General features: G+C 71.6%; 89 protein-coding genes and 4 pseudogenes. 43 read left to right on the top strand and 50 right to left on the bottom strand.

Annotation, left to right across the window (positions count from 1 at the left end; genetic code table 11):
- The first annotated feature begins 708 nt into the window (after positions 1-708).
- Both AB0O21_RS27015 and AB0O21_RS27010 read left to right on the top strand, forming a co-directional pair.
- Entirely contained in the window at positions 709-2436 is a 1728-nt protein-coding gene (locus tag AB0O21_RS27015; RefSeq protein ID WP_365175049.1) for an MFS transporter, read from the top strand.
- Positions 2437-2538: 102 nt separating this feature from the next.
- Positions 2539-3483 (top strand): AIR synthase-related protein, encoded by a 945-nt coding sequence (locus AB0O21_RS27010; protein WP_365175046.1) that lies wholly within the window; start codon positions 2539-2541, stop codon positions 3481-3483.
- Between the two features lie 10 nt (positions 3484-3493).
- Here AB0O21_RS27010 and AB0O21_RS27005 read toward each other — a convergent pair whose 3' ends face one another.
- The 4 genes from AB0O21_RS27005 to AB0O21_RS26990 are packed head-to-tail and all read right to left on the bottom strand — an operon-like array spanning position 3494 to position 7188.
- On the bottom strand, positions 3494-4108 hold the full coding sequence (locus AB0O21_RS27005) for a hypothetical protein (protein WP_365175044.1): 615 nt from the start codon (positions 4106-4108) through the stop codon (positions 3494-3496).
- Positions 4109-4140: 32 nt separating this feature from the next.
- Complete coding sequence (locus tag AB0O21_RS27000) at positions 4141-4980, bottom strand: ABC transporter ATP-binding protein (RefSeq protein ID WP_365175041.1); 840 nt, start codon at positions 4978-4980, stop codon at positions 4141-4143.
- A gap of 1 nt (position 4981) precedes the next feature.
- Positions 4982-6127, bottom strand: coding sequence for an iron chelate uptake ABC transporter family permease subunit (locus AB0O21_RS26995; protein WP_365175039.1), 1146 nt, complete (start codon positions 6125-6127; stop codon positions 4982-4984).
- Positions 6124-7188, bottom strand: a complete 1065-nt coding sequence (locus AB0O21_RS26990) for an iron ABC transporter permease (protein WP_365175036.1) — start codon at positions 7186-7188, stop codon at positions 6124-6126. The genes AB0O21_RS26995 and AB0O21_RS26990 overlap by 4 nt, the downstream gene beginning before the upstream one ends.
- 145 nt (positions 7189-7333) lie before the next feature.
- On the opposite strand from AB0O21_RS26990, the gene AB0O21_RS26985 reads away from it, so the two are divergent.
- Positions 7334-8350 carry an iron-siderophore ABC transporter substrate-binding protein gene (locus tag AB0O21_RS26985; protein ID WP_365175033.1) on the top strand — a complete coding sequence of 339 codons (1017 nt, stop codon included), beginning with the start codon at positions 7334-7336 and terminating at the stop codon, positions 8348-8350.
- 101 nt (positions 8351-8451) lie between these two features.
- On the opposite strand, the gene AB0O21_RS26980 is transcribed toward AB0O21_RS26985, so the two are convergent.
- Positions 8452-9360 carry a (2Fe-2S)-binding protein gene (locus AB0O21_RS26980; RefSeq protein WP_365175031.1) on the bottom strand — a complete coding sequence of 303 codons (909 nt, stop codon included), beginning with the start codon at positions 9358-9360 and terminating at the stop codon, positions 8452-8454.
- A 247-nt stretch (positions 9361-9607) separates the two neighbouring features.
- Between AB0O21_RS26980 and AB0O21_RS26975 the strand changes: the two genes are divergently transcribed.
- The 6 genes from AB0O21_RS26975 (at position 9608) to AB0O21_RS26950 (ending at position 18722) form a co-directional block, all read left to right on the top strand.
- Positions 9608-10804, top strand: coding sequence for an ATP-grasp domain-containing protein (locus AB0O21_RS26975; protein WP_365175028.1), 1197 nt, complete (start codon positions 9608-9610; stop codon positions 10802-10804).
- The gene (locus AB0O21_RS26970; protein ID WP_365175026.1) at positions 10801-12567 is read left to right on the top strand and encodes an IucA/IucC family protein; all 1767 of its coding nucleotides are present in this window, start codon (positions 10801-10803) and stop codon (positions 12565-12567) included. Before AB0O21_RS26975 ends, AB0O21_RS26970 begins: the two co-directional genes overlap by 4 nt.
- Complete coding sequence (locus AB0O21_RS26965) at positions 12564-14225, top strand: MFS transporter (RefSeq protein WP_365175023.1); 1662 nt, start codon at positions 12564-12566, stop codon at positions 14223-14225. The genes AB0O21_RS26970 and AB0O21_RS26965 overlap by 4 nt, the downstream gene beginning before the upstream one ends.
- Positions 14226-14263: 38 nt before the next feature.
- The gene (locus AB0O21_RS26960) at positions 14264-16057 is read left to right on the top strand and encodes an IucA/IucC family protein (RefSeq protein WP_365175058.1); all 1794 of its coding nucleotides are present in this window, start codon (positions 14264-14266) and stop codon (positions 16055-16057) included.
- Positions 16054-17286, top strand: coding sequence for a type III PLP-dependent enzyme (locus tag AB0O21_RS26955; RefSeq protein ID WP_365175021.1), 1233 nt, complete (start codon positions 16054-16056; stop codon positions 17284-17286). Before AB0O21_RS26960 ends, AB0O21_RS26955 begins: the two co-directional genes overlap by 4 nt.
- 95 nt (positions 17287-17381) lie before the next feature.
- Positions 17382-18722 (top strand): DUF2252 domain-containing protein, encoded by a 1341-nt coding sequence (locus AB0O21_RS26950; protein ID WP_365175018.1) that lies wholly within the window; start codon positions 17382-17384, stop codon positions 18720-18722.
- Between the two features lie 57 nt (positions 18723-18779).
- On the opposite strand, the gene AB0O21_RS26945 is transcribed toward AB0O21_RS26950, so the two are convergent.
- Together AB0O21_RS26945 and AB0O21_RS26940 are read right to left on the bottom strand one after the other, a co-directional pair.
- The gene (locus tag AB0O21_RS26945) at positions 18780-18953 is read right to left on the bottom strand and encodes a hypothetical protein (RefSeq protein WP_365175015.1); all 174 of its coding nucleotides are present in this window, start codon (positions 18951-18953) and stop codon (positions 18780-18782) included.
- 114 nt (positions 18954-19067) lie between these two features.
- The gene (locus AB0O21_RS26940; RefSeq protein WP_365175012.1) at positions 19068-19472 is read right to left on the bottom strand and encodes an arsenate reductase ArsC; all 405 of its coding nucleotides are present in this window, start codon (positions 19470-19472) and stop codon (positions 19068-19070) included.
- A 78-nt stretch (positions 19473-19550) separates the two neighbouring features.
- Here AB0O21_RS26940 and AB0O21_RS26935 point away from each other — a divergent pair, with 78 nt between their 5' ends.
- The gene (locus AB0O21_RS26935) at positions 19551-19865 is read left to right on the top strand and encodes a metalloregulator ArsR/SmtB family transcription factor (protein WP_365175009.1); all 315 of its coding nucleotides are present in this window, start codon (positions 19551-19553) and stop codon (positions 19863-19865) included.
- A 53-nt stretch (positions 19866-19918) separates the two neighbouring features.
- Positions 19919-20701 carry an MIP/aquaporin family protein gene (locus AB0O21_RS26930; RefSeq protein WP_365175007.1) on the top strand — a complete coding sequence of 261 codons (783 nt, stop codon included), beginning with the start codon at positions 19919-19921 and terminating at the stop codon, positions 20699-20701.
- A gap of 7 nt (positions 20702-20708) precedes the next feature.
- Here AB0O21_RS26930 and AB0O21_RS26925 read toward each other — a convergent pair whose 3' ends face one another.
- Positions 20709-21077 (bottom strand): metalloregulator ArsR/SmtB family transcription factor, encoded by a 369-nt coding sequence (locus AB0O21_RS26925; protein WP_365175004.1) that lies wholly within the window; start codon positions 21075-21077, stop codon positions 20709-20711.
- A gap of 173 nt (positions 21078-21250) precedes the next feature.
- Between AB0O21_RS26925 and AB0O21_RS26920 the strand changes: the two genes are divergently transcribed.
- Positions 21251-22618, top strand: coding sequence for an NAD(P)-binding domain-containing protein (locus AB0O21_RS26920; protein ID WP_365175002.1), 1368 nt, complete (start codon positions 21251-21253; stop codon positions 22616-22618).
- A 35-nt stretch (positions 22619-22653) separates the two neighbouring features.
- Here the strand turns inward: AB0O21_RS26920 and AB0O21_RS26915 are convergent, their stop codons facing one another.
- From AB0O21_RS26915 to AB0O21_RS26900, 4 genes are all read right to left on the bottom strand, one after another.
- Entirely contained in the window at positions 22654-23250 is a 597-nt protein-coding gene (locus tag AB0O21_RS26915) for a hypothetical protein (protein WP_365175000.1), read from the bottom strand.
- Positions 23247-24416 (bottom strand): MAB_1171c family putative transporter, encoded by a 1170-nt coding sequence (locus AB0O21_RS26910; RefSeq protein ID WP_365174998.1) that lies wholly within the window; start codon positions 24414-24416, stop codon positions 23247-23249. Before AB0O21_RS26910 ends, AB0O21_RS26915 begins: the two co-directional genes overlap by 4 nt.
- Before the next feature lies 1 nt (position 24417).
- Positions 24418-25110, bottom strand: coding sequence for a hypothetical protein (locus tag AB0O21_RS26905; RefSeq protein WP_365174995.1), 693 nt, complete (start codon positions 25108-25110; stop codon positions 24418-24420).
- Between the two features lie 191 nt (positions 25111-25301).
- Positions 25302-25817: an XRE family transcriptional regulator gene (locus AB0O21_RS26900; RefSeq protein WP_365174993.1), complete on the bottom strand. Its 516-nt coding sequence runs from the start codon at positions 25815-25817 to the stop codon at positions 25302-25304.
- 645 nt (positions 25818-26462) lie between these two features.
- On the opposite strand from AB0O21_RS26900, the gene AB0O21_RS26895 reads away from it, so the two are divergent.
- The 6 genes from AB0O21_RS26895 to AB0O21_RS26870 all read left to right on the top strand — a co-directional run bounded on the left by AB0O21_RS26895 (position 26463) and on the right by AB0O21_RS26870 (position 31867).
- On the top strand, positions 26463-27521 hold the full coding sequence (locus AB0O21_RS26895; RefSeq protein WP_365174990.1) for a vWA domain-containing protein: 1059 nt from the start codon (positions 26463-26465) through the stop codon (positions 27519-27521).
- A 7-nt stretch (positions 27522-27528) separates the two neighbouring features.
- Complete coding sequence (locus tag AB0O21_RS26890; protein WP_365174987.1) at positions 27529-28071, top strand: SMI1/KNR4 family protein; 543 nt, start codon at positions 27529-27531, stop codon at positions 28069-28071.
- A 99-nt stretch (positions 28072-28170) separates the two neighbouring features.
- Positions 28171-29436, top strand: coding sequence for an NAD(P)/FAD-dependent oxidoreductase (locus tag AB0O21_RS26885; RefSeq protein WP_365174984.1), 1266 nt, complete (start codon positions 28171-28173; stop codon positions 29434-29436).
- Positions 29437-29532: 96 nt separating this feature from the next.
- Positions 29533-30111, top strand: a complete 579-nt coding sequence (locus AB0O21_RS26880; RefSeq protein WP_365174981.1) for a dienelactone hydrolase family protein — start codon at positions 29533-29535, stop codon at positions 30109-30111.
- Positions 30112-30483: 372 nt separating this feature from the next.
- A complete protein-coding gene (locus AB0O21_RS26875; RefSeq protein ID WP_365174979.1) occupies positions 30484-31191 on the top strand; it encodes a beta-ketoacyl reductase in 708 nt (235 codons plus the stop codon).
- 262 nt (positions 31192-31453) lie between these two features.
- A complete protein-coding gene (locus tag AB0O21_RS26870) occupies positions 31454-31867 on the top strand; it encodes a hypothetical protein (RefSeq protein WP_365174976.1) in 414 nt (137 codons plus the stop codon).
- Between the two features lie 121 nt (positions 31868-31988).
- On the opposite strand, the gene AB0O21_RS26865 is transcribed toward AB0O21_RS26870, so the two are convergent.
- From AB0O21_RS26865 to AB0O21_RS26845, 5 genes and pseudogenes are all read right to left on the bottom strand, one after another.
- Entirely contained in the window at positions 31989-32204 is a 216-nt protein-coding gene (locus AB0O21_RS26865; protein WP_365174973.1) for a DUF6243 family protein, read from the bottom strand.
- Positions 32205-32828: 624 nt separating this feature from the next.
- Complete coding sequence (locus AB0O21_RS26860) at positions 32829-33167, bottom strand: hypothetical protein (RefSeq protein ID WP_365174970.1); 339 nt, start codon at positions 33165-33167, stop codon at positions 32829-32831.
- Positions 33168-33222: 55 nt separating this feature from the next.
- Positions 33223-33528, bottom strand: a pseudogene (locus AB0O21_RS26855) (DUF2397 family protein); the annotation flags it as partial.
- 273 nt (positions 33529-33801) lie between these two features.
- On the bottom strand, positions 33802-35571 hold the full coding sequence (locus AB0O21_RS26850) for a hypothetical protein (protein WP_365174967.1): 1770 nt from the start codon (positions 35569-35571) through the stop codon (positions 33802-33804).
- A 220-nt stretch (positions 35572-35791) separates the two neighbouring features.
- A complete protein-coding gene (locus AB0O21_RS26845) occupies positions 35792-36490 on the bottom strand; it encodes a substrate-binding domain-containing protein (protein ID WP_365174965.1) in 699 nt (232 codons plus the stop codon).
- 75 nt (positions 36491-36565) lie between these two features.
- On the opposite strand from AB0O21_RS26845, the gene AB0O21_RS26840 reads away from it, so the two are divergent.
- The 7 genes from AB0O21_RS26840 to AB0O21_RS26810 all read left to right on the top strand — a co-directional run bounded on the left by AB0O21_RS26840 (position 36566) and on the right by AB0O21_RS26810 (position 43642).
- Positions 36566-37333, top strand: a complete 768-nt coding sequence (locus AB0O21_RS26840; RefSeq protein WP_365174962.1) for an IclR family transcriptional regulator — start codon at positions 36566-36568, stop codon at positions 37331-37333.
- Positions 37334-37436: 103 nt separating this feature from the next.
- On the top strand, positions 37437-38651 hold the full coding sequence (locus AB0O21_RS26835; RefSeq protein WP_365174960.1) for a 4-hydroxybenzoate 3-monooxygenase: 1215 nt from the start codon (positions 37437-37439) through the stop codon (positions 38649-38651).
- Positions 38652-38684: 33 nt separating this feature from the next.
- A complete protein-coding gene (locus tag AB0O21_RS26830) occupies positions 38685-39710 on the top strand; it encodes an amidohydrolase family protein (protein ID WP_365174958.1) in 1026 nt (341 codons plus the stop codon).
- Between the two features lie 16 nt (positions 39711-39726).
- Complete coding sequence (ligK, locus tag AB0O21_RS26825) at positions 39727-40416, top strand: 4-carboxy-4-hydroxy-2-oxoadipate aldolase/oxaloacetate decarboxylase (RefSeq protein WP_365174955.1); 690 nt, start codon at positions 39727-39729, stop codon at positions 40414-40416.
- Positions 40417-40418: 2 nt separating this feature from the next.
- The gene (locus AB0O21_RS26820) at positions 40419-41336 is read left to right on the top strand and encodes an amidohydrolase family protein (protein ID WP_365174953.1); all 918 of its coding nucleotides are present in this window, start codon (positions 40419-40421) and stop codon (positions 41334-41336) included.
- Positions 41337-41361: 25 nt separating this feature from the next.
- Positions 41362-42666 (top strand): protocatechuate 4,5-dioxygenase subunit alpha, encoded by a 1305-nt coding sequence (ligA, locus tag AB0O21_RS26815; RefSeq protein ID WP_365174950.1) that lies wholly within the window; start codon positions 41362-41364, stop codon positions 42664-42666.
- A 1-nt stretch (position 42667) separates the two neighbouring features.
- The gene (locus AB0O21_RS26810; RefSeq protein ID WP_365174948.1) at positions 42668-43642 is read left to right on the top strand and encodes a Gfo/Idh/MocA family oxidoreductase; all 975 of its coding nucleotides are present in this window, start codon (positions 42668-42670) and stop codon (positions 43640-43642) included.
- Positions 43643-43713: 71 nt separating this feature from the next.
- Here the strand turns inward: AB0O21_RS26810 and AB0O21_RS26805 are convergent, their stop codons facing one another.
- The 4 genes from AB0O21_RS26805 to AB0O21_RS26790 all read right to left on the bottom strand — a co-directional run bounded on the left by AB0O21_RS26805 (position 43714) and on the right by AB0O21_RS26790 (position 47597).
- The gene (locus AB0O21_RS26805; RefSeq protein WP_365174945.1) at positions 43714-44172 is read right to left on the bottom strand and encodes a MaoC family dehydratase; all 459 of its coding nucleotides are present in this window, start codon (positions 44170-44172) and stop codon (positions 43714-43716) included.
- Between the two features lie 65 nt (positions 44173-44237).
- Entirely contained in the window at positions 44238-45785 is a 1548-nt protein-coding gene (locus AB0O21_RS26800; RefSeq protein WP_365174942.1) for a long-chain fatty acid--CoA ligase, read from the bottom strand.
- Positions 45786-45796: 11 nt separating this feature from the next.
- Complete coding sequence (locus AB0O21_RS26795) at positions 45797-46684, bottom strand: amidohydrolase family protein (RefSeq protein WP_365174940.1); 888 nt, start codon at positions 46682-46684, stop codon at positions 45797-45799.
- Between the two features lies 1 nt (position 46685).
- Positions 46686-47597 carry an SDR family NAD(P)-dependent oxidoreductase gene (locus tag AB0O21_RS26790; protein WP_365174938.1) on the bottom strand — a complete coding sequence of 304 codons (912 nt, stop codon included), beginning with the start codon at positions 47595-47597 and terminating at the stop codon, positions 46686-46688.
- Positions 47598-47767: 170 nt separating this feature from the next.
- Here AB0O21_RS26790 and AB0O21_RS26785 point away from each other — a divergent pair, with 170 nt between their 5' ends.
- Positions 47768-48181, top strand: a complete 414-nt coding sequence (locus AB0O21_RS26785) for a MarR family transcriptional regulator (protein WP_365174936.1) — start codon at positions 47768-47770, stop codon at positions 48179-48181.
- Between the two features lie 41 nt (positions 48182-48222).
- On the opposite strand, the gene AB0O21_RS26780 is transcribed toward AB0O21_RS26785, so the two are convergent.
- Genes AB0O21_RS26780 through AB0O21_RS26760 form a run of 5 tightly spaced genes read right to left on the bottom strand, consistent with a single transcriptional unit; the run spans position 48223 to position 53456 of the window.
- Complete coding sequence (locus AB0O21_RS26780) at positions 48223-49005, bottom strand: ATP-binding cassette domain-containing protein (protein ID WP_365175055.1); 783 nt, start codon at positions 49003-49005, stop codon at positions 48223-48225.
- Between the two features lie 8 nt (positions 49006-49013).
- Positions 49014-49997, bottom strand: a complete 984-nt coding sequence (locus AB0O21_RS26775; protein WP_365174934.1) for an ABC transporter ATP-binding protein — start codon at positions 49995-49997, stop codon at positions 49014-49016.
- 5 nt (positions 49998-50002) lie between these two features.
- Positions 50003-50872, bottom strand: coding sequence for an ABC transporter permease (locus AB0O21_RS26770; RefSeq protein WP_365174932.1), 870 nt, complete (start codon positions 50870-50872; stop codon positions 50003-50005).
- A complete protein-coding gene (locus tag AB0O21_RS26765; protein WP_365174930.1) occupies positions 50869-51822 on the bottom strand; it encodes an ABC transporter permease in 954 nt (317 codons plus the stop codon). Before AB0O21_RS26765 ends, AB0O21_RS26770 begins: the two co-directional genes overlap by 4 nt.
- Positions 51819-53456, bottom strand: a complete 1638-nt coding sequence (locus AB0O21_RS26760) for an ABC transporter substrate-binding protein (RefSeq protein ID WP_365174928.1) — start codon at positions 53454-53456, stop codon at positions 51819-51821. The genes AB0O21_RS26765 and AB0O21_RS26760 overlap by 4 nt, the downstream gene beginning before the upstream one ends.
- Positions 53457-53597: 141 nt before the next feature.
- Here AB0O21_RS26760 and AB0O21_RS26755 point away from each other — a divergent pair, with 141 nt between their 5' ends.
- Positions 53598-54707 carry a LacI family DNA-binding transcriptional regulator gene (locus tag AB0O21_RS26755; RefSeq protein ID WP_365174926.1) on the top strand — a complete coding sequence of 370 codons (1110 nt, stop codon included), beginning with the start codon at positions 53598-53600 and terminating at the stop codon, positions 54705-54707.
- Here AB0O21_RS26755 and AB0O21_RS26750 read toward each other — a convergent pair.
- A complete protein-coding gene (locus AB0O21_RS26750) occupies positions 54674-56308 on the bottom strand; it encodes an amidohydrolase (protein ID WP_365174924.1) in 1635 nt (544 codons plus the stop codon). The genes AB0O21_RS26755 and AB0O21_RS26750 overlap by 34 nt on opposite strands.
- Positions 56309-56482: 174 nt before the next feature.
- On the opposite strand from AB0O21_RS26750, the gene AB0O21_RS26745 reads away from it, so the two are divergent.
- Both AB0O21_RS26745 and AB0O21_RS26740 read left to right on the top strand, forming a co-directional pair.
- Positions 56483-57190 carry a helix-turn-helix domain-containing protein gene (locus AB0O21_RS26745; protein ID WP_365174922.1) on the top strand — a complete coding sequence of 236 codons (708 nt, stop codon included), beginning with the start codon at positions 56483-56485 and terminating at the stop codon, positions 57188-57190.
- A gap of 140 nt (positions 57191-57330) precedes the next feature.
- Positions 57331-58719 (top strand): FAD-dependent oxidoreductase, encoded by a 1389-nt coding sequence (locus AB0O21_RS26740; protein ID WP_365174920.1) that lies wholly within the window; start codon positions 57331-57333, stop codon positions 58717-58719.
- An 87-nt stretch (positions 58720-58806) separates the two neighbouring features.
- Here AB0O21_RS26740 and AB0O21_RS26735 read toward each other — a convergent pair.
- Positions 58807-58998, bottom strand: a pseudogene (locus AB0O21_RS26735) (CorA family divalent cation transporter); the annotation flags it as partial.
- 365 nt (positions 58999-59363) lie between these two features.
- Between AB0O21_RS26735 and AB0O21_RS26730 the strand changes: the two are divergent.
- Complete coding sequence (locus AB0O21_RS26730) at positions 59364-59897, top strand: hypothetical protein (protein ID WP_365174917.1); 534 nt, start codon at positions 59364-59366, stop codon at positions 59895-59897.
- A gap of 7 nt (positions 59898-59904) precedes the next feature.
- Here the strand turns inward: AB0O21_RS26730 and AB0O21_RS26725 are convergent, their stop codons facing one another.
- The 8 genes and pseudogenes from AB0O21_RS26725 to AB0O21_RS26690 all read right to left on the bottom strand — a co-directional run bounded on the left by AB0O21_RS26725 (position 59905) and on the right by AB0O21_RS26690 (position 68840).
- Entirely contained in the window at positions 59905-61146 is a 1242-nt protein-coding gene (locus AB0O21_RS26725; protein ID WP_365174915.1) for an erythromycin esterase family protein, read from the bottom strand.
- Positions 61147-61220: 74 nt separating this feature from the next.
- Positions 61221-62186, bottom strand: a complete 966-nt coding sequence (locus tag AB0O21_RS26720) for an LLM class flavin-dependent oxidoreductase (RefSeq protein WP_365174913.1) — start codon at positions 62184-62186, stop codon at positions 61221-61223.
- A 10-nt stretch (positions 62187-62196) separates the two neighbouring features.
- The gene (locus tag AB0O21_RS26715; RefSeq protein WP_365174911.1) at positions 62197-63981 is read right to left on the bottom strand and encodes an ABC transporter ATP-binding protein; all 1785 of its coding nucleotides are present in this window, start codon (positions 63979-63981) and stop codon (positions 62197-62199) included.
- Positions 63978-64955 carry a thiopeptide-type bacteriocin biosynthesis protein gene (locus AB0O21_RS26710; protein WP_365175052.1) on the bottom strand — a complete coding sequence of 326 codons (978 nt, stop codon included), beginning with the start codon at positions 64953-64955 and terminating at the stop codon, positions 63978-63980. Before AB0O21_RS26710 ends, AB0O21_RS26715 begins: the two co-directional genes overlap by 4 nt.
- Before the next feature lie 123 nt (positions 64956-65078).
- A pseudogene (locus tag AB0O21_RS26705) lies at positions 65079-66215 on the bottom strand (lantibiotic dehydratase family protein); the annotation flags it as partial.
- Between the two features lie 49 nt (positions 66216-66264).
- Positions 66265-66672 (bottom strand): annotated as a pseudogene (locus AB0O21_RS26700) (nucleotidyl transferase AbiEii/AbiGii toxin family protein); the annotation flags it as partial.
- Positions 66673-66677: 5 nt separating this feature from the next.
- Complete coding sequence (locus tag AB0O21_RS26695; RefSeq protein WP_365174908.1) at positions 66678-67070, bottom strand: hypothetical protein; 393 nt, start codon at positions 67068-67070, stop codon at positions 66678-66680.
- Positions 67071-67673: 603 nt separating this feature from the next.
- Positions 67674-68840: a magnesium and cobalt transport protein CorA gene (locus tag AB0O21_RS26690; RefSeq protein ID WP_365174906.1), complete on the bottom strand. Its 1167-nt coding sequence runs from the start codon at positions 68838-68840 to the stop codon at positions 67674-67676.
- A 146-nt stretch (positions 68841-68986) separates the two neighbouring features.
- Here AB0O21_RS26690 and AB0O21_RS26685 point away from each other — a divergent pair, with 146 nt between their 5' ends.
- Positions 68987-70093: a winged helix DNA-binding domain-containing protein gene (locus AB0O21_RS26685; RefSeq protein ID WP_365174903.1), complete on the top strand. Its 1107-nt coding sequence runs from the start codon at positions 68987-68989 to the stop codon at positions 70091-70093.
- Between the two features lie 166 nt (positions 70094-70259).
- The gene (locus AB0O21_RS26680) at positions 70260-71801 is read left to right on the top strand and encodes an AMP-binding protein (protein WP_365174902.1); all 1542 of its coding nucleotides are present in this window, start codon (positions 70260-70262) and stop codon (positions 71799-71801) included.
- 152 nt (positions 71802-71953) lie between these two features.
- Here AB0O21_RS26680 and AB0O21_RS26675 read toward each other — a convergent pair whose 3' ends face one another.
- From AB0O21_RS26675 to AB0O21_RS26660, 4 genes are all read right to left on the bottom strand, one after another.
- Complete coding sequence (locus tag AB0O21_RS26675; RefSeq protein WP_365174901.1) at positions 71954-72547, bottom strand: hypothetical protein; 594 nt, start codon at positions 72545-72547, stop codon at positions 71954-71956.
- Positions 72548-72666: 119 nt separating this feature from the next.
- On the bottom strand, positions 72667-73050 hold the full coding sequence (locus AB0O21_RS26670; protein WP_365174900.1) for a hypothetical protein: 384 nt from the start codon (positions 73048-73050) through the stop codon (positions 72667-72669).
- A 97-nt stretch (positions 73051-73147) separates the two neighbouring features.
- Positions 73148-73636 carry a glutathione peroxidase gene (locus AB0O21_RS26665; protein ID WP_365174898.1) on the bottom strand — a complete coding sequence of 163 codons (489 nt, stop codon included), beginning with the start codon at positions 73634-73636 and terminating at the stop codon, positions 73148-73150.
- Between the two features lie 143 nt (positions 73637-73779).
- On the bottom strand, positions 73780-74673 hold the full coding sequence (locus AB0O21_RS26660; RefSeq protein ID WP_365174897.1) for a hypothetical protein: 894 nt from the start codon (positions 74671-74673) through the stop codon (positions 73780-73782).
- 256 nt (positions 74674-74929) lie between these two features.
- Here AB0O21_RS26660 and gcl point away from each other — a divergent pair, with 256 nt between their 5' ends.
- Positions 74930-76717 carry a glyoxylate carboligase gene (gene gcl, locus AB0O21_RS26655; protein ID WP_365174895.1) on the top strand — a complete coding sequence of 596 codons (1788 nt, stop codon included), beginning with the start codon at positions 74930-74932 and terminating at the stop codon, positions 76715-76717.
- Positions 76718-77026: 309 nt separating this feature from the next.
- Here gcl and AB0O21_RS26650 read toward each other — a convergent pair whose 3' ends face one another.
- From AB0O21_RS26650 to AB0O21_RS26635, 4 genes are all read right to left on the bottom strand, one after another.
- Positions 77027-77521 (bottom strand): SMI1/KNR4 family protein, encoded by a 495-nt coding sequence (locus tag AB0O21_RS26650; RefSeq protein WP_365174893.1) that lies wholly within the window; start codon positions 77519-77521, stop codon positions 77027-77029.
- Positions 77522-77963: 442 nt separating this feature from the next.
- Entirely contained in the window at positions 77964-79421 is a 1458-nt protein-coding gene (locus AB0O21_RS26645; protein WP_365174890.1) for a catalase, read from the bottom strand.
- A 212-nt stretch (positions 79422-79633) separates the two neighbouring features.
- The gene (locus AB0O21_RS26640) at positions 79634-80524 is read right to left on the bottom strand and encodes a 2-hydroxy-3-oxopropionate reductase (RefSeq protein WP_365174887.1); all 891 of its coding nucleotides are present in this window, start codon (positions 80522-80524) and stop codon (positions 79634-79636) included.
- Between the two features lie 75 nt (positions 80525-80599).
- Positions 80600-81433 carry a TIM barrel protein gene (locus AB0O21_RS26635; protein WP_365174884.1) on the bottom strand — a complete coding sequence of 278 codons (834 nt, stop codon included), beginning with the start codon at positions 81431-81433 and terminating at the stop codon, positions 80600-80602.
- Positions 81434-81558: 125 nt separating this feature from the next.
- Here AB0O21_RS26635 and AB0O21_RS26630 point away from each other — a divergent pair, with 125 nt between their 5' ends.
- The 7 genes from AB0O21_RS26630 (at position 81559) to AB0O21_RS26600 (ending at position 87580) form a co-directional block, all read left to right on the top strand.
- Positions 81559-81810: a hypothetical protein gene (locus tag AB0O21_RS26630; protein ID WP_365174881.1), complete on the top strand. Its 252-nt coding sequence runs from the start codon at positions 81559-81561 to the stop codon at positions 81808-81810.
- Positions 81807-82205, top strand: a complete 399-nt coding sequence (locus AB0O21_RS26625) for a helix-turn-helix domain-containing protein (protein WP_365174878.1) — start codon at positions 81807-81809, stop codon at positions 82203-82205. The genes AB0O21_RS26630 and AB0O21_RS26625 overlap by 4 nt, the downstream gene beginning before the upstream one ends.
- A 154-nt stretch (positions 82206-82359) precedes the next feature.
- Positions 82360-82878, top strand: a complete 519-nt coding sequence (gene uraD / locus AB0O21_RS26620) for a 2-oxo-4-hydroxy-4-carboxy-5-ureidoimidazoline decarboxylase (protein ID WP_365174875.1) — start codon at positions 82360-82362, stop codon at positions 82876-82878.
- 2 nt (positions 82879-82880) lie between these two features.
- Positions 82881-83270 (top strand): hydroxyisourate hydrolase, encoded by a 390-nt coding sequence (gene uraH / locus AB0O21_RS26615; protein ID WP_365174872.1) that lies wholly within the window; start codon positions 82881-82883, stop codon positions 83268-83270.
- Position 83271: 1 nt separating this feature from the next.
- Positions 83272-84195, top strand: coding sequence for a factor-independent urate hydroxylase (gene pucL, locus AB0O21_RS26610; RefSeq protein WP_365174869.1), 924 nt, complete (start codon positions 83272-83274; stop codon positions 84193-84195).
- Between the two features lie 202 nt (positions 84196-84397).
- The gene (locus AB0O21_RS26605) at positions 84398-85801 is read left to right on the top strand and encodes an 8-oxoguanine deaminase (protein ID WP_365174867.1); all 1404 of its coding nucleotides are present in this window, start codon (positions 84398-84400) and stop codon (positions 85799-85801) included.
- A 369-nt stretch (positions 85802-86170) separates the two neighbouring features.
- A complete protein-coding gene (locus AB0O21_RS26600; RefSeq protein ID WP_365174865.1) occupies positions 86171-87580 on the top strand; it encodes a nucleobase:cation symporter-2 family protein in 1410 nt (469 codons plus the stop codon).
- Between the two features lie 94 nt (positions 87581-87674).
- Here AB0O21_RS26600 and AB0O21_RS26595 read toward each other — a convergent pair whose 3' ends face one another.
- A complete protein-coding gene (locus AB0O21_RS26595) occupies positions 87675-88745 on the bottom strand; it encodes an Lrp/AsnC family transcriptional regulator (RefSeq protein WP_365174862.1) in 1071 nt (356 codons plus the stop codon).
- A gap of 127 nt (positions 88746-88872) precedes the next feature.
- Between AB0O21_RS26595 and AB0O21_RS26590 the strand changes: the two genes are divergently transcribed.
- Positions 88873-90864, top strand: coding sequence for a hypothetical protein (locus tag AB0O21_RS26590; protein WP_365174859.1), 1992 nt, complete (start codon positions 88873-88875; stop codon positions 90862-90864).
- Positions 90865-90888: 24 nt separating this feature from the next.
- Here the strand turns inward: AB0O21_RS26590 and AB0O21_RS26585 are convergent, their stop codons facing one another.
- The gene (locus AB0O21_RS26585) at positions 90889-91482 is read right to left on the bottom strand and encodes a 3'-5' exoribonuclease (RefSeq protein WP_365174856.1); all 594 of its coding nucleotides are present in this window, start codon (positions 91480-91482) and stop codon (positions 90889-90891) included.
- A 115-nt stretch (positions 91483-91597) separates the two neighbouring features.
- On the opposite strand from AB0O21_RS26585, the gene AB0O21_RS26580 reads away from it, so the two are divergent.
- Complete coding sequence (locus AB0O21_RS26580; protein WP_365174853.1) at positions 91598-91987, top strand: VOC family protein; 390 nt, start codon at positions 91598-91600, stop codon at positions 91985-91987.
- Positions 91988-91999: 12 nt separating this feature from the next.
- Here AB0O21_RS26580 and AB0O21_RS26575 read toward each other — a convergent pair whose 3' ends face one another.
- The 4 genes from AB0O21_RS26575 to AB0O21_RS26560 all read right to left on the bottom strand — a co-directional run bounded on the left by AB0O21_RS26575 (position 92000) and on the right by AB0O21_RS26560 (position 96123).
- Complete coding sequence (locus AB0O21_RS26575) at positions 92000-93277, bottom strand: GDSL-type esterase/lipase family protein (protein ID WP_365174851.1); 1278 nt, start codon at positions 93275-93277, stop codon at positions 92000-92002.
- 190 nt (positions 93278-93467) lie between these two features.
- The gene (gene aceB / locus AB0O21_RS26570) at positions 93468-95087 is read right to left on the bottom strand and encodes a malate synthase A (RefSeq protein WP_365174845.1); all 1620 of its coding nucleotides are present in this window, start codon (positions 95085-95087) and stop codon (positions 93468-93470) included.
- Between the two features lie 251 nt (positions 95088-95338).
- On the bottom strand, positions 95339-95974 hold the full coding sequence (locus AB0O21_RS26565; protein WP_365174842.1) for a nucleotidyltransferase family protein: 636 nt from the start codon (positions 95972-95974) through the stop codon (positions 95339-95341).
- Entirely contained in the window at positions 95917-96123 is a 207-nt protein-coding gene (locus tag AB0O21_RS26560) for a hypothetical protein (protein WP_365174839.1), read from the bottom strand. The genes AB0O21_RS26565 and AB0O21_RS26560 overlap by 58 nt, the downstream gene beginning before the upstream one ends.
- A gap of 88 nt (positions 96124-96211) precedes the next feature.
- Here AB0O21_RS26560 and AB0O21_RS26555 point away from each other — a divergent pair, with 88 nt between their 5' ends.
- On the top strand, positions 96212-97699 hold the full coding sequence (locus AB0O21_RS26555; protein WP_365174838.1) for a PLP-dependent aminotransferase family protein: 1488 nt from the start codon (positions 96212-96214) through the stop codon (positions 97697-97699).
- Positions 97700-97787: the final 88 nt, after the last annotated feature.

Below are 97787 nucleotides of genomic sequence, written 5' to 3'. Positions count from 1 at the left end.
GGACGCCCGGAGCGGGATGCCCGACGGCCAACGCCAGCCGCCCGCCGCGCGACGCATGACGCCCCACGCGGCTCGCCCGTGTCCGTAGCACGCCGTCCGAAGGGCAACGCCCACTGCCCGCCGCCCGCCGCCCATGCCCGACGGCAGCCGCCCGCCGGCCGTGGCCCGTCGCGGGACGCCCGGAGCGGGATGCCCGACGGCCAACGCCAGCCGCCCGCCGCGCGACGCATGACGCCCCACGCGGCTCGCCCGTGTCCGTAGCACGCCGCCCGAAGGGCAACGCCCACTGCCCGCCGCCCGCCGCCCATGCCCGACGGCAGCCGCCCGCCGCCCGTGGCCCGTCGCGGGACGCCCGGAGCGGGATGCCCGACGCCCGACGCCCGCCGCCCGAGGCCCGGCGCGGGACGTCCGGCGCTGGCCGGGGGACGCCCGAAGGGCAACGCCTGCCCCCGCTGCCCGCCGCCCATGCCCGACGGCAGCCGCCCGTCGCCCGTGGCCCGGCGCGGGTCGCGGGACGCCCGAAGGGCAATGCCCGCCGCCCGACGGCCGGCCGGGCGGTGCGGCGCCGGCTCCCGGTCAGCCGCTCCTGAAGGGTTTTAGCCGCGTCCATGCGCCCACGGGCACGCTCGATCCCGAGAGCCCCGCCCCCGGGACATCCCCCAGCCCCGGGGCGGGGCCTTCCGTACCGCGAAGGAAGGACGACCCCCGATGGCCATCACAGGGACCGCCCGCACCCGGGTAGCCCCGCCGCGCGCCGACCGGCTGACGCGCCGGCTGCGGTTCGGCTACGCCTCGGGGTCGCTCGTCACGGGCACCTTCACCACCCTGCCCGGGCTGCTCCTGCTCCCGTACCTCACGGACACCCTGGGGGTCGGCGCCGCGCTGGCGGGGGTGATCGTGTTCGTGCCCAAGGCGTGGGACGCCGTGCTCAACCCGTTCGTCGGCCGCGCGAGCGACCGTACGCGGACCCGCTGGGGCGCCCGCCGCCCGTACGTCCTCGGCGGCGGGCTCGCCATGGCCCTGGCCTTCGCGCTGACCTTCGCGGGCCCGCTGCCTGGCACCGCCGGCGCCTGGTTCACCGCGGCCGGATACCTCCTCACCGCGACGGCCTTCGCCTTCTTCCAGGTGCCGTACGTGGCCATGCCCGCCGAGCTCGCCGAACGCGACGAGGACCGCATGCGGCTGGTCGGCGGCCGCGTCGCGGTCATCGGAATCGCGGCCCTGGTCACCGGCGGCGTCGCCCCGGCCCTGGTCGACGCGGGCGGCGGCGGACTCGCCGGGCACCGCTGGGCCGGGGTGTTCGGGGCGGCGGTCATCGCCCTCGGAGCCCTCTGGGTCTTCGTGGGCACGACCACGAGCGCGCCGACCACCCCACCCCCCAACGCGGCCCCGGCCCCTCGCCCCGGCACGGGCCCGCTCCCCGGCCCCGGCGCAGCCCCGGCCCCCGGCCCCGGCGCGGCCACAGCCCCCCGCCCCCGCACAGCCACGGCCCCCTGGCCCGGCGCGGGCGCCGACTCCGGCGCGGGCACAGCCGCGATCCCGGGCCCCGGACCCGGCCCGGCCGCGCCCCCCGGCCCCGGCGCAGCCACGGCCCCCGGCCCCGGCACGCCCCCCAGCCCCAGCGCCCGCAAAGGCATCGACCCCGGCCCCGGCCCCCGCACGGGCACCGGCACGGGCACCGGCACGGGCACCGGCACGGGCCCCGGCCCCCGCACGGACACCGGCGCGGCGGCCGCGAGCGGCGGCGGGGACGCCCTCCCCGGCCGCCTCCCCGCCGGCGAGCCCACGCTCCGGGAGCAGTTCGCCGCCGCCCGCGGCAATCCGCCCTTCATGGCCCTGCTGCGCTGCGTGGTCGTCCAGTCCGTCGCGACCGGCGTCCTCCTCGCCGGCGCCCCCTACTTCGCCGAGCACGTGCTCCACGACTCCTCCGGCATCGGCCCCCTCGTCGCCGCGTTCGTCGCCCCGAACCTCCTCACCATGCCCCTCTGGCAACGCCTGCGCGGCCCCCGCGGCTACACCACCGCCTCCGCCCTCTTCGCCGTCGGCTGCCTGCTCTTCCTCGCCGCCCCTGCGCTGCCCCAAGGCGCGGTACTGCTCAGCATGGCCCTGGCCGGCACCGGCCACGCCGGCCAGCTCCTCTTCCTGTACGCCCTGCTCCCGGACTGCATCGCCCGCGACACCGCCCGCACCGCGCGCCGCCAAGCGGGCGTGCTGTCCGGGGTGTTCACCACCGGCGAGGGACTCGGCGTGGCCCTCGGACCCTTCCTCTACGGTCTGGTCCTCCAGCTCTCCGGCTACGTCTCCTCCGGCACCGGTCACGCCGCCGAGCAGTCCGCGACCGCCGGGCTCGGCATGCTGGCGGGCTTCGCGGCCCTCCCCGCCCTGGCCACCGTCGCCGCGGTCCTCCTGCTGCGCGCGTACGACCGCCCCTACTGACCCCTCATCAGCGAAGGTGCCCGGACACGGGTATGCGGGACGCCACCCCCGCAGGATGATGGATTCACGATCATGATCCGTGGGCATCGGGGGGTGGCTGTCGTGACGTACACGCAGGGATGGGACGCGGCCCAGGTCGGTTTCGGCCCGGAGGCACGCACGCTCGTCGCGCGGGCCCTCGCCCCGGACCCCGCCGTCGTGGTCCGCGCCGGGACGTACGTCGTCGACCCGCCCTTCTTCGGCAACGGCGACATCGGCCGGGTCGCGGTCTGCGGCGCCGTCAACGAACTGGCCGCCACGGGCGCCGAACCCCGGCACATCGCCCTCGGCATCGTGCTCGAGGCCGGCCTGCCGCTGGACCTGGTCCGCAGGCTGACGGAGTCGGTGAGCGCCGCCGCGGCCGAGGCCGGTGTCGCCATCGCGGCCGTCGACACCCAGGTCGTCCGGGCGGGCGAGGCCGACCGGGTCTTCGTCACCGCGACCGCCTTCGGGGTGCTCGACGCGACCCCGCTCGGCCTGGACGCGGTCCGCCCCGGCGACCGGATCCTGGTCACCGGCCCCCTGGGCAGCCACGCCGCCCACCTGGTCTCGCTGCGCGACGGCCTCGGCTACGAACACCACGTGCCCAGCGACTGCGCCCCCCTCGGCGGCCTCCTGAGCACGGTCCGCGCCGACGTCCACCACGCCCGCACGGTGGTCGCCGGAGGGCTCGCGGAGGTCCTGCGCCAGTGCGCGGCCGGCCGCGGGCTGACCCTGCGCGTCGAGGAGGCCGCCCTGCCCGTCCGGTACGAGGCCCGCGTGGCCCTCGCCGCCCGCGGTCTGGCCCCCCTGGACGCGGCCTGCGCCGGCTGCCTGTGCCTGTTCGTCCCGCCGGACCGCACCGACCCGGTCCTCACGGCCCTGCGCGCCCACCCGTACGGCCGCCGCGCCGCCGTGGTCGGCGAGGTCACGGCCGACCCGATGGGCGGGGTCGAACTCGTCACCCCGGACGGAGACGTCCACATCGGCACGACCCCCGCCGGCTCCGTCCCCGAGCGGCTGTTCTGACCCGCCGGCCTCAGACGTGCTGCGGCGGGCCGATGACCTCCTGCCCGATCAGCCCGGCGAGCCACGCCGCGAAGCGGTCCTCGTAGCCGTCGCCGTTGCGGCGCCGGACATGGACGAGGACCAGGTGCGTGTCGGCGGGGGAGTCGAGGTCGCGGTGGTCGCAGTTGAACAGGACCGTGACCTCGGCGTGTTTGTACTCGCCGTGCAGATCGCGCTCCGGAGCCGGCGGCCACGCCAACAAGGACCAGCGGATCTGCCCCAGGTGGGGGCCGACCACCGCCGCGAAGCGGTCCTCGATGCTGCCGACGGGCTGGTCCGGCACCGACACGGTGAACGGCAGGTACTCCTCCACCCCGGCCAGTTCGTACGGAAGGTCACGCGCGCGCACCGAACGGGCCGGTTCCGGACGGCCGGCGCCCAGATCGCAGGGCGCCGTACCGCTCCGGAACCATGCCTCGGGCAGGGCGTCGCGCATCCGCCCCACCCCGGCCGACGTGGACACCAGAGCCTCCACCGACACCTCGGAGTACGGCTCGGTGCCGAACTCCACCAGCAGCCGGGCCATGCTCAGGGCCAGTTCGGGGTCGGGCGTACGGAAGACGGGGTAAGCGACGTCGGTGGACATGGGGGGACTCTGGCACGGGCCGGAGCGATCGGTCACACGATTTCGGTGCGGCGGCCCCCCATCGGGATGACCAGGGGCGTGCCCGCGACCGGGCATTCGATGACGGTGGCCCGCAGGCCGAAGACCTCGTGGACCAGGTCCGGGGTGACGATCTCGTTCGGCGGGCCGGACGCGATCACCCGGCCGTCGCGCATCGCGATGAGGTGCCCGGCGTAGCGGCAGGCGAGGTTGAGCTCGTGGAGGACCATCACCACGGTGCGGCCCTCCGTGCGGTTGAGGTCCGCGACCAGTTCGAGGACGTCGACCTGGTGGGCGAGGTCCAGGTAGGTCGTCGGCTCGTCCAGCAGCAGCACCGGCGTGTGCTGCGCCAGGGCCATCGCGATCCACACGCGCTGGCGCTGGCCGCCCGACAGCTCGTCGATGGAGCGGGTCGCCAGCTCCGCCGAACCCGTCGCCGCCAGCGCGGCGTCCACCGCGGCCTCGTCGGAGGAGGACCACTGGCGCCACCACCGCTGGTGCGGGGTACGCCCGCGGGCGACCAGGTCGCGTACGGAGATGCCGTCGGGCGCGCTGGGGGTCTGCGGCAGCAGCGCGAGCCGCAGCGCGAACTCCCGGGCGGACAGGCCCGCGATGTCCTCGCCGTCCAGGTGGACGGCGCCGCCGGCCGGCTTCAGCAGCCGGGCGAGCGCGCGCAGTGCGGTGGACTTCCCGCAGGCGTTCGGGCCGACCAGCGCCGTCACCTGCCCGGCGGGGATGTCGAGGTCGAGCTCCTCGGCGACGATGCGGTCGCCGTAGCCCAGGCGCAGCCCGGCGGCGTGCAGCGCGGTGGGGGAGGTGCCGGTGGGCTGGGCCTCGGTCAGCGGGGCGGTCATGTCAGCCTCCCTTTCCGGCCCGGTTGGTACGGGCGAGGAGTAGCAGCAGGTACGGGGCGCCCACGGCGCCGGTGAGCACGCCGACGGGCAGTTCGGTCGGGGCGAGGACGAGTCGCGCGGCCAGGTCGGCGAGGATGAGCAGCACCGCTCCGGTCAGCGCGCTGGTCACCAGGGGGATGCCCGCGCTGCCGGTGATCCGGCGCGCGATCTGCGGGGCGCCGAGGGCGATGAACGCGATCGGGCCGGCCGCGGACGTCGCCAGCGCGGTCAGGCACGTGGCGAGGACCAGCAGGGCGATCCGGGAGTACCGCAGCGGGATGCCGAGGCTGCGCGCGGTGTCGTCGTCGTACTGGAGCAGTTGGTACGGGCGCGCGAGCGCCAGGGTCAGCGGCAGGAGCACCGCCAGTGCCAGCCCGGCCCACTGGACGTGCTCGTAGCCGCGCCCGTTGAGGCTGCCGGTGAGCCACACCATGGCGCGGGAGGCCTGGTCGATGTCGGCGCGGGCCAGTGCCCAGCGGGTCACCGCGATCAGGGCTCCGTTCGCGGCGAGGCCGACGAGGACGAAGCGGTAGCCGGTGATGGTGCCGTCCCGGTAGGCCAGCAGATAGATGGCGACCGAGGTCAGCAACGCGCCGGCGAGGGCCCCGAACGGAACGGCCCCGAAGGTGCCGGCGCCGGCCGCGGTGACCCCGCCGATGAGGATCGTGCACACCGCGCCGGCCCCGGCGCCGGCCGCGATGCCGATCAGGTCGGGGCTGGCGAGCGGGTTGCGGGTGACGGCCTGGAACACGGCGCCGGCCAGCCCGAAGGCGGCCCCCACCAGCAGCGCGGTCAGGGCGCGGGGCAGCCGCAGCTGGTGGACGATCAGGTCGGCGGAGCCGGAGCCGGTGCCCAGCACCGCGCCGATCACCTCGCCCACCGGGATCGCGAAGGTGCCCAGCGAGACGGAGGCGATCAGTCCCGCGAAGCCGGTCAGGACGAGACCGAGCACCGTGAGGGCGACGCGGGGGCGCACGGCGAAGCCGACCGGGCCGACCTCGAACCTCATGCGCGGGACGCTCTTCTGACGGCCCGGGGCGCCCCCGGGGCCCGTCGCGCCCGCCGCGGCCGTCGTGCCCGTCGTGCTCGTTGTGCTTGTCGTGCTCATCGGGTGTGCTCCTTGAGCTTGCCGCGCTTGACCAGCAGCGCGAGGAACGGCGCGCCGATCAGCGCGGTCACCACTCCCGCCTCCAGTTCGCCGGGCCGGGCCACCATCCGGCCCACCACGTCGGCGGCGAGCATCAGCGAGGCCCCGCCGAGCGCCGAACAGGGCACCAGCCAGCGGGCGTCGGGCCCCGTGAAGGCCCGTACGACGTGTGGGACGACCAGGCCGATGAAGGTCACGGGACCGGCCGCGGCGACGGCCGCGCCGGTCAGCAGGATCACCGCCACCGCGCCCAGGGCGCGGGTGGACTTGACCGGGGTGCCGAGCGAGCTGGCCAGGTCGTCGCCGAGTGCGAGGGCGTTGAGCCGGCCGCTCAGTGCGAGGGCGATGGCGAGGCCGACGATGACGAACGGGAGCAGCTGCATGCCCAGTTCCGCGTCCCGGCCGGCGAGCGAGCCCACGGCCCAGAAGCGGTACTGGTCCAAGGTGCGGACGTCGAGCAGCACCAGGGTGTTGGTGCCCGCGTCGAGCAGTACGGTCACGGCCGCGCCGGCCAGGGCGAGTTTGGCGGGGGTGGCGCCGCCGTAGCCGGTGCCGCCGACGGCGTAGGCGATGAGACCGGCCAGCGCCCCGCCCAGGAAGGCGAACCAGATGTACTGGTACGAACTCGTCAGCCCCAGCATGCCGATGCTCGCGGCGACGGCGAACGAGCCGCCCGCGCTGATGCCGATGAGGCCGGGGTCGCCGAGCGGATTGCGGGTGATGTCCTGGGCCACCGCGCCCGCGGCGCCCAGCGAGAGCCCGACCAGCAGCCCCAGGAAGGTGCGGGGCATCCGGAGTTCGCGGACGACGACGGCGTCTCCGGCGTCGCTCCCGGCTATCGCGGCCAGTACGTCGGAGAGCGGTACGGCCTTGGTGCCGATCGCCAGGGAGGCGCAGACCATGACGGCCACGGTGGCGAGCAGGGCCGTGAGCACCAGGGTCCGGGAGAGAACTCGGCGGGGCGGCGGGACGGTTGGGGCGGGCGCCGCGGTGGCGGACGCGGTGGCGGGCTTCAGAGACACTCACACAAGGTAAGGGATGCCTAACCGAATTTGCTCCACACCCCCCGTCTGGATTTGACCACGAAGAGGCGCTACTCTTCACAACGCGTTAACTCAGGCAAGGCTTACCTAAGAATAAATGTTCCCTCTGGAGAACTGAGAACCGATGAACACCTTCACTCAGCGTCGCCGGCCGGGCCGGATCGCGGCGGCCGTCCTCACGGCAGCCATGGCCCTTTCGCTGGCCGCCTGTGGCGGCGGCAGCGACGACAAGAAGCCGGGCGCCGAGTCGTCGAAGCCCGCCGCCGCCGAGTCGGCCGGCTTCCCGCGCACGATCACCCACGACAAGGGCCAGACCGAGATCAAGGCCAAGCCCAAGCGTGTTGTGGCGCTGGACAACAGCCTGGTCGAGGCCGTCGTCGCGCTCGACACGCCGCTGGTCGGCGGTATCGGATCGTACCGTGACCAGAAGGGCTTCCCGGCCTACCTCGGTGACGCGGTGAAGGAGACCAAGGACGTCGGCCCGCTCGACAGCCCCAACCTCGAGGCGATCGCGGCCCTCAAGCCCGACCTCATCGTCTCGGCCACGGTCCGTCACGCCGACTTCTACGACCGGCTGAGCCAGATCGCGCCGACGGTGTTCGTCAAGACCACCGGCCCGATCTGGAAGGAGAACATCACCTTCCTCGGCCAGGCGCTGGGTCAGGAGGAGAAGGCCGCCGCCAAGCTGACGGCGTACCAGACCCGTGCCAAGAAGATCGGTGACGCGATCAACGCGAAGGGCGGCGGCGCCAACGGCAAGCCCACCTTCTCGATCGTCCGCTTCGTCGACGGTCCGACGCGCATCATGCTGCCCAAGACCTTCAGCGGCATCATCCTGAACGACATGGGCCTGACGCGTCCGGAGAACCAGCGTGACGAGGTGAAGTTCAACATCGAGATCAGCGAGGAGCAGATCCAGCAGGCCGATGCGGACCACATCTTCATGACCAGCTTCTCGGGCGGTGAGGAGCGCAAGAAGAAGTTCCTCGCCAACCCGCTGTGGCAGCGCCTGAACGCGGTCCAGAAGAACCAGGTCCACGAGGTCGAGGACGCCATGTGGATGACCTCCGTCTCGCTCCAGGGCGCGGACGTGGTCCTCGACGACATGGCGAAGATCTTCCAGGTGGACCCCGCCAAGTAGGCTGCGCCACCCGCCTCATGGGGCCGGCCCCGGCCGCGTACTGATGAAGTACGCGGCCGGGGCCGGCCTTTTGGTGTGTACGGGGGAACGCGCGGCCGCGCTCAGCCCTCGCCCTCGATCCGGCGCAGCCGCTCCGCGTCGCAGGTGCGGGGGCACGTGGCGCAGGCCCGGGCCGAGTCCAGCGTGTAGTACATGCAGCAGCCGAGCCGGGTACGGGTCGGGTGCAGCTGCCCCTCGCGGTCCGCGAGCCGCCGGAAGTCGGCGCCGCCCGGGAAGGGCGCTATGGCGGTCGGGAGCAGCTCGGTCGCCTCGCGCACCGCCCGCTCCTCCTGGCCCAGGGCGCGCCCGAGGTACCAGATCCCGGAGACGAGGTCGTCGGTGACCATGCCCCACAGGGCCCGGTCCCGGCGCCGGACGCGCGACCCGATGGCGGCCAGTAGCGGCCGTACGTGGTCGGCCACGGCCGCACGCAACTCGGCGCGCAGCGCCTCCTCGTCGGCCACCACGCGGGCGCCGGGCAGGTGCGCCGCCGGATCGCCGGGCAGGCATGCGAAACCGGCCGCCGGAACGATCTCGAACGCGCCCGTCGACAGGTCCACCCGCACCTCGCGCGGACGGATGCGCGGCACGCGCCGCTCCAGGTACCAGGCCCCGCTCATCAGCAGGCTGACGGACCAGAGGTAGTCGTGCAGTGCGCGCGACGCGGCGACGTCGGGCCGCGGATCGTGCCCGTGCCCAGCCCGGATCCGGGCGGCCTCGGCGGCGACGAAGGCGTCCAGGGCGGCCGGATCCGCCAGCTCCGCCCCGCTGACCCACCGGTGGCCCGGCGCCGCCCCGTTCTGCATGGAGGGCTGCGCGGACGGCTGCGCGAAGGGCCGCGCGGCGGTGGTCGCCACCCGGACGTCCAGTGCCTCGCACGTGGCCGCGAGGCGGCCGTAGGTCCGCGCGAGCGTGCCGGCGGCGTCCAGCGCGGGGCGCCGGGGAGAAGCGGTGCGCGGGACCGTGGTCATCGGTTCTCGATCATGTGCGGCACGGGGGCTCCGGTACGGGCGAGTAGGTAAGCCTTACCTTAACCCAATGATTTACGATCAGGCTCGCCATGTCACCCCTCATGTCTCGAACCGGAGTTGAGACTAAGGGTTGGCTAACCTAAGCTGCATTTGCCGGCGGATGACGAAATCCGTCGGCACCGAGGCGTGCCGGAAAGCAGTCACCCGCTCACCCCCCACAGTTCAGAATTCGGAAGGGGCTCAACCCATGCGGTTGTACCTGCTCGCACTCAACCCCACCGACTCGGTCACCGAGGGATTCCTCCCCGCCGCGGACCGACTCGGCCTCCAGGTGACCGTCCTCACCGACCAACCCGACGCGCACCGCCGCTCCGCGCCGGGCATCGAGGTCCTGGAGTGCGACGTACGCGACTTCCGCGCGGTCATCACCCGGATAGCGACCCACCACGCCCCCGACGCCGTGTTCACCAACAGCGACCACCTCCAGACCCAGGCGGCCCTGGCCGCCGACTACTTCGGCCTCCCCGCCAAGGACTGGAAGGCCGCGCTGCGCGTCAAGGACAAGGCCCAGATGCGCCGCCACCTGGCCGCGAGCGGACTCGACGCCGTCTGGTCGGCCGAACTGGCCGCCGGCCAGGACCCCGCCGTCCTCACCGCCCTCGACGTGCCCTACCCCTGCGTGGTCAAGCCCCGCGAGGGCGTGGCCAGCGAGGACGTGGTCCTGGTCGACGGGCCCGAGGAACTCGCCCTGCGCTGCAAGGAGATCCAGGACCGCCGCCCGTCGGCCGCCCTCGTCGTCGAGGAGTACCTGGCCGGCGACCTGTGCAGCCTCGAGACGCTCGGCGACGGGAAGCTCCGCCACGTGCTGGGCGGCTTCCGCACCCGGCTGTCCCCGCCCCCGTACTTCATCGAGGAGCGCTGCACCTTCGTCAGCGCCCACCCCGAACCCGTCGTCGCGCAGATCCTCGCCCAGCTCGACGCCCTCGGAGTCGGATTCGGCATCTGCCACACCGAGTTCGTCGTGAAGGACGGCCGCGCCCGCATCATCGAGGTCAACTACCGGGCCATCGGCGACCAGGCCGACCTGATGCTCGCCCAACTGCTGGACATCCCGCTGTTCGAGCACGTCCTCCGCACCCACCTGGGCGAACCCCTGCCCGCGGACCTGGGCGCCCGCACGGACGGCGTCGCCCTGGTCGACAACCCCTGCGCCCGGAGCGCCGGCACGCTCACGGCCGCACCCGAGGCCGTCGACCTCGTCGTGGACGGGATCGAACTGACCTACCGGCCGCTGCGCGCGGTGGGGGAGCGGCACGAGCTCTACCACACCAACCGCGACTTCATCGGCGCCCTGCGCGCGCTCGGCCGGAACACGGACCAGGCGACCCTCGACCGCGTCGCCGCGGACTTCCTCGCGGCCCAGCGCTGGGAGATCACCCCGTGAGCACGACCACCGCTGCCACCACCGAGGCGGAGCTGCTGCTCCGCGTCCTCGGCGCGCTCCTGCGCGAGGACATCGTCGGCCTGCGCACCCGCACCACCACCGTCGACCACGCCGACGGCCGCTGGCTGCGCCTGCCCGCGGACGAGGGCGACGCCCTACTCCTCCCGGTCGTCGAGGACGGCTACCAGAGCGTGTACGCCGCCCGGCTGCCGCTGCTCGTCAGGGAGTCCGACGGCCGCGAACTGACCACGTACGAGGAGGTCCTCGACGCCCTCGGGGCCCTCGCCGACCCCGTCGACCGCGGAGGCTTCGACGCGTTCGCCGAGGAGTGCCGCCAGACCCTCGCCACCATGCGGCTGCACGCCGAGACCGCGCACGAGGTTGCCGCCGGGCTCGCCAAGGCGTATGGCGCCGACCCCGCCGACTGGACCGGCCTCGCGGGCGGGCTCGCCTACGACACCCTCGCCGCGCGCCTCGACCACCCGGTGTACCCCACCGCGCGCGGCCGCTCGGGCCTCGACGAGGACCAACTACGCGCCTACGCACCCGAGTTCCACCCGAGCTTCGCGCTGCGCTGGATCGCCGTGCCGCGGCGCGACCTCGTGGTGGCCGGCGGCCCGGAGGCGCTGCCCGCCCTCTGGCCCACGCCGGCCGCGCTCGGCCTGCCCGAGCTCGACGGCAGCCACCTCGCCCTCCCCGTCCACCCGCTCACCGTCGGCGCCCCGCTGCGCGAGGCCCTGACCGCCGCCGGCCTGGACGGCCGGGCCGTCCTCGCCGAGCGCCCGTACCTCGACGTGATCCCGACGCTGTCCATGCGTACGGTGGCCGTCACCGCCGACCCCACCCTCCACATCAAGGTCCCGATGGCCACCGCCACGCTGGGGCTGCGCAACCGCCGGATCATCCGGCCCGGCTTCCTCGCCGACGGGGTCGCGGGCCAGCGCCTGCTGGAAGCCGTCATCGCACGCGAACCCCGCTTCCAGGGCGTGATCCTGCACGCCGACGAGACCGTCTACGCCCACGCGGGACACGAGCTCCTCGCCGCGCTCTGCCGCCGCTACCCGGCCGGTCTCGACGACGCCGTCGTCACCCCGCTCGCCGCGCTGCTCGCCGAAGCCCCCGGCGGCCGGCTGCTGATCGACCACCTCGCCGACCGCTTCTACGGCGGCGACCCGATCGCCCTGCTCGACGCCTACCTGCGGCTGCTCCTCGACTGGCAGACCACCCTGTTCGGCTACGGCATCGCACTGGAGTCGCACCAGCAGAACGTCTCCCTCGCGCTCGACCACGACCCGGCCGGCGCCACCCGGATGCGGCTCGTGTTCAAGGACGACGACGGCCCGCGGGTCCACCCGGTGCGCGTCCGCGCGACCCTCGGCGCCGACGCCCCGCTCGGCTTCGACGACCCCCGCGCCTTCTGCGACGACGACCGCCCGCTCACCGACCTGTTCACCACCATCACCCTGCACCTGTGCGCCGGCTCCTACGCCTTCGGGCTGGCCCGGCACGGCCGCGCGGAGGCCGGGGCCCTGCTGGACCTCGTACGCGACCGGCTCACCGAGGCGGCCGACCGCCTCGGCACCGGCCCGGGCGAGCCCGGTGCCACCCTCCGCGCCCACGTCCTGGACGCCCCGCGGCTGCCCATCAAGGCGATGGTCAGCGCCGGAACGCTGCTCAGCAAGGAACGCTCGGGCGCCGCCGACATCAACAAGCACTACACCACGGGCCCCAACTACCTCCTTCGGACGGGGCCCTCCCGATGAACCCCATCACCCCCACCCCACCCACCCCGGCGGGTCCGCCCGCCCCGGCGGCACCGCTCGCCCCGAGTGGTCAGGCCACTCCGGCCGGCCCGGGTACCCCGACCGCCCCGGCGGGTGCTGGTGCCGCCGCGGCCGCGGCCGGCCCGACTGCTCTGGCCGTAGCGGCTGCCCCTGCCGTACCGGCGTCCCCGGGAGGCCCCGCCACCCCGAACGGCCCGGCCGCCCCGGCTGCCCCGGCCGCCCCGGCCGCCTCGGCCGCCTCGGCTGCCTCGGCTGCCTCGGCTGCCTCGGCTGCCTCGGCTGCCCCGGCTGCCCCGGCCGCCTCGGCTGGCCCGGCCGGCCCGGCCGCGCTGAATGCCCCTGCGGGCCCGGGCGGCCCCGCCGCCTCGCCCGCGCCGGACGGCCCGGTGCCGCGCCCGGCTCTCGGGCGCAGGCAGGTGCACGCCGTCGCCGGGTGCTACTTCGTGGCCTCCTTCGCCGCGCTCGGCCTGCCGCCGTTCCTCACCGAGATCCTCCCCGAGCTCGGCGACCGCGACGCGAGCCTGGCCGGCGTGCTCTACATCGTTCCCACCATCTTCGCCGCCGTCGGCGCCCCCCTGTGGGGGCGGCTCGCCGACCGGTTCGGGCGCAAACGGCTGCTGCTGCGCGCCCAGTTGGGGCTCGCGGCCTCCTTCCTGCTGGCCGGCTGGGCCGACTCGATCGCCGCCTTCACCGTCGCGCTCGTACTCCAGGGCATCCTCGGCGGCACCTTCGCCGCCTCCAACGGCTACCTCGGCGCCGCACTGGAGGGCCCGGAGCTCTCCAAGGCCCTCACCCTGATGCAGGGCGCCGCCCGCGCCGCCCTGGTCTTCGCCCCGATCGTGGTGGGCGCCCTCTCGCCCTGGATGTCCCCGCACCGCCAGTACGCCCTGCTCGCCGTGCTGCCCCTGACGGCCGCGCTGCTGATCACGGCGCTGCCGGAATCCCGCGGCCCGCGGGCGCAGCCGCAGCCGGACGATCCGGCACCCGCCGAAGCCCAGCCCGCCGCAGGCCAAGCGCCCCCGGCGCCCCAGGCGCCCCCCGCGAAGGGGTCCCGCGCCACCTCCCTGCACGGCCTGTACGCCCTGGAGTTCGCCTTCGTCTTCTCCACGGTGATCTCCTTCCCGTACCTGATCTCCCTCGTGGAGGAGCGGATCCCCGGTACCTCACCGGCGGTGTCCGGCGTCCTCTTCGCCCTGCCCCACCTGTGCTACCTCGTCGCCGCGATGTGGGTGCACTCGGCCTTCCACCGCAGACCCCGCCTCGGCGTGGCGCTCGGCTTCGGCTCCATAGCCCTCGGGCTGGCCGGCCACGGACTGGCCCACTCGCTCGCGACCCTGGTCGCCGTCCGGCTGCTGCTCGGCGCCGGCCTCACGCTCGGCCTCGTCTGCCTCTCCGTGATGGCCTCCGAGTGCGCCAAGGGCCGTGCGCCCGGCGGGCTGTTCGGCTCGATCGAGTTCTTCTCCAAGGCCGGCGCGGTCGTCGCCGGACTCGCCGCCGCCGCGGGCAACAGCCTGTACGGCCCGTCCGCCCCCGTGCTGACCGGTACCGCCGTGGCGCTGGCCACGGTCTGCGCGACCGCCCTCCCGGCCTTGAACCTCCGCTTCCCCCGCTCACTCCGCACCCGCTGGAGCCGCTGATGTCCCTCGCCGACGCAATCGGTACCGCCGCCACGGCAATGGCCCCGGCCGCCGCCACGCCCGCGCTGCCCACGGCCGACGAGGCCGTCGCCCACACCCTGCTGAACTGCCTGCTGCGCGAGCTGTCCGGGCCGGAACACCAGACCGCCGTGGCGGACGGCCACCTGCTGCTGTGGCTGCCCCGCCGCGGGGTCCTGCTGCGCGCCGCCCTGCGCCGTACGTCACTGCTGGGCGCGCACCGGTTCACCGGGCCCGTGCGCGAGCGGCAGGAAGACGGCTGGGCCGAGGTCGGCTGGCGCCGCCTCGCCGAGTACGCACGGGACGAACTGACCCTGCGCACCGACGTGCACAACGACGAGTTCCTGGAGCAGATCGCCTCCAGCCACCAGGCGGTGTCCGCCGCGCTTGCCGTCCGCGCCGAACGCCCGGCCACCCACACCGAGGTCGGCGACGGCGACGGACTCGCCGCCTACCTGGAGTCCGAGCAGTCCCTCGTCTTCGGGCACCGCTTCCACCCCACCCCCAAGGCCCGTACCGGCGACACCGCGTCCTGGCTCGCGTACGCCCCCGAGACCGGCGCCTCCTTCCCGCTGCGCCACCTCGCCGTCCGCGAGCACCTGATCGCCCAGGAGACCGCCGCCGAGGGAGCGGCACAGCCCCTCGACCGGCTCCGCGCCGACGTCCCCGAGGGCTACCGGCTGCTCCCCGCGCACCCGTGGCAGTACGAGATGCTGCGCGAACACCCCGGCCTGCGCGCGGCGTTCGACCGCGGCGACATCCTGGACCTGGGCGAGGCCGGCCGGCCCTTCGCCGCCACCGCCTCGGTGCGCACCCTCTACGACGGGGCCACCTTCCTCAAGTTCAGCCTCAACATCCGCATCACCAACTGCCTGCGCAAGAACGCGAGTTACGAGCTCTCCGGCGCGGTCGCCCTGACCCGCCTGCTGGCCCCGGTCCTCGCCGACCTGGAGACCCGCTTCCCGGGCACCGCCATGCTCCGCGAGCCCGCCTACCGCAGCATCGCCCTGCCCGGCCCCGACGGCACCCCCGACCGCGCCCTCCTCGAAGGCTTCGGCGTCATCGTCCGCGAGGGGCTCCTCGCCCGGCTCATGCCCGGCACCACCCCGCTGCTCGCCGCGGCCGTCGCCGACGAGTACCCGACGGGCCCCGCGCACATCTCCCGCCTGCTCGGCGACGCCTCGGCGCAGACCGCCCTCGACTGGTGGGCGGCGTACCTCAAGCTGCTGGTCCCGCCCGTCCTGGCCGCGTACTTCGACCACGGGCTCGTACTCGAACCGCACCTGCAGAACGTCGTGGTCTGCGTCGACGAGGAAGGAATGCCGGCCCAGGTCCTCTTCCGCGACCTGGAGGGCACCAAGCTGGTCCCCGAACAGCACGCGGCGCTGCTCGCCTCCCTGCCGGCCGAGGTCGCGGGCCCGATGACCTACGACGCCCAGCGCGGCTGGGACCGGGTCGTGTACTGCCTGCTGGTCAACCACATTGCCGAGGTGCTCGCCGCCCTCGCGGACCTGCACCCGCAGTCCGAGGCCGCCCTGTGGGCCCAGGTCCGCGCCACCCTCCAGACATACGCCGACCGACACGGCTGCCCGCCGCGGCTGGCCGCCCTGCTCGCCGGGGTGCCGCTGCCCGCCAAGGCCAACCTGCTCACCCGCTGGGAGCGCAAGGCCGACCGCGACGCCGGCTACGTCCGGCTCGCCTCCCCGCTCGCCGAGGACGTGCTGTCCCAGGGGATGCAACTCCACTCAGAGGTCGGAGCCGACGCCCACGACCGCGACCTCGCACACGAACGTGACCCCCGGAGCGCCCGATGACCACCCCGACCCGCGCGGTGCGCGACCGCCTGCTCGCCCTCGATCCCGCCGAACTTCCCGCCTACTTCTACGACTTGACGGCGCTGCGCGAGCACGCGGCCGCCATCCGGGCAGCCCTCCCGGAGCGGGTCGAGGTCTACTACGCGGCCAAGGCCAACCCGGAAGCGGAGATCCTGGCCGCCCTCGGCCCGTACGTCGACGGCTACGACGTCTCCTCCGGCGGCGAACTCGCCCACGTGGCCAAGGCCGTGCCGGGCCGCCCGCTGGCCTTCAGCGGCCCCGGCAAGACCCCCGCCGAGCTGGCGGCCGCCCTCGAACTGGGCGTGGAGCGCTTCCACGTCGAGAGCCTGCACGAACTGCGGGTACTGGCCGACCTGGCCGCGCGCACCCCCTCCGACGCGTCCGGCCGCACGCCCCGCCCCGGAGTCCTGCTCCGCTTCAACCTGCCGCTCGCCGCCTCCTCCCTCGAAGGCAGCTCGCTGGCCATGGGCGGCCGCCCGACCCCCTTCGGCCTCGACCCGGCCGACGCGGACACGGCAGTGCGGCTGCTCACCGACGGCACCTACCCGCAGCTGCGGCTGCTGGGCGTGCACGCGCACCTGGCCAGCGGCCTGGAGGCCCCGGAGCAGCTCGCGGTCGCCGCATCGATCGTCACCTGGTCCGCGGAGCTCGCCGCCCGCCACCGCGTCCGCCTCACCGAGGTCAACGTGGGCGGCGGCATGAGCGTCGACTACGCGCACCCCGAGCGCCGCTTCGACTGGACCTCGTACGGCGCCGGCCTGGCCCGCCTCGCCGACGCCCACCCCGACCTCACCCTGCGGATCGAACCGGGCCGCGCGGTCAGCGCGTACTGCGGCTGGTACGCCACGGAGGTGCTGGACGTGAAGCACAGCCACGGCGAGGAGTTCGCCGTGGTCCGCGGCGGCACCCACCACATGCGCACGCCGGCGACCAAGGGCCACGACCAGCCCTGCACGGTCCTCCCGGTGGCCGAGTGGCCGCACCCCTGGCCCCGGCCGGCCGCCGCCGCGGACCGGGTCACCCTCACCGGCCAGCTCTGCACCCCGAAGGACCTGCTGTCCCGCGACGTCCCCGCCCCCGGGCTGCGCGCCGGCGACCGCGTGGCCTTCGGCCTGGCGGGCGCGTACGCCTGGAACATCTCGCACCACGACTTCCTGATGCACCCGAGGCCCGGCTTCCACTTCCTCACCCCGGAGCCGACCGGGTAGGGGGCCCGCCGTTCGCCGCCACCGCGAGGACATGCGCGACCGGTGCGGTGCCCGCAGGATGAGGGGGAGCGGGGACGGGCGAGGAGGAGTGGATCATGACTGGTCCGGACGAGCGGCTCCGGCGTGGCCGGGCCGTCCGCAAGAGCGTCAGCCGTGCCTCGCACGGACGGTGGACGGCTGCGGCCGGCCGGCCCGATCCCGTCGGGGTGCTGCGGCAGCAGGCTGCCGACCGGCTGCCCGAGCTGCTGCCGATCCGCTACGGCCGGATGGCGGCCTCGCCGTTCGCGTTCCTGCGCGGCGCGGCCGCCGTCATGGCCGCTGACCTGGCCGCCGATCCGCACACGGGCCTGACCGTCCAGCTGTGCGGGGACGCGCACCTGCTCAACTTCGGCGTGTTCGCCTCACCCGAACGCTCCCTGCTCTTCGACCTCAACGACTTCGACGAGACCCAGCCCGGCCCCTTCGAATGGGATGTCAAGCGGCTCGCCGCGAGCGTCGCGGTGGCCGCCCGGCAGAACGCCCACGGCGACGACTGGGCCCGCGGATCGGCCCTGGCAGCGGCCCGCTCGTACCGGGAGACGATCAGGGAGCTCGCCGGTCAGGGCGAGCTGGACGTCTGGTACCACCGGATCGACACCGCCGACCTGCTCCCCCTCATCCGCAAGCCCGAGCTGCGTGAGCGCGTCGAGTCCAACCTGGCGCGCGCCCGCCGCCGCACCAGCCTCCGGGCGCTCGGCAAGCTCACCGAGCTCCGCGACGGCGGCCGGCGCATCGTCCACGACCCGCCGCTGCTGGAGCCGCTGGCCCGGTCCGACGCACGGACCGTCGCCGAGGTCTTCGCCGGATACCGCAGCACGCTCCCCGAGGAGCGCCGCGTCCTCCTGGACCGCTACGAGTACGTCGACGCGGCTCGCAAGGTCGTCGGCGTCGGGAGCGTGGGCACCCGCTGCTTCATCCTGCTGCTCACCGGCCGGGACGCCGACGACCCGCTCTTCCTGCAGGTCAAGGAGGCCGGTCCGTCCGTCCTGCGCGACCACCTCCCGGCCGACCGCCACGGTCACCAGGGCCACCGGGTGGTCGCCGGCCAGCGGCTCATGCAGGCCGTCGGCGACATCTTCCTCGGCTGGACGACCGGCCCCGAAGGACGCCACTTCTACGCCCGGCAGCTGCGCGACATGAAGGGGTCGGCCGAAGTCGAGACCATGACCCGGTCCCTCCTCGAACGGTACGCCGGGCTGTGCGGCAGGGCACTGGCGCGGGCCCACGCCCGCTCCGGCGACCGCATCGCCATCGCGGGCTACCTCGGCAGCGCCGACACCTTCGACCGGGCCGTCGCCGACTTCGCCATGTCCTACGCCGACCGGACCGCCGCCGACCACGCCCTGCTGACCGCGGCCGTCGCCGACGGCGCCGTCACCGCCGTCACCGGCATCTGAGCGGCCGAGCCGGGTGCACCTCCCCCCGAGGGAGCACACCCCGCTCGCGGCCCGCGCTCAGTGCACGGGCGCGGCCGGTACGGGTGCCGGGTCCGGGGCGCCGTGCCCCGTGGCCGCGGTATCCGCGGTGTCGGCCCGGTTGCCGCGCCCGATGTGGTTGAAGGCGAGGTTGAGCAGTACGGCGACCGCTTCACGCGGGCCCAGGTCAACGCCTTCGACGGCCGGGCGCACCGCGCACCGCGATCGGTCGGGCGGCAACCGTGACGGAGGGGTGAGGCCCGCCCCGGCCGGCTTCATCCCGCCAGGCCCCGCCCCGCCAGGCCCCGCCTCGCCAGGCTCCGCCCGTCAGGCCTGCCGCTTGGCGTCGATCTCGGCGATCAGCCCCTCGATGAGGCCCTTGATCTCGTCCCGGATCGGGCGGACCGCCTCGACTCCCTGGCCGGCCGGGTCCTCCAACTGCCAGTCGAGGTAGGTCTTCCCGGGGAAGTACGGGCAGGCGTCGCCGCAGCCCATGGTGATGATGTAGTCGGAGGCCTGGGCGGCCTCCGGGGTGAGGACCTTCGGCTTCTGGTCGGAAATGTCGATGCCCAGCTCGGCCATGGCGGCGACGGCCGAGGGGTTGATCCGGTCTCCGGGGACCGAGCCGGCGGAGCGGACCTCGACGCGGTCGCCTGCGAGGTGGCGCAGGAACCCGGCCGCCATCTGGGAGCGGCCCGCGTTGTGGATGCAGACGAACAGGACGGAGGCCATCTGTCGTTCCTTGGGGGCGAGAAGTGACGAGGTGGTCCGGGCTGGTGGCAGCCCCGGGCGATGTGAAAATATCAGCCCATGCTGACATCAGTCGACACTGATCTGATCCGGGTCCTGGCCGACCCGCTCAGGCTCCGGATCGTGACCCTCCTCGCCGAGGAGACGCTCTGCACCACGCACCTGGTCGAGGAGACCGGCGCCAAGCAGACCAATCTCTCCAACCACCTGAAGGTGCTGCGCGAGGCAGGGGTCGTGGACACGGAGCCGTGCGGGAGGTTCACGTACTACCGGCTGCGCCCGGAAGCCATCGAAGCCCTCGCCGGCCGGTTCGCCGACCTCGCCCGGACCGCGCGCGCCACCGCCGGAGCGAACCGCAAGCGGTCCTGCCCGTAGCCTGCGCGACCCGTCCGCCCCGCCCCGCCCCACCTGCCCGAGGAGATCCCGCCTTGACCGCCCCCGAGCCCGCCGCGAGCGTCGCCACGGCCGCCGCCGCGTCGCCGCAGCCCGCCCCCGGCGCCACCCCGCCCCGTACGCCGCTGATCGCCCGCGCCGCCGCGGAGCTGGTCGGCTCGGCCGCCCTGGTGGCGATCGTGGTCGGATCCGGCATCCAGGCCACCCGGCTCACCGACGACGTCGCGCTCCAGCTGCTGGCCAACTCGACCGCCACGGTCTTCGGACTCGGCGTCCTGATCGCCCTCCTCGGGCCGGTCTCCGGGGCGCACTTCAACCCGGCCGTGACCCTGGCCGAGTGGTGGACCGCCCGCCGCGGGGGCGCGGGCGTGACCGCGCGCGAGCTCGCCGTGTACGTGCCCTCCCAGGTCGCCGGCGCGATCGCGGGCGCGGTCCTCGCGGACGCCATGTTCGGGGAGCCCCTGGTGAAGTGGTCCACCCACGACCGCTCGGCCGGCCACCTGCTCCTCGGCGAAGTCGTGGCCACGGCGGGCCTGATCCTGCTGATCTTCGGGTTGGCGAGGACGGACCGGCTGAGGTTCGCGCCCGTCGCGGTCGCCTCGTACATTGGCGCCGCCTACTGGTTCACCTCCTCGACGTCCTTCGCCAACCCCGCGGTGACCATCGGCCGCGCCTTCACCGACACCTTCGCCGGCATCGCCCCGGCCTCGGTGCCCGGCTTCGTCGCCGTGCAGCTGGTGGGCGCGGCGGTGGGCCTGGCCCTGGTGGCGGTCATCTTCATGCGGGGCGGGACGGACGCCGGGGCACCGGCGGCGTGAGGCCCGGTCAGCGGCGCGTCGTGCCGGACAGGAGGGCGCCCATGGCCGCGAGCACGGCGGGTTCCACCCGGTAGTACACCCACGTCCCCCGCCGCTCGGAGGACAGCAGCCCGGCCTCCTTCAGCTTCTTCAGGTGGTGGGAGACCGTCGGCTGTGAGACGCCGACGTCGGAGATGTCGCACACGCACGCCTCGCCGCCCTCGTGGGAGGCGACCGCGGAGAACAGGCGCAGGCGCACCGGATCGCCGAGGGCCTTGAACATCTTCGCCGCGGCCTCGGCCTCGTCCGCCGACATGGGGCGCTCGGTCAGCGGCGGGCAGCACGGCGCGACGGCCTGATCGGCTTCCAGGAGCGGCAGGACCTTCGCATTCGACATGTGTCTATGTTGACACATGTCGAAGCAGGGCGCCAGGGCGCCAGGGTGCCGCCGCGACCACGAGTCTCCCGCGCCCATTAATTCGATAAACGCCTATGTTGACGCCTGTCGAATCAGATGTCAGGCTGGCAGCACAAGCCATCGACAGATGTCGATACAGCGAGGAGTCGACCGTGAACGCGCCCGCCATCACCGACCTGCCCGTCGTCGTCATCGGGGCCGGCCCCGTCGGACTCGCGGCCGCCGCCCACCTCACCGACCGCGGCATCGAACCCCTCGTCCTGGAAGCCGGCCCGACCGCCGGAGCCGCCGTACGCGAGTGGTCGCACGTACGTCTCTTCTCCACCTGGGGCGAGGTCGTCGACCCGGCCGCCGAGAAGCTCCTCGCCCCCACCGGCTGGATCAAGCCCGACCCGGCCGCGTACCCCTCCGGCGGAGACTGGGCCGAGCGCTACCTCCAGCCCCTCGCGGACCTCCTCGGCGAGCAGGTCCGCTACGGCGCGAGGGTCACCGGCGTCTCCCGCACCGGCCGCGACCGCATCGTCGACGCGGACCGCGAGGCCCAGCCCTTCGTCGTCCACTACGAGACCGCCGGCGGGCGGGAACAGCGGGTCCTGGCGCGCGCCGTCATCGACGCCTCCGGCACCTGGTCCACCCCGGGCCCGGCCGGCGGCAGCGGTCTGCCCGCCCTCGGCGAGAAGGCGGCCCGGGACCGGATCTCGTACCGCGTCCCGGACCTGAAGGACCCGGTCGTCCGCGCCCGCTACGCCGGCAAGCGCACCGCCGTCATCGGCTCCGGTGCCTCCGCCTTCACGGCCCTGGCCTACCTCGCCGACCTCGCCCGCGGTGACGGGGACGGCGCGGGCACGCACGCGGTGTGGATCCTGCGCCGCGGGATCTCCGGCTCCACCTTCGGCGGCGGCGAAGCCGACCAGCTCCCCGCCCGAGGCGCCCTCGGCCTCGCCGCGAAGGCCGCCGTCGACGGCGGATACGCCGACGCCGTCACCGGCTTCCGCACCGACACCGTCGAACGCGACGGCGACGGCCGCGTCGTCCTCATCGGCGAGGACGGCCGCCGCCTGGACCCGGTCGACGAGGTCATCGTCCTCACCGGCTTCCGCCCCGACCTCGCCTTCCTCGACGAACTCCGGCTCGGCCTCGACGAGCGCCTGCAGGCCCCCGTCGCACTCGCCCCGCTGATCGACCCCAACCAGCACTCCTGCGGCACCGTCTACCCCCACGGCGCGGGCGAGCTCTCCCACCCCGAGAAGGACGTCTACCTCGCCGGCATGAAGTCCTACGGCCGCGCCCCCACCTTCCTCGCCATGACCGGCTACGAGCAGGTCCGCTCCATCGCCGCGGCCCTCGCCGGCGACCACGAGGCCGCCGCACGCGTCGAACTCACCCTCCCCGAGACCGGAGTCTGCGGCGGCGCGGGCCTCTTCGACCAGCCCGAGGCCGCCGAGGAACCCGGCGGCGGCTGCTGCGCCGCCCCGGCCACCCTCACCATCGGAGCCCCGCCCCGCTCCGGAGGCTGCTGACCACGGCGCGGCGGACGGCCGCCGCAAGGGGCGGCCTACCGGACCAGGCCGAAGGTACCGGCCGCGACCGCCCCGCCCACGGCGGCACCCGCGAGGACCTGGCCGAGCGTGTGGTCCCTCAGCGCCACCCGGGACCAGCCGACGACGGCGACCAGGAGATAGGCGGGCAGCACCCAGGACCCGTAGGTCATGGCGAGCATCGCGACGCTCCCGGAGGACACCGCCGTGTGCACGCTGATCTTCCAGGCGGGGGTCACGGCGAGCAGGGCGGCGAGGGTGGCCAGCATGGCGGCGATCAGCGCGATCATGGCCTGAGGGGCGCCGAAGGCCCACATCGACACGATGCCCGTGGCGACCGAGCAGATGATGAAGACCATCACGACGATGCGCTGCCGGCGCTGGCCGACGTGACGGTCGGCCCAGCGCCCGCGGCGGATGCCGTACTTGATGAAGGCCAGGGGGATGACCGCGGCGAACAGGCAGCCGAGCAGGCCCCAGCCGATCCCGGCGAGGCGGCCGGTGTGCCAGCCTATGAGGACGGTGTCGGCGATGATCCAGGTCTTGGGGTCGAGCCCATCGGTGACCAGGCGTGCGGACCGGGACTCGTCGGGTCGGGTGATCACGGTCGTCACGCCGTCGCCTCCTTGCTGGTGGTGGTGAGGAACTCGTCGGCCACGGGGGAGTGGTAGATCCGGGCGAGCTGGACGAGCCTCTCGACTTCGGCGGTGAAGTCGAGCTCGTCGATGCCGTCGGCGGCCGGCTCCTGCGTGCCGCCGGCCGGCGCGGCGCCCCGGGCCTTGGCCCCGCGCGCCGCTCGCAACCAGAGGGCTTCGGCCGCCGGGCTCGCCGCCGGGTCGAATCCCGCCTGCCGCGCGGCGCTGCGGGCCCGCTCGCGGAGCTCGTCGTCCGCGTGGGCGTCGAGGGCCAGGGAGGCGTCGCGGATCTCGATCACCCGCCGGTACAGCCGCAGCCGCGGGCTGCGCAGAAGTCCGGTCTTGAGGACGATGTCGGGGGTGACCGCGGTCAGGTCCTGCCAGAGCGGCTGGAGCTGCCGGTACTGGCGGCCGTCCTGGACGGTGCGCCAGGCCACGCCGAAGGCGGGGATGCTGCTCCCGACGAGGATGAAGCCGATCGCCACGTACTTCAGGGCGTCGGTCGCGTTGTCGACCGCGACGTCGCCGGTGCCGTCGGTGAGGCCCGCGAGGCGGGTCGTCATGTACCCGAACCGCACCAGCGTGTAGAGGACGCCGACGGCGGTTCCGATGCCCATGAGGCGTACGCCGGTCCGCAGCCACATGGCACTGGCATGCCGCGCGCTGCTCCAGAAGAGCCAGGTGGCGGTGGCCATGGCGATGCCGAGGTAGACGACGAAGACGAGGTAGTAGGCCGTGGCCCAGCCGTTTCCGGCGTTCTCCGCGAAGAAGTCGGTCACCTCGCGGGGCCGCGGCACGAAGACGAAGAAGAGCACGGCCATGACCGTCATCGCCGTGAGGGCGACGTAGTGGCGGACCCGCAGCCGGCGGCCGGTCTCCGGCCTGGCGATGGCGACGACGAAGTCGACGACCGCGCCGGCTGCGATCATGCCCAGCCAGTGCTTGACCAGGGTGGACAGGTTGTTGACTCCGGCCCGGTCGTCCAGGGCGTGCATCACCCCGGGGAGGCGGAGCGTCATGGAGAGGGTCAGGGCGGCGAACGCCGTCCACAGCGCCCGCTGCTTCACGGACCGGACGGCCGAGGGGACCCGCCAGACCGTCACCGTCCAGAGCATGATCAAGACGGCGATTTCAAGGAGTTTCACTTCACGACCAGGTGTTTCGAACGGGGTGCCCGAGGGCGTCATGGAGGCGTACGAGCCGGTCCTCGGCCTCGCTGGAGGTCGACTGCGTCGTGTAGCGGCCGGCCCGCTCGTGGATCAGCGTGGCCAGGGTCTCCGCCTGCCGCTCCTGCGGGCTCGCGAACTTGCTCCGCCCCATGAGGTGCGCCAGGCGGTCGATGTCGAGGCCGAGCTCCGCGTCGATCGCCTCGGTCCTGCGGGCCACGCTCCTCATCCGGGCCGCCTCGGCGCGGATGATCGAGGCCACGGGAAGTTCGGGGCGGTCGAGACCGGAGACGGCCGTGTGCGTACGCGTCAGCAGGCGCTGGAAGTGCTCGGAGGCCCGGGCGATCTCCTGCTCCGAGGGCTGCTCCGGTATGTCGAGCTCGGGGGCGACGTGTCCGAGCAGCATGTGGGAGATCTCGTGGAGGACGATCTGCACCTTGAGGATCTCGGCGGCGACGGCGTCGTAGAAGACGAGGTCGGCGACTTCGAGACCGAGCCAGATCCCGCACGGCAGGGCCGGGTCGGGCGGACCGTCGAGGGGCAGCAGGATCAGGGGGCGGCCGCGCTGCTCGGCTATGCCCTCGCAGAAGGCCTCGAGGTCGAACGGCTGGGGGATGACGAGCCGGTCCGCGACGGCGGCGCACTCCGCGTCGGCGCGCTTCCACCACCGCATGGCCGCCCTCCCCGCCCGTCAGCTCTCCCCGGCGCGGAACCCAACCGCTCCATGCCGTTCGCCCATTTCGCACGCCTGATCGCCTCGAGGGTAACCGGAAGCATCACGGGCGGCCGAAAGAGGTACGTGGACAGTCCGAAACACCGTCGTCCACGCGGGTAGCGTGACCGGTTCCCCGCCCCTTCCCCGCCTCACGGCTCCGTACGACGGCGACGCCGGGGCTTCACATCCGGAAGCCCTTCGGCCTTGCGGAGCTGCTTGATCAGGCCGGTGACGGATCTCATGGAGCCGGCGGACAGTCCGCTGAGGCGGAAGGCCGCGGCTTTGACCTGCTCGTCCTCCAATACCTGGGCGAACTCGTCGGCGGCCGCCGCCTTGCCCATCTCCTCGCGGAGCCGCGCGATCCGATCCTCGATGCGCTGCTCGATCAATTCGGCGTTCTCGCCGTCGGCGAGGTACCCGACGGTGACCCCGAAGAAGTTGGCGATCGCGCGGATCGAGTCGATGCCGGGGTTCGGATTGTTGTTCATGCGGATGGTCTGGACCGTGCCGTGCGAGACGGAGGGGCCCGGCAGCTGCTTCGTGCCCTCGGCGATCTCCTGGTACGTGTACGGACCGCGACTCGCCGGGTGGATCGTCTCGATCAAGAAGCCGAGGCGGTCGCCCATGGTGTCTCGCCGGCGGCCGGTGGGGGTCTCCTCACCCATCACCGTCACTGCTCCTGTCTACTGCTGGATCTCGTAGTCGACTACTGAACCACCATCTGCATTATCTACCGGCCTAGACGGCTCTCATCACACAGTGCAACGAACTGCGTCTACCCGGCTAGCGGACATGAACGAAAGTGACCCACGCCACGTCACCGAACGGTCACCCCGCGGTCGCTTGACAGGGCACGTGTGGGACGGCGTATGTTCGTCCAGTCATCTAGCCCACTAGATGCGTCGGTGCGCAAGGTCCGGACGGCTCACGTCTAGCTTGCTGGCCGCCGAAGCCGCTGGGCGAGAAGGACAGGGGGACGGGGCGGCGATGCTGTGACAGCATCACGCCCCCGCGGTGGGGCCGTTGTTCGGGGGACAGGTTCTCCCGGGCAGCGGAACGCGCCCCCGCACCCGGGGCACGGTCGACCGGGAGCCGGGCGGCCTCGGCCGTGGGCTGGGGCACGGGGGTGCCCAGCCCACGGGACCGGGGCCCCGGCCGGACCCTTTCGGAGAACCCCTTCGGAGAACCCCTTCGGAGAACCCCGAGTGCTTTCGTGAACAGGCCGGGTGATTGTCCGTCAAGCCCCGTTGTCAGTGGCTCCCCATAGTGTGGACACATCACTCGGAGAGCCTCGGGGAAGGGGCAGAATCGTGTCCGCCAAAAAGATCCAGCACAAGGTCAACCACGTCGCGCTGGTAGTGGACTGCTCGGGTTCCATGCGTCAGCACCAGAGCCAACTCGTCCGTGTCGTGGACGAATTCGTGGCCGGTTTGAAGGCCGAGTCGGACAGCCTCGGACATGAGACCCGGATCAGCCTCTACTCCTTCGACCACAAAGTGGAGAACCTGGTCTGGGACATGGACGTGAAGCACCTGCCGTCCATGCGGGGTCTCTACAAGGTGAACAACGGCGCGACGGCCCTCATCGAAGCCTCTTTGAAGTCCCTGGACGACCTGGGCCACATCTGGGAGGAATACGGCGAGCACAGCTTCCTCCAGATCGTGGTGACGGACGGCGAGGAGAACGCCTCCGGCGGCGACAGGCGGCACGACGGCGACATGGCCATCCTCGGCCCGTGGCTCGACAAGATCGCGGCGAAGATGGGCGCGCTCCCGGGCCACTGGACGTCCGCGATCCTCGTGCCGAACTCCCTGGCGAAGCGCACCGCCCAGAACTACGGCTTCCCGGCCGGCAACATCGCCATCTGGGACGCGGATTCGCAGGAGGGCGTCGAGGAGGCGATCGGGACGGTGCGCGCCGCCGCCACGAGCTTCCTGCGCGGCCGCGAGCAGGGCGTGCGAGGCACGAAGAACCTGTTCGCCGTCGGCCAGGACCTGTCCGTCGACGACGTGCGGGCGAACCTCGAACCGGTCCCGGCCGACAAGTACCGCCTCCTGAAGGTCGACACGGAGACCGAGATCCGGTCCTTCGTCGATTCGCATCCGGGCGTCACGTACCAACGCGGATCGTGCTACTACCAGTTGGGTGCACGAGTGCAGGTCCAGCCCGACAAGGAGGTCATCGTGGTCGAGAAGGACACCGACCGCGCGTACACGGGCGACGCGGCACGCAATCTGCTGTTCGGCACGGGTGTCCAGGGGACCGTCTCGGTGAAGGCGGGGCGCAATCCCAAGCTGGAGGTGTACGTGCAGAGCCGTTCGGTGAACAGGAAGCTCAAGCCGAAGACGCGCCTGCTCATCATGCTCTGAAACTCTCATGGGGGACCTGGTGGTGGCGGCGCTTTCAGAGATCACAGCCCTGTTGGGCGAACCTCGGTTCAACTGGTCGGATCCGGCCCCGTGGATCGAACTGGAGCGGGAACTCGGCATCGAATTCCCCGCGGACTTCCGCGAGATCGTGGATGCTTACGGTTCGGTCGAGATCAGCGGGCAGCTGTATCTCACGCACCCGGCCGGCCATCTCCTGCACAATCTGGGGGAATGCGTCAGGGGAGATCTCGAACTCTGGCGCGAGGAGGACATGGCGGAATTCCTGCCGAGTCCGGTGAGTGCGAACCCCGGGGACCTGATACCGGTGGCATCCGCCACGACGGGGGAGGCCGTGTTCCTCCGCATCCCCGAAGGCCCCTCGTCGCCCTGGCGTGTTGTGGTCCAGGAGTTCGACAGTCCGGCCTGGACGCTCTACGGGATGACGTTCGGCGAGTGGTTCCTGGCCTACCTCAAGGGCGGGGACGTGACCTTGTGCGCCCGCAACTTCGCGCCTGACGGCCCGTTCTACGCATTCCTGCCGAGCCACTGATCGCACATCACCCGATCGACGACTCCGCGACTCCCTACACTTAGTCATGTGCCTGACAAGAGCGGCACTGCGCCACACCCCGAAGGGAGCGATCGGCACATGACCAGGCCTGAGAGCGCGGGATACGAGTACGACGTCGTCATCAGCGGAGCCAGCCTCGCCGGCAGCGCCGCCGCGATCCTGCTCGCGCGACGCGGTGTCCGCGTCGCGCTGCTGGAACGCCGCTCGGACCCCGAAGCGTACAAAGTGCTGTGCACCCACTCCCTCACGGCCAATGCCTACCCGGTACTGGACGAGCTCGGCCTCGTCCCCGCCATCGAGGAGGCGGGGGCCGTCCGCAACGAGGCCCGCTGGTACACCCGCTGGGGCTGGATCGAGCCGAGGGCCGCGCCGAAGGGCCCCGAGCTCCCGTACGCGTACAACATCCGGCGCAGCACCCTCGACCCGTTGATCAGGTCCCGCGCGGCGCAGACGCCCGGCGTCGATCTGCTCCTCGGCCACCAGGTGACCGGGCTGGTCCGGGAAGCCGGGCGAACCACGGGGGTGCGCGCGTCGACGCCGCAGGGCGAGCGGGAGATCCGGGCCCGCCTGGTGGTCGGCGCCGACGGCAAGGACTCGGCCGTGGCGAAGTTCGCCGGGGTGCCCGCCCGGCAGTACGAGAACGGGCGGTTCGGCTACCTCGCCCACTTCCGCAACCTCCCGCTGTCCGGCGGGATCGGCCAGGCCTGGTTCCTGGAGCCCGACATGGCGTACGCGTTCCCCAACGACGACGGGGTGACGGTCATGGCGGTGCTCCCGGGCAAGGACCGCCTGCCGGCCTTCCGGAACGACCTGGAGGGCAGCTTCCTCGCGTTCATCCGCGCGCTGCCCGAGGCGCCGCCCATCGACGCCGCCGAGCGCGTCACGAAGATCATCGGAACGATCGACTACCCACTGCACAGCCGCAAGCCGACCGCCCCCGGCATGGCCCTCATCGGCGACGCCGCCCTGACCAGCGACCCCCTGTGGGGAGTGGGATGCGGGTGGGCCCTGGAGTCCGCGCAATGGCTGTCCGAGGCGGTCGCCCGGGCCGCCACCGGCCGGGACGACCTCGACAGGTCCCTCGCGGCATACGAACGCAGACACCGCCGCCAACTCCAGGGCCACCAACACCTGGCCACCGACTTCGCCAAGGCCCGCCCGTTCAACCCCGTGGAGCGGCTGGTGTTCTCGGCGGCAGCCCGCGACGCATCGCTGGCACGCCACATGCACCTGTTCGCATCCCGCCTGATCGGCCCGCCCCGCTTCTTGAACCCCGCGGCCCTGGCCAAGGCCGCGGCCGTCAACATCAAACACCGCGCATCGGCGACACCACCCACACGGTGAACCCCCAGCGCACGGCTGGGGACCCGCGGGTGTCAGTGCTACGGGTCATACTCGTGCCGCGGTGCCGCCCGGGCGCCGCGGCACGAGGGGAGCGGCATGGCTGAGGTACTGGTTTTCCACCACGCTCACGGACTGACCGCCGGCGTCCGCGAGTTCGCCGAGCAGCTGCGACGGGCCGGACACACCGTCCATGCCCCGGACCTCTTCGAGGGACAGGTGTTCGACAGCCTCGAGGACGGCATCGCCTACGTCGAGAGGGTCGGGTTCGGCACGTTCATCGCGCGCGGAGCCGCCGTCGCCGAGGGGCTGCCTGCAGACCTCGTCTACCTCGGGTTCTCCCTTGGCGTCCTGCCGGCGCAGAAGCTGGCCCAGACCCGCCCGGGCGCGAAGGGCGCGTTGTTGCTCGAGGCGTGCGTCCCGGTCTCGGAGTTCGGCGGTGCCTGGCCCCAGGGCGTTCCGGTCCAGGTCCACGGCATGGACGCAGACCCGTTCTTCTCCGGTGAGGGCGATGTGGACGCGGCCCGCGCGCTCGTCGAGACGGCGGCGGACGCCGAGCTGTTCCTCTACCCCGGCGACAGGCACCTGTTCACCGACAGCAGCCTGCCGTCGCACGACGAGCACGCTGCAACGCAGGCCACCCACCGGGTGCTCGCCTTCCTCGACCGCATCAAGTAGCCACCCGCTGCGGGATCGACGAACCGAGCCCGTCCCCCTGCCCGCCGCTCGGGCCCGGCACGCCTGGTCGATCCCGGATTCGGCATACGCCCGTCAGTCGTCGCCGCTTCCCCGTGGCAGCCGGCCGACCGTGATCACCAGCCGGGTGCCGGTACCAGGGCGCCGTTCACGATCAGTCCCGGTGTCCTCCGGCGACAGAGCCCGGAGGGGCGGCCGGGTCGGGACGGGTCCCGTGCGATCCCGCCACGACGGCGGACCGTACGCACCGGCTTCCGGAACTGCCTGACGAGACAACCGCGTCCGAGGCTGCCCTTCGCCACGCTCCCACTGTCATGTCCTCGTCACACGAGATGCTCAATGACGGCTGTCCGCATGCGACTTGATCGCGCGACACTGGACTTCTTCGTCCTTAACTCCTCCGCCGCATCCCTCATCGGCTCACCGGGCCAGGGCAACTACGCCACGGCCAATGCCTATCTCGACGGTCTCGCCCACCACCGGCGGGCACTGGGGCTCCCCGCCCTCAGCGTGAACTGGGGACAGTGGGCGCAGACCGGTCAGGTGGCCAAGGCCGAGCACGACCTGCGGCTCGCCGACCGCGGATTCAAGGAGTTCGCCCCCTCCGACGGGCTCGCCGTCCTCGGCAGGCTCCTGCAGTCCCCGTCCGCCCAGGCGGCCGTGATGTCCTTCGACCCCGCCGTGTGGGCCCGGGACTTCCCCGCTCTGCGCACCGGCTCCCTCCTGCACGACTTCGACACGACCGCACCGGCCCCCGCCCGCGTCATCAGTCCCGAGGCCCTGATCGGGCAGGGCGACGAGAGCGCGCACTCCGACATCACCGCCTACCTGTGCGCACGCATCGCCACCATCGTCAAACTCCCGCCCCAGCGGGTCCAGGGCAACCAGCGCCTGAACCGCCTCGGCATCGACTCCCTGATGGCGGTCCAGCTGCGCAACCGGATCACCGAGGACCTGAGCGCCACCCTCCCCATCGCCGTGTTCATGCAGCAGCGGACCATCAGCCAGGTGGCCGAGCTCGCCCTGGCCACGCTGCGCGACCCCTCGGGAGGAACCGTCTGACCGGACCGCCCAACGGGCCGGGGGCGGTCGGCGCCGGGGTCCCACCACCGACGTGATGGAGGGCATAGACGGCCTCACGGCGACAGGTCACACTGCGTGAAGACCGGTACCGCCGCCGTCGGTGCGGCGGCCGGATATGTTGCCGGTCTGGTCTGCGGTCCGGGAGCGCCGATATGTAGCGTCGCTTTCGGTATGGGTGACCGGGACGTCCGGAATAGGACGGGCGATCCGGTCGAATGCAAGGAAAGTCATGGATGCTCTCATGCCGTACATCGCGGCAGTATTCTGCGTGATCATGGTCGCCGCGGCGCCGTTCGCCATTCGCAAGAACTGGAGCGGAACGGACGAGGAGCAGTTCGATTACATGACTTTGCTCGTACCGGCCACGGAAGGGGTGAAGCGTGGAGTGAACAGGTCCATGTCGGTGATCCTCGTGGCGGCGGCTGTCATGTGTGCGTGCGCGCTCGTTGCCCTCATCCCCGGAAAGCTCGGAGCGGAGATCCCCGATTCCGTCCTGAAGCCGGTGGTCTTCGGCTCCCTCGGCATCATGCTCCCGACGGCATTCGTGATCGTTCCGAGTATCGTCCTGTTCAACAGGCCGAAATTCCTGGTCCCGCCGGCCTACCGTAAGCAGCTCGGCCTGTGCCAGGTCTGGGTGCGGCGGATGTTCAGGTAGACGGTAAATGGCCGTCCGATTCGAGGTTTTGCTCGAGTCGGACGGCCTTTGCGCGTCCGGAGTGGGCTTCCCCGTGGCCGTGTCCACGGCAAGGGGCTGCCCCGTGCGGTGCCGCCCTGCGTCAGCTCTCTGCGGTGTCGTCGCCCGCCTGCCCGGCGCCCTTGGCTGCGGCTGCCTTCTCGCGCATCTTGCGCACCAGCTCCGCCTTCCGGTCGGCGGCACCCTGGCGGTCGAGGTTGCGGTGCGGACCGTTGTTCTGCCGCTCGGCGCGGGACAGCTTCTTGCGCTGGCCGCCGCCCTGGCCCACGGGGTTGTTGATGTTCTTGCTGTCGGTCACGGGTTCTCCCGGTGGTGATGTGGAGTGATCTACGGATTCATCGGTGGGGGACGGGCGCGGTGACGTCCAAGGACGTCAGCGGGGGCCCGTCACGCTCTCCCTCGTAAATCGGTGTCTGGAAGAACATGACAAGGACGTTACCCGGTCCCGGCGCCCCCGCACGCCAAGCCTCCCGCCCGCCCCGGCGCCGACCAGTCCCCAGGCGAGCGCCCGGGGCCGGCTCGCTACGACCAGGGGCTGCGCGGTGGATGAACGGGCTCGCCAGTTTCCGGAGGCGGTCGTAGCGACGGCGCAGGCGACGTCCTGGCCGATGCCGAGGAACCGCATTGCGTCCGCCGGCTGCCGCCAGGGGACCGACTCGATTGCCTGCCGGGTCCAGCGGCCGTACGCCACGAACCCCGACTGCTGGGTGTCCGGCATGCGCGTGATCACCGCGAGGTCGATCGCGGTGATCCCCGGCGCGACGGCGAAGCCCTCCCCGAGGGTGGCGACGACATTGGACCCCACGGCCGTGAGCCACCACAGGACCCGGTCCCGCTTGGTCAGCGTCTTCAGCGTGGGGCGCCCGCTGGAGGTGACCCCGGGAGTCTGGTCGGGCAGTGCGTCGATGTTCGCAACGAGGGCCTACCACCACTGCTGCGCCTCGGCGCTCAGCTCCCCGTGGACGCCGTACGACCGCGCCTGCTCGGCAGCCAGGTACCTCGGAGCGTCGTGCTCGGCGCGCAGCTTCGCCGCCGCGCGCTCGGTACGGGCGAACGCGCCGAGCCCCGCCAGGTGGAACGCTTTGTCCTCGGCCAGAGCCCAGTGCAGCCCGAGCTGCGGGGGCCCAGGTAACACCGGCGGGTGCACGGGGGAGAAGGACTGTAGGTGCACGCTGGTCATCTGCTGCCGCAGCTCCCGCAAGTGCGCGATGGCCGCATCCCGTTCCGCCTCCTGCTGGGCCCGCTCGGCCTGTCGGCGCACCCGTTCCAGCTGCGACCTGACCGAGGTGGGCGTAGAAGTCCCGCACGGAGTCCGCGAACTCGGTGAACTGGACGAACAGTGTGCTGACTCGTTCCAGTGCGTTCTGCGGCTCTACCCCTCCGGGCCTTTGGACCAGCTCGTTCAGCTCGCGCAGTCCGCGCTCGACCAGCGCCAGCATCTCGCTGCTCACTTCGCGGGCCGCGTCCGCCCCGGCCAGGACCTCGTCGGCGTCCCGCTGGATCCGCTCGCCAAGCTTCGACAACTGGTAGCGGGACCGGGAGCGCTGGTACTCGGTGATACTCGATGCCTTCACCGAGTGACTGCTCCGTAGCAAGGCGCCCCGGTGCACCAGCCGTTCCAGCCGGGTGGTGAGCGTCTCGGCGTCCAGCGTCGCGTATGCGTTCAGCCGCTGCCACGTATCGTCGAGGCCGGTCTCCGGGAGTGATTTCTGTGCAGGTGCCCCATGGCATCGAGGCTACGCAGTGATAACGGCCCCTTGCTGGGCGTTTGACGATGTTCTCGAGGGAGACACGCTGCACAGAAAGGGGGCTGTCGCTCCAGCACGCTGGTTGAGATCGGCGACTACCCGCGCACTGCGGGGTCCGGGCTGGGTCATCTGCTGCAGAGTTGCGCTTCAGGCATCCGAATCAGCAGTCTCTGGTACGAGCACGGTGACGATCTTGGCTGCGATCCATCTGCCTGAGGCGATCTGTTCCTCCCCGACGCTGACAGGGTGGAGCAGCATCTCCGTGGCCGCCAGTACGGACAGCACAGCGCTGCGGATGCCGACGGCCGGCGTCAGGCGCTGGTAGAGATCCAGGAGTTTGCCCGCCTCCCTGGCCAGAATTCTTCCGTCGAACCAGTCCTCGTCGCTGCGTGCCTGCTTGAGGTCGTCGAGGACGCCGAGGACATCCTCGGCGTTCCAGCTGTCAGCCGTCGACAGCCACACAAGCAGCTGCGCGAGCGGGTCATCGGCCGCCGCCTTCGAGGGCGGCGGGTTGATGCTCTGGGCATACACCTCACGACGTGGTTCCGGCAGGCTTTCTTCCAGCGCTACCAAGTCGGTCTCGACCGGATGCACGTTCAGGACGTTGTAGAACAGCGTTCGGGTCATCGCTGCGAGGCCGAGGCCGTGGATCTCGCGGAAGGGCTTGATCTCCCAGCCCGGCTCGTCCACCGCCCGCTGGACGTGCCCTTCGAACTGGTTGAGGGCGTGGGCGCTCAGGTTGGCCCGCGGTGCCTGCGGGTTCTTCTGCGCAGCTTCTGCCGCGGCTCGAGTCACCCGCCACACGAGGTTGTAGATCTCCCCCAGGGGACGGCACTCGGCTACCTTTCCCATCGCTGTCCTGAGCCGGGCCGCGTGATTGTCCGGTACTGCCGGCAGTCGTACTTCCTCAAGCCGGTGGTCGAAGTAGCGCAGCCCTTCGGCAACCAGCAGCTCGTGGGCAACCATCAGAAGCTCGCCCTGCTCGTCCGCCGTCATGTCCATGGGAGCCAGCGCAGCGGTGAGATGCCCGTCAAGCCCCTCCACGGCCTTGCCCATACTCGTTCCGATGGGCGCGAAGTAGTGAGCCAGTGTGGGATAGAACTGGTGCGTCAGCTTGGGCTGTGGGATTTCGCCGAGGTCACCCCCGGCTTCGCGCACAGCATCCTCGAAGGAAGCCGGCTCCCACACCACCGCACTCGCAGGGGTGGACGGATGGATGGCGATGAGGGATGCCCGCACCAACGACCCGAGCAGCTTGGAGATCTCTTCACTGTCCGGGTGTAGCGGTACTGGCCACGAGCCCACACTCCTGATCGGATCCGATGCAGGCGCGTATCGGAGGAGCGCGAGAGCCCCGACCATCTCCCGGATCCCGCCCACCGGCAGCTCCTGTGAAACGGAAGGGAACGCGACCGGATACTCGGCGACCATCTCGTCCAACTGCTGCTGATGCCACCGGGACCGAGCCTCAGCGATCACACGCTGCGCTGCCTCCGCCTCGCGCTGCTGCTCCCGCTTCTCCTTACGCGTCGGATTCAGCACCACCTGCACAGCTGCCAGCAAAGATGAATTGCAGTCGACACATACCTGTTCCTCGCCGTCGCACAACTGCTGGAAAGCAGTACGCGAAGTAAGGCTCAGCGGCCCTCCGCACTTCGCACAGGCCACTCCCTTCACCACGGCTCGCACACCCGCGGCGGCGACGGCATAGATCTGCCGGCCCCAACCGGACGTCTCGATCTGCGCCGTCTTCTCACACCACACCGCCGTCCCGAACTCAGCGTGGAACCCGGCCAAGGCCCAGTAGCGCTCTCCAATTGCGACGAGCTCGGCATCAGCACCCGCCACTGGCACCAAGGTGGGAATGAGGGCGGTACGCGCGTCGGTAGCCGCCCGCGTGTAGGGAGAATCAGTCACGACGCTCACTCTATGCAGCCGTGGGTCGGCTCGTCTCCGGATCAGCTGTCCGAGCCGGCCTGGTCACGGCGTGTACGGCCGATCCTCCCCAGCCGCTCCCCAACGGGCCTTCATTCCGGCCGGATTCCCCCCAGCAGAGGTTTCCCGACGCTCGTTCCGACGGGGCGTCACCTGGCGGAACGCGCAGGTCGTGCTGCGTGGGAGGCGCGCCTTGGCTTGGTCACTGGTCCCCGGGCGCCCGCATGCCCTTCGTGCGGGCGGTCTTCGACGCCGTGTCGGAACCGAGGAGGTCCAGCACTTCGAGGGCGCGGCGCGGCTGGGAGGAGACGGCCAGTACGCCTCCGCTGAATGCCGAGCTGATGGCGCTTCCGTCCGGCAGCGGGCCGACGATGACGACGCCCGGCAGGTCCATCAGCTCGCTGTGCTGTTGAAAGGCCAGGTCGGCCAGGCCGGATGACAGCAGGGTGCCGGCAGGCACGCCCGGTGATGCCTGGACGAGCCGGCCCTGAAGGGCGTCGGCGAGTTCCATCCGGGTGATCAGATCGATCAGGGCCGTACCGCTGGGGCCTGTCGAGTAGGCGATCCTCTTCGCCGACAACAGCGCGGATCGCAGGTCGGATTCCGAGCGCAGTGCCGGGACCGGTGTTCCCTCCGGCACGGCGGCGACGACCTGCGAGACCCACAGCGGGCGTACCGTGTCGCCCAGGACGTATCCCTCCTCGGCCAGCCCGGCCAGCGCCCCCTCGGCCAGCACCAGCACGTCGGACTCGGCGCCGTCGCGTACCCGCCGCGCGATCTCGACCCCGCCGGCGGAATCGAAACGCACGGGAAGCCCGTGGACGAGCCGGATGTGCTCGGTGAGCTCGGCGAGTACGGTCCGCGTCGCCATCGAGGACAGCCCGTTGATCTCTCGGTCCACGTCTCCTCCTTGGTGTCCGGCAGATGGTACGGCGGGCGGTCGGGTGGCTCAAGGCGGGTCTGCGAGACTGATCGCGTGAGCGCGACCCAGAGCACAGCGGCCGGAAAGGTCCTCCTGGTCCTGGCGGCCTTCGACCGCGAGCATCCGTCGCAGACCCTGTCGGAGATCGCCCAGCGGACGGGACTGGCCCTCAGTACCACGCACCGTGTGGTGGCGGAGCTCGCGGAGTGGGGGGCTCTGGAACGTGCTGAGGACGGTTCGTGGCACGTCGGGCTGAGGCTCTGGGAGATCGCCTCGGGCTGTCCCCGGACGCAGATCCTGCGCGATGTGGCGCTGCCGTTCATGCAGGACCTCTACGAGGTGACCCACGAGAACGTCCAGCTCGCGGTGCGGGAGGGCACCGAGCTCGTGTTCGTGGAGAGGATCGCGGGTCACCGGTCGGTGGAGCTGCTGACGATGGTCGGGACCCGTTTCCCCATCGGGTCCACGGGGATGGGCCGGGTGCTGCTGGCGCACGCGCCGCGGGAAATCCAGGAGGAGGTTCTCGAGTCGCCGCAGCGGGCGTGGACCCCGCACACCGTCACCGACCCGAAGACGCTGCGGACGCAGCTGGACCGCATCCGGCGCGAGCAGGTCTTCGTCAGTGACCGGCAGCTGTCGGAGAGCACGGTGGCGGTGGCCGCGCCGGTGCGGATCGGCCGGACGGGGCCGGTGAGCGCCGCGCTGGGGATCGTGCTCACGGCGCAGGGCGCGAGCCGGGCGCACGGGCTGCGCGAGCCGCTGCTGCGGGCGGCGTACGGGATCTCCGACGAGCTCGGCAGGCGTACCCGCACGTCGGGGTGAGATCCGAGCCGCTTCCGTCTGACGGAAACGTCGCTGACCGGCTGCCGGAGAGGCTGAGAGCGTTCGGGGTGTTCGAAACGTTCTCAGCTGCTTGGGAGATGCCATGGCCGACGCCCCCGTCGACTCCATCGCCTCGGTTCCGGTCGCGGTCGTCGGTGCCGGGCCGGCCGGACTGATGCTGGCGCATCTGCTCGGCCGCGCCGGAGTCGAGACGATCAACGTCGACACCCGTACCCGTCACGAGATCGAGATGACCCAGCGGGCCGGCATCCTGGAGGCCGACGCCGCCCGGGACCTGATCGAGACCGGGGTCTCGGACCGGATCCTGCGCGACGGGTACGAGCACGAGGGAGTCGAACTGCGGGCGGCCGGGCGGCCGTACCGCATCGACTTCAAGGAGCTCGTCGGCGCGTCGGTGTGGCTCTACCCGCAGACCGACGTCTTCATCGACCTCGCCGACGCCCGCGAACGCGACGGCGGCACCGTCCACTTCGGGATCCGCGACACCGAGGTACTCGACATCACGACCACCGCCCCCCGGATCCGCTACACCGCGCCCGACGGGTCCCGCCACGAGATCCGGGCACGGTACGTCGTCGGTGCCGACGGGTCCCGCAGCATGTGCCGCGACCTGGTGCCGGAGGACCGACGGGTGCGGTACGGCAAGGAGTACCCCTTCGCGTGGTTCGGCATCCTCGCCGAGGCGCCGATGAGTGCGCCCGAGCTGGTCTACGCCCACTCCGAGCACGGCTTCGCGCTGATCAGCCAGCGCACCGAGTCCGTGCAGCGCATGTACTTCCAGTGCTCCCCCGACGAGTCCGCCGACGCGTGGTCCGACGACCGCGTCTGGGAGACCCTTCAGGCGCGGGTGGCCGGTGTGGACGGCTTCCGGCTGAAGGAGGGGCCGATCACCGAGAAGACGGTGCTGCGGTTCCGCTCCTTCGTGCAGCAACCGATGCGCTGGGGGTCGCTGGTCCTTGCCGGGGACGCCGCGCACACGGTGCCGCCGACCGGTGCCCGCGGGCTCAACCTGGCGCTGCACGACGTGAAGGTCCTCGCCGACGTGCTGCCGCGGGCCCTCTCCGGCGAGGGCGAGGCCGTGCTGGACGAGTACCAGCCGCGGGCCCTCCAGCGGATCTGGCGGGCGCAGAACTTCTCGTACTGGATGACCCAGCTGCTCCACACCGTGCCCGGCGGCTCGGCGTACGACCTGCGGCGCCAGCTCGGCGAGCTCGACAACGTGGTGGGCACGCGCGCCGGACGCACCTACCTGGCCGAGCAGTACACCGGCTGGCCCACTCGCGGCCACGACCACTGAACCGGACGATTGCGACGATTGCGAGGCTTTCCCATGATCATCGATTGTCACGGTCACTTCACCACCGCCCCGCCGCAGCTGGCGCAGTGGCGCGACCGGCAGATCGCGGCCGCCGACGGCCGCGGCCCCGTCCCGGACCCCGACGAGCTGGTCATCGGCGACGACGACCTGCGCGCCGCGATCGAGGGCAACCAGCTGCGTCTGATGGACGAGCGCGGCAGCGATCTCACCATCTTCTCTCCGCGCGCCAGTTTCATGGCCCACCACATCGGCGACTTCGAGGTCTCCTCGGCGTGGGCGCGGATCTGCAACGACCTGGTCCACCGGGTCAGCACCCTCTATCCCGACCGGTTCGCGATGGGCGCGATGCTGCCGCAGTCCCCGGGCGTCGCCCCCGCGACCAGCGTGCCCGAGCTGCGCCGCGCGGTCGAGGAGCTGGGCGCGGTCACGGTCAACCTCAACCCCGACCCGTCGGGGGGCCGGTGGACCGCGCCGCCGCTGACCGACCGCAGCTGGTACCCGGTCTACGAGGCGATGGCCGAGTACGACATCCCCGCGATGATCCATGTCAGCACTTCGTGCAACCCGGCCTTCCACACCACCGGCGCGCACTACCTGAACGCCGACACCACAGCGTTCATGCAGCTCGTCCAGGGCGATCTGTTCGCCGACTTCCCGACGCTGCGGTTCGTCATCCCGCACGGCGGCGGGGCCGTGCCGTACCACTGGGGCCGGTTCCGCGGCCTGGCGATGGCACTGGGCAGGCCGGAGCCGGAGACGCTGCTCGACAACGTCTTCTTCGACACCTGCGTCTACCACCAGCCCGGCATCGACCTGCTGACCCGGGTGGTTCCCAGCCGTTCCGTCCTGTTCGCCAGCGAGATGATCGGCGCGGTCCGCGACATCGACCCGTACACCGGCCACCACTTCGACGACACGAAGCGGTACGTGGACGCCACCCCGCACCTGTCGGACGAGGAGCGCGCCGCCGTGTACAGCGGCAACGCCCTGCGCGTCTACCCCCGACTCGCCGCCCGCCTCGCCGCGGCCGGCCGCTGACCCCAGGAGGAGCACCATGGAACACACCGAGATCGGCGTCGTCCACACCAAGGTCGACCGGGCCGACCCGGAGGCCGTCGCCGCGCTGTCGGCGTTCGGCGTCGCGACGATCCACGAGGCCATGGGCCGGGTCGGGCTGATGCGCCCCTACCTGCGCCCGGTCTACCCGAAGGCCCGGATGTGCGGCACCGCCGTGACCGTGCTGCTCCAGCCCGGCGACAACTGGATGCTGCACGTCGCCGCCGAGCAGATCCAGGACGGGGACGTCGTCGTCGCGGCCTGCTCGACCGAGAGCGGGGACGGCTTCTTCGGCGAGCTGCTCGCCACCTCGTTCCGGGCCCGGGGCTGTCAGGGCCTGGTCATCGACGGCGGTGTCCGTGACGTCGCCGACCTGGAGGAGATGGACTTCCCCGTCTTCTCCCGCGCGGTCAACGCCAAGGGCACGGTCAAGGCCACCCTCGGCTCCGTCAACGTGCCCGTGGTCTGCGGCAACGCCCTGGTGCGGCCCGGTGACGTGGTCGTCGCGGACGCCGATGGTGTCGTCGTGGTGCCGCGCGAGCGGGCCGCCGAAGTGGCCGCGGCCTCGGTCGCGCGCGAGGCCGCGGAGGAGGGCAAGCGCGCGCGGTTCCGGGCGGGCGAGCTCGGCCTCGACATGTACGCCATGCGCGGCCCGCTGGCCGGGCTCGGGCTGCGGTACGAGGACTGACGATGACGAGCTTCGAGAAGTCGCCCGGCTGGCTGGACTGGTACGCCGGCCCGAGCCGGCCGCGGTACGGGCTGCCCGCCGGCGCCGTCGACGCACACTGCCACGTCTTCGGCCCGGGCGACGAGTTCCCGTACGCCCCCGAGCGCAAGTACACGCCGTGCGACGCGTCCAAGGACCAGCTGTTCGCGCTCCGCGACCACCTCGGCTTCGCCCGCAACGTCGTGGTGCAGGCGACCTGCCACGGCGCCGACAACTCCGCCATGGTCGACGCCCTGCGGGCCTCCGGCGGGCTGGCCCGGGGCGTGGCGACGCTGCGGCCCGACGTCACGGACGCGCAGGTACGGGAGCTGCACGAGGCGGGCGTCCGCGGGGTGCGGTTCAACTTCGTCAAGCGGCTCGTGGACACGGCGCCGCGGCAGGACCTGTGGGACGTCGCCCGGAGGATCGCGCCGTACGGGTGGCACGTCGTCGTCTACTTCGAGGCGGCGGACCTCCCCGACCTGCGGGACTTCCTCCTGACGATCCCGGTCCCGCTGGTCATCGACCACATGGGCCGGCCGGACACCGCGAAGGACCCGGAGGGGCCCGACTTCGAGGCGTTCCTGAGCTTCATGCGGGCACGGCCGGACATCTGGTGCAAGGTGACGTGCCCGGAGCGGCTTTCGGTGAGCGGCCCGCCGGCCCTCGACGGGGAGCGGGCGGCCTACCGCGACGTCGTCCCCTTCGCACGGCGCGTGGTCGAGGAGTTTCCCGACCGGGTGCTGTGGGGCACCGACTGGCCGCACCCCAATCTCACCGACCACATGCCCGACGACGGGCTGCTCGTCGACTTCGTCCCGCACATCGCGCCGACGCCGGAGCTCCGGCGCAAGCTGCTCGTCGACAACCCGATGCGCCTGTACTGGCCCGACGTCCTCTGAACCCGTTCTCGATCGGAGCCCCCACATGTCACTGGACAAGACCTACAAGCTGGTTCCCGGGACGACCATCTTCGACTCCGAGCAGTCGGCCAAGGGGTACCACCTCAACCAGTTCTGCATGTCGCTGATGACGGCGGAGAACCGCGAGCGCTACCTCGCGGACGAGCGCGCCTACCTGGACGCGTGGCCGCTGCGGGAGGAGCAGAAGCAGGCCCTGCTCGACCGCGACCTGAACGCGGCGATGCGCGAGGGCGGCAACATCTACTTCCTCGCCAAGTGGGGCGCTACGCTGGGGCTTTCGTTCCAGCAGATGGCGGGCTCGATGACCGGCATGACCGAGCAGGAGTACCGCGACATGATGGTCCGCGGCGGCCGCTCGGTCGAGGGGAACCGGATCGACCACGCCGTCCTCGAAGCGGCCCACGCGCCGCAGGCGGCGGCCGGGCACGCCGAGATCACCGGCGCCGTCTTCACCTCGCACGTGCCGGCGATCGGCGCGGCACTGGACCACGGCAAGAGCGACGAGCCTTACTGGCGGCCGGTCTTCGAGGGGTACGAGTACTCCAAGCGGTGGGAGGCGGAGAACGTCCCCGACGTGATCTTCCTCGTCTACAACGACCATGCCAGCGCCTTCGACCAGTCGATGATCCCGACCTTCGTCCTCGGCACCGGAGCCGCCTTCCCCACCGCCGACGAGGGGTACGGGCCCCGCCCCGTGCCCGGCATCGAGAGCGACCCCGACCTGGCCGCGCACATCGCGCACTCGCTGATCCGGGACGACTTCGACCTCACCCTCGTCAACGAGATGACCGTCGACCACGGGCTGACCGTCCCGCTGTCGCTGATGTTCGGCGACGTCGACAAGTGGCCGTGCAAGGTCATCCCGTTCCACGTCAACGTGGTGCAGTACCCCGTTCCCTCCGGTGCCCGGTGCTTCAAGCTCGGCCAGGCCCTGCGCAAGGCGATCGAGTCGTACGACCGGCCGCTGAAGGTACAGGTGTGGGGCACCGGCGGCATGAGCCACCAGCTCCAGGGCCCGCGGGCCGGCCTGATCAACCGGGAGTGGGACAACGCCTTCCTGGACCGGCTGGTCGAGGACCCGGCCGGCCTGGCCGGGGTGCCGCACCTGGAGTACGTCGAGGAGGCCGGCTCCGAGGGCATCGAACTGGTCATGTGGCTGATCGCCCGCGGCGCGATGAGCGACGTCGACGGCTCCGGCGAGGTCGAGGTCAAGCACCGCTTCTACCATGTGCCGGCGTCCAACACGGCCGTCGGACACCTGATCCTGGAAAACAACCCGTGGGTCGACGAGCCCGCCGTGAAGGAGTGACATGACTGACGACCGGACCGTACGGATCGCCCTGGTGGGCGGCGGTGCCTTCGGCGCCAAGCACGCGGCCGCGCTGAAGCGGATCGACGGAGTCGAGGTGACCGCCGTGGTGAGCAGCACCCTCGAACGTGCCGAGGAGTTCGCCGCGGAGCAGGGCGTGGGCCGCGCCGTCGCCTCCCTCGACGAGGTGCTGGCGATGGACGACGTCGACGCCGTCATCCTCGCCACCCCGACGCAGATGCACGCCTCGCAGACGCTGGCCTGCCTCGAAGCGGGCAAGCACGTCCAGGTCGAGATCCCGCTCGCCGACTCGCTGGGGGACGCCGAGGCGTGTCTGGCGGCGCAGCAGCGCACCGGGCTCGTCGCGATGGTGGGCCACACCCGCCGCTTCAACCCCAGCCACCAGTGGGTGCGGCAGCGGATCGAGGCCGGCCAGTTCCGCATCCAGCAGATGGACGTGCAGACGTACTTCTTCCGCCGGAAGAACCTCAACGCGCTCGGGCAGCCGCGCTCCTGGACCGACCACCTGCTGTGGCACCACGCCGCGCACACCGTCGACCTGTTCGCGTACCAGACCGGTTCACCGATCGTGCAGGCCCATGCCGTGCAGGGCCCGATCCACCCTGAGCTGGGCATCGCGATGGACATGTCCATCCAGTTGCGGGCGGAGAACGGCGCCATCTGCACCCTGTCGCTCTCGTTCAACAACGAGGGGCCGCTGGGCACGTTCTTCCGCTACATCGGCGACACCGGCACCTACCTCGCCCGGTACGACGACCTGTTCACCGGAAAGGACGAGCCGATCGACGTGAGCGGGGTCGACGTCTCGATGGACGGCATCGAGCTCCAGGACCGCGAGTTCGTCGCCGCGATCCGCGAGGGCCGCGAGCCGAACTCCTCCATCGCCCAGGTGCTGGCCTGCTACCGGACGCTGGCGGCCCTGGAGGAGCAGCTGAACGCCGTCGCGGGCTCCTGACCGAGCGGGGTGAAACAGTGCCGGGGGCGGTACCGACCTTGTGGTCGGTACCGCCCCCGGCGCGTGGCTGGTCAGGCGTAGTGGCGGTAGACGGCCTGGGCGACGCAGGCCGGCTTGTCGCTGCCGTCGACCTCGATGGTGAACGTCAGCGGCATCTGTACACCGTTGCCCTTGACCTCCTCCACGGTGCCGACGGCGCCGTGGAGGCGAATCTTCGATCCGACCGGTACGGGTGCGGGGAAACGGACCTTCTCCAGGCCGTAGTTGACGCTCATCCTGGTGCCGGTGATCTCCAGCAGCTCGCCGAAGAGCGGAATGATGAGGGAGAGGGTCAGGTAGCCGTGGGCGATCGGGCCGCCGAAGGGCCCGTCCTTGGCCTTCTCCGGGTCCGTGTGGATCCATTGGTGGTCGTCGGTGGCGTCGGCGAAGGTGTTCACCCGCTTCTGGGTGATGTCGAGCCAGTCTGTGCGGCCGAGGTCGGCTCCGGTGAGGGCCATGAGCTGGTCGAGGCCGTGGGCGGTGGTGGGCATGACGGATCCTTCCGATGGTGCGGGCGGCGGGGGACGCCGCCCGCGGAGGGTGTGTCGTATGTCTGTCAGGCGCGCGGACGGCCGCTGGGGCCGTTCGCGTACGCGTCGCGCACGGCGGGCTTGACGATCTTCCCGGAGGCCGTGCGGGGCAGGTCCTCGGTCAGGACGACGGACTTGGGGATCTTGTACTTGGCGAGTCGGCCCCGCAGGTGGCCGAGGATGTCGTCCTCACCGGCGTGAGCGCCGGGTCCGAGGACGACGACGGCCCGGCCGACCTCGCCCCAGACCGGGTCGGGCACGCCGATGACCGCGCATTCGGCGACGGCGGGGTGGGTGAGGAGCACGTCCTCCACCTCGGCCGGGTAGACGTTCTCCCCGCCCGAGACGAACATGTCCTTGACCCGGTCGACGATGTAGGCGTACCCGTCGCCGTCCGTCCGGGCGATGTCACCGGTGCGCAGCCAGCGGTCGTCGGCGAAGGCGGCCGCGGTGTCCTCGGGCCGGCCCCAGTAGCCGGTCATGACGTGGGGGCCCTGGACCAGGATCTCCCCGCGCTGTCCGGGCTCGGCCTCGCTGCCGTCCGGCAGCACCACACGGGTGTCGGTGAAGAAGTGCGGCACCCCGGCGGAGCCGGCTTTGACCGAGGTGTGCTCCCGGTCCAGGAAGAGGACCCCGGGGGATGCCTCGGTCATGCCGTAGCCCTGGCTGAAGGCCAGGCCGCGGTCGAGGTACGCGGTGATGGTGCGGGTGGGCACGGGCGCGCCGCCGCAGTTGAGGGTGCGCAGGCTGGACAGGTCCGTGGTCTCCCAGCGGGGCCGGGCGGCCATGGCGTCGTACATGGTGGGGACGCCGAACATGTACGTCACGCGCAGGTCCTCGATCAGCTCCAGGACGCGCTCGGCGTCGAAGGCTCCGAGGAGGACCACCCGGCCGCCCTTGAGCAGGGTGGGCAGGCACGTCATGTTGAGTCCGGCGGTGTGGAACAGCGGGGCCACGACGAGGGTCACCTCGTCGCCGCCCAGGTCGGTGTCGACGAGGACGTTGACGCTGTTCCAGGTGATGTTGGCGTGGGAGAGGACGGCGCCCTTGGGGCGGCCCGTGGTCCCTGAGGTGTACATGATCATGCACGGGTCCTCGGGCGCCACGGCCACGTCCAGGGGGCCGGTCCCGGCGCCCGCGAGCAGCTCCTCGTAGCCGGGGGCACTGTCCTCGTCGGCTCCTGCGACCGCGATCCGGTGGCGTACGCCCGCATCGGCCGCCGCGGCACGGGCCGCCTCGCCCTGCTCGGGAGCGTGGACGAGGACGGTGCTGCCCGAGTCGGCCAGGTTGTACGCCAACTCCGGAGCTGCCAGACGGGTGTTGAGCGGGACGAAGACCGCACCCAGTGTCCCGGCGGCGAAGAGGGTCTCCAGGAACGCCGGGTGATTGGGGCCGAGGTAGGCGATCCGGTCTCCCGGCGCCACGCCCGACGCCCGCAGGGCGTGGGCGAGGCGCAGGACCCGCTCGTGCAGCTCGCGGTACGTCCACGCGCGGCCTTCGTGGACGACGGCGATCCGGTCGGGTGTCTTGCGGGCCCGGCGTGCCGGCCAGGATCCGATGCCTTGGTTCAACACGAGCGGTTCCTTCAGTCGTTGAGGAGGCCGAGCAGACGGGCGGCGTTCTCCTTGAGGATCTTCGGCCGGACCTCGGGCCTGATGTCGAGCTTCTCGAAGTCCGCGAGCCATCGGTCGGGAGTGATGACGGGGTAGTCGGAGCCGAAGAGGACCTTGTCCTTGAGCAGGGTGTTGGCGTAGCGGACGAGCTGCGGCGGGAAGTACTTCGGCGACCAGCCGGACAGGTCGATGTACACGTGCGGCTTGTGGGTGGCCACCGCCAGGGCCTCGTCCTGCCAGGGGAAGGACGGATGGGCCAGGATGATCCGCAGCTCGGGGAAGTCGACGGCCACGTCGTCGAGCAGCATCGGGTTCGAGTACTTCAGCCGGATGCCTCCGCCGCCCGGCACGCCCGCGCCGATGCCGGTCTGGCCGGTGTGGAACAGCGCGGGCACGCCGAGTTCCTCGATGGCCTCGTACAGCGGGTAGGCGAGCGGGTCGTTCGGCGAGAACGCCTGGATGCTGGGGTGGAACTTGAAGCCGCGGACGCCGTGCTCCTCCACGAGCCGCCGTGCCTCGCGCGCACCCGCGCGGCCCTTGTGCGGGTCGATGCTCGCGAAGGGGATCAGCACGTCGGCGTGTGCGGCGCAGCTCTCGGCGATCTCCTCGTTGGAGATCCGCGGGTGGCCGGTGGCGTGTTCGGCGTCGACGGTGAACACCACGGCCGCCATGCGGCGCTCGCGGTAGTGGCCGGCCATCTCCTCGATGGTCGGCTGCCGGTGGCCGTGGGCCTTGAAGTACTTCTCGGAGGCTCCGAACAGCTCCGGGCTCAGGGACCCGTGGCCGTCCTTGGAGACCTCCGCGTGGGTGTGCATGTCGATGGCTGTGAGCCGGTCGAGGTCGAGCGCGAGGTCGGCCATGTCACGCCTCCGGGGCCTGGGGCGCGGGGATGCCGTACGTCTCGGGCTCGGCCCCGACGCCGGCCGGCCACTCGGCGGCGATGGCGTCGGCGCTCCAGCCGCCCTCGGCGAAGGCGACCGCCTTCTCCTTGGGGTGTGCCCACAGGGCCAGCCGGTCGCCGCCGATGCCGATCGCCTGCCCGGTGACTCCGTCGGAGTCGTCCGAGGCCAGGAAGGTGATCAGTGCGGCGACGTCCTCGACGGTGCCGAGGCCCTCGTTCTGGCGCAGCCAGGCGGGCAGCGCCTTGCCGGTGCGCTCGGACTCCTCGATGACCGGGGCGAAGGCCGGGATGGTCCTGGTCATCTCGGTGGCGGCGACGGGGACGACGGCGTTGACGGTGATGCCGGCGCGGCCCAGCTCCATGGCCCAGGTGCGGGCCATGGCGACGATGCCCGCCTTGGCGGCGGCGTAGTTGGTCTGGCCGAAGTTGCCGCGCTGCCCGGCGGGGGAGGAGATGAGGACGAGCCGGCCCCCGGTGCCCTGTTCGCGCATGCGGACCGCGGCCGCGCGGGCGCAGGTGAAGGTGCCGCGGAGGTGGACGCGGACGACGTCGTCGAAGTCGTCGTCGGTCATCTTCCACAGCACGCGGTCGCGGAGGATGCCGGCGTTGGTGACGAGGACGTCCAGGCGGCCGAACTCCTCGACCGCCGTGTCGACCAGCCGCTGGGCCGACTCGCTGTCGCCCACCGCCGCGACGACGCCGGCGGCTGTGCCGCCCTCGGACGTGATCGAGGCGACGGCGGCGTCGACGGCGACCTGGTCGACGTCGTTGACGACGACGGCGGCACCGGCGGCGGCGAGCGTCCGGGCGTAGGCGAGGCCGAGGCCGCGTCCGCTGCCGGTGACGACGGCGACTTTCCCGTGGAGGTCCATGGCGGGTCCTTCGTGTGAGCGTGGGCGGGCTGTCGAGAGCGGGGCGCGCGGCCAGGCTCGATCGACAGGAATCCTGATGAATGACAGTCTCGTCAATCAACAGGATTCCTGTCAATGCCCTAGGCTGTACCCGCCGCCGTTCCCCGGCCGACATCCACAGGAGGAAGAACGTGACCACCTCGCTGCTCTACCTGGTCAAGCGGACGGAGCTGGCGGTACGCGCCCGCCTCGACGAGCTGGTCAGACCCGCGGGCATCACCGCCCTGCAGTACACCGCCCTCACCGTCCTGGGACGGCACGACGGCGTCTCGGCCGCCCAGCTCGCCCGTGACTCGTTCGTCACCGCGCAGACCATGGCCGACATGGTCCGCACCCTGGAGGGCCGCGGCCTGATCCGCCGCGAGCCGAACCCGGACAACCGCCGGGAGCGCCTCATCCTGCTGACCGACGCCGGCCGGGGACTCCTCGACGAGTACGCCGGACCCGCCCGCGCGCTCGAGGAGCGCATGGTCGCCGACCTCACCCCCGTGGAGGTCGAGGCCTTCAGGCAGGCCCTGCACCGCACCTGGCGGTCCCTCACCTAGGCCGTCACCGCGCCGGGCCCCGCGCCCGCCCCGGCCGGCGCTCAGCCGGCCCCGCCGCGCACGCGTCCGCGCCGCGGTACCGAGTCCAGCAGCAGCCGGGTGTACGGGTGTTCCGGCGCGTCGAGGACCCGGTCCACGGGGCCCGACTCCATGACCGTGCCCGCTTTGAGGACGAGTACCTCGTCCGCCACGTGCCGTACGACCGCCAGGTCATGGGTCACGAACAGATAGCCGATCCCCGCCGTACGCCGGATCTCGCGCAGCAGGTCGAGGATCTGGGCCTGGATCGACACGTCGAGCGCGGCGACCGCCTCGTCCAGGACCAGCACCCGGGGCTCCACCGCGAGGGCCCGCGCGATCGCCACGCGCTGGCGCTGTCCCCCGGACAGCCCGCGCGGCAGGGCCCCCGCCTCGCGGGTCCCGAGTCCGACCTGGTCGAGGAGTTCGCCGACGCGCGCCGTGCGCGCGGCCGCGTCCAGACCGGTGTGCAGGCGCAGCACCTCGTCCAGGCAGCCGCCCACCGTCACCCTGGGGTCGAGGGAGAGATAGGGGTCCTGGAAGACCATCTGGATCTCCCGTGCCCTGGCGAGCCGCTCGGCGCGGCCCCGGGCGCGGGCCGAGCGGTCCCGGCCGTCGAGGCGGACCGTGCCGCCGTCCGCGCGCTCCAGGCCCACGAGCATCCGTACCGTGGTCGTCTTTCCGCTGCCGGACTCGCCGACGATCGCGAGCGAACCGCCCGGCGGCAGGGTGAACGACACCCCGTCGACCGCCGTGTGCCCGCCGTACCGCTTGCGCAGCCCGTCGACCACCAAGCCCTCTGTCATCGTGTGCGTCACAGTGTGATTCCTTCCTCGGCGCGGAGGCACGCGGCCAGCCCCTCGCCGTGCTGTGCCAGCTCGGGCTTCTCCTGCGTGCAGCGCTCCACCGCGTGCGGGCAGCGGGCGGCGAAGGAGCAGCCGGGCGGGGCCTCGACGAGCGAGACCGGGCGGCCCGGGATGGGCCGGGGCGAGGGCGCGCCCGCCTCGATGCGCGGGGTGCAGCCGAGGAGTCCCGCCGTGTACGGGTGGCGCGGGCGGTCGAACAGCTCGTCGGTGGACCGGGTCTCCACGATCCGGCCCGCGTACATCACGTACACCCGGTCGCAGATCTCCGAGGCCAGCTCCAGGTCGTGGGTGACGAAGAGCATCCCGGTGCCGCGCTCGGCCCGCAGCCGGGCCAGGATCGCGATCACCTCGGCCTGGGTGGTGACGTCGAGCGCGGTGGTCGGTTCGTCGGCGACCAGCAGGGCCGGCTCGGCGGCGAGGGCGGCGGCGATGACGACCCGCTGGAGCATGCCGCCGGAGAACTGGTGCGGGTAGCGGCGCAGGGCGCCGCGCGGATCGCGGATGCCGACGGCGTCGAGGAGTTCCTCGGCCCGCGCGGCGGCCCGGTCGGCGGGGGAGCCGGAGGCGCGCAGCCCCTCGGTGAGGAAGTCGCCCACCCTGCGCAGCGGATTGACGGAGGCGCGCGGGTCCTGGAAGACCATGGCGACCTCGCGGGCCCGCAGGGCGGCCAGCTCCTTCGGGGGCATGGTCAGCACGTCCCGTCCGGAGACCCGGACCTGTCCGCTGGCGCGGGCGCCCGGGGGCAGCAGTCCGAGGACGCTGCGGCAGGCGACGGACTTGCCGGAGCCCGACTCGCCGACGAGGCCGACGGTCTCCCCGGGCCGTACCGTCAGGCTCACCCCGTCCAGGACGGGCCGGGCGGCCCGGTCGTCCGGGAGGCGTATGCCGAGCCCGTCGATCTCCAGGACGGGCGTGGTCGACGTCGTGTTCATGGCGTTCACTTCTCCCGCCGCGCGATCCGGTCGGCGAGCCCCTCGCCGACGATTCCGAAGGCGACGACCGCGAGCACGATGCATGCGGACGGGGCCAGCGCCGGGAGCATCGCGCCCTGGAGGACGGCCCCCTGGCCCTCGTTGATCATGGCGCCCCAGTCGGCGGTCGGCGGCTGGACGCCGAAGCCGAGGAAGGACAGGGCCGCCAGGTCCATGAGCGCGTACCCGAAGTTCATCGCGGACTGGGCGAAGACGGTCGGCGCGATGTTCGGCAGCAGGTGGCGCACGCAGACCGTCCAGCCGGACCAGCCCTGCACCACGTACGCCTCGATGTACGGCCGTTCCTTCTCCTGCCGGGCGATGCCCCGTACCAGCCGGCCCACGTAGGGGGTGTAGGCGACGGACATGGCGATGACGGGTGCGGTCATGCCGGGGCCGGTGACGGCGACGAGCAGGATCGCGAGCATGAGGCCCGGGATGGCGAAGACGAGGTCCATCGAGCGGGAAAGGACCGCGTCCGCCCAGCCGCCCCGCCAGGCCGCCACCACACCGAGCAGCATGCCGAGCAGGGTGGAGACGCCGACCACGAGCAGCGGTCCGAGGAGACCGGTGCGGGCGCCGTGCAGCAGCCGGGACAGGATGTCCCGCCCCGACTGGTCGGTGCCCAGGAGGTGGTCCGCGGTGGTGCCGGCGAGGCTCGCGGAGAGGTCGAGCGCCTCGGGGTCGTACGGGGCGAGGACGGGTGCGAACACGGCGACGAGAACGAGGACGGCGAGCACCGCGACCGAGACCGCGAACAGGGGGCCCTGGCCGAAGACGCGCAGTCCGCGCAGGCCCGGCCTGCGGTACGGCACCGTGGTGAGGGTGGTCGTCATGAGGAGCCTTCCCCGGGGGAGAGACGGGGGTCGATGAGCGGGGCGAGCAGGTCGACGGCGAGGTTGACGAGGACGAAGGCCGCCACGCTGAGCAGGGTGACCGCCTGGACCACGGCGAAGTCCTGGGCCGTGACCGACTGCACGAGCAGCGAGCCGAGCCCGGGCACGTCGAAGGCGGTCTCCACGATCGAGGTGCTGATGAGCAGGCCGGCGAGCATGGTGCCGCCGACCGTGACGACCGGGCCGAGCGCGTTGCGCAGCACGTGGCGGCGGACCACCGTGCGGCCGGCGACGCCCCGGGCGCGGGCCACCTCGACGTGCTCGCGGCCGAGTTCGTCGAGCATCGCGGAGCGGGTGACCCGGGCCAGCAGCCCCGCGAAGGTCAGGGCGAGGGCGAAGGCCGGGAGGGTGAGCTGGTGGAGCCGGGCGCCGAGGCCCTCCGCGGCGCCGCCGCCGGGCCCCGGGAACCAGCCGAGCCGGACCGAGAAGAGCGAGACGAGCACGATCGCGGTGACGAAGGACGGGGTGGCGGTGGCCACGCCCGTGCCGATGAGCACCGTCCGGTCGAGGAGGCCGGGGCGCAGCGCCGCGAGGATGCCGGCGCTCACCCCGAGGACGGCGACGAGCACGGCCGCGTAGCCGACGAGGAGTGCCGTGCCGGGCAGCCGGGAGCCGAGGAGGGCGGTGACGTCCTGGTGGTACTGGGCGGAGCGCCCGAGGTCGCCGCTGAGGACTCCGCCGAGCCACTTGCCGTACTGGATCACCAGGGGGTCGTTCAGGTGGTACTCGGCGCGCAGGGCGGCCACGGCCTCGGGGGTGGCGGGGCGGCCGTGCAGCAGGAAGGTCACGGGGTCGCCGGGAGCCAGGTGGATCGCGCCGAAGACCACGACGGAGGTCAGGAACAGTACGACCGCCAGGCCCAGGAGCCGTCCGAGGAGGAAGCGGGTCATGACTGCGCGGCCCCGATCGTCGCGGCCCACGGGTAGTAGAGCTGGATGATGCCGGTGGGCGCGCCGGTGATCCGCTTGCCGAGGAAGACCGAGTACGGCGCCTCGTACACGGGAATGACGGGCAGCTCGCGCAGGGCGATCTCCTGGAGCTTCGCGGTCAGCTCGGCGCGCTTGCCGGGGTCCGGCTCGGAGTTGGCCCGGTCGAAGGCGGCGTCGAACTCGGCGTCGGACCAGTTGCCGTAGTTCCCGAAGTCGCCGGTGCGCAGGTACTGGTAGAACTCCAGCGGGTCCGGCGTGTTGTCGTAGCCGTTGGTGATGACCAGGTCGAGCCCCTCGCGGGCCGCGGGGTCGACGAAGATGCTGCTGTACGCGTCGGGCGCGACGGGCTTGAGCTTGACGTCGAGGCCGATCTGCCGGCCGGCCGCCTGCACCGCGTTGGCGACCACGCTGATCTCGGGAGCGAGGGAGCTGGTCACCAGGGTGAGCGTGCGGCCCGTCGCGCCGGCCTCCTGGACCAGCTTCTTGGCGGCCTCGATGTCGTACGCCGGCTCGGGCAGCGTGTCGTACAGGGCGGCGGTCTTCTCCGGGGAGAGCGCCCAGGCACCGCGTGCGGCGGGGGCCTTGGCGGGGACGCCGACGTCGCCGGCGGCGGCCTTGATGATGTTCTTCCGGTCGAGGGCCATGGACAGGGCCTTGCGGACCTTCAGGTCGCCGAGCGGGCCCTTGAAGTCGAGGACGGCGAGGTTCGCGGCCGCGGTGTTGGGGCCGAAGAGGACCGAGCCCTTCCCGCTGCTCTGCAGCTGGGCGAAGGAGGAGGACGGAACCATGTAGCCGCCGTCGGCGGTGCCGGACAGGAAGGCGTTGGCGCGGGCGGAGGGATCCTCGACGAAGGTGAACTTCACGGAGGCGGACTTCGGGACGAGCTTCTCGTCCCAGTACGCGGCGTTCCTGCGGAGCATGATGCTGTCGCCCTGGGCCCACTTCTCCAGGGAGAAGGGGCCGGTGCAGGTCAGGGCGCCCTTGGGGGTGCCGTAGTCCGCGCCCGCACTGGCGAGGGACGCGGCGCTCACGACGGTTCCGGGAGAGGCGGCCAGGAGTTCGTGGAACAGGACGTCGGGCTTGCCGAGGCGGATCGTCACCTCCAGCGGACCGGTCTTCTCCACGAGCTCGACGTTCTTGAAGGCGGAGCCCCAGGGGGAGGCGGTGGCCGGGTCCATCTGGCGCTTGAGGGAGGCGACGACGTCGTCCGCGGTCATCGTGGTGCCGTCGTGGAACTTCACGCCGGGCCGCAGGGTGTAGACGAGGGTGCGCGGGTCGGGCTGGGCCCACTTGACGGCGAGGCCGGGCTCGATCTTCAGGTCGGGAGTGACCCGCAGCAGCTGCTCGCAGACGTTGGCGAGCACGGTGTTCGGCGGGTAGTCGTACGCGAGGGCGTAGTCGAGGGTGTACGGCTCGGCGTACAGCGACCAGGTGAAGGAGTCCAGGTCGCCCTTGGCGGGCGGGGAAGTCGGGGTGACCTTGAAGCCGGCGCCGCCGGTGGTGCCGGTCTGGGGCCGGGTGGCTCCGGAGCAGGCGGTGAGGGAGGCCGCGAGCGCGGCGGTACAGGCGAAGACGATGATTCCGGGCATACGCATGCAGAGCCACCCCTTTACGGGTGTTGTGACGGGCACGGGGGGATGGAGCGAGTATTGATGCGGGAACGTTCCCGCACAAGACTTCGGCCGGGTTTGCGGGAACGGTTTTGCAGAGCTCGGGAGGATGGCAGCATCGGTCCCATGACCGAAGCTCCAGGGCCCGGCGGGCAGCCCTCGCCGCCCACCCCGCGCGTCCGTCTCGTCGACGTCGCCCGCGAGGCGGGACTGTCCAAGACCACCGTCTCGGCGGCGCTCAACGGCACCGGCCGGCTCTCCCCCGAGGTACGGGAGAGGGCCCGCGAGACAGCGCGCAGAATGGGCTACCGACCCGACGCCACCGCGCGCCGGCTGCGCGCGGGACGGGCCCGGCTGATCGGATACGTGGTCGGCGAGCTGGCCGACGCCCCCTGGACCTTCCTGGAGTCGCCGTACTTCGCCCGGCTCACCGGGGCCACCGCCGCCAGCGCGCTCGCACGCGGCTACGCGCTGGTGCTGCTGCCCGCCGGATCGCTGCAGAGCGAGTGGTCCGCGCTGCCCCTCGACGCCGTGGTCGTGGCCGACCCCGTCGCCGACGACCGGATCGTCGAGGACCTGATCGCCGCCCACATCCCGGTCTTCAGCGACCGGTCCGTGGAAGGCCGGCCGGAAGCCCACTGGGTGGACGTCGACGCGACCGCCGCCGTCCACCGGACCCTGGACCACTTCCTGGCCCAGGGAGCCCGGCGGCCCGCGCTGGTCGTCCCCGACAGCACCACCCGCTTCCACCGGGAGGTGTTCGCCGCCCACCACGACTGGTGTGCGGCGCACGGACTGCCGGAGCTGGCCGTCCGGGCCGCCAAGCCCGGCAACGGGCCGGTCGTCCGGGCCGTCGAGACCGCCCTGACGGCCGGTCCTGATCGCCCCGACGCCTTGTTCGTGGTCGCCGAGGCCAGCCCGCCGCTCGTCCTGGACGCGGCCCGCCGCCACGGCTACGCCGTGCCCGGCGACCTCCTCGTCGCCTGTGTCAGCGAGGACGAGACCGCCGTGCACACCGAACCGCCGGTGACCACGCTCAGCCTGCGCCCCGACGCGGTGGCCGAGGCCGGGATCGAACTGCTCGTGGCCGTACTGGAGCACGGGCGTCGGGAGGCGGGCGGGACGCTCGTGCCGGTCCGCCTCGACGTCCGTGCCTCCTCGGTACGGCCGCCTCGGCTTCCGCGGCCGGGCCCGACGCCTCCTCAGCCGCCGTACACGAGCTCGCCGCCCACATAGGTCCGCTCCACTCGCGCTTCGGCGATCTCCTCCGGGGGCGCGGCCAGGATGTCCCGGTCGAGCACCACGAGGTCGGCCAGGTGGCCGGGAAGGAGGCTGCCGGCGTCGTCGAACCCGTTCACGTGCGCGGAACCGGCGGTGTAGGCGGCGATGGCCGAAAGGAGGTCGATGCGCTGTTCCGGCAGGAACACCCGGTCGTCGCCGGCCTCCGGATCCCGGCGGTTCACGGCGACGTGGAGGCCCGCGAGCGGGTCCGGGCTGGAGACGGGCCAGTCGCTGCCCGCCACCAGAGTGGCGCCCGCCCGCAGCAGACCTCCGAAGGGGTACTGCCAGGCGGCGCGCTCCGGACCCAGGAACGGAATGGTCAGCGTGTCCATCTGCGGCTCGTGCGCCGCCCACAGCGGCTGGATGTTCGCGAGGGCGCCGAGCGCCGCGAACCGGGGCAGGTCATCGGGGTGGACGACCTGGAGGTGGGCCAGGTGGTGCCGGTTGCCGCGCCGCCCGTTGACGGCCGCGGCCGCCTCGATCGCGTCGAGCGCCTCCCGTACGGCCCGGTCGCCGAGCGCGTGGAAGTGGACCTGGAAGTCGAGGGCGTCGAGCTCCGTCACGTAACCGCGCAGGGCGTCCGGGTCGACGAAGCTGAGACCGCTGTTCGCGGTGGCGCAGCCGCAGCCGTCCAGGTACGGAGTGGTCAGCGCGGCCGTGAAGTTCTCCGCGATGCCGTCCTGCATGATCTTCACGGACCCGGCCCGGAACCGTCCGTACGTCAGTTCCTCCCGGCGTCGCACCAGTTCGGGAATCTGCTCGGCACCACGCTCACGGTCCCACCACAGCGCGCCGGTCACCCGGGCGGTCAGCGAACCGTCCCGTGCCGCGGCCAGATAGGCGCTCGAGGGGTCCGCCATGCCGTTGAAGTCGCCGAGCAGCGCGTCCTGCCAGCCGGTGATGCCGAGCGAGTGCAGCAGCTTCTGCGCCCGCAGCAGACCCGCGAGCCGCTCCTGCGGAGTCCTGGGCGGCACGAGTCGCGCGACGAGTGCCGTGGCACCCTCCTGCAGCATCCCGCTGGGGAAGCCGTCCGCCTCCCGCTCCATCCGCCCGTCGGCCGGATCGTGGGTGGCGGCGGTGAGGCCCGCGAGTTCGAGGGCCCGGGTGTTGGCCCAGGCCCCGTGGTGGTCCCGGTTCGCGAGCAGCACCGGGCGGTCCGGCACCACGGAGTCCAGCAACTGACGGGTCGGCAGTCCGCCCGCGAAGCTCTCCATGGACCAGCCGCCGCCGGTGATCCACTCCCGCTCGGGGTGCGCCTGTGCGTACGCCCGGATCCGCTCCAGGTACGCGTCGACGTCGACGATCTCGGTCAGATCGCACTCGGCCAGCTCGGCGCCCCCGCCCACCGCGTGGATGTGGGCGTCCTGGAAGCCGGGCAGCAGCAGCCTGCCCGCGAGGTCCACCACCTCCGTGCGGGGCCCGATCAACTCCCGTACCTCGTCATGGCCGACGGCGGCGATCCGCGCCCCCGTCACCGCGAGCGACGTCGCCCGGGTACGGGCCGGATCCATGGTGAGGACAGGTCCTCCGGTGAAGACCAGATCGGCGTGAGGCATGCGGTGGCTCCCCTGCTGAGTGTGGGCCGGGCGGCTACGGGTGACGGGTGACGGGTGACGGGTCACGGACGACGGGTCACGGGTGACGGTCACGGACGGCGGGTCACGGGTGACGGACGCCATGGAAGCCCGACATCGTTTACACGTCAATGGTGTTGACGTAAGCTCCCGGCCATGTCCGAACGCGTGGTCCCCGAAGGCGACCGACGGCGCCGCCGCCCCACCCGAGAGGGCTCCGTCCTCTCCGAGCGCCTGATCATCGAGACCGCCCTGCGTCTCGTCGAACAGCACGGCGCGAAAGCACTCTCGGTACGCAGACTCGGGGCCGCGCTCGGTGCCGACCCCACGGCCCTCTACCGCTACTTCCGCAACACCGACGCCCTGCTCCTCGCCCTCGCCGACGAGGTCATCGGACGCGCCCAGGAGGGCTGGACGGCCAGTGGCGACTGGCGCGCCGATCTCCGCGCGATGGGCCTGCGCATCCACGCCGCGTACCTCGCCCAGCCCCAGGCCGCGCTGCTCGCCGCCCACCGCACCACGGGCCGTCCGCACGAGACCCGGGCCGTCGAGACGATCCTCGGCATCCTCCGTGGCGGCGGCTTCCCCGACGCCCTGGCGGTGCGGATCTACCACGCCTTCGTCGACCAGGCGCTCGCCTTCGCCGCCCAGGACGCCGCCGCGGCGGCCCTGCCTCCGTTGGCCGCGGCCGCCGACGCCGAGGTCTGGCACGCCGCCTACGGCCGTCTCCCCGCCGACACCCACCCGAACATCGCGGCGACGTTCCCCCTCCTGGCCGCCGACATGCGCGACAGCGGCTACCCCTTCGCCCTGGAACTGACCCTCACGGGCGCGGCCGCGCTGCACCCGGACGCGGGGCGGTAGACGGCCGGCAGGCGACTCAAGGGACCCGGCAGGGGGCTTATGTCAACACCATTGACCTTGTAGCCCCCCACCAGTTCTCATGACGGCACCCCGGAAGGGCCCCCTCGCGCGGGCTCCTCCGCCACCCGAAGGAAGCCGCCATGGACCCCCTGCTCTCGCTCCGGGACGCCGATCCGACCCCGTTCTGGCTCGACGACCCACGCCGTCCCGGGCCCACCCCCGCCCTCGTCGGCGGCGCCACCTGCGACCTGCTGGTCGTCGGCGGCGGATACACCGGCCTGTGGACCGCCCTGGTCGCCAAGGAGCGCGACCCCTCCGCCGATGTCGTCCTCATCGAGGCCGACGAGGCCGGCGGCGCCGCCTCCGGCCGCAACGGGGGCTTCTGCGAGTCGAGCCTCACCCACGGACTCGCCAACGGGCTCGCCCGCTGGCCCGACGAGATCGGCGTCCTCGAACGCCTCGGCCGCGAGAACCTCCAGGCCATGGAGGACACCTTCGCCCGCCACTCCATCGACTGCGACTGGGAACGCACCGGCTCCCTCGTCGTCGCCACCGAGCCCCACCAGGTCGCCTGGCTCGCCGAGGAGGCCGAGACCGCCGCCCGGTACGGCGCCACCACCACCCTCCTCGACGCCGACGCGGTCCGCGCCGAGATCGACTCCCCGACCTTCCTCGGCGCCGTCTGGAACAAGAGCGACACCGCCATGGTCAACCCGGCCCGGCTCGCCTGGGGCCTCAAACGGGCCTGTCTCGACCTCGGCGTCCGCATCCACGAGCACACCCCCGCGCTCTCCCTCGACGAGCACGGGGCCGTCGTCTCAGTCCGCACCCCCTACGGACACGTCACCGCAGGCCGGGTCGCGCTCGCCACCAACGCGTACCCCTCCCTGGTCCGCCGCCACCGCCTCTACACCGTCCCCGTGTACGACTACGCGCTCATGACCGAGCCGCTCGACGAGCGCCGGCTCGCCACGGTCGGCTGGCACAACCGGCAGGGCTGGGCGGACCCCGCCAACTCCTTCCACTACGTGCGGATCTCCGCCGACAACCGCATCCTGTGGGGCGGCTACGACGTGGTGCACCATCGCCGCGTCAGTCCCGAGCACGACCGGCGCCCCGAGACGTACGCGACGCTCGCGCGGCAGTTCTTCCGCACCTTCCCGCAGTTGGAGGGCATCCGCTTCAGCCACGCGTGGGGCGGCGCCATCGACACCAGCACCCGATTCTGCGTCTTCTTCGACACCAGCCACCGCGGCAAGGTCGCCTACGCCGCCGGCTTCACCGGCCTCGGAGTCGGTGCCACCCGCTTCGGCGCCGAAGTGATGCTGGACCTGCTGGCCGGCGAGCACACCGAACGCGCCGCCCTCGACCTCGTACGCCGCAAGCCCCTGCCCTTCCCGCCCGACCCCATCCGTTCCCTCGGCATCGGCATCACCCAGCGCTCCCTCGCCCGCGCCGACCGCAACGAGGGCCGCCGCGACCTGTGGCTGCGGACCCTCGACCGCCTCGGTCTCGGCTTCGGCAGCTGACCACGCCTCGCCCTCACCCGCTGGGCCGTGGCCCGTCCGAACGCCGTTTGGCACGCCCCCGCCGTCAACAGGTTCGCCCCCTGCTGTCTACAGCCAGTCGCGCTTCTTGAAGATGACGTACAGGCTGACGCAGACCACGGCCATCAGCAGGATCGCGAAGGGGTAACCGGCTGCCCACTTCAGTTCTGGCATGGTCTCGAAGTTCATGCCGTGGATGGTTCCCACGAGTGTGGGTGCGAAGAGGATGGCGGCCCAGGAGGAGATCTTCTTGAAGTCGTCACCCTCACGCCGCTGACCTGCGGAAAGCGTCCGGAGAGGCCCTCTGATCTGCGGCGATCAGCCTTTCCGTCCCTTTCACCGTGCTGCCCGTTTGTACGGCCGATCCTCCCCAGCCGCTCCCCAACGCGGCTTCGTTCTCCCCAGATTCTCCCCGGCCGCGGCTGCCTCATTCGCTTGGCGGTAGCTCGTGGCTGGGTACGGCTGCTCGTTCACAGGGGAACAACCGCTGCGCTCCCCGACGCCCAGGCCGTGGCGCCGCCCCTGCCCACCGGCCCGCCTCTGGCCGGAAAAGGGAACCGGCCCTCCGCGTCCGGACGAGACTGAAGGAAGACGATCACCAGGATTAATAGGAGGCAAGGGTCCCGATGAATCCGTACGCGTACGTGCCAGCCGACGATCCGCTCTTCGGCGCGATCCGGATCGAACTCGACCACGAGGCCGGGACGCTGGGCGTGAGCGGGGACGGTCTGCCGCCGGTCGACATCCGGCGGGCCCCGAACACAGTGCCGGAGAGCCATGTGCCGATCGGGACGCGCGACCCCGAGCACCTCACTCTGCTCGTCGACGGTGCAGAGGAGACCCTGCGGCCGTCCAAGGGATTCCTGACCCGGCGCTCGTACCGGGTCGAGGTCGTCTCAGCGGCGCGGGAGTGCCGCTATCTGCTGGTTCCGGACTCCCTCGGCACCAGCCGGCTGCTGCGGGACGAGCGGCTGCTCGGCGTCTTCACATCGAGCGGCGACAGGCGCGTGTCGGCCGACTGGGAGGCGGAGGGCGAGTCCGAGCGTGCCCGGGACCCGTACGACGCGTCCGTGGGGTACGGGCTCGCTGCGGCATTCGGCACCGGTGCCGAACCGATGTGGCAGCTCACTCTGAACGCCGCGCTCGACCTGTGGCCGTGAGAGAACCTCAGTCCTCCGCCGGGGGCAGCAGGTGGGAGCAGGTCGAGCGTGCTACGAACGCGATGCCGTCGTAGTCCTCGGCCGGGACGAGCGGGGCGGTGTTCAAGCGGTAGAGGAACCGTTGGACGTTGGCGCCGAAGCTGCGCTGCGCGTGCGGGGCGTGCAGCCAGGGCGCGGCGTCGGCGGGGGAACCCGCGGCGCGGAGGTCCGCGTAGTAGTCGCCGGGTACGGCGTGCGTGAGTCTGGCCTCCAGGGAGCGGAGGCCGGTGCCGATGCGGTGGCGGGCCGGCGGGCGCTGAAGGTCGTTGCCGCGGCGGGCCAGGAAGGAGCCCTTGCCGAAGAGGAGGGCCAGCGCGTAGTAGGCGTTGCCGTACCGTTCGCGGAGTCTGCTGCCGAGGGCCGGCACCTGGTCCCCGTACGTGCCCTTCGCGATGTGCCCGTTGTGTGCCCAGACCATGACGCGAGCCTCGGGGTCGTCGTCCACGAGCCGTGCGACGGCCTCGGCCATGTAGCGGTCACGCGCGGCGTACACGCCGTCCTCGCCGGCCGAGGCCTCCAAGGGCCGGGTCACCAGGTCGGCGGCGCGGACCAGGATCCGCGCGTGTTCCAGAGCCTCGTCGGCGTCGTCGCCGGTACCCGACCGCTCGACGTGGTCCGCGACGAGGCGGGCGATCTCCTCGGCGCGCCGCAACAGGGCCTTGTCCGGGTCCGGAAGCGAGCCCGGGCGGGCCCGCGCCAGTACGTCCAAGGCGCCCACGCGCCCGGCCTGATCGGGCGCCGCCCGGCGCAGAAAGGCGGCGACGGCCCCGACCGAGTCGGCGCAGAGCTGGGGGTCGGTTCCCACGAAGCGGATCCGGCGCCCTTCGGGCAGGTCGCGGTTGTGGGCGCGCAGCCACTCGACGAGTTCGACCATCTCGCGGGTGCGCCAGGTCCAGAAGCCCAGCCTGGCGACGAGCCGTTCGGGGGAGCCCGTGCCGTACCGGACGTACGCGTCGAGCGCGCGGGCGGCGGACTGGCTGGCCTCCATGGCGAGGGTGGTGAACCCCTCCTCACGGACCAGGAACTCCACGATGCGGTGCTTGAGCCGGAAGAACTCGCCCGTGCCGTGGGTGGATTCCCCCAGACCGACGATCCGTGTCCCCCGCAGTGCCTCGCCCAGGGGTTTCAGGTCCTCCACCGGCGCGCCGGGGGTCAGGGTACTCAAGGGGTTCGCGTGCTCGTTCAGCCATCGGGCGATGTCGTCGGGCACCGTCTTGCCTCTCCTCACCGCGTGCGGGAGGGCGGCACGCGGTGATGCCCCTGCCTCTCGCACCCGTTCATGGTTCAGTTCGTCGCCTCCCGGCAGGCCGCGAGGATCTCCTGGAGGTCCCGTACGGCGTCCGGTCGGCCATGCTCGGAATACACTCCCGCGACGTTGACGACAACTTCGTCCACCCCCGCCCGATCGAATTCGGCCAGCTGTGCGGCGATGTTCCCGGGCGTGCCGTAGAGGAAGACTCCGGAGTCGACGAGGGCACGGGCGCCGAGGCCCGGGCGGCTGTGGTGGACGCGCAGGCCGGCGCGGCGCAGCATGTCGCAGTAGTGCGGCCCGGCGAGGTGGACGTGGGCCGCTGCGAAGGCGAGCCGGTAGGCGTGGCGTCCGGGGCGGTCGACGGCGGCGTGCACGACGGTGACCATGCGGGGCACCGGGCGACCCGACTCGGCCGCGCCCTTCGCCATGGCGGGCAGCAGGGTGTCGCGGACGTAGCCGGGCGGGGTCATCCAGCTGATCGCCGCGTCCGCCGCCCGGCCCGCGGCCCGCGCGAGCGTCGGCCGGAGCACACCGAGCCCGGTCTCCACTCCCGGGTGCGGCAGGCCCGGCAGACCGATGGAGGCGCCGATGCCGGGTCCGGCGGCTCCGTCCTCGGTGCCGATCAGGCGCCGCACCTCGGTCAGGTATTCCACACAGGCATCGCGTGGGCTGTCGTACGGCTTTCCGTGCAGTCCGGCGACGACGTCGGGGGTCGCGGGACCGAGGCCGATGACCGTGCGGTGTCCGGTGAGGAGGGACAGGGACCGGGCCTGGATCGCCGCGTCCAGCGGATGCCGCAGCGGCATGAGGGCGACGCTGGTCCCGACCGGGACGTGGTAGCCCATGCCGGCCAGGTAGGCGAAGACCTGCTGGGTGTCGGCGCAGAGGGACTGGCCCTGCCAGAGGCGGGCCGCGCCTCCGTCGCGGACGATCGCGGCGAAGGGGGCGACGTGCCGGGGGTCCGTCGGCATGGCGGGGTACAGGACGGATACGCGCATCACTCGGCCTTCAGGGGGACGCGGCTTCGGTCAGGTAGCCCGAAGCCTGGATACGGAAGAGCCGGGCGTACACGCCGTCGGCCCTCAGGAGGTCTTGGTGCACTCCGTCCTCGATGACCTTGCCGTTCTCCAGGACGACGATCCGGTCGGCCATCCGGACCGTGGCGAAGCGGTGGGCGATGACCAGGGAAGTGGCGCCGCGGGCGACGTCCTTGAGCCGGCCGAAGATCTCCGCTTCCGCCTCCGCGTCGATGGCGGCCGTCGGCTCGTCGAGGACGACGACGGGAGCGCGGCGCATGAAGGCTCGGCTGAGGGCTATCTTCTGCCACTGGCCGCCGGACAGCTGGTGGCCGTCCTCGAAGTGGCGGCCGAGCGTCGTGTCGTAGCCACGGGGCAGCGCCTCGACGAACCCGTCGGCGCCGGCGGCCCGTGCCGCCTCGGCGACGCGCTCGGTGTCCTCGCGGGCTTCGACGCTGCCGAAGCCGATGTTGTCGCGGACGGGCAGCTCGTAGCGGATGAAGTCCTGGAAGATGACGCCGATGTGGCGTTGCAGGTCGTCGAGGTCGTACTCCTCGATCGGGACGTCGTCGACGAAGATCTGGCCGCTCGTCGGCTCGTAGAGCCGGGTGAGCAGCTTGACCAGCGTCGTCTTGCCGGAGCCGTTCTGGCCCACCAGCGCGACGCATTCGCCCGCGGGCAAGGTGAAGCTGACGCCGTCCAGGACGACGCGGCCGGTGCCGGGGTAGACGAAGCGCACGTCGCGGAACTCGATGCCTTTGCGGAGCGTGTCCGGGAACGGGCGGGTGCCGCCCTTGATCTGACGCTCGGGCAGGGCGAAGAAGTCGAAGAGATTGCCGAGGAACAGGCTGTCCTTGTAGAGAGCGGCGATGCCGAGCAACATGCCGTGAGCGGAGACCTGGATCGAACCGACGGCCTGGAGGTAGCCGGCGAGCTGGCCGACCTGCCCGGCGTGGGTGGTGGTGTGGATCGCCCAGAGCACGGCGCCGGAGGAAGCGGCGACGCTGAGGAGACCGAGGACGCCGCCGAGCACCGACTGCCGGCGGGCGAGACGGCGGTCGACGTCGAAGAAGGCGCGGATGAGCCGGGTGTAGAGGTCCACCAGGTGCGGGCCGAGCTGGAAGAGACGGACCTCCTTGTAGGAGTGGTCGGTGGTGGTGAGGTGCTGGTAGTAGTACGCGCGTCGCCGGTCGGCGGTCCGGTCGTACTCGATCTCGTACGCCCTGTGGCTGAAGAGCATGTACGAGACGACCGACGGCATGGGCGAAAGCAGGATCACCAGGGCGATCCAGGGGCTCCAGGAGAACAGCACCACGCTGACGGTCACCAGGGTGACCAACTCCCTCGCGACCTCCAGGAGCTGGGTGAAGACCTGGTAGACGCGGCCTCCGCTGCTCTCCTGGAAGGCGCGCTGCATCTTGTCGTAGACCTCGGCGTCCTCGTACTGCTGGAGGTCGAGCACGGTGCCCTTGCGCATCACCCATTCGCCGATGCGAGCGGTGAGTTCGAGCCGCAGGAGGGTGTCGAGGTACTGCAGGAAGGTGCCCAGGACATGGCTGGCGAGGCCCACCCCGAGAAGGGCGGCGCCCGCCATGAGCGCGGCCCGTCCGGCGTCCCGGTCGCCGGTGACGGCGTCGGCCACACCCTGCACGGCGGCGGCGACCAGCCCGATCTGCGCGGCCGGTATGAGGGCGAGGAGGAGGGAGACGCCTGTGAAGGCGGATACCCGCAGTGGGCTGAGCCGCCAGAACAGCGTGCTCACGCGCAGCCAGATCATCGGCCCTCCCTCTCCTTCGCGGCCGTGCGGCCCCGGACGGCGCGCCGGACGTGGGCCCACAGGACGTGGCTGCGAGCCTCCCGTTGGAGGTCGATGGGGAGGAGCCGGTTGATCTGCATGTGCGCGAGGCCGGCGAGGATGGCGTCCTCGGAGCCGACCAGGAGGCCACGGCGGGCCGCCTCGCGGACGGCTGCGGCCGTCTCGGCGACGGCGGGGGCCTGCGCGGCGAACGTCTCTTGGAGGAGCAGCCGGTGGGCCCGCCCTTCCTCGTGCGTGTCGCGCTCCCACGGGCTGAGGAGTTCGCACAGGTAGGCGCGGTGCTCGCGGAACAGGGTCCGGGTGTCCCGGACGTGGGCCTCGTCGTGGCCGCTGGTGTGGTGGGTGAGCGCGCCGCCCGGAGGCACGCCCCACTGGGCGTGGAGGGTGTCCAGAGCGGCGACGGCGAGGAACTCGGGCCTGATGTCGGGCTGTCGCGACAGCAGCAGAGCGGTGGCTTCGCTGTTGGCCGCGAAGAGCCGCTCGGCCGTGTCGAAGACCTCCGGGCCGCCGTAGCGGGCGATCTCCGGTGCATAGCCCGCGAGTTCGAGGTCCGTGGCGAGTCCGCGGGCGACGAGATCGCGCCCCCACGCGGTGACGTGGGTGAGTGTACGGTCGGCGTCGGTGCCGCGGACCCGTAGGCGCAGGTGCGGGAAGGGGTCGGCGTAGCGGATGTAGAACCAGCGGTCCAGCAGTCCTTCGCGGCGCAGTCCCGCGACGAGGTCGAGCAGCGGGCCGGCGATGATCTCGTCCTGCCGCTCGGGGGCCGCGTAGACCTTGAGGAACGTCCAGGCGCCGCCGGGCAGGTGGCGCTCCACGGGCACCTCGCGGCCTTGCCGCGGCACGGGGGCGCGGGTGACGCGTTCCGCGTCGCGGGCGAGGACGGGCACGACCACCTCGGCGGCGTAGCGCTCGCCGTCGGCGTCCTGGAGCCACATGCCGTCGAAGGACGGCAGCATCTCATGGAGGACGAGGGTGCCGCGCGTGTCCAGCTCCGCTCGGAGTTCGGCGAGGCAGGCGGGGTGGTCAAGGTCCAGCAGCAGCCGTTGGTCGGATTCGACGAGATAGACGTGGCGGGGCACGTTCCAGCGGCGGCGCCAGCCGTCGAGGTCGTCGAGCGGGTGCGCGGACGGTGGGCCGGCTGCGGGTGCCGCGAGACCGGCCCCGCCGTGCGCGTCCGCGGTGTCCGTGGTCGCGGGTCCTGCGGTGAGCCGCCACTGCGCGGGGCGCAGGACGATCTGCCCGCGGGTGACGCGCGGCAGGAAGGGGGCCGCTTCGGCGGGGCCCCAGTGGAAGCCGGAGGGCATGACGCAGCCGTCCTGGGAGGCCTCGAGCAGGAACCGGGCCACGTTCGGTGCCATCGTCGGGCTGAGCATGTGGTGCTGGGCGACCACGACCTCCCGGTCGAGTTTCCGGGACCACAGGTGGAACCGGTCCCCGTTGACGCCGACGAGGATGTCGTCGAGCGGGAGGACCTGGTCCGGGCCGACGGACGGCGCGGTGTTGACGGGGATCTCGTACGGCCGGACGGCGGGGCGCAGGGTGATGTTGGCCGCACGGCCGTACGGGGGCAGGAACGCGAGCTCCGCGTAGGCGACGTCGGGGAAGAGCGCCTCCTCGGCGCGGGCGTATCCGCGCAGCCGCTCGGAGGTGGACTCGCCCAGCAGCTCGCTGAAGCGCCCGAAGGTGCGGCCACCGTAGGTGAGGCTGTCGTAGCGCAGCACGGCCCGCCAGTCCCCCCGGTCGAGGGCGGCGCGGTCGGCGGCGTGCAGCTGGAGGTAGACCTCCATGGCGGGCGGCGGGTCGGGCACCGGCCCGCGCGGGGCGAGGCGCTCCAGCCAGGCGTCGGTCAGCTCGACCTCGAAGGACCTGTCCCACCAGGCCTGCTGGGCGAACTCGACGAGCAGGGCGTCCAGTCGGGCGGTGTGCTCGGGCGTCGCCGCCGGCAGTTCGATGCTGCGCGGCGGGTTGGTGTAGGTCGGTGGGGCGTCGAGCCCGGTGTCGGGGCTGAGCAGACCGAGCACCGGGATGCGGGTGCCCTCGCCATAGCGTTCGGTGAACTCCTCGCGGTAGCGCGTGAGGTGGTTGCGCCTGCCGTGGGCGGCGCTCAGGCGCACCAGGACGCCGACGGCCTCGGCCGCCGCCTCGCCGATGGACGCGTTCAGGACGGGATCGTCCAGGTGCAGCGCCGTGTCGGCCTGGTAGGAGCGGCCGTCGTGCCCGGGGACGAGGTCCTGCTGTGCGGCGGTCGCGGGGCGCTCCGCGGTCGGCGAGGGCGCGAACCTTGGTCCCGATCACGTCCTCCTCCGCCAGGACGGGCCCGTACGGGCTCTGGGAGACGGGCCGCCAGAAGATTTCCTTCAGGATGTCGACTTCACAGTCCTGCCCGGTGACCGGGTCGGTCACGGTGAAGCGAGCGGACAGCGGGGCAGTTTCCAGCGCCTGCACTTTCCAGCCCTGGGCCTCGAGGCCGCGACAGACTGCGGCCGCGATGTCGGCCATGGGCGCCGGGTTCTCCGTGGCGACAGCGAGGTCCTGGCTGGGACGGTTCACGAGGCGGTGCGCCCTCACGGCGTACCCGCCGGTGAGGACCAAGGGATACGGCGAGCCGAGGGCAATCACATCCGCCAGGAGCCGCGTGTGCAGCTCCGGCATGTCCGTCACGCGGCTGCCCGGGTGCGGGAGGCGAGCTGGGGGAAGGCGTCCTCCCACACGGTGCGCACGGTGCGACCGACGAGGGTGCGCAGCACGGGCCACAGCTGGAGGAGCAGATCCTGATTGAGGTAGAGGGGCAGGTCGCCATGCAGGCCCTCGTGCAGGACGGTGCGGTACAGGCCCATGCGCTGGCGAGGTTTGCCCAGGTCGTACGAGGTCATCTCCGACCAGGCCAGGTGCAGCGGCAGCTCTACGACACCCTGCGCCGGCCCATGCAGCTCGTCCAGAGATTTCGGCAGACGGCGCCGGAACTTCTCCCGGTACAGCGCGAGGTCCTCGGCTTCCGCGCCGGAGAGGTCCCTCGGCGCGGGTGCAGGATGCTGTGGGCTGGAGGACATGTCTCCATTATGGCGGCCGCAGAAGTGATGCGGGCCACGATGTGCGAGCCCGCGCCCGGAGTAAGCAGCGGTGGACCGCGGCGGTGCGCCGGCTGTCGCAGCCCGTTCTTGCCCTCAGCAGGAGGCGCGGGCTGTCGGCCGCTTGTGTATGAGACCTGGACGCGAAGACGCTGGGTTGACCTGAACACCACTCGTCACCACCAGCACTTCCCGCTTCATCCGGCCTTGCATCGACGACCGCCACCGATGGTGTCCTCGGCGGGACACCATCGGGTAGCAGACCACTCCGGCACACATGCTGACGTCGGCGGCCTTCGCGGGCGGTGGGTGGCGGGCGGTTCAGCGCCGGCATCGGGAGGCGTACAGAGCGGGCCGATGGTGCCTCCGGTCAGCAGCAATGTCACTCTCTGTGATCCGTTGCGGGTGCAGCAAGGGCCACGGTGAGTTGTTGACCAGGAAAGCGGGACAGGGCCGAAGCCGCAGACGCAAGACCTGGGTCGTCAGCCGATTCTCCCCAGAGACTCCCCAGCGCCCCATATGAGCACCCATTCCGGAGATGCAACAGCAAACTATGTACGCTGCGTGGGTGGAGCCGGTCGACCCCTAGAGCCAGTCCCGACGCTTGAAAATCACGTACAAACTTACGCAGACCACGCCCATCAAGCCGACCGCGAAGGGGTATCCGAAGCTCCAACTCAGCTCAGGCATCTGCTCGAAGTTCATGCCGTAGATGGTGCCGACCAACGTGGGTGCAAAGAGGATGGCGGCCCAGGAGGAGATCTTCTTGATCTCCTCGTTCTGTTCGAAGCCGGCCTCTGCCAGGGCGCGCATTTCGGCGTTCTGTTGTTGGGAGACCAGAGTGGCGTTGACCGTCAGGATTTCCGTGAGGGCCTGGCGGAAGCCGTCGACGCGTTCGCTGGTGTGGGTGACGTGGTCGGCGACGTCGCGGAGGTAGCGCTGGAGTTCCTCGTCCGTGCCGTACTTGGCGAAGCCCGCCATCAGCCCGTGGAGCATGCCGACCAGGGGGCGGGTGGCGCGTTGGAACTCGACCATTTCTCGGGAGAGTTCGTAGATGCGGCGGGAGACCGCCGGGTCTCCGCGGAAGACCTCCGTCTCGATCTCGTCGATGTCGGTCTGGACGCCCTCTACTACGGGGGCGTAGCCGTCGACGACCGCGTCGAGGATCGCGTACAGGGCGGCCTCGGGGCCCAGGGAGAGGAGTTCCGGGGTCTCTTCCATGCGGTGGCGGACGGTGGAGAGGTCCGGGGCGCCGCCGTGGCGGACCGTGATCAGGAAGTCCGGGCCCACGAAGACGTGGAGTTCGCCGAAGTCGACCTCCTCCTGGGCGTCCAGGTAGCGGGCCGCGCGCAGGACGACGAAGAGGGTGTCCCCGTACCGCTCCAGCTTGGGGCGCTGGTGGGCTTCCAGGGCGTCCTCGACGGCGAGTTCGTGGAGGTTGAACTCCGCTGCGAGGGAGTGGAGTTCGGGTTCGGTCGGGCGGTGCAGGCCGATCCAGGCCATGCCGTCGGGTTCCTCGCGCAGCCGGCGGAAAGTGTCGGCCAGGGTGGTGGGAGAGGCGACGCGGAGGCCGTCGCGGTAGACGGCAGAGTCGATCACGCTGCGGTGGTTCGGGGGAGTGGGTGGCGGTGGCGCGGGCTGTGCGGAGGCCGGCGGTCCCGACGGGGGAGCGGAGGGCGGCGAGGCGGGGCGGCGCCAACCGGCCCGCTTCACGGCGGGCGGCGAGGGGCGGCGGTCTGGGCGCTCCGACATCGCAGGTCAGCTCCCGGTCGAACGTGTGTTTATGGGCAATGGGCAGGATATAGGGGGAATGGGGGGTGGGTGAGTGAGTGGGGTTCCGGTGGGGTTGGGTTGAGTTGCGGACAGAAGGTGTCCGCAAAGGAGGTTAGCTTGCTCTTATGGCCTCCAGGACAGCACTTCCCGTACTCGGTACCCGCGCTCTGAACCGTGCCACGCTCGCCCGTCAGCTGCTGCTGAGCCGCGCCGAGATGTCCGCGCGGGACGCCGTCGCGCACCTCGTCGGGTTGCAGGCGCAGAACGTGAAGCCCCCGTACTTCCAGCTCCACGCCCGCCTCGCCGGGTTCCGGCCCGCCGAGCTGGCCGGGCTCATGGAGTCCCGGGAGGTGGTCCGGATGGTCACCATGCGGTCCACCATCCACACCCACACGGCGGACGACGCCCTGACCCTGCGCCCGCTCGTCCAGCCGGCCCGGGACAGGGAGGTCAACTACTTCCGCAAGGGGCTCGTCGGGGTGGACCTGGAGCGGCTGGCCGCGCGGGCTCGGGCGTTCGTCGAGGACGAGCCGCGCACCATGGCCGAGATCCGTGAGGAGCTGCTCAAGGAGTGGCCCGACGCCGACCCGCAGTCCCTGTCCGTCGCTGCCCGCTGCCGGCTGCCGCTGGTGCAGGTCACGCCGCGCGGGGTGTGGGGGCGCAGTGGGCAGGTCAGGCTCACCACCACTGAGAACTGGCTCGGCCGGTCCGCCCCCGGGTCGCAGTCCGTGGACGACGTCGTGCTGCGCTACCTCGCCGCCTTCGGCCCCGCCTCCGTCAAGGACATGCAGACCTGGGCCGGGCTCACCCGGCTGCGCGAGGCCTTCGAGCGGCTGCGGCCCGGCCTGGCCGTCTTCCGGGACGAGAACGGTGTGGAGCTCTTCGACCTGCCCGACGCTCCCCGGCCCGAGGCGGACACTCCGGCGCCGCCCCGCTTCCTTCCCGAGTTCGACAACCTGCTGCTCTCGCACGCCGACCGCAGTCGAGTGATCACCCCGGAGGGGAGGGGGCGGAGCTGGACGGGGAACCAGGCCCACTGCGTGCTCCTCGTCGACGGGTTCCTCGCCGGGCTGTGGAAGCTGGACGGGGGCCTGCTCACCGTCGAGCTGTTCGACGGGAAGCTGTCCAGGGCGCGGCGGGCGGAGGTCGTCGCCGAGGGGGAGTCGATGATCGAGGGGATGGGGGGAGGGGGCGGAGCCGGAGGTGTGCGCTTCGGGTCAATCCGCGGCTGACGGCGGCCTGGTGGTCCGTGCACCGGACGCGGCACGATGCCTGCCATGACGACCGAGAGTGCTCAGTGGGGTGAGGGGTGCGGGGTGAGGGGTGAGGGTGCCCCGGGCGGGGCGAGATCAGGTGTCGGTCGTTTCCTTGTAGTCGTCCCGATTCCAGGAGAGAGCAATGCGGATTCCGATGACCGTCGCGGACTTCCTCGACCGGGCCGAGCTGGGGTTCTCCTCCAGCCCCGGCGTGGTCGACGAGCCGGACCAGCCCGCTCCGCCCGTGCCCGTGTCGACGTACGGACGACTGGGTGAGCGGGTCCGGGCCTGGCAGGCCGGTTTCGACCGGCTCGGTGTCGGGGAGGGCGAGCGGGTGGCGGTGGTCAGCCACAATTCGACGCGGCTGCTGGAGCTCCTGTTCGCGGTGCCGATGAGCGGCCGGATCTGCGTGCCGGTCAACTTCCGCCTCAAGCCCGAGGAGATCGAGTACGTGGTGCGGCAGAGCGGGGCCTCGGTCCTGCTCGTCGACCCGGAGCTGGACGAGGCCCTCGCCGGCGTCAAGGCGCGCCACCGGTTCGTCCTCGGCGCACGGACCGAGGCCGAGCTCATGCGCTTCGGCGTCGAGCCGCGCCCGTGGTCGAACCCGGACGAGGACGCCACCGCAACGATCAACTACACGTCGGGCACCACCGCCCGCCCCAAGGGCGTGCAGCTGACCCACCGCAACATCTGGGTCAACGGTCTGACCTTCGGACTGCACACCCGCGTGTGGGAGCGCGACGTCTACATGCACACGCTGCCGATGTTCCACTGCAACGGCTGGGGAATGCCGTACGTGATGGCCGGCCTCGGCGTGAAGCAGGTCGTACTGCGCAAGGTCGACGGCGCCGAGATCCTGCGGCGGGTCGACGAGCACGGCGTCACGCTCATGTGCGGCGCGCCCGCGGTGTGGAACGCCGTGCTCGATGCCGCGGCGACCTGGGAGGGCGAGATCCCGGGCCGCGACCGGGTACGGGTCGTCTGCGCCGGCGCGCCCCCGCCGAGCAGGACGATCCAGCGGATGGGCGAGGAGCTGGGCTGGGAGTTCACCCAGATCTACGGTCTGACCGAGACCTCGCCCCTGCTCACCTTCAACCGGACCCGGCCCGGCGACGAAGGGCTGCCGGCCGAGGAGCGGGCGCGCAAGCTGTCCCGCGCGGGGCTGCCCGCGCTCGGCGTCAAGCTGAAGGTCTCCGGGTCCGGCGAGGTGCTGGCGCGGTCGAACGTCGTGCTCGAGAGCTACTGGGACAAGCCGGAGGAGACGGAGGCGGCGCTCGAGGGCGGCTGGTTCCACACCGGCGACGGCGGCACGCTGGACGAGGCCGACGGGCACCTGACGCTCTCCGACCGGAAGAAGGACGTGATCATCACCGGGGGCGAGAACGTCTCGTCGATCGAGGTGGAGGACACGATCTTCAGCCACCCGGCGGTCGCCGAGGTCGCGGTCATCGGCGTGCCTCACGAGAAGTGGGGCGAGACGATCAAGGCCCTCGTGGTCCTCGCCGAGGGAGCCACGGCGCAGGAGGCCGACATCATCGCCCACTGCAAGGAGCGCATGGCCGGCTACAAGGCTCCGACGAGCGTCGAGTTCCGCGAGGTCATCCCGCGCACGGCCACGGGCAAGATCCAGAAGTTCAAGCTCCGCGAACCGTACTGGACCGGCCTCGACCGGCAGATCAACTGACGGTCACCGCATGTAAGTGAGCCGGATGCGGGTACGTGCGGCCGCATCCGGCGATCGTCCGCGAGCTCGAGCCGCAGGCTCGCGAGTCCTGCCCTGCGGGTCCGCCCTGTGGGTCAGCCCTGCGGGTCGGCCCTGCGGGTCGGCCCTGTGGGTCAGCCCTGCGTGTCCGCCGACGCCCCGATCGTCCTGTTGCGGCGCGACACCGCCGCGCGCAGGACCCGCTTGCCCTCGTTGGACAGGGCGAGCGCGCCGCGCAGGCCCGAGCCCGATTCGTCGGCGAGCATCTCCAGCAGGGCCGCCTGGCGGCGCTGTTCACCGAGGGTGAGGGGGCGGACGCCCTCGGTGTCACCAGCGCGGTACGCCTGGATGCGCGCCTCGTCGACGGCCGGAGCGCCGTCCAGCAGCTGGTGGATGCCGAGCAGTACGGTCGAGCACTCGTCGGCCCAGGCGCGGAGGGCGTCCGCGCAGTAGGTCGCGGGGATGTGCTCGACCAGCCGCATCGCGTACTCGGCGAGTTCGCAGTCCGGAGTGACCCGGCGCACCCGGATGCCGGCGGCGCGCAGTCGGCCGAGCCAGCGGTCACCTCCCTCGACGGCGACCCAGAGGGGGCGCAGTACCGATTCGTCGACGTCCAGGCCGAGGCCTTCGACGCCTTCGAGGAGGGGCATGCAGCGGTCCACGCAGGCGACGGCGCTCGCGGCAAGCGCACGCTCGTCCGCACGGGCGATCAGTTCCACCAGGCTCATGACTCGTACTGCGCCATATGGCCGGATCTCGTCACAGCGCCACATCAGGCTTCGCCGCTCCGCCCGGCACCGCTGCCTATCGGGCCTTCAGGCGCCGCAGACCGGGCCCTCACGCGCCCTCAGCGCACTCCCATGCGCCGCTGCATCAACTTCACCCGGTTCGTGTGCGCCGCGAACCCGAACCCCGCACACGCCGCCAGAGCCACCAGCCCCGCATACAGCAGGGGAGCCGTCGCGGCCGCGAGGATTCCCTCGCTCACCGCCCGCCCCAGCGCTTCACCGGCACTGGCGCTCTCCTCTGTCTGCGCCGAGGCGTACATGTTGATGCCCAGCTGCGCTGCCACCGTCGAGCCCGACAGCACCGCGCCCAGCTCGTACGCCGCCATGCGGACCCCTTGTCGCGCTATCTCCGCATCCAGCGCCGCCGCGTTCCCGCCCGCCGCAGGAGGGGGGACCGGCTGCTGCGCGGAACTCGGCCCGGACATGTTGAACGGATCGGACACGGACTGCTTCCTCCTCGTACTACCCGTTGTCGGCGGCCCGTCGGAAACCGCCGGGGCCCGGGCCGAAGACGGCCCGGGCCCCTTCGCGTACTCCCGGTCAGGCCGGCAGCTGCGCCTCGATCGCCGCGATGACCTCGTCGGCCTCGGGCTCGGTGCGCGGGCGGAAGCGCGCCACGACCTCGCCGGCGGGGGAGATCAGGAACTTCTCGAAGTTCCACTGGATGTCGCCCGCCTCGCCGTCCGCGTCCGCGACCTTCACCAGCTCCTGGTAGAGCGGGTGCCGGTTCTCCCCGTTGACCTCGGACTTCTCCAGCATCGGGAAGGTCACGCCGAAGCCGGCCGCGCAGAACGTCTGGATGTCCTCGGCGTTGCCGGGCTCCTGCCCGCCGAACTGGTTGCAGGGCACGCCGATGACGGTGAAGCCCTTCGCCTCGTACTTGAACTGCAGACGGGCGAGCCCCGAGTACTGCGGGGTGAGCCCGCACTGCGAGGCGGTGTTCACCAGCAGGATCGCCTTGCCCTTGTGGGCCCCGAGGGTGGTGGGCTCGTCGTTCAGGGTGGTCAGCGGAATGTCGTACAGGCTCATCAGGCTCTCCTCGGCGGGAAGGGCAGGCAAAGGCTCGGGGGGAGCGCTCGGACGGGAGCGCTCGAAGTACTTCGTACTTCGCTCGAAGGGCGCGATCGAAGGACTCACTCGACGCACTCGCTCGAAGTACTCGAAGGGAAAGGCTAAGCGCCCGAGCCGATCAGTTCGTCGGCCGGGTCGTTCACCGGCTGCGGCATGCCCGTGAGGTCCATGACGAACAGCGGTATCCCCAGATCGTCCGCGCGGGCGCGGGCGGCCTCCGTGTATCCGGCGAGCGCGAAGTAGACGCTCGTCGCGGAGGCGGTGAGTCCGTTCAGCCAGACGCACTCCACCGCCCGCAGCCCCGCCGGGGCGGTGGTCGGGTCCACCTGGGCGACGAGGCCCGGTGCCCGCAGGTCCACGGCCGCGGAGGGGATCGGACGGCCGTCGGGCTGGCGTACGTCCTGGAAGCCGAGCCAGCGCAGGTACAGCGCGGCCGTGGCCACCGCGTCCCGGGCCGTACGGATGGTCACCGGGCGGAAGGCGGGGCGCGGCACCGGCGTGGGCTGGGGTGATGGTGCCTGCGGCGACGGTGTCGGCGACGCAGCCCGTGGTGACGGCGCCTGCGGCGATGGAGACTGGGAGTGTGGCGACGGCGCCTGTGGTGATCCGTGTGGTGTCGGCCGCTGCCCGTCTCCGCCGTCCTCCGGGTGCGGGGGCGCGTCCGCGGTCGCATCCGCCGCGCCCTCCGCCCCACCGGCGCGCCGATCCGGCCCGGCCGCCGCCCCGGCCCCCACCGGGTGCACCGGCAGCCGCACCACCGTGCCGCACGATCCGCACCCCAGCTCCGGATGCGGCCACTCGCTCTCCCGGCCGCAGGACTCGCACCGCACCGCCACCCAGCTGTCCGACCAGGTGCGGTGGGTCAGCGGCTGCGGGGGCGCCGCCAGGTCCAGCGGCGGATTGACCGGGCTCCCGCAGGCGCACGGGAAGACCGGGGCGGTGTAGCCGTTCTCGCGCAGGCACGCCGGGCAGCGCACCGGTACCGCTTCCGCCATGAGACCTGGACCCCCTCCGTCGCTGTGCGTACGTCCATGCTCCACCACCGGCGACCGCCGGGGCGAGTGGCGCGTCATTTCCGGTCATCGGCTTGGTCATTTGTGTAAGTCACCGAGCGAGATGTGGCTTTTGGTGGCTTCCGGGGTCCCCAACCGCCTTGACGTCCGGGGACCCGCCGCTTAGCTTGTTCCGTATAGCAGAACAAAACTTCCGGATGACGGAAAAGCCTGACCGCCACACCCGCAGGAGAACCTGATGCCTCGTATGACAGCCGCCGCCGCTGCAGTTGAGATCCTCAAGCTTGAGGGTGTCGAACAAGCGTTCGGCGTGCCCGGTGCTGCGATCAACCCGTTCTACCGCGAGCTCAAGAACGTGGGCGGCATCGCTCACACGCTGGCCCGCCACGTCGAGGGTGCCTCGCACATGGCGGAGGGTTACACCCGCGCCAAGGCCGGCAACATCGGCGTCTGCATCGGTACCTCGGGCCCGGCCGGCACCGACATGATCACCGGTCTGTACTCCGCCATCGCGGACTCCATCCCGATCCTGTGCATCACCGGTCAGGCTCCGGTCTCGAAGCTCCACAAGGAGGACTTCCAGGCCATCGACATCGCCTCGATCGCCAAGCCCGTCACCAAGGCCGCCACCACGGTCCTGGAGGCCGCTCAGGTCCCCGGTGTCTTCCAGCAGGCCTTCCACCTGATGCGCTCCGGCCGTCCGGGCCCGGTCCTCATCGACCTGCCGATCGACGTCCAGCTGACCGAGATCGAGTTCGACCCCGAGACCTACACCCCGCTGCCGGTCTACAAGCCGCAGGCCAGCCGTGCCCAGGCCGCGAAGGCCCTCCAGTTCCTGCTGGAGGCCGAGCGCCCGCTGATCGTCGCCGGTGGCGGCATCATCAACGCCGACGCCTCCGACCTGCTGGTCGAGTTCGCCGAGCTGGTCAACGTCCCGGTCATCTCCACCCTGATGGGCTGGGGCGTCATCCCGGACGACCACGAGCTGGCCGCCGGCATGGTCGGTGTGCAGACCGCCCACCGCTACGGTAACGCGACCTTCCTCGAGTCGGACACCGTCATCGGTATCGGTAACCGCTGGGCGAACCGTCACACCGGTTACAACCTGGACGCCTACACCAAGGGCCGCAAGTTCGTCCACGTCGACATCGAGCCCACCCAGCTGGGCAAGATCTTCGCCCCGGACTTCGGCATCGCCTCCGACGCCAAGGTCGCGCTCGAGCTCTTCATCGAGATCGCCAAGGAGCTCAAGGCCGAGGGCAAGCTGCCGGACTTCTCCGCCTGGACCGCCTCGGCGCAGGAGCGCAAGGCCACCCTGCAGCGCCGTACGCACTTCGACAACATCCCCCTGAAGCCGCAGCGCGTCTACGAGGAGATGAACAAGGCGTTCGGTCCCGAGACCCGCTACGTCACCACCATCGGTCTCTCCCAGATCGCGGCCGCGCAGTTCCTGCACGTCTACAAGCCGCGCCACTGGGTCAACTGCGGCCAGGCCGGCCCGCTCGGCTGGACCATCCCGGCCGCCATCGGTGCCGCCACCGCGCAGCCCGAGGTCCCGGTCGTCGCCCTCTCCGGCGACTACGACTTCCAGTTCATGATCGAGGAGCTGGCGGTCGCCGCCCAGCACAAGGTCCCCTACGTCCACGTCCTCGTGAACAACGCGTACCTGGGTCTGATCCGCCAGGCGCAGGGCGGCCTCGGCATCAACTTCGAGGTCAACCTCGAGTTCGAGAACATCAACACCCCGGAGATCGGCGTCTACGGCGTCGACCACGTCAAGGTCGCCGAGGGCCTGGGCGTCAAGGCCATCCGCGTCACCGACCCGGACAAGCTGGGCGAGGCGTTCGAGCAGGCCAAGAAGTGGGCCGCGGAGTACCAGGTCCCGGTCGTCGTCGAGGCCATCCTGGAGCGCGTCACCAACATCGCGATGAGCAAGACGGTCGACATGAGCGACGTCACCGAGTTCGAAGAGCTCGCGACCGAGCCGGGCCACGCCCCGACCGCGATCAAGTCCCTCCAGGTCTGATCGGTCGCCCGTAGTACCCGTAGTACCCGTAGTACCCGTAGTACGCAGTAGACAGCGGCCCCCGCTCCTCCTCCGGGAGGGACGGGGGCCGCTGTCGTTCGTGCGCAGCGGGTGCCGTGGGGGTGCGGGGCCGGTGCCGGTGGCCCGACCAGTGCCGTTCGCGCGGCCTGGGGTGGCCCTGGAGCCGGGGTCGCCCCGGGGGCCGCTCGGCAGCGCCCGGAACAGCCCCTCAGGGGCCTCCTCCGGGCCCGCGGGCGCCCGTGGCACCCCAGGCCCTCCGGCCCCGCCCAGCGGGCTTCCTGGATGGCCTCAGCAGGGCGTCACCTCGGGGTCGAAGAGACACAGGCCCCAGGGTTCCACTGTGCCGTCGCAGAGTTCGGCCAGGAACTGCACCGCCCCACCCTCGTAGTGCCACCAGGCTCCGCCGCGACCCGCCACGGTGACGAACCATTGCTGCGGGGTCTCGCCGGCCGTACTCCACACGGACTGGTCACCGTTGTGGGAATCCGCCCATGGCAGAAGGCCGCGGAGCCAGAGTTGCTCCCCGCCCGGCTCGGGCAGGCCCACATGGAAGTAGTCGCCGATGACGAACGACGCGTACCGCTCGGCGAGGTGCTTGTAGTCGGACGGCAGGGTGGTGCCCAGGCTCTCCTCGACCAACGCCCAGTCGAGAGGGGCCGGTGCCGGCCGGCGGTGGTCGGCCAGGCCGGGGACGGCGCGCTCAAGCGCAGCCAGAGCCTCTGCCGGATCGGTGATGCGGCGCTTCGGTGTCTGTACGTCGATGTCGATGAGATCGTCCGTCATGGACCGGAGCCTGCCAGACCCGTCTGACACCCTCATGGGCGGACTGGGCGGACCGGGAACGGCAAAGAGCCGAGTCACGGGACCGTCCGTGACTCGGCTCTCTGGTTGGTACCGCCCGACAGTGCGAGGCTGGCGCGACAGGACGTTCGCACCGCCGGGCGGAGTAGGAGGCTCCTCAGTCCCGTGCAGGGGGCTCTGTGCGTAGCCCCTGTACGGGAAGAGGAGTGGCTGGGACCGTGGCGAACGGCGACGAGAACTCCGGCTTCGTCTCCCTCAGGTCAAGAGACGGGCCTCGGAACCCATTACCACCGCACTGGCTCGCACGCTCGCCACGGTCCTCGTCCTGCCCTCACCGCGTACCACCCCTCATCCGGGTAAGCGGGTCGGGCTCGGTACCCGGGGCCTGACCTCCCGTCAGGCCCCCGGTACAGCTGTGCGGCTCTCAGGCGTCGCGCAGGGCGCGAACGGCCTCCTCGACGCGCTTGCCGTAGTCGGCGTCGGCGGCGTGGAAGTGAGCCAGGTTCTTCTCGATGACGTCCTCGAGGGTGACCTGAGACAGGCCGCCGGCGATGTTCGCCACCAGACGCTGCTTCTCGGCCTCCGACATCAGGCGGTAGAGCTCACCGGCCTGGAAGAAGTCGTCGTCCTTGGTGTGGGCCGGGGCGGCGTGGGTGCCCGTGTAGCCGGAGACGGCCTTCGGGGCGCCGAGCGCCAGGCCGGTCTCGGCCGGACCCTGGTACGAGTTGGGCTCGTAGTTCTTGTCGTGGCGCGAGCCGTTGCGCAGCGCCATGACACCGTCGCGGCCGTAGTTCTCGGCCTTCGTCGCCTTCGGGGCGTTGACCGGCAGCAGGGTGTGGTTCACACCGAGGCGGTAGCGCTGGGCGTCGGCGTACGCGAACAGACGGCCCTGGAGCATCTTGTCCGGCGAGGCGGTGATGCCCGGGACGAAGTTGTTCGGGGAGAAGGCGGACTGCTCGACCTCGGCGAAGACGTTGTCCGGGTTGCGGTCGAGGACCAGACGGCCCACGCGCTGCAGCGGGTAGTCCGCGTGCGGCCACACCTTGGTGAGGTCGAACGGGTTGAAGCGGTAGTCCGCGGCCTCGGCGGCGGGCATGATCTGCACGTACAGGGTCCACGAGGGGTTCACACCGCGCTCGATGGCCTGCAGCAGGTCGGTCTGGTGCGAGTTCGGGTCCGAACCGACGATCTCGGCGGCCTGCTCGCCCGAGAGGGAGCGGATGCCCTGGTTCGTCTTGAAGTGGTACTTGACGAAGAAGGCCTCGCCGGACTCGTTGGTCCACTGGTACGTGTGGGAGCCGTAGCCGTTCATGTGACGGTACGACGCCGGGATACCGCGGTCACCCATGAGCCAGGTGATCTGGTGCGTCGCCTCGGGGGCGTGCGCCCAGAAGTCCCAGACGTTGTCCGGCTCCTGCTTGCCCGTGAAGGGGTCGCGCTTCTGGGAGTGGATGAAGTCGGGGAACTTGATCGGGTCCTTGATGAAGAACACCGGGGTGTTGTTGCCGACGAGGTCGTAGTTGCCCTCTTCGGTGTAGAACTTCAGCGCGAAGCCGCGCGGGTCGCGGACCGCGTCCGCGCCACCCAGCGAGTCGGCGACGGTGGAGAACCGCAGGAAGGTCTCGGTCTTCTTGCCGACCGTGTTCAGGAACGCGGCGCTGGTGTACGCGGTGACGTCGTCGGTCACCTCGAAGTAGCCGTACGCGGCCGAGCCGCGGGCGTGCACCACGCGCTCCGGGATGCGCTCACGGTTGAAGCGGGCAAGCTTCTCGATCAGCTGCTGGTCCTGGACCAGGAGCGGGCCACCGACGCCGGCGGTGGCGGAGTTCTGGTTGTCGGCGACCGGGGCGCCGGACTCGGTCGTCAGCGTGCGCTTCGACATGGTGACCTTCCGTACGGGTAACTGCTGACGGAAAGTACCTTCCGCCATGCGGAGCCTAATTTCGGCGGGAACTAAACGTCAACAGTTTGTTGAACAAAGATGGGAGAGAGGTAATCCGGACGGTGCCGGCGCTTGGGCGCGACAGGACAGGTGTCAGCACCGGCACCATCCGGAAACTCAGGTCCCCCTAGGGGGAGGGGTGCTCTGCGAGATCAGAGCTGGGCGCCGGAAAGGCGCTCGACCGCGCGGAGCAGCGCGGAGTGGTCCAGGCCACCGTCACCCTGGGCGCGCAGCGAGGCGACCAGCTGGGCGACGACCGCGCCGACCGGCAGGGCCGCACCGACGTTGCGGGCGGCGTCGGTGACGATGCCCATGTCCTTGTGGTGCAGGTCGATCCGGAAACCGGGCTTGAAGTCGCGGTTCAGGAAGTTGGCCTTCTTGCGGGTCAGGACCGTGGAGCCGGCCAGACCGCCGTTGAGCACGTCCAGAGCGGCTTCGAGGTTCACGCCGGACTTCTCGAGGAAGACGACGGCCTCGGCGCACGCCTGGATGTTCACCGCGACGATGAGCTGGTTGGCGGCCTTGACCGTCTGGCCGGAGCCGTGCGGGCCGCACAGGACGATGACCTTGCCGAGGGCCTCGAGGACCGGGAGGGCCTCGTCGAAGTCGGCCTGCTCGCCACCCACCATGATCGACAGGACGGCCTCGATGGCGCCGGCCTCGCCGCCGGAGACGGGCGCGTCGATGACGCGGATGCCCTTCTCGGCAGCGTTCTTCGCCAGGTCGATGGAGGTCTGCGGGGTGATCGACGACATGTCGATGATCAGCGCGCCGGACTTGGCGTTCTCGAGGATGCCGTTCTCACCGTAGGAGATGGCCTCGACCTGCGGGGAGGCGGGCACCATCGTGATGATGACGTCGGCGTCCGCGACGGCCTCGGCGATCGAGCCGGCGGCCGAGCCGCCGGCGGCGGCCAGGCGGTCCAGCTTGTCCTGCTCCAGGGTGAAACCGGTGACCGAGTAGCCGGCCTTCAGGAGGTTCTCGGCCATGGGGGAGCCCATGATGCCGAGACCGATCCACGCGATCTTGGGGAGGTTGCTCATGATGAGGGTCCTTCTCTTAATGCTTCGTACGAAAAGTGCGTGACGTGCCTGGCTGATCGCCCGGACTTTGTCCGCTTACTTCGCGGCGCGGGCCTCGGCCGGCAGCCACTCGAAGGAGGCGGCAGCGTCGGCGGCCTTGTACTCCAGGCCTACGTAGCCCTCGTATCCGGCCTTCTTCAGCTGGTCGAGCAGCTCCTCGAGGGGCAGCTCGCCGGTGCCGGGGGCACCGCGTCCGGGCTTGTCCGCGATCTGGACGTGACCGGTCTTGGCGGCGTACTTTTCGATGACCTCCGAGAGGTCCTCATCGTTCATCGCCAGGTGGTACAGGTCGAGCAGGAACTTGGCGTTGCCGAGGCCGGTGGCCTCGTTCACCTTGTCCACTACCTCGATGCCGGCCGGGGCGCTCACCAGCGGGTAGAGCGGCGACTCGGGCTTGTTGAGGGTCTCGATCAGGAGGATCGCGCCGACGCGGTCCGCGGCCTGGGCCGCGACGACCAGGTTCTTCAGGGCGAGCTCGTCCTGGACGGCCGGGTCCACGCCTTCGACGCGGTTGCCGTACAGGGCGTTCAGCGCCTTGCAGCCGACCGAGGCGGCGAAGTCCGCCGCCACGTTGATGTTGGCGTTGAAGCGCTCCGACTCCTCACCGGGAACCGAGACCGCACCGCGGTCCGGGCCCGGCAGCTGGCCGGCGTAGAAGTTCAGGCCCACCAGCTGCGTGCCGGCGTCCTCAAGAGCCTTCTTGAGGGCGTCCAGCTCTTCCTGGGCGGGGGTGGGGGTCTCGATCCAGGGCCACCACAGCTCGACCGCCGTGAAGCCCGCCGCGGCGGCAGCCGCGGGGCGCTCCAGGAGCGGGAGTTCCGTGAAGAGGATCGAAAGGTTTACATCGAAGCGCTGGTCCGTGTATCCCATGAGGGGTGTGCGCTCCTTCCGTATTGCGGAAGTTAGTTTCTGCTTGATGGAAGACTGCATGGGCTTGCGCGCGGATGTCAAGTGCGGACTCCCGAAAAAACGTGACCGGGAGGTAGCTTGACCGCGTGCGATTGAGAGTGGAGTTCACGACCGAGCCCTTCGACCTCGAAGAGGCCCCTGCCCACGCCGTGGCGGCCCGAGAGGTCATCCAGAAGGCCCAATTGGACGCGGTGGACGTTGGTCCGTTCGGCAACACCGCCGAGGGCGGTGCCGACAGCGTCCTGGCCGCCGTGGGCGCGCTGCTGCGCGACTCCCTGGAGGCCGGTGCCACGCGCGTCTCGCTCCAGGTCAGCGTGATCGGGGAGGAGAACCCATGACCGAACCCCGCGACCACCCCTTCGTCGCCGCGGTCAAGCCGCTGATCGACGCCATGGGCGGCGAGCTGATGGATCCGGCGCTGGCCCAGCCCGACGACGTCGTGCTCGCCTGGGAGGGCCAGGAGCTGCTCGCCGTACGCCTGCCCCAGCTCTCGGACTCGCTGGACCACATCCTGGCCGCCCTGGAGCGCCGGCACGGCGTACCGTTGTCACAGCTCGACCGGAAGTCCAAGCAGGACGTCGTACGCATACTGGAGGCGCGGGGCGCCTTCTCCGTGCGGCACGGTGTGGAGACGGTCGCGGGCGCACTGGGTGTAAGCCGCTTCACGGTTTACAACTACCTGAACCGGGACGCGAACACTTCGGCGAAGTCGAACAAGAGCAGCCAAGAGTGAGAGCGATCTGACCCACAGTGACGAGCCGCCGCCCAATTCACCCGGGCGGCGGCTTTTGTGTACGGGAAGTTTCAACAAAGTGTTGACGCCGTGTTGTGGACAGCGTTAGCTATGCGGAGCCCGTCAAAGCAACAACAGGCCACGGAGGCCTACCGTGACTTCGAGTCCGACCCCGGGTCTCACCCGGTTCAACGCCTTGGACGACAGCGCGGCCACGGCCGAGCTGCACGAGGTGTGCGCCAGTTCGGCATGGGGGAGCAAGATGCTCGCCCAGCGCCCCTTCGCCACCGCCGAGTCCCTCTTCACCGCGAACGAGGCCGCCATGGCGGAGCTCACCGCGGATGACCTCGGCGAGGCCATGGGAGGCCACGCGCCGATCGGCCGGCCGAAGCCGGGAGACCCGACCTCCGCCCGCGAGCAGCGCGGCATGGCCGGTGCCTCGGAGGAGCTCAAGAACGAGCTCCTCGAACTGAACCTGGCCTACCAGGACAAGTTCGGCCACGTCTTCCTCATCTGCGCCACCGGTGCGACCGGTGAGTTCATGCGGGACGCGGTCAAGGTCCGGATCGACAACTCGCCGGAGCAGGAGCGAGAGATCGCCCGCGGCGAGCTCGTCAAGATCAACAAGATCCGCCTGACCCGACTCGTAGAACTCGCAGAAGAAGGAGCGTGAGCATGAGCACCGCAACCACCGCGTCGGTGTCCACGCACATCCTGGACACCAGCATCGGCAAGCCCGCCGAGGGCGTCGCCATCTCCCTGTCGGCCCGTACGGGTCTCGACGGCGAGTGGGCGGCCCTGGGCGGCTCCGCCACCGATGCGGACGGGCGCTGCAAGGACCTGCCGGCGCTGCCGGAGGGCACCACACACGTGCGTCTCGACTTCGAGACCGAGACGTACTTCGCAAAGAAGCAAGCCGAGGCGCAGCAGGACGCCCCCCGCGTAAGGGACAGCGCTACGTTCTTCCCCGAGGTCACCATCACGTTCGCGGTGAACCCGGGCGAGCACTACCACGTACCGCTGCTGCTCAACCCGTTCGGCTACTCCGTTTACCGAGGGAGCTAGCATGGCCACGATTCTGGGCCAGAACCAGTACGGCAAAGCAGAGAACCGCGTCGTCAAGATCACGCGGGACGGCGACACCCACCACATCAAGGACCTGAACGTCTCGGTCGCCCTCTCCGGCGACATGGACGACGTCCACTACAACGGCTCGAACGCCAACTGCCTGCCGACGGACACCACCAAGAACACGGTGTACGCCTTCGCCAAGGAGTACGGCATCGAGTCCGCCGAGCAGTTCGGCATCCACCTGGCGCGCTGGTTCGTCAACAGCCAGGAGCCGATCAAGCGCGCGCGCATCCGGATCGAAGAGTACGCCTGGGACCGGATCGCCACGTCCGACGCCAACTCCAAGTTCATCGGCGCCGATGAGGTGAACCACTCCTTCGTCCGCAAGGGCATGGAGACCCGCGTCACCCAGATCACGTACGACGGTCAGAACTGGGAGGTCATCTCCGGCCTCAAGGACCTGATCGTCATGAACTCCACGAACTCCGAGTTCTGGGGTTACGTGAAGGACAAGTACACGACCCTGCAGGAGGCGTACGACCGCATCCTGGCCACCCAGGTGTCGGGTCGCTGGCGCTTCAACTGGTCGGACGACGAGCAGCGGATGCCCAACTGGGAGAAGTCCTACGCCGAGACCAAGAAGCACATGCTTCAGGCCTTCGCGGAGACCTACTCCCTCTCGCTGCAGCAGACCCTGTACCAGATGGGTTCGCGCATCATCAACCACCGTTCGGAGATCGACGAGGTCCGCTTCTCGCTCCCGAACAAGCACCACTTCCTGGTCGACCTTGAGCCGTTCGGCCTCAAGAACGACAACGAGGTGTACTTCGCCGCGGACCGTCCGTACGGTCTCATCGAGGCCACGGTCCTCCGTGACGGCGTCGACGCCCGGATTCCTGTGGACATGACCAACCTCTAGGGGCCGGTCGAAGCTCGGCACGTGTGTCCCGGGGCTCCGCAGTGGCCCCGGGACCGCGACACTCTTCACCCTCATGAATCGGCACCCGGACGCAACATATGGGGCGGCAGTACTGTCAGCTGCCAAGGCCCCCGGCTCCGGCACTCAAATCCCCAGGGTTTTGCCGTGCCCGCATCGCCACTTGAAAGTGCGAGGAAGTCCCATGGCAGCATCGTCAGCCGCTGGCAGCGCCGTAGAGCGCATCGTCATCGAGAACTGTGCGATTGCAACCGTCGATGCGAATGACACCGAGTACGCCTCGGGTCACATCGTCATCGCCGGTAACAAGATCGAGTCCATCGGAGCGGGCAAGGCCCCCGAGAACCTCGACAATGTGGTCCGGCGCATCGACGGCACCGGACACCTCGTTACTCCCGGTCTGGTCAACACGCACCACCACTTCTACCAGTGGATCACGCGTGGTCTGGCCACCGACCACAACCTCTTCAACTGGCTCGTCGCGCTGTACCCGACCTGGGCGCGCATCGACGAGCAGATGACGTACACGGCCGCGCAGGGCTCCCTGGCCGCGATGGCCCGGGGTGGCGTCACCACTGCGATGGACCACCACTACGTCTTCCCCAAGGGCTCCGGCGACCTCTCCGGGTCGATCATCCGCGCCGCCTCCGAGATGGGCGTCCGCTTCACCCTCGCCCGCGGCTCCATGGACCGCAGCGAGAAGGACGGCGGCCTGCCCCCGGACCACGCGGTGGAGACCCTCGAGGGCGCGCTCGCCGACACCGAGGCGACCGTCAAGAAGTTCCACGACGCCTCCTTCGACTCGATGACGCAGGTCGCCGTCGCGCCGTGCTCCCCCTTCTCGGTCTCCACCGAGCTGCTGAAGCAGGGCGCCGAGCTGGCCCGCCGCCTGGGTGTGCGCATGCACACGCACGGCTCGGAGACCGTCGAGGAAGAGAAGTTCTGCCACGAGCTCTTCGGCATGGGCCCGACCGACTACTTCGAGTCGACCGGCTGGCTCGGCGAGGACGTGTGGATGGCGCACAGCGTCCACATGAACGACTCCGACATCGCCGCGTTCGCCCGTACCAAGACCGGTGTCGCGCACTGCCCGTCCTCCAACGCCCGTCTGGCCGCCGGCATCGCCCGCGTCCCGGACATGCTGGCCGCCGGCGTCCCGGTCGGCCTCGGCGTGGACGGCACCGCCTCCAACGAGTCCGGTGAGCTGCACACCGAGCTGCGCAACGCGCTGCTGATCAACCGCCTGAACCCGGTCCACCGAGAGCGCGCCCTGAACGCGCGCCAGGCCCTGCGCCTCGGCACGTACGGTGGCGCCCAGGTCCTCGGCCGCGCCGACAACATCGGTTCGCTGGAGGCCGGCAAGTGCGCCGACCTCGTGCTGTGGAACCTGAACACGTTCCTGCACTCCTCGATCGCCGACCCGGTCACCGCGCTCGTCTTCGGTGCGGCCGCCCCGGTCACCGCCTCGTTCGTCAACGGCAGGCAGATCGTCGAGAACAACCGTCTCCTCACCGCGGACGAGGACGCCATCGCGGTGTCCACGCGGGAAGAGGCCCAGCGCCTCGCGCGGATCTCCGCGCAGGGCTGATCCCACGGAGTCCGGCCGGGGGGGACGGCCCCCGGCCGGCGGCCGCGGACCCGAGCGGGGTCCGCGGCAGCCGTTCCCGGGACGCGCCTGAGGATTTTCCGAAGGCGCCCCCGGGGGCGGTGACTCGTGCCACTCGCTCCACCCATGGCCTCGCCACCCTTCTCACCGTGTCCGTCACGGGTGGCTTCGCCATGCGCGAAAACAGCCGCGGATCGTTTCAGACGAACGTTTCCACGGCCCGCTTCGCACCCCTTGGGACAGGAATTCGCAGTACCCACAACTCCATACAGGCCCGACTCGCACAGCTTTCGCACGACCTCCCAGACACAACGCGTCCCTGCCGGCGCGTTCAACAGTTCGGAGGAACCCATGGCCCAGGTGCCCAGGTTTCGCAAAGACGCAGTCGCAGTACCGCAGGTCTCCGAGGAGGCGGGGGAGAAACACCCCGTCGACGAGACCCTGCCCCCGCTGAAGATGTTCACCAGCGGTCTCCAGCACGTGGCCGCCATGTACGCGGGTGTCGTCGCCCCGCCGATGATCGTCGGCCCGGCCGTCGGCCTCTCGGCCACCGAGACGGCCTTCCTGATGGGCGCCTCGCTCTTCACCGCGGGTCTCGCCACTCTGCTCCAGACCCTCGGGTTCTGGAAGATCGGCGCCAAACTCCCCTTCGTCAACGGCGTCTCCTTCGCCGGCGTGACCCCGATGATCGCCATCGGCAAGGGGGAGGGGGACAACGCCATCCCCATCATCTTCGGCGCGATCATCGTCGCCGGAGTCATCGGCTTCTTCGCCGCCCCGTACTTCGGCAAACTCGTCCGGTTCTTCCCACCGGTCGTCACGGGTACGGTCATCACCCTGATCGGCGTCTCGCTCCTGCCGGTCGCCTTCAACTGGTCGCAGGGCGGGAACAGCACCGCCACCGACTACGGCTCGATGAAGAACATCGGCATGGCCGCCCTCACCCTGGTGATCGTCCTGCTGATGCGCAAGTTCCTGCGCGGCTTCCTCCAGCAGATATCCATCCTGCTCGGCCTGGTCGCGGGCACGGTCATCGCACTTCCGCTCGGGATGACGAACTTCGACGCCGTGAAGAACGCCTCGGTGGTCGGCTTCCCCACCCCGTTCCACTTCGGCGCCCCGCAGTTCCAGGTCGCCGCGATCATCTCGATGTGCATCGTCATGCTCGTCTGCATGACCGAGTCCACCGCGGACATCCTCGCGCTGGGCAAGATCGTCGGCCGGCCGGCGGACGAGAAGGCCATCGAGGGCGGCCTGCGCGCCGACACCCTGGGCAGTGCGATCAGCCCCCTGTTCAACGGGTTCATGTGCAGCGCCTTCGCCCAGAACATCGGGCTCGTCGCCATGACCAAGGTGCGCAGCCGGTTCGTCGTCGCCGCGGGCGGCGGCATCCTGATCCTGCTCGGCCTGTGCCCGATGGCCGCCTCCGTGATCGGCGTGGTCCCGCTGCCCGTGCTCGGCGGCGCCGGCATCGTGCTCTTCGGCTCGGTCGCGGCCAGCGGCATCCAGACCCTGGCCGGGGCGGCCATGGAGAAGGGCGAGAACGCCCTGATCGTCGCCGCGTCCGTGGGCATCGGCCTGATCCCGATCGCAGCGCCGGAGTTCTACCACGCCTTCCCGAAGGACCTCCTGGTCGTCCTCGACTCCGGCATCAGCACCGGCTGCGTGGTGGCGATCCTGCTCAACCTGGCCTTCAACCACCTCGGCGCCAAGAAGGGCGCCGGGATGGCCTCCGGCCCGGAACCGGTTCCGGCGCACTGACGGGCCCCGGTCCGGCCCCTGGTCCAGGCCGGACCGGACGGCGGTGCGCACGCCACCCACTGCGGGTGTGGCGTGCGCACCGCCGCTGCCACCCCTACGGGGTGCCCGGTGCCGGGTCCGACCAGATGTCCGGCGACACCGTCCGGATCCGGCGGCCCTCGTGGTCCAGCTCCTGCGCCTCCGACTTGCGCACGTGGAGCGACACCGCCGAATCGGTGATGCGCAGCCCCGGCAACCTCCGCGCGAGGTCGGCCGTGTAGCGGGCGAGGTCCTCCACCGAACGCAAGCGTGCGCTGATCATGAAGTTCCAGCGACCGCTGACGGACATGCACGTACGGGTCTCGCGCAGCCCCGTGGCGGCCGCCGCGAAGTCCGCGACCTCGTACTCCGGCACCTCCGCCCACACCGTCGCCGCTATCGGCCACCCCGACATGCCCGAGGCGAGCGCGCTGCTGAAGCGCAGGCTGTGCCCCGCCTCCAGCCGGGCGATCCGCCGGCGCACCGTCGACTCGCTCATCGCGAACTCCCTCGCCAGCGAGGCGACGCTGCGGCGCGCGTCCGCGGCCAGGGCCAGGACGAGCGGCCGCTCCTCCTCGGTCATCGAGGCGCCGGCGAGGGGCGTCGCAGAAGCGGGACCGCCCGGCGGGCGGCGGGTGCGTCCGGTCCTGCCGGTCAGCAGATCGGTCTGCGCGGGGGTGAGCTGGTCCAGGCGCCAGCGGTCGGGGGCGTAGTGCACGGCCGTGACCACCGACGAGCGGGTGGAGACGACCCCGGGGATCTGCTGCACCCGGAAGGACAGGTACCGGTACAGCGTGTGCAGGTCCGGCACGGCCACGAAGACCAGCAGGTCGCGTCCGCCGGTGCTGTGCTCCACACCGAGGGTGTGCGCGTCTCCCGCGAGCGCGGCGCCGACCGCCGGCGAGGTGCCCGCGGCGCAGACGACCTCCACCCACGCCATACGGGGCGGCTGGCTGCCCGTGCGCAGCCCGATCCCGCTGACCCACGCCTCACCGGTCTCCGTCAGCCGCTCCCAGCGGCGGGCGAGGGTGTCGGGGCGCACGCCGAGCACCGGTCCCAGCCGTTCCCAGCTCGCGCGCGGCGCGAGCTGCAGTGCGTGGACGAGTGCCCGGTCCATGTCGTCCATGGCGGAAATGGCCGACTTCATCACCCTCTCCTGGTGGATCTCCCGGTAGCCGGTCGGCCAAGGGGACTTTCGGCCGATCATCTCTCTTCGTGCATTCAACCGTTCACCCGGGCTGTTGTAGGCACGTTCAGGACATCGGGGAGGACCTGTGGGCGAGGCCGGCTCGGGCATGCGCCAGACGGTGCCCGCGGAGCTGTCCAGTTTCATCGGCCGTGAACGGGAGCTCGCCGCCGTCGCCAAGCTGCTTGCCGACGAACGCCTGATCACCCTCACGGGACCGGCCGGCATCGGCAAGACCCGGCTCGCCGTACGCACCGTCCGCTCCCTGACCAGCAGCGAAGGGCTCGATGCCTGCTGGACCGAGCTGGCCCGGCTGGATCCGCCCGGCCTGCCGGAGCTGGAGGCCGAGCTCCTCGCCGCGCTCGCCGGGCGCGAGGCGCTGCTGGTCCTCGACGGCTGCGAGCAGCTCGGCCGGCAGGCAGCGGCCCTGGCGGAGCGGCTGCTGGGGAGGCTGCCCGGACTGCGGATTCTGGCCACCTCGCAGCGCCGCCTTGGACTCCCGGGGGAGGCCGCTTCCGCGGTGCCCCCGCTGTCGCTGCCCGCGGCGCCCGCGGATCCGGCCGCGCGGCTGCCCGTGGCCGAAATCGCCGGGTTCGCGGCCGTACGGCTCTACGAGGAGCGGGCCCGTGGCGCGGACCCCTTCTTCGAGCTCACCGAACGCAACGCCGGCGCCGTGGCGGCCCTGTGCCGGGCCCTCGACGGGCTCCCGGGCGCGCTGGAGCTGGCGGCCGGGCGCTCGCACCAGTACGCCCCCGGCCAGGCGCTGCGCCGGCTGGCCGCGGACCCGCTGACCTTCCTCGCGGGCGGCGCCGGCCGCGGCACCCGCGTCGACGCGGAGCGCTCCCACAGGCTGGCCCCGCCCGCCGAGCGGCTGCTGCGCGAGCGGCTGTCCGTCTTCGCGGGCTCCTTCGAGCCGGCGGCCGCCGCCGAGGTGTGCGGCTTCGGCGCGCTCAGCCGGGAGAGCGCCGCCGAGGCGCTGCGGGACCTCGCCCCCGGGCTGCTCGCGGACGCCGCGCCCGGTCGCTACCGGCTGCCGCTGTCCGTACGGGCGCACGGGGCCCGGCTGCTCGCGCACGGCCGGGGCGGGGACGGGGCGACCGCCGCCCGGCGCCACCACGAGCGCTGCCGGGTGCTGGCCGAGCGGGCGGCGCAGCTGTGGCGGGAGGGGGCGCAGCGGGAGGCGCGGGAGCTGGCGGTACGGGAGCTGCCGGAGCTGCGGGTGGCGATGAACCCGCTGTCCGCGCCCGGGCCGGCCGCGGCCCTGGAGATCGCCGTGTCGCTGTGGTTCCTGTGGTCGGCGTGCGGGCTGACGGCGGAGGGCCGGCGCCACGTGGAGCGGGCCCTGGCCCTGCACCCGGCGCCGCGGCCGGCCCGCGCGCTGTGGCTGGCCGCCTGGCTGGTGGCGAGCTTCGGCGAGGCGCACGGCGCCGACCCCCTGCTCGTGGAGGCGTGGAGCGCGGCCGTACAGGAGGGGGAGGACACCTGCCTGGCGTACCTCGCGCACGTCCGGGGCACGGTCGCCCTGTGGGAGGAGCGCTACGAGGATGCCGCCGCGGAATACCGGGAGGGGCTGGAACTCCTCCCGGAGGACCCGGAGTTCGGCCCCGGCCCGGAGGCGCTCCGGGCCGCGCGCACCCTGGCCCTCGCCTACACCGATCCCGCGTCCGTCCCCGTCGAGGACGGCCTGCCGGCGGGCCCGGCGGCAGGCCCCGCGGCCCGCCGTGCAGACCCCTGGGCGGGCTCCTGGACCGGCTTCGCCCACGCCATCGTCCACCGCCACGAGGGCCGCCCGGCCGAGGCCCGCACCGCCCTGCTGCGCGCCCTGCGGGCCCAGCTCGCCCTCGACGACCGCCTCGGCGAGTCCTTCTCCGTGGAGCTGCTCGCCGAACTGGAGGCGGACCAGGGGCGGTACGCCGAGGCCGCCCGGCTGCTCGGATCGGTCTCCCGCACCCGGCCGGCGGCCGCCTGCGCCCCCCGCGCCGAACAGGTCCTGCGCACCCGGCTCACCCCGGACGCCTTCCGCGCGGCCTACCGGGCGGGCGCCCGGACCCCGCTCCACCGGCTGCTCCCGGACCTCTGAGCGGCCACCGCAGCACCGGGGCGGTCAGGGCGTCCAGAGCATCAGGTTGCTCATCAGCTCGGCCTGCTCCACGGCGTCGTCGAGCGCGTGGTGCGTGTGCCGGCGCGAGGAGCGAAGCTCGCGCGGCATCCGGCCCTTGACCGCGGCCCGCAGGGGCACGCGCGCCTTCGTCGCGTACAGGGTCTTCATGTCCAGGCAGCCGGAGTGGCCGAACGGGCTGTCCCCGCCGAAGCGCATCAGGTACCAGTACAGGAACGTCCAGTCGAAGGAGGCCGGGTAGCCGCACATCACCGGCTGCGCGCCCGCCTCCGCGGCCGCGTCCCGCACCCAGGTGCGGAACTCGGCCATGGCGAGGGCCGGATCCGCGCCCTCCCGTACGAGCCGCTCCCGGTCCAGCCCGCTGACGGCGAGCGCCTCGGCGACGTACTCGCCGCTGATGGGCCGCAGCTCCCGGTAGAACGTCTGCCGCTCCGGATCGGCGGCCGCGTACGCGTCACCGTCCTGCCGGCCGGCGACGGCCGCCCCGAAGCTGATCATCGAATACGGTCCGGGGATGGGTCCGTCGGCCTCGATGTCGACGGAGATGTACAGACTGGGACGTGCGCTGCGGGCTGCCATGCGCGAGAGCATGCCAGCCCTTGGCAGGAACGATCACCTGATTTCCCGGTCGCCGCACCTCCGCCCCGGGGGGAGGATGGGAAGCGGGGTGCGTCGGCGGATCGAGGTAGTGGTCATGTTCGAGGACACCAAGGCGTTCAGCGGCTTCTCGGTCGACGACCTGGGCCGGGCGAAGGAGTTCTACGGCGGCACGCTGGGGCTCAGCGTCTCGGAGGAGCAGGAAGGGAAGATGCCGTTCCTGTACCTGAACCTCGCGGGCGGCGCGAAGGTGCTGGTCTACCCGAAGGACAACCACCGGCCCGCGAGCTTCACGATCCTCAACTTCGCGGTGGCCGACCTGGAGAAGGCGGTCGACGAACTCACCGCGAAGGGCGTCCGCTTCGAGCGCTACGAAGGGTTCGAGGCCGACGACAAGGGCATCGTCCGCCAGGAGGGCGCGCCCTCCATCGCCTGGTTCGAGGACCCGGCGGGCAACGTCCTGTCCGTCCTCCAGGAGCCCGCGTAGGCCCGAGCGGAACTACGGGGCCGGCGTCAGGAACATCCCCGTCGCGTCCCCGCCCGCCGTGTTCTTGCAGCTGACGCCCGAGCCCGCCGGCTGGCCCACGGCCAGGGCGAGGCAGCGGCCGACGGCCAGCTGGCCGTAGTAGTTCGGGTGCATGGACTCCTGGACCAGGCTCTGGGTCTCGCTGCTGTCGATCCAGCGCGCCCACTCGCTCGTCTTCGCCGAGGCCGGCGCCGTGGAGCTCACCTGCTTGCTGGCCTTGGCGCACACCTCGCGGCCCTGGAGCATGTCCCGCAGGTCCAGGAACTGGACGCCCTTGGCCGCCGCGACCCCCTTGATGCGGTTCGCGATCTGCGGCACGAGCGAGTCCCGCGCCCAGTCCGAGTCCCGGTTCCAGAAGGGGCACCCGCCGGTGTTCAGCCGGCTCCAGTCGCTCTGCGTGTACCGGTTCTCCGCGCCGCGCGGGATCGGCGACGGGTAGGACTGGAGCACGATCCGGTACGACGAGTCGGCGTACCCGGCCGCCCGCATCACGGCCCGGATCTCGTCCACGGACTTCCCGACGCCGGCCATCGCCGCGTCGATCTTCTGGTCCACCACGACCTGCTGGTCGTCGTAGCAGTACGAGTTCCAGAGCACGAAGTCGTACGCGCACTCCTTGATGATGTCGGCGAAGCCCAGGTCGTTCCCGCCGATGGACAGCGCGATGACCTTGACGTCGTGGGTCGCGGCCACCGCCGCGAGCTGGTCGGCCTGCGGGGCCTCGCCCTTGAAGGCCACCCCGCCGTTGGCCGCCCGGAACACGTTCTGCGAGACCGCCCCGGAGCAGGCGAGGTTCACCGCGACGTCGGCGATCGCCCCGGCGCTGCGCACCTCGGCCGAGTCCGACCGGTGGCACCCGCCGGCGGTGGTCCCGTACACCTTCGCGGGGTCGTAGACGCTGCCGCTGACCCAGGCCCGGTCCGTCCCGTTGCGGCTCCCGGTATTGGTCAGGCTGTTGCCCTGCCAGCGCCCGGCCTCGCCGGAGATGTAGCTGTCGCCCATCGAGACGACGGCGGTGGGGCCGCTGCCGGAACTGGCGGCGGACGTCCCGGCCCCGCCGCCCAACAGGGCGCCGACGGCGAGCGGCAGAACCATCCCGGCTCCGGCCAGTCGTCGCACACGACGGCGGTCCCGGTCCTTGCTTGCGGTGCGGAATCCGATCACTGCGGAACTCCTGCGTTCGGCCATGCCGAAGTCGGCAACGACTCCGTTGCATGGCTGGGAAGTGGGGGTACCGCCGGCCGGTGGCAACGGAAAGGTGACACGCGGCCACTTGTTACCGCTAGGTACAGGCAAGTTACGAACCAGTAACGACCGATCGGTCGTTCGGTGTCCGCCGGGGCTGGACGGACGTGAGAACGGCTCCGCCCCCGTGCCGTTGGGCAGCGGGGGCGGAGCCGTTCGTTTCGGCCGCTGTGCGTGGTCGGCCGAAGGGCTGGTGTCAGCCGGCGAGCTGGTCGTACGCGGGGAGCGTCAGGAAGTCCGCGTAGTCCGCGTCCAGGGAGACCTGGAGGAAGAGGTCGTGGGCCTGCTGCCACTTGCCGGAGGTGAAGGCGTCCTCGCCGACCTCGGTGCGGATGGCGGCCAGTTCCTCGGTCGCGATCTTGCGGGTCAGGTCGGCCGTGGCCGTCTCGCCGTTCTCGAACACGACGCCGGCGTTGATCCACTGCCAGATCTGCGAGCGCGAGATCTCGGCGGTTGCCGCGTCCTCCATCAGGCCGAAGATGCCGACGGCGCCGAGGCCGCGCAGCCAGGCCTCGATGTAGCGGATACCGACCTGGACCGCGTTGCGCAGGCCCTCGTAGGTCGGCTTCGCGTCCAGGGAGTCGATCGCGATGAGCTCGCCCGGGGCCACCGAGACGTCCTCGCGCAGTCGGTCCTTCTGGTTCGGCTTCTCGCCGAGCACCGCGTCGAAGGAGGCCATGGCGATCGGGACCAGGTCCGGGTGGGCGACCCAGGAGCCGTCGAAGCCGTCGCCCGCCTCGCGGTCCTTGTCGGCCTTGACCTTCGCGAAGGCGATCTTGTTGATCTCCGCGTCCTTGCGGGACGGGATGAAGGCCGCCATGCCGCCGATGGCGTGCGCGCCGCGCTTGTGGCAGGTGCGGACCAGGAGCTCGGTGTACGCCCGCATGAACGGGGCGGTCATCGTCACCGCGTTGCGGTCCGGCAGGACGAACTTCTCGCCGCCGTCGCGGAAGTTCTTGACGATGGAGAAGAGGTAGTCCCAGCGGCCGGCGTTCAGGCCCGCGGCGTGGTCGCGCAGCTCGTAGAGGATCTCCTCCATCTCGTACGCGGCGGTGATCGTCTCGATGAGGACGGTCGCGCGGACGGTGCCCTGCGGGATGCCGACGTAGTCCTGGGCGAAGACGAAGATCTCGTTCCAGAGGCGCGCCTCCAGGTGCGACTCCGTCTTCGGCAGGTAGAAGTACGGGCCCTTGCCGAGGTCGATCAGGCGCTGCGCGTTGTGGAAGAAGTACAGGCCGAAGTCGACCAGCGAGCCGGAGGCCGGGGCGCCCTCGAACTGCAGGTGGCGCTCCTGGAGGTGCCAGCCGCGGGGGCGCATGACGACCGTCGCCAGCTCGGTGGCGGGCTTGAGGGCGTACGCCTTGCCGGTGCGGGCGTCGGTGAAGTCGATGCGGCGCTCGTAGGCGTCGATCAGGTTGAGCTGGCCGAGGACCACGTTCTCCCAGGTGGGAGCCGAGGCGTCCTCGAAGTCGGCGAGCCAGACCTTGGCGCCCGAGTTCAGGGCGTTGATGGTCATCTTGCGGTCCGTCGGACCGGTGATCTCCACACGGCGGTCGTTCAGCGCGGCCGGGGCCGGAGCGACCTTCCAGTCTCCCTCGCGGACCTGTGCGGTGTCCGGGAGGAAGTCGAGGGTGGAGGTCCGGGCGATCTCGGCACGGCGCTCGGCGCGGCGGGCGAGGAGCTCGGTGCGACGCGGGGCGAACCGCCGGTGGAGCTCCGCCACGAAGGCGAGAGCCGCTTCGGTGAGGACCTCGTCCTGCCGGGGCAGGGGCTCGGCATCGACGATGGCCAGCGGGGACGGCGCTGGTGCGGACATATCTGTCACTCCTTCAGCGGCGGTGCCTGGCGGCCGCGGGGGAATGCTCGCGCTGGACGGCACGCAGTGCCGTCGGGTGTGGAGAGTTCCGGATACGGTCGCGGGCGCCGTCTGGGGGTTCAGGGCGCTTCTGACCAGTGGATAGTAATTTCCTCATGGTGGAAGTTCAATGGTTTGTTGATGTCGAGATTCTCTGGGTCGACAGATTCCACTCTCCCGTGGCCCTCAGTGCCATCGTCGTCACACCGTGCTCAGGAAAGACGGGCCAGGTCGGGAGGGGTGTCGATGTCGAAGGCCTCCGCGACGTCCGCGCACTCCACCAGGGTGAGTTCCCCGGCATGTCGTGCGAGGTGCACCCGGGCGCCCTTGTCGCCCGTCGCCGTCGCCGCGATGTCCGCCCAGCGGTCCGCCCCGAACAGCACGGGATGGCCGCGCTCCCCGTCGTACGCGGCCGCCACCAGGCTCGCGGGGGAGCGGTACGCCTCCCGGACCCGGGCCACCGCGGCCGGACCGATCCCCGGCTGGTCCACCAGCGAGACCAGCGCCGCGCTCGCGCCCGTACCGGCCAGCGAGGCGAGGCCGACCCGCAGCGAGGAGCCCATCCCCTCCGCCCAGTCCGGGTTGTCCACGACCACGCAGCCGGCCAGGTCGGCCCGCTCGCGGACCTCGGCCGCGGAGGCGCCGAGCACCACGTGCAGCGGGCCGCAGCCCGCCTCGCGCAACACCCGTACGGCGTTCTCGACCAGTGGGCGCCCGCGGTAGGGGAGCAGGGCCTTCGGGCGGCCGCCGAGGCGGCGGCCGCCCCCGGCCGCCAGGAGCAGGCCCGCGATCACCGGTGGAGCGGCGTGGGCAGGGGAGTGGGCAGCTGGGTGGGCGTTGGCTGACATGCCACCGATTCTCGCTCGTGCCCGGAGGCCCGCGGGCGCCGCGTCAGGGCGGCCAGTACGGAGGCCAGCGCGGCACCGATGCGCAGCGGCTCGGAGATCCGGTTCTGGGCGGCAGCCAGCAGGGCGCGTTCGTCACGGTCGGTCAGCATCTCGGCTTCTCCTTGCCAATCGGGGGCCAATACGGCGAGTCTGGTCCTCGATTGGCCTGGCTGGCAGAGCCAATCAGGGGAGGTTGGCATGGCAAACGGGCGAGTGGTCCATACGGCGGACAGGACGATCGGCAGCCGGCAGCTCGCGGCCCTGCTCCCCGCCGAGGTGCTGGCCCGCCCCGGCTACCGGACGCTCGCCGACGCGGTGCGGACCCTGATCCTCGACGGCCGCATCGCCCTGCACGTGCGGCTGCCCGCCGAGCGCGAGCTCGCCGAGGCCGTCGGCGCCAGCCGGGCCACCATCACCAGCGCCTACGACCTGCTGCGCGAGAGCGGCTACGTCCGCAGCCGGCGCGGCTCCGGCACCTGGACCGAACTCCCCGACGGCCACCGCCCCGTCGGCGCCCACGCCATCCTCGGGGCCGGCGGCTACAGAGCCGACGACGACCCCGGCATCGACCTCGCCATCGCCGCCATGGGCGCCCCCGAGGGCAGCCTCGCCGCCGCCCTCGCCTGGGCCGCGCCGAGGCTGCCCCAGCTCGCCCGCACCCCCGGCTACCACCCCTTCGGCCTGCCCGACCTGCGCACCGCCGTCGCCGAGCGGTTCAACCGGCGCGGGCTGCACACGCGCCCCGAGCAGATCCTGATCACGGCCGGGGCGCAGCAGGCCTTCGCGCTCGTCGTCAGCCTCCTGTGCCGGGCCGGAGACCGGGTCCTCACCGAGAACCCGACCTACGCCAACGCCCTCGACGCCCTGCGCCACGCCCGGCTGCGCACCGGGTCCATAGCCGTCTCGGACGCCGGCTGGGACATGGAGATCGCCGAGTCCACGCTCCGCCAGACCGTGCCGAGGCTCGCGTACGTCATCCCTGACTTCCACAACCCCACGGGCGGCCTCATGCCGCCGGAGCAGCGGCTGCGGCTGCTCGCGGCGACCCGGGCCACCGGGACCTGGCTGGTGGTCGACGAGACCATCGCCGACATCGCGCTGGACGTCCCCATGCCCGCGCCGCTGGCCTCGCTGGCCCCGCGCGGGGGCGCCGACCACGTGATCACCATCGGCTCGCTGAGCAAGACCCACTGGGGCGGCCTGCGGGTCGGCTGGGTCCGGGCCACAGCGAAGATGATCACCGAGCTGACGTCCGTACGGGTATCGGCCGACATGACCGGCTCGGTCCTCGACCAGCTCGTCGCCCTCCCGCTGATGGACGACCTCGGCCGGTCCATGCCCGCGCGGCTCGCACAGCTGCGGATCCAGCGCGAGGCCCTCGTACAGTCGCTCCAGCGGCACACCCCCGAGTGGTCCTGGCAGCTTCCGCCGGGCGGCCTCTCGCTCTGGGTGGACCTCGGGGAGCCGGTCAGCTCCGCGCTGGCCGAGCGGGCCGCGTCGGCCGGCGTGCACATCGGCCGGGGCGCCCGCTTCGGCGTGGACCCGGGCACCTTCGAACACCGGCTCCGCATCCCGTACACCCTCCCCGCGGACCGCCTCGACGAGGGCGTCCGCCGGCTCGCGAGCGCCTTCCACGACGGGGTCCCGCTGCCGTCGGCGGTGGACCGGCCGCACTGGGTCGCCTAGTGCTGTGACCGGCAAGGTTCACCGGGTCACGGCGCCCGGCACGGCACCTCGCTGCGTTGTCGGACCGCGCAAGTACGTCCAGTACGAG

The organism is Streptomyces sp. NPDC091371, assembly GCF_040684275.1.
In the GTDB taxonomy this organism is placed as follows: domain Bacteria; phylum Actinomycetota; class Actinomycetes; order Streptomycetales; family Streptomycetaceae; genus Streptomyces.
Note: the sequence above shows the minus strand (reverse complement) of the source record. Positions and strands in the feature narration are given on the sequence as shown.

Coding starts and splice junctions, on each gene's coding strand:
- AB0O21_RS27015 (WP_365175049.1), top strand. CDS start 709: ATGGCCATCACAGGGACCGCCCGCACCCGGGTAGCCCCGCCGCGCGCC.
- AB0O21_RS27005 (WP_365175044.1), bottom strand. CDS start 4,108: ATGTCCACCGACGTCGCTTACCCCGTCTTCCGTACGCCCGACCCCGAA.
- AB0O21_RS27000 (WP_365175041.1), bottom strand. CDS start 4,980: ATGACCGCCCCGCTGACCGAGGCCCAGCCCACCGGCACCTCCCCCACC.
- AB0O21_RS26995 (WP_365175039.1), bottom strand. CDS start 6,127: ATGAGCACGACAAGCACAACGAGCACGACGGGCACGACGGCCGCGGCG.
- AB0O21_RS26985 (WP_365175033.1), top strand. CDS start 7,334: ATGAACACCTTCACTCAGCGTCGCCGGCCGGGCCGGATCGCGGCGGCC.
- AB0O21_RS26980 (WP_365175031.1), bottom strand. CDS start 9,360: ATGACCACGGTCCCGCGCACCGCTTCTCCCCGGCGCCCCGCGCTGGAC.
- AB0O21_RS26975 (WP_365175028.1), top strand. CDS start 9,608: ATGCGGTTGTACCTGCTCGCACTCAACCCCACCGACTCGGTCACCGAG.
- AB0O21_RS26965 (WP_365175023.1), top strand. CDS start 12,564: ATGAACCCCATCACCCCCACCCCACCCACCCCGGCGGGTCCGCCCGCC.
- AB0O21_RS26960 (WP_365175058.1), top strand. CDS start 14,264: ATGGCCCCGGCCGCCGCCACGCCCGCGCTGCCCACGGCCGACGAGGCC.
- AB0O21_RS26955 (WP_365175021.1), top strand. CDS start 16,054: ATGACCACCCCGACCCGCGCGGTGCGCGACCGCCTGCTCGCCCTCGAT.
- AB0O21_RS26950 (WP_365175018.1), top strand. CDS start 17,382: ATGACTGGTCCGGACGAGCGGCTCCGGCGTGGCCGGGCCGTCCGCAAG.
- AB0O21_RS26940 (WP_365175012.1), bottom strand. CDS start 19,472: ATGGCCTCCGTCCTGTTCGTCTGCATCCACAACGCGGGCCGCTCCCAG.
- AB0O21_RS26935 (WP_365175009.1), top strand. CDS start 19,551: ATGCTGACATCAGTCGACACTGATCTGATCCGGGTCCTGGCCGACCCG.
- AB0O21_RS26925 (WP_365175004.1), bottom strand. CDS start 21,077: ATGTCGAATGCGAAGGTCCTGCCGCTCCTGGAAGCCGATCAGGCCGTC.
- AB0O21_RS26905 (WP_365174995.1), bottom strand. CDS start 25,110: ATGCGGTGGTGGAAGCGCGCCGACGCGGAGTGCGCCGCCGTCGCGGAC.
- AB0O21_RS26900 (WP_365174993.1), bottom strand. CDS start 25,817: ATGGGTGAGGAGACCCCCACCGGCCGCCGGCGAGACACCATGGGCGAC.
- AB0O21_RS26890 (WP_365174987.1), top strand. CDS start 27,529: ATGGGGGACCTGGTGGTGGCGGCGCTTTCAGAGATCACAGCCCTGTTG.
- AB0O21_RS26885 (WP_365174984.1), top strand. CDS start 28,171: ATGACCAGGCCTGAGAGCGCGGGATACGAGTACGACGTCGTCATCAGC.
- AB0O21_RS26880 (WP_365174981.1), top strand. CDS start 29,533: ATGGCTGAGGTACTGGTTTTCCACCACGCTCACGGACTGACCGCCGGC.
- AB0O21_RS26875 (WP_365174979.1), top strand. CDS start 30,484: ATGCGACTTGATCGCGCGACACTGGACTTCTTCGTCCTTAACTCCTCC.
- AB0O21_RS26870 (WP_365174976.1), top strand. CDS start 31,454: ATGCCGTACATCGCGGCAGTATTCTGCGTGATCATGGTCGCCGCGGCG.
- AB0O21_RS26835 (WP_365174960.1), top strand. CDS start 37,437: ATGGCCGACGCCCCCGTCGACTCCATCGCCTCGGTTCCGGTCGCGGTC.
- AB0O21_RS26830 (WP_365174958.1), top strand. CDS start 38,685: ATGATCATCGATTGTCACGGTCACTTCACCACCGCCCCGCCGCAGCTG.
- ligK (WP_365174955.1), top strand. CDS start 39,727: ATGGAACACACCGAGATCGGCGTCGTCCACACCAAGGTCGACCGGGCC.
- AB0O21_RS26820 (WP_365174953.1), top strand. CDS start 40,419: ATGACGAGCTTCGAGAAGTCGCCCGGCTGGCTGGACTGGTACGCCGGC.
- ligA (WP_365174950.1), top strand. CDS start 41,362: ATGTCACTGGACAAGACCTACAAGCTGGTTCCCGGGACGACCATCTTC.
- AB0O21_RS26810 (WP_365174948.1), top strand. CDS start 42,668: ATGACTGACGACCGGACCGTACGGATCGCCCTGGTGGGCGGCGGTGCC.
- AB0O21_RS26805 (WP_365174945.1), bottom strand. CDS start 44,172: ATGCCCACCACCGCCCACGGCCTCGACCAGCTCATGGCCCTCACCGGA.
- AB0O21_RS26795 (WP_365174940.1), bottom strand. CDS start 46,684: ATGGCCGACCTCGCGCTCGACCTCGACCGGCTCACAGCCATCGACATG.
- AB0O21_RS26790 (WP_365174938.1), bottom strand. CDS start 47,597: ATGGACCTCCACGGGAAAGTCGCCGTCGTCACCGGCAGCGGACGCGGC.
- AB0O21_RS26780 (WP_365175055.1), bottom strand. CDS start 49,005: ATGACAGAGGGCTTGGTGGTCGACGGGCTGCGCAAGCGGTACGGCGGG.
- AB0O21_RS26775 (WP_365174934.1), bottom strand. CDS start 49,997: ATGAACACGACGTCGACCACGCCCGTCCTGGAGATCGACGGGCTCGGC.
- AB0O21_RS26770 (WP_365174932.1), bottom strand. CDS start 50,872: ATGACGACCACCCTCACCACGGTGCCGTACCGCAGGCCGGGCCTGCGC.
- AB0O21_RS26765 (WP_365174930.1), bottom strand. CDS start 51,822: ATGACCCGCTTCCTCCTCGGACGGCTCCTGGGCCTGGCGGTCGTACTG.
- AB0O21_RS26760 (WP_365174928.1), bottom strand. CDS start 53,456: ATGCGTATGCCCGGAATCATCGTCTTCGCCTGTACCGCCGCGCTCGCG.
- AB0O21_RS26755 (WP_365174926.1), top strand. CDS start 53,598: ATGACCGAAGCTCCAGGGCCCGGCGGGCAGCCCTCGCCGCCCACCCCG.
- AB0O21_RS26750 (WP_365174924.1), bottom strand. CDS start 56,308: ATGCCTCACGCCGATCTGGTCTTCACCGGAGGACCTGTCCTCACCATG.
- AB0O21_RS26745 (WP_365174922.1), top strand. CDS start 56,483: ATGTCCGAACGCGTGGTCCCCGAAGGCGACCGACGGCGCCGCCGCCCC.
- AB0O21_RS26740 (WP_365174920.1), top strand. CDS start 57,331: ATGGACCCCCTGCTCTCGCTCCGGGACGCCGATCCGACCCCGTTCTGG.
- AB0O21_RS26730 (WP_365174917.1), top strand. CDS start 59,364: ATGAATCCGTACGCGTACGTGCCAGCCGACGATCCGCTCTTCGGCGCG.
- AB0O21_RS26720 (WP_365174913.1), bottom strand. CDS start 62,186: ATGCGCGTATCCGTCCTGTACCCCGCCATGCCGACGGACCCCCGGCAC.
- AB0O21_RS26715 (WP_365174911.1), bottom strand. CDS start 63,981: ATGATCTGGCTGCGCGTGAGCACGCTGTTCTGGCGGCTCAGCCCACTG.
- AB0O21_RS26710 (WP_365175052.1), bottom strand. CDS start 64,955: ATGTGGCTCCAGGACGCCGACGGCGAGCGCTACGCCGCCGAGGTGGTC.
- AB0O21_RS26695 (WP_365174908.1), bottom strand. CDS start 67,070: ATGTCCTCCAGCCCACAGCATCCTGCACCCGCGCCGAGGGACCTCTCC.
- AB0O21_RS26690 (WP_365174906.1), bottom strand. CDS start 68,840: ATGTCGGAGCGCCCAGACCGCCGCCCCTCGCCGCCCGCCGTGAAGCGG.
- AB0O21_RS26685 (WP_365174903.1), top strand. CDS start 68,987: ATGGCCTCCAGGACAGCACTTCCCGTACTCGGTACCCGCGCTCTGAAC.
- AB0O21_RS26680 (WP_365174902.1), top strand. CDS start 70,260: ATGCGGATTCCGATGACCGTCGCGGACTTCCTCGACCGGGCCGAGCTG.
- AB0O21_RS26675 (WP_365174901.1), bottom strand. CDS start 72,547: ATGAGCCTGGTGGAACTGATCGCCCGTGCGGACGAGCGTGCGCTTGCC.
- AB0O21_RS26665 (WP_365174898.1), bottom strand. CDS start 73,636: ATGAGCCTGTACGACATTCCGCTGACCACCCTGAACGACGAGCCCACC.
- AB0O21_RS26660 (WP_365174897.1), bottom strand. CDS start 74,673: ATGGCGGAAGCGGTACCGGTGCGCTGCCCGGCGTGCCTGCGCGAGAAC.
- gcl (WP_365174895.1), top strand. CDS start 74,930: ATGCCTCGTATGACAGCCGCCGCCGCTGCAGTTGAGATCCTCAAGCTT.
- AB0O21_RS26650 (WP_365174893.1), bottom strand. CDS start 77,521: ATGACGGACGATCTCATCGACATCGACGTACAGACACCGAAGCGCCGC.
- AB0O21_RS26645 (WP_365174890.1), bottom strand. CDS start 79,421: ATGTCGAAGCGCACGCTGACGACCGAGTCCGGCGCCCCGGTCGCCGAC.
- AB0O21_RS26640 (WP_365174887.1), bottom strand. CDS start 80,524: ATGAGCAACCTCCCCAAGATCGCGTGGATCGGTCTCGGCATCATGGGC.
- AB0O21_RS26635 (WP_365174884.1), bottom strand. CDS start 81,433: ATGGGATACACGGACCAGCGCTTCGATGTAAACCTTTCGATCCTCTTC.
- AB0O21_RS26625 (WP_365174878.1), top strand. CDS start 81,807: ATGACCGAACCCCGCGACCACCCCTTCGTCGCCGCGGTCAAGCCGCTG.
- uraH (WP_365174872.1), top strand. CDS start 82,881: ATGAGCACCGCAACCACCGCGTCGGTGTCCACGCACATCCTGGACACC.
- pucL (WP_365174869.1), top strand. CDS start 83,272: ATGGCCACGATTCTGGGCCAGAACCAGTACGGCAAAGCAGAGAACCGC.
- AB0O21_RS26605 (WP_365174867.1), top strand. CDS start 84,398: ATGGCAGCATCGTCAGCCGCTGGCAGCGCCGTAGAGCGCATCGTCATC.
- AB0O21_RS26600 (WP_365174865.1), top strand. CDS start 86,171: ATGGCCCAGGTGCCCAGGTTTCGCAAAGACGCAGTCGCAGTACCGCAG.
- AB0O21_RS26595 (WP_365174862.1), bottom strand. CDS start 88,745: ATGAAGTCGGCCATTTCCGCCATGGACGACATGGACCGGGCACTCGTC.
- AB0O21_RS26585 (WP_365174856.1), bottom strand. CDS start 91,482: ATGGCAGCCCGCAGCGCACGTCCCAGTCTGTACATCTCCGTCGACATC.
- AB0O21_RS26580 (WP_365174853.1), top strand. CDS start 91,598: ATGTTCGAGGACACCAAGGCGTTCAGCGGCTTCTCGGTCGACGACCTG.
- aceB (WP_365174845.1), bottom strand. CDS start 95,087: ATGTCCGCACCAGCGCCGTCCCCGCTGGCCATCGTCGATGCCGAGCCC.
- AB0O21_RS26565 (WP_365174842.1), bottom strand. CDS start 95,974: ATGTCAGCCAACGCCCACCCAGCTGCCCACTCCCCTGCCCACGCCGCT.
- AB0O21_RS26560 (WP_365174839.1), bottom strand. CDS start 96,123: ATGCTGACCGACCGTGACGAACGCGCCCTGCTGGCTGCCGCCCAGAAC.
- AB0O21_RS26555 (WP_365174838.1), top strand. CDS start 96,212: ATGGCAAACGGGCGAGTGGTCCATACGGCGGACAGGACGATCGGCAGC.